Raw genomic sequence first — 89,194 nt, 5'->3', positions numbered from 1 at the left:
ATCGCTTCTCGGTACACTCAGAGTTAATCAAGTTAACTGGTGGCTGATTTGGCAATGGCGCTTAGTTGCAAACCTGGGGGATAGCTACCTTCTTGTTTAATACGCTTAATTTCTTCGTTGGTGATGGGTAATTTTAACTTTTGTGCCAATTCTCGCACAATATCCCCTCTGTCAATTATGCCTGCTACTGTGTCTGCTGGTGAAAGCACGGTAATTTGAGACAGGTGTTCATTTTCTAACTTGTTGATCACTTCAGCTAAACAAGTTGATTCAGGTAGGGTGGGAATTTCTGTTAAGGGATGGGCGATACTGTCCAGGGTTCGGTTTTCCCACTCACTTCGTTCTACTAAGCGTAAGTCATCAATGGCCACCATACCCCGGTAACGTCCATCAGCTACAGCAAAGTAAGTATTTGGGGCGTTGGTGTCTAATAGGTAGGAGTCAGCAAAGGCGCGCAAGGTTTGGTTAGCATCGACTACGCGAAAATCACGAGTCATGGCTTCCCTAGCTAGTATGTTGAGTAAGGTTTCTTGTAATGTGGTAACTCTGTCATAGGTGTTAGCATTACGGACAGCAAACCAACCTAGTAAGATAATCCACAAACCCGTAACTAATTCTCCTGTGAAAAAGTCTAGAACAAACCCCATGGCAATGGCGGTGTAACCGAGAATTTGCCCGGATGTGGCGGCCCAGTGTACAGCTTGAAAGCGGTTACCTGTAATTTTCCACAGTGCCGATTTTAAAACTTGTCCCCCATCTAGAGGTAAGCCGGGAATGAGGTTAAATAGGGCGACAATTAAGTTAATTCCGGCTAAATCTGTCAGCATTGCTGTGAGGGGACTAGTTTCTGGTGTAATCTTGGTGGCTAGACTGAATAACAAAAACAGGGCTATACTGACTAACGGTCCGGCAATGGCTACTTGAAATGCTTTTCCGGGAGTTTTGGATTCTTCTTCTATGGCTGCAATACCGCCAAACATAAATAGGGTAATTGAGTTAACTTTAATGCCCTGCGATCGCGCTGCCAAACTATGCCCTAATTCGTGCAATAATACGGAGGCAAACAGGAGCAGTGCCATGACTATTCCAGCACTCCAACCTATAGCAGCACCCCATTCTTGGTAAGCTATACCAAAGTTAAGGGTAGCTAGTGCTAACACTACAAACCACAATGGGTCTAAAAAAAGAGGGATGCCAAGTAAAGACCCGATGCGCCACCTGTTATTCATCACATTTACCTCCTTTTATGGCCATTATACCACTGTGGCTAAAGCCAGGGGATTGCATCTCGTTTTATGGTCAATATGCTAAAATCAATCATTCCTTGACTGGGCAGTGGGGATAATGGCGCATCAAGAGTAGCTGTTATCACCCACTTCCAGGTTTTCAAACTTAGAGACGACCGATGTTAGTTAGACCTAAAACAATACCAATGCCAATAACATGACCAAAAGCCATTGCACCGACAAACGCAGGAATACTGATGGGCAGCACAGGCATCTTAGGGCCAACTTGGGGATACTGAATCTTGAGAGTGAGTAAAAGAACTACAAAGCTGCTGGCACTAATGATAATAGCCACTGTGGGACTCCATTCAGGTGTGACGGGAACGGAGGCGGCAGCTAGTAATGATGAAATCAAACTGGTATCTCCTAAATGACAAAATTAATGTAGACTTCCAAAATTATAAAGTTCCACAGAACAACTCAAAATAATAATTAGTAAATCTTCTACTTTTGTAACTTACCAACATCTAAAATTTATATGCGGGTGAAAATTTGCGGCATTACTCAACCAAAACAATCTGTAGCGATCGCCAATCTTGGTGCAACCGCACTAGGATTCATATGTGTACCTTCCTCGCCTCGCTACGTTACCATAGAGCAAATTCAAGGGGCTGTGGGACAATTACCGAAAAACGTTGACAGAATTGGAGTTTTTGCTAATAGTAGCATTGCGGAAATTAGCCAGACAGTTAAGGATTCTGGATTAACTGGTGTTCAGTTACACGGTGACGAATCTCCAGATTTTTGCTCATTATTAGGTGAAAATTTAGGCAATATAGAAATTATTAAGGCTTTAAGAGTTCGTAGTTTTGAGGATCTTAATCTAGCTGCTAATTACACTAAGTATATAGATACATTACTACTAGATGCTTATCATCCCCAACAGTTGGGAGGTACTGGTCACACCCTGGACTGGGAGATGTTACAGAACTTTGAGCCTAGTTGTCCCTGGTTGTTGGCTGGGGGACTAACGCCGGATAATGTGGTGGCTGCTGTGAATCAAGTTAAACCGGATGGGATAGATTTATCTAGCGGTGTAGAAGTGAAGCCAGGAGACAAGGATTTAGATAAGGTGGCGCTGCTGTTTAAGAAATTGAGGGGCTAAAATAACAGGGCAGACAGGATGCCCACCCCACAAGAGTTTTATCATTTACAGTTATAGTTTAGTTGCCTGGAATTTTGTGCCCAGTGTTTAAAAGAATCCTGGTTGGTGACGAATTAAATTAAAAAATTCCTCACGGGTTTTTTGCTGTTCTTCAAATACACCCACCATGGCGCTGGTAACAGTCCAAGAACCGGGTTTTTGGACACCGCGCATTACCATACACATATGGGTAGCTTCCATGACCACTGCTACGCCTTGGGGTTCGAGAATAGTCTCAATGGCTTCGGCTATTTGACGGGTTAATCTTTCTTGGACTTGCAAGCGACGGGAATACATTTCCACAATGCGAGCCAGTTTACTTAAACCCACAACCTTTTGGTTAGGGATATAAGCAACGTGTGCTTTACCCATAAAGGGGAGCATATGGTGTTCGCAGAGGCTAAAAAAGTTAATATCCCGGACTAACACCATCTCGTTATGTCCTTCATCAAAGATGGCACCGTTGACCAGTTCTTCTAAGGATTGGTGGTAGCCACTAGTGAGAAAACGCATGGCTTCTGCCACTCGCTTGGGTGTTTTCAGCAGTCCTTCTCGACCGGGGTCTTCTCCTACACCAACTATGAGTGCTTTTACTCCATCCATCATTAACTGCATTTCTTCCGTGGACGGTGGGTGTAAATTCGGCTGTCCATTATGGTTGTTACCATCATGTTTGGGGGTGATAGCTTCTGTTAAGTCGGGGATGAGAGGGGACTTAGAGCCGTTGGAACCGTTGGAACTAGCAATAGTCATGATGTAATTACTCAATTATGGTTGGAATTATTGGTGTTGCTGATTTCAAAGTTAAGTAACACTCAGCAACTTAAAGAGCGCCAGCACTGGGCATAAGGATCAATTCGTCGATGACGGCTTGCTGTGGTAGTAAGGCGGTGTGGAGAACTGATTGGGCCACAAGTTCTGGGGTTAACATTTTTGTCCGGTCAAAGTCGGCATGGACGGTTTCTGTGTCCCATAGTGCGGTATTAACAGCACCAGGACAAATGGTGGTGATGCGAATACCGTGGGGGCGCTCTTCTTGTGCCAGAGTTTGGGAGAGTGCCATGACACCGGCTTTACTCACACTGTATGCGCCCCAACCGGGAAAGGGTTGCTTGGCGGCAATGGAGGCTATATTGATAATGGTTCCTGTGCCGCGATGGCGCATTCCGGGTAAAATTCCCATGATGCACTGAAATAGGCTGGTCAGGTTCAAGTTGATGACTTGCTGCCAATCTTCTAAGGGAGTTTCACTTAAATTGCCTGTGTATGCCATGCCCGCATTATTTACTAAGATATCTATCCCGCCAAAATCCTGGGCGATGGCTTGAATTTTTGCTTTTACCTGGGATACATCGGCAAGGTCTAGAGAGTAGGCTTTAGCTGCTACTCCTGTGTGCCTGGCTGCTGCTGCCACTGTTTCTAATTTATCCAAAGAACGGCTGACCAGGGCGACATCAATTCCCGCCTTGGCAAATGAATGGGCTGTTGCTTTGCCAATTCCACTGCTAGCCCCGGTAATCAGGGCGCGTCGTTTCTCAAAACTCATGCTTTTTCCTAATGTTTGGCAGTTCTGAAAGCTTTTTCTACCAGCCAATTATCCAAGACTGGGGGTTGACAAATGTTTAACTGGGAAATTATGCCATATGATCAGCTTAATTTGCACGATACAAAAAATGGCTACTCTAACTAAGTAGCCAGGGGCATTATAGCATTGTTGATGAGCCAAAGAATTATTTTCTCTCACTATCCCTGTACTGATTCAGTAAAAACACCAATTTTGCGGAATTTTTCATAGCGCAGTTGTCGGCGTTCTTGAGATGTCAGGCGGTTGAGTTGGTCTAAGTTGTCTAATAAGCTCTGCTTAAGAGTTGTGGCGGCCTGTAAGGGGTCGGCATGAGCGCCTCCTGTGGGTTCTGAGAGTATCTCGTCAATAATGCCTAGGTTTTTCAGGTCGTGGGAAACGATTTTTAAAGCCACGGCAGCTTGAGGAGATTTGCTGGCATCTTTCCAGAGAATAGCAGCACAGGCTTCGGGGGTGGCAACGGTATAAACGGCGTGTTCAAACATGAGCAGGCGATCGCCTACACCGATACCTAAAGCGCCCCCGGAACCACCTTCGCCGATGACTGTGCAGATAATTGGCACATCAAAGCAAAACATTTCCCGTAAGTTATAGGCAATGGCTTCTCCTTGACCTTCATGTTCGGCCTCAATACCAGCCCAAGCCCCTGGGGTGTCGATAAAAGTTAAAATCGGCATCCCAAACTTGTTGGCGTGTTCCATTAAGCGCAGGGCTTTGCGGTAACCTCCTGGGGAGGCCATGCCGAAGTTCCGGGCTACATTATCCTTGGTGTCGCGGCCTTTTTGATGACCTAACATGACCACTGGTTGCCCGCCCAAACGACCTACACCACCTACTAAAGCTGGATCATCGCCTCCGCAGCGATCGCCGTGCAATTCCATCCATTCATCACTAATGGACTGAATGTAATCAAGAGTACTAGGGCGGCGGGGATGGCGAGCTACTTGCAGACGCTGAGACGGGGTTAAATTACTGAAAATTTCTTCCCGTAGTTGCAGGGCGCGTGTTTCTAGTTTGCGAATTTCTCCGGAAACATCAACGCCATTTTCTTCTGCAAGTTCTCGAATTTGATCAATTCGCTTGGCCAGTTCTGCTAGTGGCTTTTCAAAATCTAACAGTAGTGGTTTACGCTCAGTAGTTGCCATGGTATGGGTTAATAGTGTTGAGTTGGGACTTATGGAAGCTGGGGACTTGGGGTATGGAGAGGCTGTGATTTAGTGTATTGTTATTAATTCATGACTCACGACTGAACTAATAGGGGTCTAAATCCGTGTTTGATTGATGCTTGACCAATCTGCTCCATTTTGTCTACGGTAATCTGATTACGTCCCCAAGAAAAGTTAGTGTATAACTTCTCAAATTCCAGCAGCATTGATTCCGCAAAACAAGCAAATAACTGGCGTGCTGGCACTTCCATATTGACTATTTTCATAATTTTCCAGTCAATATCAAGAGAATGTTCTACAATTCCACCATTTAGCACGTACACACCGGGATAGCGAATTTTAGTAGCTAAGTTTTTAGGATAGCCACCGTCAATGAGCAAACAAGGGCGCTTTAATACTTTAAAATCTATTTCCACACCTTTGGGCATACTGGCAACCCAAACTACAATATCAGCTTGAGAAAGTGCTTCATCCAAAGCCATAATTTTTCCTCGCCCCAATTCGTTTTGTAACTCTGTGAGACGTTCTTGGTTACGGGCGATGAGCAACAGTTCCTTGACATCTGTTCTGATATTTAGCCAGCGTGTAACTGCACTGCCAATATCTCCAGTTGCGCCACATATAGCAACAGTCGCTTTCGACAAATCAATTCCTATTTGTTTAGAGGCTTTTTCCACCTGCTGACAAATCACGTAAGCAGTGTGAGTGTTGCCGGTGGTGAAGCGTTCAAACTCTAGTTTGATGTTGCGGACTTGGCTAAACTGCTCTAATTTAAAGTTTTCAAAAATAATTGAGGAAAATCCCCCTAAAGCAGTGATATTGATGCCATACTTTTGGGCATGGGCCATGGCGTTGAGAATTTTGCGTGTTGCAGCTTTGATGCGGCGAGTAGCTAACATTTCCGGCAAAAAACAAGATTCTACATACCGGCCTTCAATTGTCTGTCCAGTAACGCTAGTGACTGAGATTTCATCAACAATTTGGGGCGGGGCGCTGCACCAAAAATCTAGACCTTGATCGGCATATTCTGGGTAACCCAATTCTTTGGCTACCTCTTGCGCGTGTTCTAAACTAGTCAAATGTCCAATTAGACCAAACATGTATTGATATATTAGGCGTGTGCTTTGTCGAAAGCGTTGAATAGGTGGGCAGGAAATAAATTTAATCGACAGTTGATTACAAATCATGAGTACTGAGGATTGTGTTGCCAGTAGTGTAACTTACCACTCAGCACTCAGAAGGCGGTTAATTAAGCAGCTGTGAGTCCATAGGCTGACATTCGCATGATATCTCTGGTGGTAAAGCCAATGTTACTTAAAGCTTCACCATACTGAATCATGAAATCTTCTACTAAAGCTTCTTTTTCCATTGCTAAACTCTGGGCATCCTTTTCTACTAGGTTGAGCATTTGCCAAACAATGGGTAGGTTTTGGCGATTGGCTGCTTCTAATTCTGCTTTGGATTCTGGGAAGTTTTCTTTCAACCAAACTTCTCCAAAGTTGAGGTGACTATACTCATCTTTAACCACTCCCTCAGTGATTTTGCGTGCAAAATCATCGGCAACGGGAATGTAGATGTTGTATGCTGCGATGGCAAAGCATTCAATAATCAAAGACTGAATCAGGAGGCAAGTAACTATTTTACCTTCAGCTGCTGCTGTTTGGAAATTTTGGTGTAGTTTGGCAAAAAATTCTTTAGCAAACTCCATATCCGGTGTTACTTCTAGATTACGCCCACAAGCCTCAAAGCCTTTTTTGTGGCGACTTTCCATTTTAGATAAACGGATCAGTTGATCTTTCAATTCTGGGAGCATTTCCCCTAGGGTGATGTAATTCTCATAGGCTTCTTGTTCTCCTTCGATGACAATGGCATTAATGCGACTGTAAGCATCTTTGTATTTTTCGCTCTGGAAATCAATTTCTAATTCGGTTGCAAGTTGTTGCATGGTGTGCTTAATCCTGTAAATTTGAATCATTTGATACAAAAATTAGATATTCCCTGCTTATTGAGGGTAATAATCACTATGGTTTAATTTAACTTAACAATTGACACTAACAAATTTAAATTCTGCTCGTAATTGAGTGTTGTACTGGTACAATTGTTTTTTGCCAATACCGTGATTATCCATGCAGTATCTAAGGGCTTTGTTTCGCACAAATTGAGATGTTCTGATAGCTTAATCTATGGCTTTGGCTTGAGCTTCTTTAACAATTGCTTTACACTCCATTACTAACAATCTTGCATGACCTCCTTTTTATTGCCTCTACTATAATTAGTATACATAGTATATCTAAGAATGATAACCATGAAAGGACAAAGAAAATTAAAAAATATACCAATACTTCATGATGAAGTTCAAACAAAAACCACCGTAGTTTTAACACCTAGGGCATGGTAGAACATTAGAGGTATTAGATGCAAGGCAATTAGTTGAAGAATGGGGAAGGCGATTAAAATCGCCAACGGCTAACCCCCATGTCTGAAGCCAGTAGCTCTGCTCCCCGCTGATATTTCGGTCACAGAACACAAATCCTGATTTGGCTCACCTCATGTCTAAAAACAACTGGAACCTAAAATTTAGCAATTTTTTCCGGCTAGGAGTACTGCTACTAGGGGCGTTGATTGTCCTGTTACCTTTGTTAGTGGTGTTTTTCACCTCTTTCGCACCCCCAGGAGCTACCCTGGAAGCTGGACCCACAAGTAATTGGTCTTTAGCTAATTACCGCAATGCCTGGGAACGAGGTAAATTTTTACTGGCATTTGCTAATTCTACCTTAGTAGCGATCGCCGTTACTGCTTTTCAAATGGTAACTTCTGCCTTGGCGGGTTATGCTCTGGCTAGGTTGAAGTTTCGCGGTAAACAAGCGCTATTACTAGTGGTGTTGGCTACTTTAGTAATTCCTTTTCAATTATTGGTGATTCCTATCTTCTTGGTTTTAAAGTGGGGACACTTGATCAATACCTACGGAGCGCTGATTTTACCCACTGGGGTTAATGGCTTTGGGATTTTCCTGTTACGTCAGTATTTCCAAACAATACCCGTGGAGTTGGAAGAAGCAGCAAGCATAGACGGGGCGAACCGACTACAAATTTTATGGCGAGTAATGTTACCTCTAGCCCGTCCCGCCTTGGTAACGCTGTTTTTGTTTACTTTTATTGCTGAATGGAACGATTTGTTTAAACCTTTGGTATTTACGACTAGACCGGAATTGAGAACGGTACAGTTGGCTTTGGCGGAGTTCCAAGAACAATTTACCAATAACTGGCCTCTAATGATGGCTGCGGTGACCATAGCAACTGTGCCGGTCATGGTGCTATTCCTGATTGGTCAGGGTAAATTTATTCGCGGTATAGCCACCACAGGGATTAAAAATTGAGGAATTAATTGGTTTCTTGGATTTGCAGGCGGATAGTGTGTTCAGTACTCCCGCTTAATTGTAGTTCCATGACTTCACCACCTAGAGGTTCGATGCAACTGAGGAGCGATCGCAAATTGGGTGTACTTGCACCAGTATCCACATATAACCGATCTGCTAAGTTACTGATGCGTTTCCAGGTCATGTATAACTTGGCTATGGTTTGTTCTACCTGAGATGCTTGATTCACCAGGTCTGCGGCTACACTTAAACAGCCGATTCTTTGGGCTTCTTCTAAAGCTGTTTCAATGTCAATGTCTGCTTTTGTCAATGCTTGGACTTGGGCGGCAGATTTGAGATATTTAGCTAGGTGACGTGCTTCTGAAGTTACTTGTTTGAGGGTATCAATGTCAGGATTAGCACTAATTTCTGTTTGGATAAACTTTTGGTGTGGTTCTGGCAGTTTTTCCATTTCCTTCACCAGGGGGGCGATGTAGCGGGGGGGGAGGGAGTTGTCTGCTGCTTTGACCTTTACTGCTTCTGGTAGTAATTCTGAGGACATGGCCGTCCATTCGTCGGTGAGTTGGCGCACTTCTCGCCTGGTGATTTGTTCGCCTTTTTGGGCGGCTTCACTGACCATCTGTTGCACTTCGGGGACGGCTTTGGAGGTTTCAATAAATGCTCGTTTGCTAAAGTTGTTAACTGATTTGGGGTCAAGTTTTCCTTCCTCTAGGAGAGTGTCTGCACTGTTAGCTAGTTGAATCCAGGCGTAAGCTTGACTTTTACTAATTTCCCTTTCTTTTAGCCATCTGAGGAATCCTGTCCCCCTTCCGTCACCACCTTTTTTCTCTCGGTCACGGATGGCGCGTAAAATTCGCCCCCGCCAGATTTCCGTTTGCAGGTCAAAGCGATCGCATACCTGCCAAGCTATATTCAGCTGTTGCTGAAAGTCTGACTCTAAAATCTGTTCATCTTCTGGGTCGGGTAATTCAAAGCTGAGGTCTGCGGGTTGTTGCAAAGCCTCAGCCAAGTCTTTGATGGATTCGGTATCTTGCACCATTGATAGCTAATTATTGTATGCAATCGGCTTATTATTACATACTTTAAATCTGAGAGCAATCTAGATTTGTTTTTGAGATTTAGCGGTAATTTTATTTAACAAATCAGCGACTTTTTCAGCCCTTTGGGGTTGGCGCTGTTTTTTTAATAAGTCCTGGGCTTGTTCTAGGTTAATTTTGGCTAGTTCTGGTTGATTTTCCTGGATACAAATATTTGCAATTCGCAAGTAAGCGTCAGGATTTTTTGGACTACTACCAATTACTTCTTGGTATAACTCTGTGGCTTGCTTGACTTTACCTTGCTCTTTTAAAATATCTCCCAATAATAAACGCACTACGTCATTGGTGGAATTGATGGCAATTACTCGACGAAAAGCTGCTTCTGCCCCTTGATAATCTTTTTTTTCATACAGATTTACCCCGGTTTGGAAAAGATTTGCAGTGATCAAAGTTTTCCAGGAAAAATAACCGAGAATGACTAGGGCAATAACAACGGAGGCTATGGGAAAAATATCAGTGATTGACAAATGTTCTAACATGGTTTTAAGCTAAAATACAGGCGATGGGGAAGATAATATATTCTAGATAAAAGAGTTTCCAAATAAATTGGTAGAACTGGGAAATGGCTGTTTTATCTTGTAAGTCTACTGCTAAACTTCGCATCCACATCCCAACTAATACTACTAGATGAGTCATGGCTAAAAATGCTGGGTTAAGCGCAGAAAGACGCAACACACCTACTAGAATCATTCCCAAGTAGCAAAGAGTCAACACCCATAGGGCTAAATTAAACACTGCTTGGGGTCCGAGTTGGAGGGTGAAAGTGGTAATATTATAAAGGCGATCGCCTTCCATGTCCGGTATATCTTTAAAAATGGCGATAGCAAAGGTAAATATCAAAATAAAGACCGTTAGCACCCAAATTGCTGCGGGAATTGTAGGAGTTTTTCCTAATGCCCAATTAAAATGCAAAAATAGCCCCAAATTTACAATGGTTCCGCGCACCGAAAAAATACACATTGCCGCCCAAAAAGGAAATTGCTTTAAGCGAATGGGCGGTAAAGAATAAGCAGTACCAATGGCTAAACTTAAAGCTACCATACCCAATAAAAATGGACCGGTGAGCCAAGCTAAAACCAGGGACAAAATGCCCATAGTAATAACAATTAGTTTTCCTTGGTGCTGAGAAAATTCCCCTGATGCTAGTGGTAAGTGGGGTTTATTGATTTTGTCAATCTCAACATCTTCTAGTTGATTCAAACCAACAATATAAACATTGCCACACAAACAGGCAAGCCAAGCAAAAAAGACTGAAATTAATTGCTCAATGGTAAAACTAGTGCCAGTGATAGGAATGGCAATTAAATACAACCCCCACACACTTAAACTTGTGCCAATCACTGTGTGGGGGCGAGAGAATTTCCAAAAGGCATAAAGCCAAGTCTGGGAAAAATGAGAAGAAGGAGGAGAAATTTGATTCATATAAATTTTGGATTCATCAATTTTGGATTTTGGACTGTTCCCTAGTTCTTTTTTTTACTTATTCCCGCACAATAAGCCAAAGCGAATTAAACCACGTTGATAACCGTCACGCATTAACCCCAGTGATAAGGCCCCTTGAATGGTTTTCCAACCAGAGGTGAGTAAGCCGAAAATTGCCTGGGGGGTGAGGGCAGAATCAATCACAATATTCCAAAATGGGGCTACAGCTGTTGACCAATCAGCTGTGCGGAGATGGTTTAATGGTAGTTGACGGGCGATGGCTTCGTATTCTGGTAAGGAAATTACGTAGGGTAGACAATACACCCGATAAATGTTCTGTAAATGCTTTTGTTCGTCTGCTGTCAATGGTGAGTCATGGGTGGGGCGATGACACCAAGTCACTATAATCAGCTTGCCACCAGGTTTCAAGACTCGATAGCACTCCTGCAAAAATTTAGTTTTATCTGGCATATGTTCACCACTTTCTAGAGACCACACTAAATCAAAGCAATTGTCAGCAAAGGGCATGGCTTGAGCGTTGGCTACTTGAAACTCAGTTCTACCACTCAAAAAGGCATCTTCAGCCCGTTGTGTGGCTCTGGTGGCTTGTACGGGGCTTAAAGTGATTCCTGTTGCTGTGGCATTAAACTTATTTGCTAAGTAAAGAGAACTACCACCAATGCCACAACCCACATCAAGAATGTTTTCTGCTGTTTGCACTTCTGCCCATTGCAGTAGTTCTTCAATTAAATCAATTTGAGCTTGACGACGGTCTTTTTTCTCGCTACCATCTGGACCATAGTAGCCGTGGTGCATATGTTCACCCCAAATCTGCTCCCATAGATTAGAGGAAGCATCATAAAATTGCCGTATTTGCTGGTAAAGTGATTGACTCATAAAGAAAGCACGCTTAAAACGCGGAATTTAAATCAACATACTCGTAGGCTACCATGTGTGCTTTTAATTGAATAAGAATGTTTTTGCTTCTGGGGTAGGTCATCTCATGTGTCTTCTCTGGAAGAATTTATAGGTATTTATCTGGTTATGACTGTTTCTCGTACAGTTTGCTTGGGATTTTTAGCTGTCATTGTTGTGGGGACTGTCCTGCTGATGATGCCTTTTTCTACTAGCAGTGGTACTTGGAATGACCCAATTGTGGCGTTATTTACTTCCACTTCTGCTGTTTGCGTCACGGGTTTGGCTGTAGTTGACACTGGGACGGATTTTTCTTTTTGGGGTCAGTTGTGTATTCTGCTGTTAGCTCAAATTGGCGGACTGGGGTACATGACAACCACCACTTTTTTAATTATGCTGGTTGGGCGTAAATTTAGCCTGCGCCAGAAAATTGCCATTCAACAAACTTTAGACCGACCAGGAATGCACGGTAGTAGCCAAGTTATCCAGTCAATTATTGCCACTACTATGATTTTTGAAATCACAGGGGTTTTCTTACTTATGCCGGCATTTGTTGCTGATTATGGTTGGGATCAAGGAGTTTGGCTGGCTATTTTTCATAGTGTTTCTGCTTGGAACAATGCGGGCTTTAGTTTATTCTCAGATGGTTTAATCAGATATCAGTCATCTTGGTTAGTTGTTTTCACTATTACCATGTTGATCATTTTTGGCGGCATTGGTTATCAGGTAATATTAGAAACTTATCTTTGGTTGCGCGATCGCCTGCTGAATAAAACCACCAATTTGGTACTTTCCCTTGATTTTAAAGTAGCGTGTAGCACAACTTTAATACTCTTATTCACAGGGACAATTGCATTTTTTATCATCGAAACCAAAAATATAAAAACATTTGGTTCCTTGAATCTACCCACCCAATTCCTGGCGGCTTGGTTCCAATCAGTTACTAGTAGAACTGCTGGTTTTAATGGCATTGATATTGGTCAAATGACATCTGCTGGTTTGTTCATTACCATTGCTTTGATGTTTATTGGTGCTAGTCCTGGCGGTACGGGAGGAGGTATAAAAACCACAACACTGAGAGTGCTAACTAGTTGTACAAAATCAATTCTTCAAGGGAAAGAAGAGGTTTTATTATATGAACGCAAAATAGCAATATCTTTAATTTTAAAAGCTGTTGCTGTTTTAGTTGGTTCCGTAGCCATGCTAGTTTTGTCTACAGTTTTAATTTCCATCACAGACCCGAAATTGAATTTTATTCAACTTTTGTTTGAGGTTGTATCAGCATTTGCTACAGTAGGACTTTCTACTGGGATAACTAGTAGTGTCTCTGTACCAGCCAAGCTGATTTTAATTGTGACTATGTATGTGGGACGTGTGGGTGTTTTACTGCTGATGGCTGCTGTGCTGGGAGACCCGCGCCCTAGTAGAGTTCATTATCCTGAAGAAAATTTACTGGTGGGATAGGTGAAGGGAGAAATAGTTAATGAGGGATTAATCAATCGTTGGCAGTATCATCACCTGATAAAATATGAATGAGTAGGCAGAAAACTAAAACTTTTAACAAATTTTAGTGTAATCCTCTTTACCCTGGTTCCAGGTAGCGAAAATAAGGATAACAAATGTGAATCTGTCATCTATAGGCTTTTTTCGCAGTTTGCGGAAAGATAACCAGCAATTTGCTGTGATTGGGTTGGGTCGTTTTGGTAGATCAGTATGCTCAACCTTACACAAATTAGGTTATCAAGTACTAGCAACAGATGTGGATGAAAAGCTGGTATCAGAAGCATTACGCGACGAGATAGTTGGTCACGCTTTACAGCTAGATTCTACTGAACCCGCAGCACTCAAGGAAGCGGGAATATTTGAATTTGATACCGTGATCATAGCCATTGGTAACTACATTCAAGAAAGTATTATCACTACTTTGAATGTCAAGGAGGGTGGTGTTCCTCACGTGGTGGCTAAGGCTTCTAGTGAAGTTCACCGTAAACTACTCAAGCGAGTGGGTGCTGACCATGTGGTTTTTCCCGAATATGAAGCTGGTTGCGCTTTGGCCCGGTCTCTGACTAAGCCAGCTATTTTAGACCGATTTGATCTTGACCCAGATAATAGTATTGTAGAAATGATTGTGCCTGATGAGTTCCACGGCAAAACTATTTCTGAACTGCAACTGCGTAACCGCTATGGCTTAAATTTACTAGCTGTTAGTCAAGATGGTAAATTTAAAATCAATCCAGAACCCACTAAGCGTTTAGAACGCGGTTCGGCAATGGTGGTGATTGGCCATAACAAGGATATTAATCGCTTGCCGATTTGAATCAAAGATGCTAATTGCACCCAATATGGGTGGACACTGATAAAATGTCTATGGATTTTATGGATTTAATACTTGAAGATTTGGCAGCCATTGATGATAAGCTGTCTCAACGTTACATTGAGCTTGACCCCGGTGGATATTTCATTATTTATGTGGATTCTAAAGCTGGGTTAATTTATGCCAAGCACTACACCAATGTGATTAATGATCACGGTTTAGCCGTTGATCCAAATACAGGGGAGGTAATTCCTGCTAGGGGGAAAGTAGAACGAACTGACACAACGGTTTTTAATGCTAGGACGGCGAAGGAACTTTGTGTGAAGATTTTTGAAGAAACTCAGCCCTGTCCAGTGACTCAGTTAAGCCATGCTTCTTATTTAGGGCGGGAGTTTGTTCGTGCTGAGTTGGCTTTGGTGACGGGGCAGGAGTACGTTCAGGATTAAGCTTCTGTTACGCATTTGGTTTGTATAATCGTAGCGGGCAAGATGCCCGCACTACTTATGATCATAAGTTGAGATGATTCACATTTAGCCGATTAAAAGCTGATTACCCATTAGATGATGGTTGTCTCACCTGGTAAACAAAGTAAGTGGCCATGGGGATAATGGTGGCAGCAATTAAAAGTCCTACTACCCAAGCGGTGGCGCTACCTTTATCAGTATCTTCGGCTTTGGTGAAGGTACTTTCTGCCTGTACTGTTTCTGTAACTTCTGGTGGGCCTGGATCTGGTTCACCAGACAGGACGGCAACTAAGCGATCGCTGGCATTGATAAATGCTTGATTGTATTTGTTGCCATTGCGTAGGGGTATACCCAAAGTTTCTAAAACTACACTTTCGGCGATGGAGTCAGTCAGTAGAGATTTAACTTGCTCACCAGTGACAATAGCAGTACCGTTAGTTACGGTGTCTAGTACCAGCAATATTTGATTAGCTTGTTCTGCTGGTGTGGGAAACCACTTTTCAAACAGTCCCTGAGTAAAACTTTCTGGTGTTTCACCGTAGTCTAGGCGACGAATAGTAATAAATCTTACTTGCTTGCCCGTGGCGTTCGCTAATTTCTCAAAGGAACTACTGATTTTACCTTCATTGACGCGACTAATGATTTCACCTTGGTCTACAACCCAGTCACTATTGGGGGTGAGATTTGGGATTTGATATACACCTGTGGCCAATGCAGGGGCGGTGAATAATGAGCAACCCAAAACTACTATCAGTAAAGGGGTGAATATCTGTATTAGGTGTTTTTTAATACTGAATATTGGCTTAAGCTTCTGTTTCATGAGATAATCTCTTTAAGATGGGCTTGTACCAAAAATACTACAAAATCCAGGTTCAAATCACCTGATTTATATGTTGCTGTGTAAAATACTGATGATATCTCAGCAAGACGGATTTTAAGCTGTTACGCATTGAATTTGTATAACTGTAGGGGGCAGGACTTGTACTGAGGGAATTCATAATATTTCTGCCGAGAGAAAGGGGTCGCAAGCAAAAACCCGGTGCTTATAACCGGGCTTTTGCTTAAGGCAGTGGGGATATGTTCCCCCAAGAGTTATAGAAGTTCTGTATAATTAGCGGTACTAATAGGTAATACCACCACAGCAAGGAAAATTCCGGAAGACTAGGAAAATTTTTTTGAGCAGATTAACTCACCAGGATGAAAGGAGTTTGGTTAGTGCCTACCCAACACCCATTACTCTAGAAAATGTACACTAAATCAATTACTTGAGTCATAAAGAGAGCAATCATGGCATCCATCCGCGAGTTGCACCAACAGCTAATGAAAAAACAACTGTCTGCTGTTGAAATTACCAAACAAGCTTTAGGGCGTATTGAAGCATTAGAACCGAGATTACACAGTTTCTTAGACGTAACGACAGGAAAGGCGTTAGAACAAGCTCGTGCTGTGGATGCTAAAATCGCTGCTGGGGAAGAGGTGGGAATTTTAGCGGGGATTCCCATTGGTGTTAAGGATAATTTGTGTACTAAGGGGATTCCCACAACTTGCGCTTCTCGAATTTTAGAAAATTTTGTGCCACCTTATGAATCAACAGCAACACAAAAATTAATTGATGCTGGAGCGGTGATCATCGGCAAAACCAATTTAGATGAATTTGGCATGGGTAGTTCTACAGAAAATTCTGCCTACCAAATTACGGCTAATCCTTGGGATGTCTCACGGGTTCCCGGTGGTTCTTCTGGTGGTTCGGCGGCGGCGGTGGCGGCTGAAGAATGTGTGGTGTCCCTTGGTACTGATACTGGCGGTTCAATCCGACAACCTGCGGCGTTTTGTGGTGTGGTGGGGATAAAGCCAACTTACGGGCTGGTTTCTCGTTATGGTTTGATAGCTTATGCTTCATCTTTGGATCAAGTCGGATCTTTTGGACGCACGGTGGAAGATACGGCGATATTATTGAATGCGATCGCAGGTTATGATCCCAAGGACTCTACCAGCTTGAAGGTAGAAGTCCCCAACTATGTAGACTGCTTAAAACCAGACCTCAAAGCCAGAAGAAAGCTGAAAATTGGTGTGATTAAAGAAACTTTTGGTACTGGGTTGGACTCTGGGGTTGAAAAAGTTGTCACTAAAGCTATAGAACAATTACAAAGTTTGGGGGCGGAGGTTCATATTATTTCCTGTCCCAATTTCCGTTATGGCGTACCTAGTTACTACATCATTGCGCCGTCGGAAGCATCAGCTAATCTTGCTCGTTACGATGGTGTAAAATACGGCTTCCGTGCTGATGATGCAGATAATTTGCTATCTATGTATACTCGTACTCGTTCGACTGGTTTTGGTGCGGAAGTTAAGCGCCGAATTATGATTGGTACTTACGCTCTTTCTGCTGGTTATTATGACGCATATTATCTCAAAGCGCAAAAAGTCCGTACTCTGATTAAACAAGACTTTGAAAGTGCTTTTAAGATGGTTGATGTGTTAGTTTGTCCTACCACTCCCACCACTGCATTTAAAACCGGTGAAAAAGTTAGTAATCCCCTCAGTATGTACTTGAATGACTTGATGACTATTCCTGTTAATCTTGCAGGTTTACCGGGCTTGAGTTTACCTTGTGGTTTTGATGATCAGGGATTACCAGTAGGATTACAGCTGATTGGTCAGGTGCTGCGAGAAGATCAACTATTTCAGGTAGCTTATGCTTATGAGCAATCCACCAATTGGTTTACGAATCAACCGCAACTGTGAGTGCTGAGTTTTAAGTAGTTGCTTCAGCACAAATTAGATGAAAGTCTTGTAGTGCGGGCATCTTGCCCGCTACTTAATACAATACCGCATACAATACCGCTAAAAATTTACTTCACTTGGGCAAAATTCGCTATAATTCCTAGTGATTAAATTTGAACAAACTGCAATTTTCAATGCGATTCAGTTTCAAGGTGCTACTATCAGTATAAATATTTATTTTCATTGCCTATATTGGTATTTGTCTAGTTTTGTTTTTCCAGCAGTCTCGGTTTATTTTCTTTCCTTCTAGTGTGCTGGAGAGAACATCATACCGTGGAATTATTTAGTACAAGAAAAGCAGATTTCGCCGGAGCAAATTTTTATTTATGGGCATTCTTTGGGGGGAGCGATCGCTATTGATTTGGCGATTAAACACCCAGAAACTGCGGGGTTGATTGTAGAAAGTTCCTTTACTTCCATCCGGGATATGGTGACTTATAGGAACTTATTTCGCATTTTCCCAGTCAATCTGATTTTAAGACAGCGCTTTGAATCGATTAAAAAAGTGCCACATTTAAAGGTTCCAGTGTTATTCATTCATGGTAATGCTGATACAACTGTGCCATCTTTTATGAGCCAACAACTTTATCATGCAGCCCCCGAACCGAAAAAACTGCTGTTAGTGCCTACAGCTGAACATAATAATACAGCTGTTGTTGCTGGTAATGAGTATGTGGAAGCGGTTAGGTCTTTTGTGGAACGAATAAACAGCTACGGGGTGTCAAGTAATAGCTGAAACATTGATTTTGGAGGGATATTGTTAATAGGATGTTAATCATGTATCTGAGAATAAAAGTCAGGCGATCGCCTCACAAATATTGGCTTTAACAGCTTTTTTCCTGCCAAATCAGGCTTGTACATAACTAATAAACTGAGTTTGACCACAGTATTTGTAACTTGATTTGACCAGCAAATAAATATTTTATACAAAATAGTCCGGATAGTAAAATACAAAAACCGGAAAAATGATACAGACATAACCACTTTTTGTCTAAATATCAGGAGCAACTGTAACCATGACCATAACCCCAGTGTATTTGTTGACTATTCCTGGAAATCCTAGTATCAGAATTTCCCTAGATGAATTGCGCTCATTGTTAGGTGAAATTGAAGCTGAACTTCATAGCAGTAAAGTTTATCTTCGTGCAGTGGCTACATCAGAAAAGCTCCTGGGTGCTTCAGCAGAACAAATCAAGATTTTGTTGAAAGCAGTGGGTAGAGAAGCCATTAGTTTGGCATTTCAGCAATTCGCACAAGCAGAAAAACTGACATCCTCCAATGATGTTTGTTCAACAGTTGAACCAGAAAAACCGAGTGATTTAAATATGAAAGTAGAAAAAGAAACTAGGGTCACAGATGGCAAAAGTGATTTATCACAAGAATCCACAGTTTTGTCAGGAAAAACTCCGCCAATAAACTCTACCAGTGCAAAACCCAGAAAATGGTTCCAGACCTATAAAAAACCAATTGCTGCTGAACTGGCCAAGCAAAAAGCAGCCGAACAACGTCAGGAAATTATGTACAGAATCGGTGAACAACTCAAACAAGCTCGTGAGTATCGAGGTCTTTCTTTGTATCAGTTGAATGTTTACACTCATGTACCAATTAACCATATGGAAGCAATAGAAAATGGTAATTTTAATTTATTACCAGAAGATGCTTTGGTACGTGGGTTTATTCGGGCTATGGGCAACGCTCTAGGACTAAATGGCACAAAATTGGCTGCTTCTTTACCAGCAAGCGATCCAATGCAAACAGTTTTACCTTCCTGGTATAATCCTAAAAAGTCTTCTGGGGGTTTGGTAATGGATGTTCGTCCCATACATCTGTATGTGGGTTATACAGCAGTTGTAGCTGGGGCTGTGGGGGGGTTATCTTTAATTTCTCAGCAGGCAAAGACTGACAGGGCTGTAAATCCAAATATGGTAGATTCACCATCTTCGTGTGTTTCCAAATCATCTGAAATATCAGAAGTCAGTGTTAAACCAGGGTTAGGGTCTAGTCATGTTGGTTCAGATATTGCCCCCCCAGAAACTTTTTAAGAGTTAGTTATGATTTAATAACGCTTAAATCTTTATCTAGCAGAGAATTAAGCAGTTTCCATAACTGCAAATCAGTAAAATCTGGAATTGCCATCAATGTGCCAAACTGCTGCAAAACCTGGGGTTCATGGGTGGAAGTTATGCCAATGGTGGAAATACCTGCACCAACTGCGGCGCGAATACCAGAGGGTGAGTCTTCTAAGGCGATGGCTTGCTGTGCGGTAATTCCTAAATTTTGTAAAGCAACTTGATAAGGTTCGGGATCAGGTTTACCTGCTTGACAATCATCAGCTAAAACAATTGTGTGGAAGGCTTGATTGATGCCTAACACTTTGAGCATAAATTCTGCATTCAATCTGGGAGCATTAGTTACCAAAGCCCGTTTTAGCTGATGTGTTTCTGTCCATCCTAGTAGTTGAGTCAATCCACTCATTGGTTGGAGATGGGAGGCCAGTTCCCGGAAAAGAACTTCTTTTTCTTCTGCTAATTGTTCACTTTCGGCTACTGATAAATGTGGCAGAATATCTTTGACAATTTCTGGGTTGATTCGTCCACTAATACGAGATTTGTAAAATTTATCGTCCATTTCAATGTCGTACCTCAGCAGCATTTTTTGCCAAGCTTGGTAGTGTATGGGGTCAGTGTTGACGATAGTACCGTCTAAGTCAAAGAGAATTGCTGCCAGCATGGTTTTTTGGGTAAAGTGTAAATAATTGTTAAGTTAATTTACATAGCTTACATGGTTTTTGTCCTAAATGATGTGGATATGGACAGAATTAAATTGACACTCCCCGTCCTAAAATACATTAAACTAAGCCGGTTAGTCACCTGACCGACTCGTCTCCAAAACCGTACATGAGACTTTCACCTCATACGGATCCTCAGTAGTATGGTTCTTGTCATGAATACCTGCTAAGGCTTGATCAATTCGTTTTTGGATTTTGTAAACGCGACGTTCCAACTGTTTCCAGTTAATCGTGTTCCATTCTACCGTAGTCTTTACACTCGTTTTAGACATATTTCCTACTTACAACCTTATCATCCATACCACCGCGAGTCTGAATGTTAAGAATTGTTTAAGTAAAGTTTTAGTGCGTATGCTGAACAGTTACACTATCTGATAGTGGGTAGCCTAATTCAAATTTCTCAAAGCTAAATTTGAAACGGAGGAACCAAATATTTGGGGCTAATCTTATGAGAGATACCTTCCAATCTTAGCCCGTCAGCTAACTCCGTAGGCAATGGAAGGAACCCCCAACACGTTGGCCATAACACAGTCATGATTGGGGTTTCCTAAGTCAGTTTTAGATTGGTAATGAAAGATCAATCTAAGGTTGAACTTGTAACTCCTGCTTCTCGTTTGTTATTTCTTTTCAGGGATAGAAGTTAAAACTGTGAAAATTAAGCCTAAAATTTTTTCCTTAGAAGCTGCGGCTCTTCAGAATCTGTTCAATGTGGTGAAAAACCCTCCACACCAATCTTTTGGAATGCACAAAATTAGGATCAATAAAGGTAAAACTGTTCCCTACCATAACCAAAGGAATTTTTCAGCCAGCCCTACTTAAGCAAAATTATTCGCTATAAACCAATAAAAAAATCGCTTCGGATGTAAGTAGCTTTTTACGCAGTATTTTTTGACGACAAATAACTGAACAAGTGACAACTTCGGACAAAAACTTGATCAAATAACGATTGTAAATGGCCGAGTCTCGAAAAACTCGAAATAAATGGGGAAGCTCTACCAATGTGAAAACGGACCTACGGGTTTTGGTTATTGACAATGGAATCAATAATCTCATGATTCCATGGCACAAAAATTCAACAACCCTACCGTGCGTTGGTTTGATTTAAGGGTTTGAGTTACCAGATCAAGAAAAGTAAAATCTAAAATTGTGAGTGTAATGCAATGGATAACTGGCAAGCTAATGTTAGTATTATCACTTTTTTGGCTGTAATTTTTCTGATAATGACCGAGTGGTTACATCTAACAATTGCAGCTTTATTAGGAGCCTTGTTACTTATATGTACTAATATCATGACTTTATCGGAAGCTGTTGTTTATATCAGCAACAGTCATGGAACACTAGGTTTGTTTTTTGGAGTAATGGTACTAGTTAGGTCCTTTGAACCCACTCAAGTTTTTGATTATTTAGCAACTCAAATTGTTATCTTAGCTAAAGGAGATGGTAAACGATTACTGCTAGGAATTGTGGGTATAGTTACCCCTATATGTTCAGTATTGCCCAATGCTACTACAGTTATGTTATTAGCACCTTTAATTCCACCCATGGCAAAAGAAATAGGGGTAAATTTTGTTCCTTTACTAATTGTGATGGTGTTGGTTGCTAATAGTGCTGGGTTATTAACATTAGTAGGAGATCCAGCAACTTTCATTGTTGGGGATGCAATCAATATTAGTTTTACAGATTATTTATGGCGATTGAGTTTAGGAGGAGCAATTGCTGTGATTGTCGTAGTGGTAACACTACCCATTTTATTTCGTAAAATTTGGAATAAAAGAATAGATAATCTAGCAGAATTACCACATCCACAAATAAATCACCCCAAAGTTTTAATATTAGGGACGGTGATAGCAGGTTTTGTGTTGCTTTTTTTTGTGATTGGTGAATCATTACCAATACCTATATCACCCGCAACCGTTGCATTATTAGGTGCTGCATTAGCTTTGTTATTATCTCACCACAGCAAAATTGACTCTGTTAATAACATATTGCGCGATATAGATTGGAGTACATTAATATTTTTCATGAGTACTTTTGTGTTAATTGGAGGATTAGAGAAAACAGGAGTGATTAGCGGTTTATCAGGAATATTGGGAAATATGTTAGGTACAAATATTTTCCTGGGTTCTCTATTGTTGTTATTCGTTGTGGGAATAATATCCAGCGTAGTACCTAATATTCCTTTAGTTGTAGCTATGATTCCCTTACTCAAACAGTATCTTGTGGATGTTGGATTAGCATCGACGGAAGTTTTAGGACAAAATTATCAAGGTGAATTTCCTCCAGAAGTTTTACCACTTTTTTATGCAATGATGTTTGGTGCAACATTAGGAGGTAATGGTACTCTCATAGGTGCATCTTCCAACATTGTGGCTGCTGGAATTTCAGAACAGCATGGAAAAAAGATTTCTTTCAAAACCTTTCTCAAGTATGGTATTCCTGTGATGATATTACAACTTCTTACTTCTTCCTTATATGTGTTAGTAAGATTTTTGCTGTAAGTCCGACCATCCAGCCAGTTTCCGGCGCTATATGCAAGAACGTGTCGAGAAACTGCTGGTATATTATAGCTAGACCACGCAAGCTACCGACTATACTTGGACTAGGCTGAGTAGGAATCGCTTGGTACAAGTCATACCCGCCACAATTTACCAATTAAATGCGTAACAGTAAAGCAATTACGGACTAGGTTTATGACGGAGTTTAATATTAGATAAACAAGCTTCTAAATAGGTACAATCTTCGCATTTGGTTTCTTGTCCAGGATTTCCACACCCACAAGCAGGATTGACAAAACAATCAGCAGGATTTCTGGGTGTGGAATATTTCTTGAGTATATAATAATAAGCAGCTTCTTTGAGACAAAAAATAATATCCCGCACCATAAACACTACTAAGTAAAATTTCAGGTTAATTGATTTTGTTATTGTCAAATAATTCACTTTTTCTCGATAGCCACACACCAGCGATGCCATGCTGACATTTGATCTTCCACTACAAATTCATGCTTTTGACAATTAGCAGTCTCAGCCACTATCACTTTTAAGGTTAATGTTTGTGTATTATTAATTAATTGCTGTCCGTAACCAATAACTTTTCCCAGATGTCCTGTTTGTTGATTAATCACATAATCTCCGATGGTGAAACATAACATAAGAGGATGGTTTTTGAAAATGTATACATTATGCTTTGTACGTCCTCATTATCTATGAGCTAGGAGATGAAAACCTCATACCTGGATAGTGTTTTGCTGTCAACCTAAGCAGGATTTTATTTCGCCTAAATTTATTACTTGGGATAGATGATGAAATAATATAATTAATTTAATGTTATTCAACTCTCAGCAGAGTTATTAGATATCCAATAAATTAAAATATCCTTATTCGGTGTAGCCTTTTAGGGAAGTTCCATAACTACTTGTGAAACATTTGTTAGTTGCTAATGTTATCTAAGTAATCCTTCAAGTCAGAAATAGAACTAATGTCGAGTGCGGTTGTATCTTCTTTCCGCATCATTAGTGCGTAGGTGTTGTTAAAACCAAAGGGACTCAGCCAATCCAAATCATACTGTTTTTTGGATTCTTCCTTGACGTAAGTATATACTTGATCTTTATCGTTAATAATCTGGTCGCGAATTTCTGGCTGGGGTTGGAGAATAGTTAATAGTCCCGTTCCTGTATACTCAGGATAAATATCTATATCTCCTTTGAAAAGGGCATTAAAGGCAATTTGTGTGCCACCTAGTCCCGGTTTTAAATCTACATCCAGATTTGTATAATTTTCGATGACAATTCCTAACATTTCTGCTAATATATATTGTTCTGTGAAGTTCTTGGAGGCGATAACTAAATCAGATGAACCGCTTCTTTGAGTGGATGTTTTTAATCCTAATTTTTGCAGAAAATCTCTGGCTACTTGATTAGTTGGCTGTTTTTTCTCATCAACTAAGTAGTTGAGTTCCGCCATAGTTTGGTCAGAAATTTGATTAGTTAACTTGCCTAACACTTCTGTTAGTTGGGGATATTTTCTCAAAGTTTCACCCCTGACTAAGGGTGCTGCATAGTAGGGAGGAAAGAAATTTTTATCATCTGCTAAAACTTGAATATCGTAAGCTTTAATTCTCCCGTCGGTGGCAAAACCACTAATAACATCTACCTGTTTTTCTTTCAGGGCTTGATACATCAGTGCTGGGTCTAACTGACGAGTATTGTCAAAATCTAAATCATAATGTTTGCTTAAGCCAGGATAGCCATCAGCACGCCCCATAAATTCTAAATCAAATCCAACTTGTAATACAGGTTTATTATTAATGGTCACAGCCCATAACAGGGATGCACTTAATAACACTAAGCCTGTAATCAGAATGGGTTTAATTAATTTAGTCACATTTTTTTGCAGGACACCAAGAATAAAATCTAACAGGATAGCTAAACCAGCAGAGGGGATAGCCCCAGCTAGGATCATATCTGTATTGTTGAGGGCAATTCCTTGAAAGATAAATTGTCCTAGTCCACCAGAAGCAATTAAGGCGCAAAGGGTGGCTACGCCAACGTTAGTCACTGCTGCGGTGCGGATACCTGCAAAAATTACTGGGGTGGCTAGGGGTAATTCCACTTTTAACAAAATTTGGGAACTGGGCATACCCATACCTTTGGCTGCTTCTTTAATGGAACTATCTACTTCTTCAATGCCAATAAATGTATTACGGATAATTGGTAGTAGGGCATATAAAAATAAAGCCACAATAGCCGGCGTAAGTCCAATACCCAAGATGGGAAGCATGAAACCTAAAAGAGCTACACTAGGAATTGTTTGGATAACACCAGCTATACTAATTACTTTATTGGCTATTTGTTTATAGCGGGTCAAGATAATGCCGACGACCACACCAATAACTATGGCGATGGATAAGGAAGCTAATGTTAATCCTAGGTGTTGGATGGTTTGTTTGGCAATTTCCTCTCTTGAATTGACCAAAAAGTTCCACAGGTTAGTCATATCAACTTAGGATCAAGAAATAAATGTACATTTTCTGTCTTTAGGCGGAATAATGGTTGCTTAGTGATTTCTTGAATTGGTAAAAAGCACTGAGCAAATTTTCAGAACTGACTATACAAACAGAGGAATTTTCAGAGTTGGTGATTTGGATGAAAGAATTTTTCATGTGTGTTTGGACTTGTTCCAGTACTGTTAACACACTGGTGTTTTCTTCGTATTTGTCACAGTCTCTGGCCAGTGTTTCATTTTTTGACAGCCAGGGGAGTAAATCTTTGAGAGTGGTGACTTGTAGTTCCAGTTGAAATAGATATGCTTGGAAGAAATCACGTACAAAATCATTTTGGGGGTTAAATATTACTTCTTTGGGAGTGCCAATTTGGCGGATTTTGCCTTGATCCATTAAACAAATGCGATCGCACAGGGTGACTGCTTCAAATATATCATGTGTCACCAACACCATAGTTTTATGCAGCAAACTTTCCAACTGTTTAAATTCTTGCTGGATTTGTCGTTTAGTGATTTGATCCAATGCTCCAAAAGGTTCATCAAGTAAGACAATGGGAGGATCAACAGCCAGGGCGCGGGCTAATCCTACTCGTTGTTTTTGCCCACCACTGAGTTCTTGGGGATAACGCTTGGCGAATTTTTCTGGCGGAAGTCCCACCAGTTCCAGTAACTCAGTGGTGCGGCGAACAATGCTTTTTTCCTTCCATTTCAACAAGCGCGGTACAATAGCCACATTGTCTGCCACTGTGTAATGAGGAAAAAGACCAATATTTTGAATGACGTAACCCATACTTTGGCGCAGGAGTTCCGGGCGGCGACGGCTGATTTCCTGTCCAGCAATCAAAATTTGACCTGAATCAGGTTCAATTAAGCGATTGAGCATTTTCAGTGTGGTGGTTTTCCCGCAGCCACTGGTACCGATTAACCCTAGGGTTTCCCCTTCAGCCACGTGGAATGAAATACTATCCACCACTGTCAAATTATTATATTGCTTTGTTAGATTGGTTACATCAATCATCAAATTCAAAAAGAAATAGAAGAAGCTAAAGGAAAGGCAGAAGCAATGAAATTTCAGGCTCAAGAAAAGCTTAAAGCAAAAGTAAGTCTGTTTGTGAGTAATAATCCTTTGAGTTAATTAATAGAATATCTCGAAAAAGCAACGCGATCGCCATTCACTTTACCAACTATCAACCCGCAGACTAACAAAAATGAGGACATTGTACAAGTCTTGCTCGCTACCAACTAAAAAACCCTGAATACCAAAATCTAACATCTGAAATCAGGGGGCGCACTTGATCACGCCCCCCAAAGCACTACACAGAACCAACTAACTCAGGTAAGGACCAACGATCAACCAACTTGCCAAGAATAGACATTTCTCTGGTTAAACAAGCAAACCTCTCAAAACTCAAGGACTGGGGACCATCAGATAAGGCGTGGGCTGGTTGGGGGTGAACTTCAATCATTAAAGCATCAGTCCCCGCAGCAATAGCAGCCATGGTCATGGCAGGAACGTAGTCAGATTTACCTGTACCATGACTAGGGTCTATCATGATCGGTAAATGAGTAAGCGATCGCAAGACAGGAATTACTGATAAATCCAAAGTGTTGCGAGCATACTTATTATCAAAACTTCTAATTCCTCGCTCACAAAGTATCAGATTATGATTACCGGCAGCTAAAATGTATTCTGCGGCCATCAACCATTCGTCAATAGTGGCAGACATTCCCCGCTTCAGTACAACAGGCTTATCTTGAGCGCCCACTTTTTTTAATAGGGAAAAATTCTGCATATTCCGCGCCCCTATCTGAATAATATCAGCCACCTCCGCAACAGCCGATAAATCAGCAGCATCCATCAACTCAGTGATAATCCCTAATCCCGTAGCTTGACGCGCTGCTGCTAGCAGGTCTAAGGCACTTTCTCCATAACCTTGAAAAGAATATGGAGAAGTGCGGGGCTTGTAAGCACCACCCCGGAGAAACTTAGCCCCTCCGGCTTTGACCTGTTTTGCTGTTTCAACAATCATGGCTTCACTTTCCACAGAACAAGGACCAGCCACTAGAACAATAGGATGATGTTCCCCAAACTTCACTAAACCGTTAGGAGTCGAAACCACCACTTCACTAGGTTCCCCATGGCGAAACTCCCGACTAGCTCGTTTAAAAGGCCGTTGTATTCTTAATACCTGTTCTATTGAACTACTTAACTCCTGGACTTGCAGAGTATCAATGATAGAAGTGTCACCAATAACACCTAAGATAGTTTTGTGTTGACCAAGGCTTTTTTCCACCGTCACCGGCCAATTTTCCGTAATTTGTTGACAAATATGATTGACTTCTACTTCTGGTGTACCGTTTTTCAGGACTACAATCATTTTTCTTACCTATACTGAAATTGACAAAAAGCTGAGAAAAAAGACTTGTGAAGCTCTTTTGTGGTGTATGATTGGTGTAATAAATACCATAGCTAAAAATAAACCTACTCTGGTAACTTAACTCAAACCGCCCCACCCTATTGATTTTTAATCATTATCTTCCCCTATACAAAACTGAGGCTTTTAGCTACCGTTTGTACATCCTTATCCCCCCTGCCGGAACAGTTAATTACTATGCGGGGACTTCCTTCAACTTGACGACAAAGAGTTTCCAAATAAGCAAGAGCATGGGCAGTTTCTAAAGCAGGAATAATTCCTTCCAATTGGGATAACCTTTGAAAAGCCTGTAAAGCCTCTTGGTCAGTGACACTGTGATACTCAGCCCGACTAATATCTTTTAAATAACTATGCTCAGGACCCACCCCCGGATAGTCCAAACCAGCACTAATAGAATGGGCTTCAGTAATTTGACCATCGGAACCTTGCAGGACATAACTCATGGCCCCGTGTAAAACTCCCACCTTACCCCTACTTAAAGTAGCAGCGTGTTTATCTGTATCTAGTCCTTCTCCAGCGGCTTCCACACCAATAAGGCGTACTAACGGTTCTTCCACAAACTCATGAAACAAACCAATAGCATTGGAACCACCCCCCACACAAGCCAAGAGAATATCTGGTAAACCTCCCCATTTTTCTTGACATTGGCGGCGAGTTTCTTCACCAATAATAGAATGAAATTCACGCACTATGGTGGGGTACGGGTGGGGTCCGGCTGCGGAACCCAGGATGTAATGAGTATTCTCCACATTAGTCACCCAGTCGCGGATAGCCTCAGAAGTAGCATCCTTCAGGGTTCCCGTCCCAGCTGCGACGGGACATACTTGTGCCCCCATAAGTTTCATCCGAAACACATTTAAAGCTTGGCGTTCTATATCGTGGACACCCATATAAATCATACACTCCAAGCCAAACCGAGCGCACACTGTAGCTGTAGCTACACCATGCTGACCAGCCCCGGTTTCCGCTATAATCCGCTTTTTACCCATACGTTGGGCTAATAAAACTTGTGCCAAAGCATTGTTTATTTTGTGCGCCCCGGTATGATTTAAATCCTCACGCTTTAGATATATTTGCGCCCCCGTTCCATCTCGTTTAGCGTAGTGTTGGGTGAGACGTTGGGCAAAATATAAAGGGCTAGGTCTTCCTACATAGTCTCGTAGCAGTTCCTGTAATTGGGCTTGAAAACTCAAATCATGAACATACTCTTGAAATGCTGTTTCCAATTCACTCAAAGCCGGGATCAACGTTTCGGGTACATATTGACCGCCAAACTTGCCAAATCTACCGGGTGTTTCTGGTATTAATATTGTAGTCATTAGTCATTACTCCTTAGTCATTGGTACACATTATGTAGTGAGAGCATCTTGCTCGCTACCCTTGGAAAAACCCCTACCCACTTACGGTAAGACTTGATTTCCGTACTACTGGGGAAATTGCTGCTTTTAATTGACAACATAGCTTTTCTATGCCTTGTAACCCCACCTGTGGGGTATTTTCTCCTAATTGTTTAACAAAAGCACTGCCCACAATTACTGCATCAGCCCCCCACTGCTTCACTTGTTGAGCCTGTTCGGGGGTAGAAATACCAAACCCCACTCCAATGGCTTTATCAGTTACATTACGGATATTTATTAGTATATTGTGGACACGATTTTCTATTTGCGATCGCATTCCTGTTACTCCCGTCACACTTACCAAATAAACAAACCCCTGAGACTGTGCTGCAATAGCAGCAATGCGCTCTGGCGAACTAGTAGGAGCCACCAAAAGAATCACCTCCACCCCAAAAGCAGAAGCCATTTGTATTAAAAGTTTAGCCTCCTCCAAAGGCAAATCTGGTACTACCAAACCCCGTACCCCGGCAGCAACTATATCTGCCAGAAAAGATTGCACACCGCGATGTAAAATCAGATTGTAATAAGTAAACAAAATTAACGGTGCTTTGATTTCCGGAGTTATTTCCCGCAGCATAGTTAACACTTGACGTAAATTAACTTTCTCCCCTATAGCCCTAGTTGCTGCTGCATGAATTACCGGACCATCAGCCAACGGGTCAGAATAAGGTACGCCTACCTCTATAAAATCCGCCCCATGACGGTCTAAAACACGTATAGCCGCAGCTGTAGTTGTTAAATCTGGGTCACCAGCCATAATAAAAGGAATTAAAGCACACTTTTTCTGACTGCGTAGATTTTCAAAGCAATGAGATATAGTCACCATTTTTTTTTGCATAGAAGTAAAAAACTTTGATAATTAACAAGCAAAAAGATTACCGACAGCTTGTTCTATGTTGTTTTGTTTAACCAAAGATTCACCAATTAAAACTGCGCGAGCGCCTGCTTTAGCTACCAAAGACAAATCAGCCTGTGTATATAACCCTGACTCACTAACAACAGTCACTTGTAAATCTTGTAATCGTTTTTGCCGTTGTTGTAAAAGTCCGGCAGTTGTGTGGATATCTATAGTAAAATCATCTAAATCACGGTTATTAATTCCCAGTAACTGCAACCCATGTAATTTCAATACTCTATCCAGTTCCGCCAAACTGTGAACCTCCACTAAAGCAGTCATTTTTAACTCATTTGTTATCTGCAAAAACTCCTCAAGTTGAGTATCTGTCAAAATAGCTGCGATTAATAACACAGCATCAGCACCCATAGTGCGAGCTAAAAATATTTGATAAGGGTCGATAATAAACTCCTTACACAGCAGGGGTAAATTCACAGCCCCCCGGACAAGTTTTAGATTATTAAAACTACCCTGAAAAAACTTTTCATCAGTCAAGACTGATAGACAAGCAGCCCCGCCCCGTTCATAACTTTGAGCAATAGCCACAGGGTCAAAGTTTGGTTTAATGACCCCACGACTAGGGGAAGCCTTCTTCAACTCAGCAATTAAACTAGGGTATTTAGGACTTTGTTGCACAGCAGCGATAAACCCTCGCACCGGGGGAGATATTTCTACTTGTTTTTTTAGAATAGCCAAAGGAGTTATTTCCTCCATTTTAGCCACTTCCTGCTTTTTATAGCTGATAATTTGCTTTAGTATGTTAGTCATTGGTTATTGGTCATGATAATAATCTGGTAGTGGGAGCATCTGATTAATTGATATAACTAAAGACAACATTTTTGATCATCGTCAGTCCCACCTCCCCAGATAAGGTCATAATAGATTCCGGGTGAAACTGTACAGCAGCTATAGGTAAACTGTGATGCTCGATGGCCATAATGATATTATCTTCAGAAATTGCCGTCACCTTCAAAACCTTGGGTAAATGTTCCTGTAAAGCAAACAAAGAATGATATCTACCCACAGCAAAAGAATTAGGTAAGCCTTTAAACATTACTGACTCAGAATCAGTAACAAAGATGCGAGACGACTTACCATGTTGGGGATAATTGAGAACACCTAATTTACCGCCAAAACTTTCAACAATACTTTGTAACCCCAAACAAACACCAAATATAGGAATATGATTACTCATGCAAGTAGCGATAGTTTGGGAAATACTAAAATCACTAGGTTTACCTGGACCTGGAGATAAAACCACTAAATCAGGGCGCTGTTTTTTAAGTTGGGTGTCTGAAAAATTGTGACGGATGGTAGTGACTTGTGCCCCTGTTTGGCGGATATAATTAGCTAAGGTGTGTACAAATGAATCTTCATAGTCAATTAATAAAATGTGTTTCTCGGCTTCACTATTAGAAACACATTGACTCAAGTTTTGAGAACCGCACTGTTTTAATTCCGAGTCTGTTTCTTGGGCTTGATGAATAGCAGCAAATAAAGCAGTGGCTTTAGTGATGGTTTCTTGTTCTTCTGCTTGGGGGATAGAATCATAAAGTAAAGTGGCTCCAGCGCGGACTTCAGCAATACAGTCTTTAAGGCGAATTGTCCGTAATATTAACCCTGTATTCAGGTCGCCATTAAAACTTAAATAACCAACCGCGCCTCCATACCAACGCCTGGGGCCGTGTTCCTGCTGTTCAATAAAATTAATTGCTGCTCTTTTAGGTGCGCCGGTTACCGTAACTGCCCAAGTGTGGCTTAAAAAAGCATCTAAAGCATCAAACTCTGGTCTTAGTATGCCTTCAACATGATCCACTGTATGAATCAAATGGCTATATAACTCTATTTGACGACGGCCGATAACTTGCACTGTACCTGGTTGACAAATGCGGGACTTATCATTACGGTCAACATCAGTACACATAGTAAGTTCCGCTTCGTCTTTGTATGAGTTGAGTAATTGACGAATTTGGTCCGCGTCATCTATGGCATTTTTCCCTCTGGTGATAGTACCACTAATGGGGCAAGTTTCTACTCTTTTACCTTCCACCCGCACAAACATTTCTGGGGATGCGCCAATGATATATTCCCCCCCTAAATTAAATATAAAACCATAGGGGCTGGGGTTTATTTTCTTCAAGGTAGTAAATAGTTTACTGGGTAAGGTGTCACAGAAACTAAAAAAGTTTTGACTGGGAACGACTTCAAATAAATCTCCCCGCTGGAAATATTCATGAGCTATTTTAACTTTTTCGGCATATTCCCCCACTTGATGACTGCATTTTTGCTGTGGAGTCAAGCGCCGTCCTTGATGATTTATGCTTTCGCCAGTACGGGGTAAATTGTGAGTAGTGCCGTGGGGGGTTTCAAAGTCATATTGTAAACAAAAAGCCTGTTGCAGATAATAATCTACAATTATTAGTTCATCTGGAAGGTAAAGTAATAAATCCCGTTGGTCTAATGGACGTTCTTGAACCTTGGTTACAGATTCAAACTGAAAGACCAAATCATAACCAAAAGCTCCATATAGTCCTAAATGTTCATCTTCTTGGCTAGAGAATATATGTAAAATTTCCCGAATGATAGTAAAAGCAGAAGGTTGTTTACTGCGCTGTTCCTCTACAAAAAAACCCTGAGTGATTTTAATTAAGCCAGTGATTTGATGTTTTTTTTGCTGGACTGCATTTAATTCTTTTAGTAAACACAACCGTTCTAAAAGTAAAGGTAATAGTACTTCTCCCCGTTGATTTAAAGCCGTGACTGTAAAAACGTTTTCTCTAGTAGTCAACTCCAGAGGCGGGTTAACAAAACCAATTGCCCATCTTTTATATCTACCTGGATATTCATAACTACTGGTAAGTAAGCCGCCGCGCTGGGTGTTGAGATAAAAGAGGATGTCATCTAAAGCCGTTGCCATTTTAATTTGCTCACAGCAACGAGAAATTAATACACCACTGTTAGTTATATAAGACCGTGATTCACAATTCATTGTTTATTAATGATGTCGTAAAAACCATTTATTTCTCCTCTATTCACAATAGTTCAAAATCTTAGTTGGTTGCATGAACAATTTTTAGATGTGAGTATATTTTTATTTGTGTTAGCATTAGATCAAATCTACAAAACTCCCACTCCTAGGCTCTAAGCCTAGGAGTGGGGTTTAACACCTAAATTACTTTTGCAAATGGTCAAGAATAACTTGATATACATCAGTTGCTTTAATTGATGCAGAATCAACTAAATCAGCACGGGAAGTAATTAACAACGCCCCTTCCTCCGGGGAGGGCGGAATACAACCGTGAGAACCACGCACTAACTCGGCTTTGAGAGGAATAACATTCATTAAATAACGCCAATTCATTTGTTTTTTGAGGAGTTCACCAGCAACTTTCAACCGTGGAAACTTGATTTTGGGGTCAAAAAATAATTCAACTGGGTCATAACCTGGTTTACGGTGAATATCTACCGTTCTGGCAAAATCTGGCGCGCGGTGGTCATGAAACCAGTAATAATAAGTAAACCAAGCGTGGGGCTGGGCTATGGCTATTAGTTCCCCTGACCTGGGGTGAGCAAGATGATATTGCTGCTTACTGACATCATCTAAAACATAAGCAATTCCTGGGGTTTGTTCTAAAAGCGATCGCACTTTATCCCTAACCAGAGAATTGTTAATATAAACATGAGCAATTTGATGGTCAGCCACTGCAAAAGCTTGACTAGCTCCTGGGTCTAACTTTTCTCCCCCTAGTTCTTCCCGCACTGTTAATAAATTGTGTTGGCGAAGTAAGCGATTAATATGGATAGGTTGAGTAACAGTAGTAATTCCATATTCCGATAAAACTATAACTTGTGTGTTTCGGTTTTGATAAAACGTAATCAAGTCTTGACAAGCTGCATCAATTTCTAGTAAATCTTGCTTAATTTTGTCAATATCAGTACCGTATTTTTGTAAACAATAGTCTAAGTGGGGTAAATAAATTAAAGTTAAAGTCGGGTGATAATGATTGTCTACCCATTTCGCAGCTTCCGCTATCCATTTACTTGCTTGAATAGACGTGTTGGGTCCCCAATAATTGAACAGGGGAAAATTGCCAAGGGTTTTTTGTAGGGGCGATCGCAAATCTCCTGGTTGAGTGTATATATCAGGTATTTTCCTTCCATCTGCTGTGTAGATAGGGCGGGGGGTGATGGTATAATCTGCCGTAGAGTACATATTATACCACCAAAACAAATTAGCGCAGGTAAAGTTATGATCTAATTCTTTAGCAACTTCCCATATTTTGGGAGCTTGAATTAACTTATTAGACTGTCGCCAAAACTTGATTTCGCACTCATCCTGAAAATACCAACCATTACCCACAATTCCATGTTCATGGGGTAACTTACCTGTTAAATAGGTAGCCTGTACCGTACAAGTCACAGCAGGTAACACAGGGGCGATGGGTAATATTTGTTGTTCTTGTGACCATCGACTGAGAAAAGGCGTATATTCTCCTAGAAGTTTTGATGTTAAGGCCACTAAATTAATTACTACAGTTTTTTGCATAAGCTATATTTACAGCACATTGCAGGTGAAAGAAATAGAAATGTAAATGATAAAACTCTTGTAGTGCCGGTATCTGGTTCCCCTACCGTACCTACTTTGGCAAAATTCGCTATATTTGTTGAAGAATTTCTAGAAAGTCATCAAAAATAATAAAAATTTTTTTGTACCCATTCATATTCCCTGGCTAGGGAGTCTGATAAATCTAACTTCAACCCCGGAGGAAGTACCTCCCAAGTGTAAGTTTCAATTTCTAAATGAGTACAGCTGTAGCCATCATGCAGCAACTTAAACACACTTGTAATATGTTCTTGGGTAGACTGCAACAAACCATAATCATTCACAAAAACAGGGACATGAAAATGTATTCGCCATTCTTGGGCTAGTGTTTTTTCTAGAAGAGGTAAAACCTGTCCCAAGTCCCGATAATGAAACAATTTATCATCATCTCCACGGGCGACAACTTGGTGTAAATAAATAGAATCAGCAAAAGAATACAATTGTCTGGTTAACTCACCACGTAAAAGCGAGTCATCTGGTATATTTACCCGTAAAGCTGCACTAACTTGAACCTTACCAACTTGAATTCCCACAGCCCCCAACTGCTGGAAAACCACTACCGGATTTTCATACACCACAGCAAAATGGCAAGTGTCATAACAAACCCGGACATGATTAAGTAAATAGCCCTCCGCAACTTCCAGAGAAACCCCCAGATGCTTTACCAAAAAAGCCCCTCCCACAGGTAGTAAATGCTGTTGAAAAAAATTCACCACCTCAGATCCGTTTTCAATCAACCCATCAGGTTCTGGTTCCAAATCTAAATGCAGCAACTTACCATAGTGTTGATAGATATAAACCATATCAGCCACCAACTGGGCCATGTAAACACTAGCTTTATCCATAACAGCAGCACGCCCTTGGCTGGTTTTGTGCCAAGGTTTGTAAGACACTGGTAAAGTAGAAATACTACCTTCACCCCCGCTAGGTAATAACTCTGCCAAAATCCTTGTGAGTAGTAAAGTGTACTGGTATCGCTCCTTTGTTGTCCAGTCCGGTGCATAAACTTGGTCTTTCACCACTTGTTGATGAAATTTCCCGTAGGGAAAGCCATTCACAGTAAACACATATAACTGTTGTTCTTGTAACCAGTGTTGTAATTCTGTCAAAGTTGGTTTGAGGATTAATTGTTGTGCAGCCACCGACCCCAGACGTAAACCAACTCCCAGAGGTTTTTGGCTTGCTAGTTTCTCCTTCAGGGGGGGGATATATTGCTTTAAATTAGCCAAAACTTGTTTCCATTCTTCCCCTGGGTGAACATTGGTACAGTAAGTTAAATCAAAAATTTTATTTGTTCCGATTTTCATAATTTAACTAAGAGCGAATTTTTGTAACTGCCAAACAGCTTTTTGATACAGAGATAAATTTACATAATCAACCTCACAGCTTTCACCAATACCTTCCAGCAAAGTCAAACATAACTCACCCCCTAAATGTTCCCGAAACTCTTTTAAACCACGGAATAAACACCGGGGGTGATCAACTTCGGATATATATTGAGCTAACTCTGGCACATATAAAATAAAATCCAGCGCCTTTAGTGTGGTAACTATTTTTTGTAGTTCCCAGTAAGAAAGTTTTCCCAGAAAATAAGAATAAGTACTATCTAAAGCCATTCCAATGGCCACAGCCTCCCCATGACGTAAACTATAATTAGTCAAACATTCCAATCTATGACCAGCCCAATGTCCAAAATCCAAAGGACGGGATGAACCACTTTCAAAAGCATCACCACTGTTAGCGATGTGTTGTAAGTGTAATTGGGCGCAGCGATAAATCAGCTGCTGCATTATTTCCCCTTCTCGGTGGTTGAGGGCTGTAGTATTGGTGTGAATAAAATCAAAAAAATCACCATCTTTAATCAAAGCCACCTTAACAGCTTCCGCAATACCCGATCGCCAGTCACGTTGTGTTAAAGTAGTCAAAAAAGCTGAATCATTAATCACTGCATAAGGAGGGGCAAAAGTACCTAAAAAATTCTTTTTCCCAAAGGCATTGACGCTGTTTTTTACTCCAACACCAGAATCATTTTGTCCGAGTACTGTAGTAGGAACTCGAATCAAACGAATTCCCCGATGGGCAGTAGCGGCAGCATATCCCACCAAATCCAACACAGCACCCCCCCCTATGGCTATGATGTAGGAATGACGACACAAGCCATTTTTGTCGATAGTTTGATGAATTTGGTCTAAGCAAGTGCGATGGTTTTTCGCAGCCTCTCCCCCAGGGACAATAATTGGTTTTTCTGCTAAATTTAATATTTCGCCATAGAAACTAGTGTATGTTTCTATTTGCTCAAGTAATGCGGGTTGGAAATTTAATAATCCTCCATCCACAACCACTAGTATTTTGCTCTGTCCTGCTTCTTGTCCTGGGTTGATTACTTCTACCAAAGTAGTATTTTTTAAATCAAATAAATCCTTGGTAAAGTGAACTTGATAGTTAAAATTAACAGTAATATTTTGACTAATTGCTGCTTTAGTAGAAAATGCTTGAGGAGAAAAGTTGATTACCATTGTTTTGCCAATACCTCTATAAACGCAGACCGGTTTAAAGCCCGGAGTAATACATTTACTGACTGAGAACCGTTGACCATGATTTGGTTATTAAAAATAAAGCAAGGTACACTATTAATGCCCTGCAAGTGAGCTTTTTTGGCTTCAGTAATCACCATATGAATATTATAAGTATCTGTGAGACATTGCCGCAGATAATTTTCATTCATTTGATAACTTTTACCAACATTAACTAAAACTTCAACATCACCAATATTTAAACCATATTCAAAATAAGCCTGATAAATTGCTTCAACAATATTATTTCTCAAATCAGTAGAAGCAATGGCAATTAGTTGATGAGAAAGTCGAGTATTAACAGCCGAACGAATTTTATCAAAATTGAATTGCACTCCTACCGCCTCACCCATCAAACGCACATGATTAAACATTTGTTGGAGTTGTACAGTTGTGAGTTTTTTTCGCTGCCGCATAAAGCTGTGAAAGTCACATCCCTCTGGAGGAATAGAACTATCAAGAAAAAAAGGATGCCAACGAATGTTTACAGGTTCTTTCTTCCATTGTCCTAAAGCATCAAAAAGGTTTTTTTGCCCTATTCTGCACCAAGGGCAGGCGGTATCGTGAAAAACATCTATCAGCATGATTTTAATAACCAGTTTCCGACAAACATACTAAAGATGAGTTATTTTGTAACCCCATAAATTCCTGGGCGGTTTCAAATTCTTGGAGTAATGCAGCACGGTCTTTTTTTCTCACCAGCCTTGCCAAGCGGCTGTAAGTATCAGCTAAATAGTTAATTGCTTGACATCGTTCTTCTGTGGCCAGTATGATGTCAATACATAAATTAGGGTTTTGCGCAAACAAGCGCTTAAGGATTTCTATTTCTTGACGATAGCTAGGTGTTGACATAGACAAACTACTTTCTATGTCAACTTGAACTGCACTCAAGAAAACACCAAGACTAAATCTAGAAAAGTGCTGAGTTGCTTGAACAATTACCATCATTTTATCATGTTCTTCAGGAGTGCTGGTAATTAGTTCACCCCCCTGTTTGGTAATTAAATCTAATAACCATTGAAAAGCATCATCATTTCTACCTGGACACACCACCACTTTTTGTCCTCGGAATGAATTGACATTAGGTCCAAACATAGGATGTAGTCCCATTACAGGGCCACAATGGTATGTCAGCATTGCTTGAGTAGCCTGAGTTTTGACACTAGTGACATCACACAAGGCTGTATTTGGTGATAGATACTCAGCTGCACGCTTAATAACCGCAACAGTTTTTTCAATGGGGACACTAACTAACACTAAATCTGCTTGATTTAACAGGTGGTCTGCATACACCCAATCTTTTTGTTCAAGAACACTAACATAATGACCTGCTGCTGAAAGTTGCTGTCTAAATAAATTTCCCATTCTGCCCATACCGCCGATAATAGTAATTTTTCGGTTTATGGTGACTAACCTTTGATTAATTTGTTTAAGCTGTTCTGGGTTCATACGCTTAATTTGATGATATTTCAATTTTATATAACTGATGTAATTTAGGTCATTTTTGACAGGATATCCACAGATGGTTTTTGCTTAGAGATTAAATCAGAAAATAACTGTTCATAGGCATATAAAGCTTGGTCAAAGGAATAGTTTTCTACCGCAAATTTTCTCCCTCTTTCACCAAGCCTGGCTGCAAAAGTGGGATTATGATATAAATTCGCTACTGCATCTGCTAAGGCTTGGGGTGATTCTGGTTCTACCACTATACCCCCACCACTTTGTTCAATTGCTTGAGCAGCAGTACCAGTTCTAGGAACTGAAGCCACAATAGGGCTACCACTAGCTAACAGCAATGGTATTTTTGAAGGCATATTAAATGAAGTAACATTACGTTTTTGCACAATTAACCCCACATTAGCTGCCGCTAACATTTGCGGTAATTGTTCTCGTGGCTGTAATGGCAATAGTAGTACATTATTGGCCTGACGACTTAAACAATATTGCTGCAATTTTTGTAATGCTTTTGCTTCCCCAACAATCACAAACACAATATTTTTAATTTCACCCAGGCGAACTGCTGCTTCTACTACTGTTTCTAGTCCTTGTGTTAAGGCAATATTACCTGAATAAAGTACGATAAATTTACTATTTAGTTGATGAATGGCTCGCCATTGATTGTTTTTATTAGTAGGGCGAATAAAATTGACATTGACCCAATTGGGTATGCAAACTATTTTTTGATGGGGGACTCCCTTATTAATTAAATTTTGTCTAAACTTTTCACTAATAACACTGATAGTGTGGGCTTGGTGATATGCAAATTTTTCTATGGCTGTTAAAAGTCCAATCATCAATTTATTTTTGATTAATCCAATATCTATGGCAGCTTGGGGAAGAATATCTTGCACATTTAGCACCACTGGGGCTTTATATAGCCGACTTAGCAAGCTGACTGGTAAAGAAGCTAGTAAAGGGGGAGTTGTTAATAAAATTATATCCGGTGGGTTGTGTTTGAGTGCCTGTGGTAGACTTGTACAGATAAAGCTTAACTCTAGCAATAGGCGGTCTAATAGCTTGGGTTTGTTTTTAATGTGTAGATAACTGCGCTGAATTATCACACCATTTTTTTCTTCAGTTAAGTACCATTTACCTTGATATCCCTGGTAAATTTGGCGTTGGGGATAGTTGGGCATCCCCGTAACTACGCGGACTTTATGACCTTGCTTAACTAGTCCTTCTGCTAATTCAGTGATTAAAGGGGCAATTCCAATTGGTTCTGGGTAGTAGTTGTAGGAATAAATTAAAATGTGCATAGAATGTTAATGTTTGGCGGGCACTGTAATTAAATCAGCAGTATTCAAAATTAATAAGCAGGATGCTTGTGTTACAAGAAGATCATTAAGCGAATATGATATTAGGGATAATTATTTTGACTGTATTTAGGTTACTGCAAATATTTGTGAAAGTTTAGTAGATATAAGCAACAAGCTCAAAACCAGTAACCCACATATCCAACCTGCAAACCCAGCAACTAAACAACTATCTAATATAATTACTGATATAACCCCACTTTTAACCGCTAATCTCATATATTCAGGGGTGGGTTGTTGCAGAGCATTAATTAGGGGTGACAAGATTTGAATCATGAAAAATATCAGGAAGGGTAGGGCTGTTAAAAGATGGTAGTTTGTGAATAGTCCCAGGGTTAACAAACCTAAAATCACCATCACTATCATCAACAGTGCCATTACTGCTGTAGTCAGATGCGCTTCATGCACTTCTTCTCGACTTAAAAGAGTAATAGCGGCTATGTAAACAATGGAAATCAATGCTAAAAACCAATATTCTCCCACTATTGCCGGCGTGATGCTGACACCTAACAGCAAGTTACCCCCACGGCATAAGCCCATATTAATGGGAGCAAGAATAGTATAGTGCTTGCCAAAGGCATTATAAAATAAAGCCGCTGCTGCTATAGTCAAAGCCAACCCACCACTAAAAAAAGAAACTTGAGAGGCAGCCACTATACCTACACTTAACAGCCAACCCCCCAGAAGGGCTGCTACTTGAGGGGATGCTGTACCCCCAGGGATGGGGCGCTCTGGTCGCTCTAACAAATCTATTTCCATGTCGAATAGGTCATTAAGTACAACGCCTCCGCCATATAAACCAGTGGTGGCTATCAGTAACCACACTGGAGGGATAAAGTTCCATGGTGGGGGGTCTTGGGTGATGGTGAGATAACCTGATGCTGCTATGCCGGCTAGGATGTCAGCCCAAGCGGTAATTATATTAGCCGGGCGGGTTAGTTGCAGATATGCCCACAGGCTCTGAGAATTTACTTTAACGCTTTTCATGTTTTGGTTTTGCTTTATGAAATTAATGTGTTTTCAGGGCAAAAATCTACTATTGGTTCTTGTCCCCTGAGTATTGAATTGTCATGAAACTTTTGGCGCTGGTCGATGGGGACTGTTTCTAGCCAGTGTGATCCTGTTATCTCTCCGCTCTGGCTATAGGCAGAAAGGGCATTTTGATAACACACGGCTGTTACATCTTCCTGGGGTATTCCTCGCTCTAGCATTAACCAAGCTGTTTTGGGGACTGCTAAGGGGTCGCTAATTCCCCAGTCAGCGCTACTATCTATAATTATTCGTTGGATGTTGTCACGTCCGGTGGGGGTGTTTCCTGCATATTCCCGGATAATTTCTACCATGCGGGCGTTGCCCATTTTGGTATGGGGGTAAATTGTGAAAGCTGCCCAAAAACCTCGTTCTAACACTTCTGCTACGGTTTCTTCGTTGTTATGGTCTATGATGACTAGGTTTGGATCTAAGCCATGTTCAACACAAACATCCATGCTGCGTATTGTTCCGGCTTTTTTATCCCGGTGGGGGGTGTGTATCATCACCGGTTTGTTTAGTTGTTTGGCTAGTTCTAGTTGGAGGCGAAAATATTTATCTTCTGCTGGGGTGATGTCATCATAGCCAATTTCTCCAATGGCTACTACACCTTGTTTACAAGCATACAAGGGCAGTATTTCCATGACTGCTGCTGCTAAGGCTTCGTTATTGGCTTCTTTGGAATTTAAACCTATGGTGCAGTAGTGTTTAATGCCAAATTGAGAGGCGCGGAATCTCTCCCAGCCCAATAGACTGCTGAAATAATCTTGAAAGGAACCAATGTTAGTCCGGGGTTGTCCTAACCAAAATGCTGGTTCAATGACGGCGACTATACCTGCTTGGCTCATTTTTTCATAGTCGTCGGTGGTGCGGGAGGTCATGTGTATGTGGGGGTCAATAAACATCATAAAACATCATACAGGGAATAGGTAATAGTTATTGGTCAAGGCTCTACTAGTTGCCAAATTTGGGCGGGGATGGGACGATGGGCGCTGTGGCGTTCGTGGGCGTAGTTGATTAACTTTTTGCTGAGGTCCTTATTAACCCGGAGTTGAAGCCCAGAAATTAAATGAAGCGGTCTCCCTAAATGTAAGGCTTTTAATACTATTTGATTCCATGCAGCATTGGAAAAGTACCGGGCTGGGTACGGATTGCGTAGGGCGATCGCATCAAAAACTGTGGTAATATTGCTGCGTACTCCTTCGGCAGCTCGGTTTTGTAGTTTTTCTGGGTCGGGGAGCAGTGGTAAGGCTTGATATAAGGCAATTAATTCTTCCAAGTCTGCGGTGGTGAATAACTGCTCTAATATTTGCTGATATTTATTTGGGTATTTCTCGGCTAGGGCTAAAACTAATAAAGTGCGAGCGGTTTGGTCTACTCTCCAATGACTAGGACACCAACCATCTTCCATGTCTGCTACAGCTTGTCGGTCTTTGGGGCTGAGTTGTAGTGGTTGTTTGCCTATGTGATGAGGTGTGAGACTAAATGTCTGGAAAATTGTTTGATGGGTGATTTGTTCTGTTGTTTGCTCTAGCCATGTTAAGGTTTCATGACTAATTTGCTGTGATAGCCAATGTAATAACAGGTTGTAAATATTGGTTTGTTGTCTATAAACTACATTTGGCATTATTATTATCATGGTAACACTTTGATATTTTGGTTTTTTTTCTCTGACACCAGAGAAAAAATCGGCGTTGCGTGATTGAAGATGACCAACGCCGAATTTTCTCAATTAATTACTGTTTCTTAGTCTGTTTCTTCGCAGTTTTACAACTGTAGACCCTAGCCCGAACAGTCCTAAACCTAACAAGGCGGTTGGTTCTGGTACTCTGGCTGTGCGTTCTACTTCTAAGACTTGGATGCGACCTTGAAAAAAATCACCTACGTAAATTTTGTCATCGTTGTAGTGTAGTCCCGCTGTCCAGTTAAATTTACCTGGTTCTAGGTCTATGGGGTCACCGTAAGGGGTTGTGCCTCCTAATGCAGGTGGGGTGGGGGGTGGAACTATGTCTCCGTTAGCATCGCGGGTGGGTTCACCAAAGGATGTGAGAAAGTTGCCGTTGGCATCGAAGACTTGAACCCGGCTGTTTTGAGAGTCGGCTACGTAAATATTTTCATACTCATCTACATCTATGCCGATGGGTTCTTTGAATTGTCCCGGCTCAGAACCTGTGGAGCCAAAGGCAAAGAGAAAGTTACCTTCCGGGTCCAGGACTTGAACCCGTCCGTTATATTGGTCGTTGACGTAAATTTTACCTGTGGTGTCGGAAATTATTAAACCTCCAGGACCTGAAAATTGACCTGGTTCACTGCCGGGGCTACCTATGGTTTTAATTTGTTCTCCTTGGGGATTATATACTTTGATAACATCAGCACTAAAATCACTTACGTATAAGTTGCCGGCTGCGTCAAAGTCCATTCCCCCAGGACCAAAAAATAATCTGTCTTCTACCGGACCGCTAAAGGAACCATAGGAAGTTTTGTAATTGCCTTGGGCATCGAATACATTAATTCGACTGTTGAAAACGTCTCCTACGTGCAGGTCTCCGGTGATGGGGTTAAATCTCAGGTCAGCCGGTTCGTCAAATTCTCCTGGTCCAGTTCCAGTGCTGCCTATGCCTTTGATGTAGTTGCCTTGACTATCAAATACATCCACTCGGTCTATACCTCTGCCATTGCTGACAAATATGTTTCCGGTGGAGTCTTCTACTCCTATCCCTTGGGGAACCGTTAATACTCCTGGAACTCCGGGAAAGTCATTATCGGTAAATGTAGCAGGTCTGCCTATGCTGGTTTCGTATTTTAAATTTAAGGCTGCTGCTGGACTGGTTGCTGTGAGGGTGATTAACCCAGCACTTGCTAATGCCATGGACAATTTTTTTACGAGTGCCATTAAGTTGAACTCCTATTAATGGTTTTTTTAGGGTTGGGTTGGTTTACTTCCAGGATGTAAGGCGTTTATAACGGTTAATCGGGGGATAAATTTTTGCTTTTGGTTTTGGAAAAAATGCTCAAAGCCACGGCTACTATTGCCCCAATTGCGGCGGGTTCGGGTACTTTCTCTGGTGTTAGGTCAATTCTGACTAGTTGCCCTGTTCCCGATAGGCGAGAGTAATTGGATGTATATAGGTTGCCGTCGGGTCCAAAGGCTAAACCAGATGCTAGTTCTAGTCCGTCGTCGCCACTCAAAATCGTGGTGCGTGTACCATCTGGAGCTATTTTGATCAGAGAACCACTGACATCACCGATGATGTTACCGCCTTGTTCTATGGCTTTCCATTCTGATTGGTCGAGGTGTTGCAAAGCGTATAAATTACCCTCTGGGTCGTATGCTACCCCGGTTAGTTGGGTGAAACCGTCGGCTATGGTTTCTATTGATAAGTCGTCAGGGTTAACTGTATAAATGCGGGCTTCTTCTTCTGGATAGGGAAAGTAAGTAAATTCGCTGACTGTTAAGCTGCCATCGGGGGCTATAGTTATCCCAGTGGGAACTGATTGATTTGATACTGGTAAGCCGTTGGTGGCTGTGGTAAAGCCGGGGGGTAATGGTGCGCCTCCTGTGGGGTCTACTATTCCTTCTGGAAGTGTGGGAAATTCTAGTTGTTCGGCTGGTAGTACTTTTTCTGGGAATTTGGCTACGTTTTTGATGCCACTACCATCAAGTCCCACGGAATATATTGTGTTCCCCCCTCCATCTACTACATAGGCTGTGTCGTCTTGTATTTCTAAAGCATAGGGGTTACTAATAACGTCGCTGCCGTCTGGGTTGTTGTCTAGTTCATATTGGGCGAAGTCTGCCAGGCTGGTGAAGGTGTTGGTTTCTAGGTCTACTTTATATAGTTGTCCTAGCAGGGGGGTGTTTAAGGGTTCTTGTCTGGTGTTGGGGTTCCCTGCAAAGCCGTATAAAAGATAAGCGTTTCCTTGAGAATCAAATTTAAAGTCGGCAGGTCCTGCTGCTTGTTCTCCAGAAGGGGTTAGAGCTAAGGATGGCAGGTTGGGGATGACTGTTTCTTTGTTACCGTCTGGGGTGATTTTAATCAGAGAGGCTGTTTCTCCAGAACATAGGGGTATATATTGGGCGCTGGGTGAGGGTACACATCGACCGTCTTTACCGTCACCTCCTGAGCCGCTTTCTGTTAGGTAAATGCTGCCGTCCGGGGCAAAGTCAAAGTTGCGGGGGTTGTTAAGGTTATCTGCGACTACTGATAAGGTGGCGGCGGCCGCAGCAGTGCTGCTGGCTAGGGATGCGGCACAAAAGGTTAGGAGTGTGATAGTAAATGACTTGAGTTTCATGGTTTCTGGGGTTGATAGTTAGTGTTTATTGAGTAAAAATTTATGTTTCTTGGTGAAGCAAATTAAACCCAAGGTGCTGAAAATTAATGGTGTATATGGGGTGTGGGGTTCGGGTACTGATTGGGTGTTGGTTACGCGGATGATTTGCCCTGCCCACGGGCGATCGCCTCGGTTGGCGATATAAATTACACCGTCATCACTGATGCTTAAGCCTGTGGGGGATTCTAATCCGTTACCACTGAGAACAGTGGTTTGTGTGCCGTCGGGGGCTATTTTGATTAAAGAACCTGCTGGGTTACCCTTCCAGGCTGATTCGTTGGCGTATTGCAGGGCGTATAAGTTGCCTTCTGGGTCAAAGTCTAGGTCTATGAGTTGAGTCAACCCATCTGCATAAATTGTTGGTGTTCCGTCATCGCCAACTCGGTATATTTTCGCTCCACCTTCCGGAAAAGGAAACCCTGTATACTCACTTATGTAGTAGGCATTGTCTGGTCCCTGGGTGATTGCGGTGGGCACTGATTGAGTTGTAGTTTGTGCTGTTTCGGTTGATATTTGCTCTGGTTCCGGGGAGGGAGAAGCCCCGGAAGGGAAGACTGGATTGATAATTTGTTGCTGGGGAAATACTGCCAGGGTTTGTATTGTATTTTGCGCTATGTCGTAGCTGACTAGGCTGTTAGCTGCTGAGTCTATGGTAATCATTTGATTACCATCAATAATGAATTTTAAAGGGTTACTGTTTAAGTCTTCACCATCGGGATTGTTGACAAGTTCATGGTTGGAGATATCTGCAATGCTTGTCCAGGTGTTGTTGTCAAGGTCTGGGGTTATGATGGTTCCTAGTCCGGTTTCTCCTAAGCGATCGCGAAAGGTGGGATTAGCGCCGTATCCTAGTAATATATAAGCTTGGCCTGTGGGATCAAATTGAATGTCCCGGGGTCCTGCGGCTCTAGTTCCATCAGTGCGGGCTAAAGAGGGTAGTCCTGTTAATATCGGTTTTACTTCACCGTTATCAATAACGCTAACCACACCATTATTGCCTAAACATAAGGAATCACCGCTACCACTGGGGGGAGGAACACAGGGGCCCTCTCCTCCGCTTCCGCCTTCAGTGATGTATAGTTTACCATCTTGACCAAAGCTTAACCCACCGGGATTATTTAAGCCGTCGGCTACGACTGTAAAGGATGCGGCGGTGGCTGATTTCATACCCCACATAGCTGTTAGATATAGACTAAGGAGGGTAATAGTCAAATGCTTGATGTTCATTTACAGTTAGTTACATAATGAGAGCGCATCTTCACAGGGAAAACCAAGAATTTATTTATGAGACTTTGGGATATAACTCATCCCCAAATCAAAAGATTGCATATTACCCGCTTGGGCTTCTAACATTCTTTTAATGTTCATACTTTCAGCGCCAAAGTCTTCAATTTGTAGTTTGCCGTGGGCAAGGAGTTGATCTGTGTGCCAAAAGGTGATTCGATGTAGGATAAATCCAGATGCTTCAGGGTCAGCAAAGGCATAGGCTGTGGGAATAAGTAAAGCCACAGAACGCTGGTAAAATCCGTAATCTGGATAAAAGTACTCTTGTTCTAGTAAGTGATATTTACTTAATTTGTGTGGACGCAGGGAAATTTTTACTTTTTGCTCATATTCATCTTTAAATTCTCCAGATTGGGAATTAATCTGCTTAGTTAGTCGCAATAAATGGGCCCACTCATCCATTTTTTCCAAGTCCGATAAATAGTCAATCCCCATATCAACAGGTGCATCAACATAGATGGTATCAGTGTCGATAAAGTAACGACCCTTTGCTGCTGTGCTGCGTCCGCCTTGGCGTTCTAGAATGGCTTTTAAGGAGCGAGTTTCTGATGTGTGTACGGTGTGAATACCCTGCATAATCATAGGGGTTTGTCGTTTGGGGTCAACAAAGCTCAACCAATGAAAATACACACCTGTTTCGTCTGTTTCTGGGTCGATGTAATGGGGGGGAAAGAGGAGAACGGGGTATACTTGGAAGTAGTTGTTATATTCAAATCCGCAATGCCATTCAATGCCGTAAAAAAGCTCATTTTCTAGTTTCTTCACATGGTAGTAGAGGTTTTTTTGATAACCTGATGCTGTTCCTAGCCAGGTGTCTTGGTCTATTTGCTTGATCATCCGGCTAAAGAGTGTCCATTCATCTAGGTTTTTTAAACCGCACAGATATTCAAAAACTCTTTCAGGGGAGGCGGCGATGTAGGTTGATGTAGCAAATGAATTTTTTTCCATTAGTGACTCCAGTTAGTTATTGATAATTTGGTTTTTTTTTGGTGTTAATGATGCGATATTCTGCCAGTTGCTGTGCGGCTTCGTTAGTAGTGATATTTTTGCGTTTAGCTATGTCGAAAATGGTGAGCAGGGTGTCATAAATTTGATGTACTTGCTGCATAACTTTAGTGTCTTCATAGCCAATCATTTCGTTGTAAACATTAATTAAACCCCCGGCATTAATCACATAATCTGGGCAGTAGGTAATACCTTTTTCCGTGAGCATTTGACTATGTGTTTTTTCATCTGCTAGTTGATTATTAGCAGCGCCAGCGATGATTTTTGCTTTGAGTTGGGGTATTGTTTGCTGGTTGATGATTCCGCCTAGGGCGCAGGGAGCGAAGATATCAACATCTTGTGAGTAAATTTCTTGGTTACTAACAACTGTAGCGTTAAAAAGTTGCTGCATTTCTGCCGTTTTAGCTGGATCTACATCGCTGACATAAAGTTTGATTTTATGTTCGTGTAAGTAACGGCAGACATTTTTACCAACATTTCCTAGTCCTTGAATAGCCACCTTCAGCCCTTGAAGTTCTCGACTTTGCCAATGGGCTTGTACTGCGGCTTTGATGCCTAGAAATACTCCTAGGGCTGTGATGGGGGCGGGTCCGCCGGATTTTTCTTCTCCTCCTACCACGTATTTAGTTTGTTCACGAATTACTCGTACATCTTCAGGGGTGAGGTTAATATCTTGTCCTGTGATGAATTGTCCGTTGAGGTTGTTGATAAAACCTGCATAGGCTTTGAGCAGTTCTGGGGTTTTTTGCTGGGGATGGGCTATAATTACTGCCTTTCCTCCTCCCATGGGGATGTTAGCGCAGGCTGCCTTGTAGGTCATACCTCGACTGAGGCGCAGCACATCTGTTAGTGCATCTTCCTCACTCACATAAGGGTAGAGTCTTGTGGCTCCCATAGCTGGACCCAGGCTGGTGTTATGGATGGCGATAATTGCTTTTATGGGAGGATTTTTGCCATGACAGAATAGCACCTGTTCATGACCCATGTCTTTTACAGTTTCAAACAGTGGCATTGTGCTGATTGGTTAAAGTGCAGGAAATGAGGCTGGTTTACTACCGTTAATTTGCTTTGTTGTCACCCCTTGAGCTGCTAGACTTTTGTTTCTACCACCAGAGGGGGCTGGTTGGTCTGGGTCAATGACAACATCAACGAGAAAGGGAACTTTGGCAACCATGGCTTGGTTTAATGCTGGTTCTAAATCTGATTCCCGCACTACTCCCACTGCTTCTGCTCCCATGCCGCGAGCGATCATGGTAAAGTTAGTTTCCGGCATTTCTGCATCTGCGCCTTGTAAACCTAGGGTTTTCATGCCTTGATGGCACATATTGTAACGGGCATCGTTGAGTACAATCCACACTGCGGGGATGTTATATTTAACGGCTGTGCTAATTTCGTTGTTCATTAACATAGCTCCGTCGCCAACAATGGCTACTGCTTTACCTTTTCGGGCTTGGGCCGCTCCTAACACTCCTGTTGCAGTGTGACCCATGGCCCCTACACCAGTGCTAACTCGGTAACGCTGGGGGTGGTCAAACCGCAGTAGATGAGTTGACCAGGTGAAGGAGTTACCACATTCGGCCATAATCACAGCATCACTACCTTCTACAATGATTTTTTGAATGGCTGCCATTAAAAATTCCGGGCGCACTGGACTATCATCTACTGTGGCGGCGTGGGTGATGATGGGGGGCTGTGGATGGGGCAGGGATATGTGTGTGATGGTAGGAATTTCCTCCCATTGTTGTAGTAATTGTTGGAGATAAGCTTTGATGTCGCACTGAATGGGGAATGTTTCTGCGTGTGGATAAGCTACTCCTGGAACTTCTGGGTCGATATCTACATGAATAAAACCTTGGGGGGGAACCATGGTTTTGTTCCAGAATGATGTGGGTTCTCCTAGGCGGGTTCCTAATACTAGGGTGCGTTGGGGGGTGTGTTCTTCCATATAGGTGAGGACTGAACTATGACCGGCCAACCCGGTCACACCAACAAACTGGGGATGATTTTCTGGGAAGATGCCTTTACCACGAGGGGAACACATAACTGCTGCGCCAGTTTTTTCGGCTAAGATGCGAATTTCATCTGCGGCGTGACGTGCGCCAAAACCCAGCCACATGGCGAATGTGCCTGTGGATAGTAGTTCTATGGTTTTGGTAATGGTTTCTGGACTGGGGGGGTAGGAAAATGTTGGTATGTCTAATGGGGGTAAGGAATCAATTAAGTTGGTTTGGATGGCGGTAGGGATGCTTAAATGGGCAACAAAAGGTCCTGGTTGTGCCAACCCAAGGGCTATTTTCCGGAAGATTTGGGGAATTTGGTCTGGGGATTCTAAAGTGATGGCGTAGTTGAATATGGTCCCTGGAGTGAAGATACCGCTACTGGGTAGGGTGTAGGTGCTGGTTTCTTGAATTGCCCATTTTCCTCTTTGGGATGCTGAGGTGCAGGCTGATAATAAAATTACTTTTGCTCCTTCTCCACGGGCGGCGAATAAACCAGTGAGGGCGTTAGTGATTCCAGGTCCTGCGGTGGTAAAGATTACAGTGGGGCGATGGTTGGCAAAGTAGGCTTCAGTAGCGGCAAATGCAGCCCCTGCTTCGTGGCGGAAGTTGAATACTTGTATGTTGCTATTAGAAAGGGCGTTCCATAGGTTAGCTATTGCGCCGCCGGCTACTCCAAAGGCATATTCTATACCTAGTGTTTCTAATATTTGGGCGATCGCTTCGGCAACTGACAGTTGAGGAGGTTGGTTGAGCAAGAAAGGTTGAATGTCCTTGTTTTGCTCTACTTTTTCCAACTGTTGAGAACCGTTAGGGGAAGATTCTGAGTAGTTGTTTACTGAGAATTCCTTGTATAATTCAGTAGTGATTTGAGAAGTATTGGCATCAGTATAGTTGGGACTCATTTATTTAACTTAATTCCAGAAATTTGCAAAAAGGCTATTTGATAGACAATCACTGTACAAAGAATCTCTAATACCAATCTGTTTGTTATGACCAGATGGTGGAATACTCATTAATTCTTCTGAGATGCTTGTGAGGGCAGTGACTAGATTTCTTGTCACGGTTACACAGTCTTGACTGTGCTGATGGGAATCATCTTAGAATTAATAAAAATATATTTGCAATCAATATTTTTTTGATAGGGTTGTCATATTTTTCGCTGTGATAGGTATGGTTGCATTACATGATCATCTTGTGATTCTTAAAATAATAATCAGATATTTGCAATCAATTTATTTTGGATTAGCTTGTCAGTTTTTTTGTGATTATATTAGCTAAATGCAATGGTTATTATTTGATGAATCTGAAGAGAATCAGATCAGTTTCTCATTTGAAATCAGGAAAATACTCATGTAGATAAAAACTGGTTTTTCTATTTCTATAGATATATAAATACGGGATAAATCAATATTTCATGATAAAATTGTGGTTATTGAAACAAATAATCTCATCCTCATTTATTTTTATTTCATTTTATTTCAGCAGATGTATTTCTTAAGGAAGATGACTGATAAAACTAATATGTATTTAAATTTTTACCAGTGCATAAAAATTAAACAACTTTACATATTATTGTTAATATTTTTTCGTCTTTATCCCCTGTACAAATCAGATAATTTATGAATTAATAGAATAAAGATGGCACATAAAGCTGGCTAAGTTGCGCCCTTGCCAAAGTTGATGAAATGCTCAATTTTCCAGGTAAACCAATGGAACTGATTACGGATATTGATATTACAGATTACAAAAATGTAGAATCGGACATTAATCAAGCTTTAGAACAAGCAAAACAACTGAGTGAACTAAGAGGGTGTTTTCTTTCTATGGTTTGTCATCAATTGCGTACTCCACTGAATATTATTTCATTCTCCAATAGTTTACTTAAGGAACAGGTGAACAAACACACAGATAAAAAAATACAACCATTGCTTGGGCATATTGAAAAAGCTATCCAACAAATCAACCAGATTTTAGATGATACTTTGTATTTTGCTAAGGCAGAAACAGCCAAGATACACTTTCAGCCTCAACGGCTTGATTTAGTGGAGTTCTGTCATAATTTAGTATCACAAATACATATGAGTAGGAGGGAAAAGCCAATTAGTTTTGTGAGTCGATTTGACTTTTTCACTGCTTGGGTTGATGCAAAGTTGCTAGAACCTATTTTGCAAAATTTGCTGGATAATGCCATTAAATATTCTGTTTCTCACCGGAGTGTTGATTTCACACTTGGTTGTGATCATGGCCAGGTAATTTTCCAGGTTAAAGATCAGGGTATTGGTATTCCATTAGAAGATCAACAAAGATTATTTGAGCCTTTTTTTCGCGGGAGCAATGTTGATAATATACCTGGTACTGGACTGGGATTATCGATTATCAAAACTCTTGTAGATTTGCATGGGGGTAAAGTTACTGTGGAAAGTGAAGCAGGTGTCGGTAGTACTTTTACTGTTATGTTGCCATTAATTCAGGAATAATCTGTTTTTTCCTGGTTATGATTTGAGACAATAAACCATTAATTTTGTCAGTTTCCAGCTAAATTTTAGGGTGCTAGAAAATGAATGACGAATCAGTGAAAAAAATTCTGGTAATTGAAGATGATACTGTCAGCCGCAATCTTTATGTAAAAGGTCTTCGGGGTAAAGGTTTTGATGTTATGAGTGTTGAAAATGGTTTTACGGGTATTCAAAAGGCACAAGAGAATGTACCAGATTTGGTTGTTTGTGATGTTACTATGCCTGATATAGATGGCTATGGTGTTCTAACTATGCTACGCCAAGATCCTGTTACGGCAATTATTCCTTTTATTTTTATCACTGGTAGCTCCACTAGAAAAGCTGTTCGTAAGGGGATGGAGTTAGGTGCGGATGACTATATTACTAAACCCTTTACATTAGATGAATTGTTGCGGACAATTACTACCCAGTTGCAAAGACAAGCTTTTTTACAAAGTTGGTGCGCAGCTAAATTTCAGGAAGCTCAAAAATCATCATTAGCAGATGACACTTCAGCTTTGAATCAACCTCAGTCAATATTTCCTTGTATTCCCCAGTTAAAAAAAGTGTTTGACTTTATTGAGGCTCATTATCACGAAGGAATTACACTATGTGATGTAGCGGAAGCAGTTGGTTATTCACCTGCATACTTAACTAATCAAGTAGGAAAACAGACAGGAGAGACTATAAATAGTTGGATTGTTAAACGCCGGATGGAGGGAGCGCGGTTTTTATTACAAAATGATCAACAAACAGTAGAGCAAATTGCTAGAGCATTGGGTTATCAAGATGTTTCGCATTTTTCCCGTCAGTTTCGCCAACATCATGGTTTACCTCCCCATGCTTGGCGCAAGGAACATCAGGCGGGCTATTCCAAAGTTAAGGTGAGTCAATAAGGATAGGGAATAGGGAACAGGGTTTTACTGAAGTCCCGACTACCAGCTACACCGCCCAAAAAGTTGGGGTAGTTCTGGGGTTCTCAGAACTACCCTAATTTTAGTTAAATTGCCAAGGAGGTTAATTAGGCAAAAGCAGCAGTTTTGACATCGTTATTGGTCAAAATTTCTTGCAATTCCTCAGCATCTACCGTTTCTTTCTCAACCAGCATATTGGCGAGGTGATCGAGGATGTGGCGATTGTTAACTAATACTTCTTTAGCACGTGTATAAGCTACATCCACAAGTTTACGAACTTCTTCATCAATGGCTGCGGCTGTTTCTTCGGAGAAATCACGCTCGGACATGATATCTCTGCCTAAGAACATATTACCTTGCTGACGACCCAAGGCCACGGGTCCGAGGCGATCGCTCATACCAAAGCGGGTAACCATTTGACGGGCTACACGGGCTACTTGTTGCAGGTCGTTGGAAGCACCTGTGGTAACTTCTTCTTCACCAAAGATTAATTCTTCAGCTAGACGACCACCTAAAGCTACAGCCATTTGATTTTCCAGATAAGCGCGGCTGTATAACCCTGTATCCATACGGTCTTCACTGGGGGTAAACCAAGTTAAACCACCAGCACGACCACGAGGGATAATGCTGATTTTTTGTACTGGGTCATAGTCCGGCATTAAAGCACCAACTAAGGCGTGACCGGCTTCGTGATATGCTACTAGGGTTTTGCGCTTCTCGCTCATTACCCGGTCTTTCTTTTCTGGACCTGCTAACACGCGGTCAATGGCATCATTAACTTCGTCCATAGAGATTTCTGTTAAATTGCGCCGTGCTGCTAAAATTGCTGCTTCGTTGAGCAAGTTAGATAAATCAGCACCTGTAAAACCGGGAGTACGACGGGCGATTTTATCTAGGTCTACATCCTTAGCTAAGGTTTTACCACGGGCGTGAACTTTGAGAATTTCGCTGCGTCCCGCATAGTCAGGACGATCAACAACTACTTGACGGTCAAAACGACCAGGACGCAATAGGGCTGCATCTAAAACATCCGGACGGTTAGTGGCAGCAATAATGATAATGCCTGTATTGCCTTCAAAACCATCCATTTCTGTGAGTAATTGGTTCAGGGTTTGTTCCCGTTCGTCGTTACCTCCGCCTAAACCGGCACCCCGTTGACGACCTACAGCGTCAATTTCATCAATAAAGACGATACAAGGAGCGTTGCTTTTAGCTTGCTCAAATAAGTCGCGGACGCGGGAAGCACCCACACCTACAAACATTTCTACAAACTCAGACCCAGAGATGGAGAAGAAGGGTACACCAGCTTCTCCGGCTACAGCACGAGCTAGAAGGGTTTTACCAGTACCAGGAGGGCCAACCAATAATACACCTTTAGGTATTTTTGCTCCTACTGCGGTGAAGCGATCGGCATTTTTAAGAAAGTCCACTACTTCGTTTAATTCCAGTTTGGCTTGGTCAATACCTGCGACATCACCAAAGGTTACTTGAGTTTGTGGTTCCATTTGTACTCTTGCTTTGGACTTACCAAAGTTCATGGCTTGGTTACCAGGCCCGGTTTGAGCGCGGCGGAGCAAGAAGAATAAACCCACTAGAAGCAATACAGGGAAAAATAAACTGCTCAGTGCTTTAAACCAAAATCCTTCGTCTGTTTGGGGCAGAACAGTGATATCAACGCCTTTTGCCGTCAAGTTATTGATTAAATCGGGGTCGTTGACTAAATTAACTATCTTTTTGTCACCATCTCTGGAGGTAACAAGTGCTGTAGAGCGGTCTGCACTCAGACTCACTCTATCTACTCTGCCATTGTCAACTTCTTGAATAAATTGACTGTATCGCCATGTTTCTCTAGTTTGGGGTTGTTTGTCAAAGAATGCTGTACCTAGAGCAATCACAACTATAAAAAGCAGCGCATACAGCCCCGCGTTTCTCCATCTTTTATTCACTGAGGTCTATCCTCCTGTATTTTTTGTGACTTAGCGTAGCTTCTCGGATATGAGAGGGCATTATTAAGAATTATGTTAACTTATCTTAAGGTATAACATAATTGTGGTGCTGTCATGTTAGAAAAACCCCCTGATTTGTGCAAAACAAGGATGGTAGGGATTGTATTCTAGCGAGCCTGTGGGCTGGTGGACGGTGTGAATGGGGATAATCTCTACCACACTATTAGTGTAGGCGATGGCTTCAAATCCCCGCACCAAGTCTTGATGCCAAGGTGATTCCCTGACCATGGGCAGCTTTTTGATTAATTGCGATCGCACTATTCCCGGCAAAATTCCCCCTGTTAATGGTGGTGTCCACCAATTACCATTTTGCCATCCCCACAGGTTACCGGTGGTAGTTTCTAGCCAATGACCAGCTTCATTAATTAGTATTGCTTCTTGAGAATTTAACTGTTGGGCGTGGGTTTTGGCTAACCAAGCACTCAGGTAGTTGCCGGTTTTATGAGCAGGAAGACTGCGATAAAAGTTGGACATTGCCAAAGTTGTGGTAATACCGTGTGCTTGCTTTATTGCTAAATCCGGTGGTAATAATCTCCCTGTTATCCATTCCCGCCCATCAGGAAAAAGGGTAATTCTGAGAATGGGGAAAATTTCCCCCAGGGTTGCTGCACCTTGACGGACTAGATTCCAGTTTGGTTCTGACCAGTTAAAATGTTTTAATGAGTCAAGTAGGCGATGGCAATGTGCCCCCCAGTTAGTTAAACTACTATCCAGGCATTGCTCATAAACCCGCATTGTTGTAAACACTGTAGCCCCATAAACTAACCCCGGATCATAAATATCTAATTCTAGGGTCTGGGACTTAATCAGTTTGCCGTTGTACCAATAAATAAGACTAACCTCGCTAGTTGAAAAATTCCCAACTTGCCGGCTTCTCAGCCAAGCCGGCGTAAGTTTTCATTCATCCGATGTGGGGAACAAAATTCTGTTACCCTGTGGGGTAACTATCACCTTCCCCCCCAATGCTTCTATTTCACTAATTGCTCTAGCACGAGTTTTATCATCAACTTGATTATTTAACACCATTACCCAGGCTGCTATTTGCGCGTTTTTGCTGTCAGGATTTTGACTTAAGAAGTTAGCCGTTTGCTGAGAACTGGCAACGATTGATTGACTTTCTTCATCTGAAAAATTACTAGCCCATTGTGCTGCGGTTGCAAAAGATTCTTGGGCTGATTTTTGATCTCCTAAAAATAATAACTGATCTATTCCCTTATAACGCCAAACATAATATGACCTTTGAGGAACCCAGGGAGACAAGGACTGTAAACCCTGATCTATTAGTTCTATAGACCGTTCTGGCATACCAGCGTAAATAGAGACACTAGTAGAAAGACTTAAATAAGCTGGTAAAAATCGCGGGTCGTGTTTTAAAACAATTTCAAAATATTCTGGACTCAAAGCATAACCAGTTTGCTCACGGGCTGCTTCATCGCCAAAGTATTGTAAATAACCAAGATAAGCCCAGTTGGCTAGTAAGTTATCATAGCCAAAACTGGGAGTTTTTTTCAAAAAATTAAGCCGAAGAGTTTCAGCGCTAATGTCTCTTTCTAGAGCCTCTAGGGAGGTGCTTCGTTTAGTTTTTAACAAGTTTTCCAGTTGAGGCAATTGAATTAAGCTAACTGCCAGGAGAGACAAACAGCCTACTACTGGTGTAATGACAGCTTGACGAGATAAAAACAACATATACTGCTTGTTTTTCTAGATGCCAAACCTCATACTTTGATGGGTTGTGGAGTAAAAACAGCGCCTAGGGCGCTGCTAACTCTAAAATATCTTACCACTTAACAGTGAGGATGTGGCACCGCTCAGGCGCTACCTGTAAAGGCAACTTCGGGGAACTTCAATTGAGCTTCTGCCATCGGTCGTTTTCTGCCTTCCTCTTGCCAGTAGTTAATCACTTCTGTGGCTTTATTGAGCAATTCGACCCGATCTAGGTCACTAATCCAGTGTTTAGCCTCTAATTCCTTTTTTAATTCTTCCCAGGCATCATTGCGAGGCCAGAAAAAATACTTGGTCAAAGGACTTGTACCTTTGCCTACAACTTGATCCACTGCTAAAGCGACGTTTTCTTCCAACCAAAGAATTTTCAGAATGAATTGGGTCAATCACACCTCCCTTGGGAATCTCTTGATTATTGTGCTGTGCGATCGCCTATTCTAACCCAATACTCCACCTAATGACCAATAGTCGCTGCCAATTGCTCCACCATCACCGATTAAAATTTAAAAGCTGCTTTAATTCACCAAATTTTATGACTGCAAAATCTTCAGTGACAGCAATTGTCGTTTTTGATATTGACGGTGTGGTGAGGGATGTAGGCAATTCTTACCGCCGGGCTTTGGCGGACACTGTAGAGCATTTCACTAATACAGCCTATCGTCCCACACCAAAAGACATTGACCAGCTAAAATCTGAGGGGATTTGGAATAATGACTGGGAAGCCTCCCAGGAATTGATTTACCGTTACTTTGAATCCCAAGGACAAACCCGCCGGGAGTTACAACTGAACTACAACGCCATAGTTACTTTTTTTCAATCTCGTTATCGAGGTACAGACCCAGAAAATTGGGATGGGTATATCTGTAATGAACCATTATTATTACAACCCAGTTATTTACAAGAACTGACAGGATCAGGGATTTCCTGGGGATTTTTCAGTGGTGCTACTCGTGCTTCTGCGACTTATGTTTTACATAAACGTCTAGGTTTACAGTCGCCGGTGTTAATTGCCATGGAAGATGCTCCAGGTAAACCAGACCCCACAGGACTTTTTACCACCATTGAACAGTTAGAAAATCAAGTAAATAACACTTCACCGATTATCTATGTAGGAGATACGGTAGCTGATATGTACACTGTGAGAAAAGCGCGAGAAATCCATCCCCAACGCACTTGGCTGGGTGTGGGAGTTTTACCACCTCACGTCCAAGCAACAGCAGCTGATAGTCATGCCTATAGTCAAACATTATTAGCAGCAGGGGCAGCAATAGTTTTAACTAATGTGCAAGAACTAAATCCCGTCACAATAGCAGAATTATTGCTGGAAATGGGAAAACTTGGTTAATTGTGATATTTCGCTCACAATTTACTGTCTGCAATTACAGAAAAGGAAAAGCCTGGCATTGCTCAGATACTTTGGCTATCCTTAGTATAAGTCCTGGGGTAATTTTCCGGTGCGTTGGCGGTAGCTCACCGGAATTATTGCTTTTGGTGTTAGTTGATTATTCTGTTGTTTTAGCATTTCATGAACCCATGCCATACAGTGATTTTACAGTCAGAAAAGTTAAGCAAACCTTTGGAATTAACACCATCGAAAATCAAAAGTTTTTACCAGATATACCAATAATTAATCCTACTCCCACTCTAGCTTCTTTTTTAGAAGAAAGTTTACCCTTAGCCATAGCCACAGGAAGTGAAAAAGCACGTTCTGAATTAATCATTAGTCCGGTATTATTAGAAGTACGCAAGATTTTACACCGAACAATTAGTTTATTCTCCGGTGCAGATTTTTCTGTAGATCCTAGTTTAGGATTAACTGGAGTTTGTGATTTTATTCTCAGTCTTTCACCGGAACAGTTAGAAGTTGAAGCTCCAGTAGTTGTCATTGTAGAGGCTAAAAAAGCGGACTTAAATTCTGGTATTGGTCAGTGCATTGCGGAAATGATTGCAGCTCAAAAATTTAATGAAATCAATCAACCAGCCATTTCTACAATTTATGGTAGTGTCACCAATGGTACTGCTTGGCGGTTTCTGCAACTCAAAGAACAAACTGTCACAATTGATCTTACAGATTATCCACTGCCTCCGGTTGATGTCATACTAGGAATTTTAGTCTGGATGGTAACTTGTGCTAAATAGATAGTTGCTCCACAAAATTTCTATGGTCATCACTGGACAAGCCCTGCTGCAAAACTTTTAATACTTTAGCTAAATCTCCCGTTAACAATGCAGTTTTATCTAACCATAAACCGGGAAAAACTAGGGAAAAAATTATATTATCTGCATTGGGTTGCAGTTGAATATATTGCCCTTGTTGCAACTTAAACCAATCAAATTGCTGGTCATAAACTCGCCAAATTAAATATTCCTGTACTTGATTACGACGGTAAACTTTAAGTTTTTCATGCAAATCATAGGAAGCACTAGAAGCAGCAATCTCTACAATTAGTTCTGGCGCACCTTCTAAATAATCATCTTCACTAATCTTAGATTGTCCCCCTGTTACAATTCTTAATAAACCATCTGGCTGTGGTTGGTTATCAGCATCAAGGCGAACAGTGGCATTGTCAGCCAAACCTACCCCTGGGGTGGCTGCTTCATAAGTACCTAACCAAGTCATCATGTAAGCATGGGGTTGGCCATGACTTTTAATTCTTACTGGGGATGGTAGGTAAACTACTCCTTCTATTAATTCCGCCTTTTTGACATGGGGCATGGCCTGGTAACGGCGCTCAAATTCATAACAGGTTAATTTATCACCGTTTTCTAAAGGCGGAATTGTGGAGAGAGGAGAAGTTACAGTGGTGGATATCATAATATATTTAGTACCGTCTCCAATTACAGAAAAGCAAAAGTCTGGCATTCCTCAGATACTTTGGCTATCCTTAGTATAAGTCTTGGGGTGATTTTCCGGCGCGTTAATAGAAACGTTGACATACTCACCGACCGGTGAGTATGTCAATTTACTGAAGATGCAAAAATTTATCTAAAGCAGCCACCATAGTGGGCGGCCAACGGCGAATATTTTTGACCCAGTTGATGTCTTTGTAACGGTTATCCAGTCCATAGGCTGCTACCCAGTTACTTTCTGCTTCGCCTTGGTTGCCATTGACCCAATAAGCAGCGGTAAGGGCGGCGCGCATATCGGCAAATTGGGGATATTTGCGCACTATGTTCTTCATTTCCCGAATTGCTGCTTGAATTTCACCAGTTTGATAAAGGGCAAGGGCATAATTAGCCCTGGCAAAGGCAAAGTTAGGGGCAATTTCTACGGATTTTTGGAAGTCTCGGATGGCCTCTTGCCATTGTCCTAAACCTGATTTGGCATTACCCCGATTGTTGTATGCCATGGCATCATTAGGATCAAGTTCTAATACATGATTATAATCCGCGATCGCCTCTTGCCATTTACCTAACCCTTCCCAAGCAGCACCACGGTTTAAATAAGGGTCGGTGGCGTTGGGGGCTAGTTGTATAGCCTGATTGTAATCTTTTAATGCTGCCAGCAATTTGTTCTGACTGACCCGGGAATTACCCCGGTTACTCCATGCACCTGCATTGGTGGGAAACTGCTCAATAATTTGTGTCCAGTAAATTTCTGCTGTGGCAAAATCACCTTTATTTGTGGCTACTAAGGCTTTATTTGCTAGTTCATTTCCTTTGTCCAACTGTTCTTGAGTAATCATGGGGGTTTCTGATCCTGCCATGGCTGGTATACTCCAGCCCAGAACTACCAATAGACTCAAAACCAGACCAATTAATTTCATCATCTATAATTTTCCTTGACCTAAATATCAACGGCGAGCAGAGCTAATGGCTTCAGACATGGGGGTTAGCCGTTGGCGATTTTAATCACCTTCCCTATTATTGAACTAATTCCCTCCTCTAATATACGATGCCCTAGGTATTAAAACTACGGTGGTTTTTGTTTTAACTTCATCATGAAGTATTGGTATATTTTTTAATCTTTTTTATCCTTTCGCTGAAAAATATATTAAGCGGGTTCAACGCAATATTTATAAAAAGAAAAAGGGGTCATCTGGTAGAAGAAAAGCCGTGAGAATGCTGCTAAGAATATAAAAATGGCCGGCATGGGGTATCGGCACCACCTAAAATGGACAGGGAGTGACTGTAAGACTGTTTCGGCAGCGAGTTACTGTGAACTCTCAAGAATCACCGACCTTCAAGGCCGGTGAGTATGTCAATAGACGATTTAAAGCCTAAATGTCGGTATGCTGCGGTGGTTGCTATTCTCCCCCTGGGAGTGCGGCTTAAATAGCCAATTTGCATGAGGTAAGGTTCATAAACTTCTTCAATTGTTTGGGTATCTTCACCTGTAGCAGCCGCAATTGTTTCTAATCCCACTGGTCCACCGTTGAACTGTTCAATTATCACACTCAGCATCCGGCGATCTGTCCAATCTAAACCGCATGGATCTACTTGAAATAGTTGTAGTGCCTCGGAAGCAACGCTTTCAGTAATTACACCCGCCTGTTTTACTTCTACATAATCACGTACACGTTTAAGTAATCTATTGGCTATCCTTGGTGTGCCCCTAGAACGTCGGGCAATTTCTGTAGCGCCATCTTCTGCTATGGGGGTTTTCAACAGGTGAGCGCTTCTAGAGACAATTTGGCTGAGTTCTTCAACTTCGTAAAAGCGCAGTTTTTGGATTAACCCAAAGCGATCGCGTAATGGTGAAGTCAAAGCCCCCACACGAGTGGTAGCTCCCACTAAGGTAAATTTATTCAGTGGTATGCTGCGGATCCGGGCGCTGGAACCTTTGCCAATGGTGATATCTAAACGATAATCTTCCATGGCTGGATAAAGAATTTCCTCTGTCATGCGCGACAAACGGTGAATTTCATCAATAAATAAAACATCTCCAGGTTGGAGATTCACTAGTAGCCCAACAATATCTCTAGGACGTTCTAGGGCTGGGGCACTGGTGATTTTGTAGTTGACTCCCATTTCTGATGCTAAAATTATTGCCATTGTTGTTTTACCCAATCCTGGGGGTCCGTACAGCAGCAAATGATCTAGCACTTCAGCCCTTGACTTAGCTGCTTTGATGGCAATATCTAACACATCTTTTAAGTCTTTCTGTCCGATGTAATCGGCAAATCGCTGTGGTCTAATGCTTTCTTCTTGCTCTTCTGGTTCGTCATTGGTGGCTTGAGGTTGCAAAATGTTCTCATGGGCGGGTTTGTCAGTTGACCCCCGCTTGGGCTGTGGTTGTCCGTTGGGTTCTTGAGGCTGTTTTTTTGAGGAGATTATGGCCATAATTCAGCTATCAACTTGGACTAAAAGACTGTGGTAAGGCCATTTAGGCCTCAAGGCTAGTGTGAGTAAACAAAAGGAAAATTTTTCTGTGATAACTACACGCATCAATTTAAAATTTAAATTCCAGACGATTACCCAAAACTGAAAAAATTATTATGTTGTCTAAAAGAATTTTACCTTGCTTAGATGTGAAGGCGGGACGTGTTGTTAAAGGAGTTAACTTTGTAGAACTCAAAGATGCAGGGGATCCTGTAGAACTGGCAAAGGTTTACAACCAAGCCGGGGCTGATGAGTTAGTGTTTCTGGATATTACCGCTACTCATGAAGACCGGGACACAATTATTGAGGTGGTTTACCGCACTGCTGAACAGGTTTTTATTCCCTTGACGGTGGGTGGTGGTATTCAATCCTTAGAAAATGTTAAAGCTTTATTACGAGCTGGGGCTGACAAGGTTAGTATTAATTCTGCGGCAGTACGCGACCCAGACTTGATTAATCGGTCCAGCGATCGCTTTGGTAATCAATGTATAGTTGTTGCCATTGATGCTAGACGCAGGACAGATCCCAACAATCCAGGCTGGGATGTTTATGTGCGCGGTGGTAGGGAAAACACTGGTTTAGATGCCCAACGTTGGGCACTGGAGGTTGAAAAACGTGGAGCTGGAGAATTACTGGTGACTAGTATGGATGCTGACGGTACTCAAGCTGGCTACGACTTAGAGCTAACTAGAGCCATCGCCGAATCTGTACAAATTCCAGTCATTGCTTCTGGGGGGGCGGGTAACTGTGAGCATATTTACACAGCACTAACTGAGGGCAAAGCGGAAGCGGCACTACTGGCATCATTACTTCATTATGGGCAATTAAGCGTGGCGGAAATTAAAAACTATTTGCGCGATCGTTCAGTACCAGTACGCTTATGACCTTGATGGCAACAATATCATCAAAGTTTAACTACATCTATCAGCGGTTAGATACAGTTCTCTAAAAGGGTGTTAAGATTGGTTTAAAACTATGAATAAATATTAAGAAATATTATGCTGGTCTTTATCTTACTGTTTGACGTGGCTTTAGTGGCTTGGTCTCTGCACCTGATGGAAAAAGCTGTGGAGCATAAAGAATTTTCTTTAATGTTGGCTGGAACTCTGGTTGCTGTGGCTGCGGCTGCCATGTTGGTAGTTTATTTCCTCATGGGACATTGTATGAGTTATTTGTTACAATTGTCTTAGAAAGTCCTCAGTAGTAGAAAATCCGCACAAAATTTAATTAGCAAAAATTAATTAGCAAAATTTAACTAGTAGGGCTTGACAAACCTGAAATATTGAGGCATTATGAAAAAGCATCGCATGGGGCTATAGCGCAGTTGGTAGCGCATCTCAATGGCATTGAGGGGGTCAGCGGTTCGAATCCGCTTAGCTCCATATATTTTATTTATATTAATGAGCGAATGAGCGGTATTCTCTAACATTTTGTTGGGAAAAAATGTAGGGACTTTCTCCAGAAAGTCTCTACAACTCTTGCAGTGTGCTTTCAATCTGTTTTATCTACATCCCAAGGACTCGCGAGTATCAACACCAGTACGAGAGTTGACCCCAGCCGCTTTAGCGCAAAGTTTTTTAATCTCTACCCCATCTAAAATTGCGTCAGTAAAATCAGCGCCAGTGATGTCAACATGATTAAAAACAGAACGTAACATCATAGCATTAGTAAAGATTGCATCGGTTAGATCTGCATCTTGAAACTGGGTCAAATAGGCTATACCATCACTAAAATCTACACCGTGCATATTTACACCCTCCAACTGAGAACCATTAAACACACCGCCCCGGAAATCAGCATTACTAAAGTTAGTCTTCTCTAAAACTACATTGGTAAACTCATATCCTACTAAATTTTGACCAGAGTAATCTTTAGCCATCAGTTCCTCACCAGCAGAACGGGTGATACTGGAGGAACTAGCAGCTTGCGCCGACGGGGGAAATAAAAACAGAATTGTGGCTAACACCAAACTAGCTAGTAGCTTTATATACTTCATTGTCTGTTATTAACAAATCTCAACAATTATATTATTCACTATTAAACCTTATTGATAATCCAAACTTTATGTGATTAACGGGGAAAAATTTGATCAATTGGGCAGGGCAAACCTAAAATATTGAGAGCATTGATTATCAACTAACAGTGGGGATCATGATGTCTGTGCAATTGCTAAGACGAAAATTCACAGTTGGGGAATATCACAAAATGGCTGAGTCAGGAATTTTCACAGAGGATGACCGAGTGGAACTGATCCGGGGAGAAATTATTGAAATGTCACCCATAGGGACAAAACACGCAGCTTGTGTAAATCGACTGGTGAATGGGTTGGTGCAGGTGTTGGGTCAACAAGTCATAGTTGCTGCTCAAAACCCTATTGTGTTGAACAATAACTCAGAACCTCAACCAGATGTGGCATTACTCAAACGCCGTGATGATTTTTATCAAACAGCACACCCCCAAGCTGAAGATATTTTTTTAGTAATCGAAGTAGCTGATTCTACTGTCATGTATGACCGGGAAGAGAAAATTCCTTTATATGCCGCAGCAAACATCATAGAAGTGTGGTTAGTAGATATTAACCAGAAAATTGTGGAAGTTTATCAACAACCTACTACCGCAGGATATCAGGTGATGGAAAAGTTTTCTCAAGGTGAAAGCTTATCAATTCTAGCTTTCCCTGATGTCAATATTGCGGTTAATAAAATTTTAGGAAATTAATCTGTCCCATTGTTTCGGTCAAAATATCAAGCATCCCCTAGGATATATATTGACGTGCGATGGCAAAATTACCCGTGGCTAATCAAGAACACATCACCCCATCCCTAAGACGAACTCCTTTATATCAAGTAGGTGTAGAACTCAAAGCCCGCTTTACCGGCTTTGGCGGTTGGGAAATGCCAGTACAATTTGCTGGTATTAACCGCGAACATGAAGCGGTGAGAAATGCTGTGGGGATGTTTGATATTTCCCACATGGGCAAGTTTACCCTCCGGGGTGAAAACTTGATCAACCAACTCCAGGGTTTAGTACCTTCCGACTTAAAGCGGTTACAACCAGGACAAGCGCAATACACCGTATTGTTAAATTCCCAAGGGGGAATTATTGACGATGTGATTATTTATTATCAAGGTGAAGATGCCACCGGTTCACAAACAGCTGTGATGGTTGTCAATGCCTCAACCACTAGTAAAGATAAAGCATGGCTAGAGCAACAGCTGGACTTAAATCAGGTGCAACTCATAGACCAGTCGGCGACACAAGTTTTAATTGCTGTGCAAGGGCCAAAAGCCGTTGAGTATCTCCAGCCCCTGGTAAAAGAAGACTTACAACCAATTACAGCTTTTGGTCATCTCCAAGCCACCATACTAGATCAACCCGCTTTTATTGCCCGCACGGGCTACACCGGGGAAGATGGCTTTGAAGTGATGGTAGATCCAGATGTGGGAGTGCAATTGTGGCGACAACTCTATCAAGCTGGCGTTACCCCCTGCGGACTGGGTGCTAGGGATACCCTGCGACTAGAAGCAGCAATGGCACTTTATGGCCAAGATATCGACGATACCACCACCCCTCTGGAAGCTGGTTTGAGTTGGTTGGTTCATCTGGATAGCAAAGGTGATTTTATTGGTGGAGAAGTAATAGCAGAGCAAAAAGCAAAGGGAGTGCAAAAGCGATTAATGGGGTTACAAATGTTAGGGCGTAATATTGCCCGTCATGGCTACCCTGTTTTATCCGCAGGTGAAGTTGTGGGAGAAATTACTAGTGGAACCTTATCGCCCACACTGGGTCATCCCATCGCCTTGGCTTACATTCCCACCCAACTGGCAAAGGTTGGTGAACAGCTACAAGTAGAAATACGTGGCAAGGCTTACCCAGCTATTTTAGTTAAACGTCCTTTTTATCGCTCCACAAATCGCCTCACTAGCTGATAATGTGTTTTGAGTTACTCAATCTCAGGTTATGGTGGATTATTCAACATAACTTGGATAACTTGGGGGCTTTAACTATTTTGACCAAAAAGGAAAAAAAGATATGTCTTTTCTGCCGAACGATTGTAGATACCTCGATAGTCATGAATACGTGCGACTAGATGGTGAAATTGCCACCATTGGCATTACTAAATTTGCCGTTGACCAACTCGGGGATATAGTATTTTTGGAACTGCCAGAGATGGGAGACGTTGTTACTAAGCGAGAATCTTTTGGCACTATTGAATCTGTGAAATCCGTTGCAGAATTAAACTCACCAGTAACCGGTACAGTGATAGAACGTAATGAGACTTTGCTTGAATTTCCGGAACAAGTGGCAGATGATCCCTATGGGGAAGCTTGGTTTATAAAGGTACGTGTCAACGACCCTGACGAGGTACTGGATGCTTTGACAGCCGATGAGTATGGCGCTCTGGTGGAAGGGGAGTAGGGGAATGAGGGGGAAGAATGGTTAATTTACTCCCCCCTGCTTAATTTAATTAACAGATGGGTAAGTCTCACCTATTACAAATATTTGTTGCAAAATATGAAATAGTTACGTTTGGAGTTTAACTTGTGGTGTATTTCGCCTCTAGTCCTATATCAAAGGACCAACAAACAGGGAGTCAAAGGAGTTCCAAGTCAAGCAACTTCTCACAACGACACATTGGCCCCAACTCCCAAGATATCCAAGAAATGCTTGGTGTTTTGGGTTTTGCTGATCTGGACTCCTTGATAGATAAAACAGTACCCCAAGCTATCCGGCTGAAAAAAAAACTCAACTTGCCAGCAGCCCAAAGTGAGTATGCAGCACTGGCACAATTAAAACAAATTGCTGCTAAAAATCAAGTGTGCCGTTCCTTCATCGGTACAGGATATTACGACTGCATTACTCCCCCGGTAATTCAGCGCAATATCCTAGAAAATCCTGGTTGGTACACAGCCTATACACCTTATCAGCCAGAAATTGCCCAGGGACGACTGGAAGCGCTGCTGAATTTTCAGACCATGATTATTGACCTCACGGGTTTGGAAATTGCCAATGCTTCATTACTGGATGAGGCTACAGCAGCAGCAGAAGCCATGAGTCTCAGCTATGGTGTATGCAAAAGTAAAGCCATCGCTTATTTTGTCTCTCATGATTGCCATCCCCAAACTATCAATGTCTTACAAACTAGAGCAAACCCCTTGGGGATTAAGATTATTGTGGGCGATCATCAGTCATTTGAGTTTGACCAACGGATTTTTGGGGCAATTCTGCCATATCCTGCCAGTGATGGCACGATTTATGACTACCGCGCTTTTATTGAAAAAGCCCATGCTCAGGGTGCATTGGTAACGGTAGCAGCAGACCCTTTAAGCTTAAGTCTACTGACACCACCAGGAGAATTTGGTGCTGATATTGCTGTAGGCAGTACTCAGCGCTTCGGTATTCCTTTGGGGTTTGGGGGACCCCATGCAGCCTATTTTGCTACCAAGGAACAATATAAGCGCCAAGTTCCAGGGCGCATTGTTGGAGTTTCTAAAGATACTCATGGTAAAACCGCCTTACGTCTGGCCTTACAAACCCGTGAGCAGCACATCCGCAGGGAACAAGCCACTAGTAATATCTGTACAGCACAAGTATTATTGGCAGTAATGGCGAGTATGTATGCTGTATATCATGGTGCTGATGGTATAAAGAATATTGCTGAGAATATCCACAAATTAACGGCAACTTTGGCAGCAGGGCTAAAACGACTAGGTTACAGCATTAGTTCTGAACATTTTTTTGATACTCTGCGAGTAGAATTAGGGACAAAATCCCTGTCAGAAATTCTGGAGGCTTGCCAAAGGCGAAATATTAACCTACGGGTTTTTGATACCACATCTGTGGGTATTTCCTTAGACGAAACCACCACACCAGAAGATTTAATTGACCTCTGGCAAATTTTGGCTTTTACAGATGACCTACCTTTTACCACAGAAGAATTAACTTCTTCCTCATCTTCTCACCTGCCCTTCCCTCGCAGTAGCAGTTACCTCACTCATCCTGTCTTCAACCGCTATCATTCAGAAACTGAGTTGTTGCGTTACCTGCATCAATTAGAAACCAAGGATTTATCCTTAACTACATCCATGATTCCCTTGGGGTCATGTACAATGAAACTGAATGCAACGGCTGAGATGATTCCTGTGACTTGGGAGCAATTTGGTAAAATTCATCCATTCGCCCCTCTTACCCAAACACAGGGTTATCAAGTTCTCTTCCAGCAACTAGAAACATGGTTGGCTGAAATTACTGGATTTGCAGGAATTTCTCTACAACCTAATGCTGGTTCTCAAGGGGAATACACAGGACTTTTAGTGATTCGTCAATATCACGAAACTCGCGGAGAGGGACATCGGCATATTTGCTTGATTCCCTCCTCAGCCCATGGAACTAACCCAGCTAGTGCGGTAATGTGTGGGATGAAAGTGGTTGCAGTTGCTTGTGATTCCCAAGGTAATATTGATTTAAATGACTTGAAGGCCAAGGTAGAAAAGCATAAGTCGGAACTAGCGGCCTTGATGGTGACATATCCTTCTACTCATGGTGTGTTTGAGGAAGCAATTCAAGAAATCTGTGCTGTTGTCCATAGCCACGGTGGACAAGTATACATGGATGGGGCGAATATGAATGCCCAGGTGGGTATTTGCCGTCCTGGAGATATTGGCGCAGATGTTTGTCATTTGAATCTACACAAAACTTTTTGTATTCCTCATGGGGGTGGTGGTCCTGGTATGGGGCCTATTGGTGTGGCTGAACATCTTGTACCTTTTCTCCCCGGACACCCAATTATACCCACAAATCGGCAGTCTGCTATTGGCGCGGTTGCTGCTGCGCCTTGGGGTAGTGCTAGTATCCTAGTTATTTCTTGGATGTACATCGCCATGATGGGTGCTGATGCTTTGACTCATGCAACTAAAGTGGCAATTCTCAATGCTAATTACATCGCCCACAGGCTCAGTCCTTATTACCCAGTTTTGTATAAGGGGAAAAATGATTTAGTTGCTCATGAATGTATTTTGGATTTGCGATCGCTGAAAAAATCTGCAAACATTGAGATTGATGACATTGCCAAGCGGTTAATAGATTACGGTTTCCACGCGCCCACGGTTTCTTGGCCTGTGGCGGGTACTATTATGGTGGAACCGACAGAAAGCGAATCTAAACAAGAGTTAGACCGTTTCTGTGATGCTTTGATTGCCATTCGTGGGGAAATCTCCGCTATTGAAGCAGGTAAAATGGATATTGAGGATAACTTGTTAAAGAATGCACCTCACACGGCTGAAAGCCTGATTAGAGGAGAGTGGAATCATCCTTATGATCGTGAACAGGCTGCTTACCCTGCACCCTGGACACGAGAACATAAGTTCTGGCCGAGTGTGGGTAGAGTAGATGCAGCTTTTGGCGATCGCAATTTTGTTTGTTCTTGTTTGCCAATGGAAGCTTATAACTAACTCTTTTGAGTAGGTCAGGTGCGTTATGGATTAGGTCCTAACGCACCGACAACTAAGCATAATGCTTTGTTAAGGCTTCATTGGTTCAATGTTATTAATTCGCTCTAATTCTGACTTGATAGATAAAGGTTGATACCCCCATGAAAAGGCTTGGGAACTATCCAAAGAAACATCTGCCGGTCTAGGTGCTGCCATTTTTACATCTTGCTGTCGGCAACTTTTTAGTCCAATTGCTGGGAGTTGAAATACTTCCACTAACAGCCTGCCGAAATCATAACGGGAAATTCGCTCTTTCCCCCCTAGGTGAATCAGCCCATTAACTTTTTCTAAAGCTAATAAAATTCCTTGGGCGGCTGTGATTCCACTGATGGGGGTACGAAATTCGTCTATGAATAATTTTAATTCTTTGCCCTCTTTTAAGGTTTCTATACATGGTTGAATAAAGCTTTTAGCCGTGGGTGTGGACACACCAAACATTAACGGCATTCTACATACTGCTGTCATGGGATATCGTTCTAACATACCTGTTTCCGCCATGACTTTTTGTTCGCCGTAAATATTAACAGGACACACAGAATCTGTTTCTTGATAAGGTGGGTTTAAACCATCAAAAACCAGGTCAGTTGAAGTAAAAGCGCAGGGTATGGAATAATCAGCGCACAGTCCAGCAATGTTCCAAGATGCTGTGACATTAATGGTATAAGATTCTTGGGGATAAGTCTGACAATGGTTAGGTTTAGATTGTGCTGCGGTATGAATTACTGCTGTGGGATTGATATCCTGAAAGAGTCGCTTTAAGTCGGAAAAATCTGTTAAGTTTACTGGCAGTATTTTTGTCCCTGGTAAATCTAGAGCATGGGTGTTATAAGTACCATAAACTTCCCATTCTTGTTTGGCTAGTTGGCAAAGATGCCATCCTAAAAAGCCACTTGCTCCGGTAATTAATATTCTTTTCATTTTTCATTGGCGGAGTATGGCGTAATGTGTATTCATTTTATTGAATAATTTGTTTAAACTGTTGATGCTGACGCACTTTATAAAAATCTGGGTCAGTTTTGGCTAACTTTTCATACTTGCCAGGAATAAGTTTTATGGCTTTTTCCAGGTTTTCAACAGCTAGTTCAACATTAGCTTGTAAGGCATAGGTACAAGCTTTATTATAATAGGCTTGATGCTTTTTGGGCTGAATGGCGATCGCCTGATCATAAGATTCTAATGCTGCTGAATATTTTTGCATTTTGGTCAGGACAATTCCTCGGTTAATCCATGCTTCATGTTTATTGGGTTGCAGTGCAATGGCTTTATTATATGCTTCTAGGGCTGCTTGATATTGCTGTAGTCCTATCAAAGCATTACCCCGATTATACCAAGCTTCATCTTTCTTTGGTTCCAGTGCAATGGCTTTATTATATGCTACCAGTGCTGCTTGATATTTTTTTAATCCTATCAAAGCATTGCCACGATTGATCCAAATATCAGGGTTTTTTGGTTGCAGTGCAATGGCTTGGTCATATAGTTGAATAGCATCTTGATACCTTTGGCTATCCAGTAAACCATTAGCGTGGTCAAATAAGTTTTGGGCTTTTTCGCTATCCTGAGCTTCTGTCAGTAGTTGGGAGACATTAAATTCTTGTACTACTTGGGTAGCATATTTGGTTGATGATCTTGTCCCATCACCGCAGCCAAATGTGAAGAATATAATCACACTAGGGGCAATTAAGCAACGCCAGAAAACCATGCTATACCTACACAATTAACACAACAATATACAAATATTCACGATTCATATAATATTACCAAAAAAGACACTCAGTTTTTGCATTGATTTTTTCTGATTTTAGACATTAACTCTGCTAATTTATGAATGTTTCATCCATAACTGCCAGATGTGCAGTGAGTTTTTAACTATATGGCTAACTGGTGATGGATAATCTGGTACTGACTGTAAGTAAGAAATTTATGTATAACAAATATGAACCTTTTGGATCAAAATATTAAACATGATGAATGATTCTAACACATCCAATTTACCAAACTCAGAACCTTTACCCCCAGATGATTTTGACAGTGGTACGGGTGACAATCACTTAAGCTCAGATGCACTAGCAGCACAACAAAAGTTAGCAGAACTTGCGTCTTTACAGTCTCCCCAAAATACCCATGCCCTACAACAAGCCCATTCCTACATCAAAAAGTACACCATTAGTCAATTCACTGTCAAGCCCAGAGCATTACTGTTTACCTTACTAGCCATCGCCATTACTTTTGTGGCGCTGGTGATCAATAATTGGTTCATGGGCATAGTGGGAACAGTGATTACCCTGGGTCTATCGGTGACTATGTTATGGCCATGGTGGGAATATGTGGTGCAAAAGTGGTTGTCATCCCAAGATAAAACCCTATTGGTGGCTTTTGTGGGGCTAATGGTGGGGATTATTGGTTTATTCAAGTTTACTGGCTTAGGCTACCGCTTGGTAATTTGGGGAAGGCAAATTAACTGGGAAGTTTCCGGGACTTTAGCAGAATGGTTTGGTGCTTTGGGGCAAATTCTCATTGCCATTATTGCCGTTTATGTAGCATGGCGACAATATGTCATTTCCAAAGACTTGACAATTCAACAAAACCTACTCACGGTTCAGCAAAATCTTATTACTCAGCAGCAAACAATAGATTCTTATTTCCAAGGTATCTCAGATTTGGTATTAGATGAGGAGGGATTATTAGAGGATTGGCCGCAAGAACGCGCCATTGCGGAGGGACGCACAGCTGCTATATTTAGCAGTGTAGATGGTAGTGGTAAGGCGAAAATTATTCGCTTTCTTTCCCGATCTAAATTACTAACTCCCCTCAAACGCGATCGCCGCTTGGGTAGAGCTATTCTCGATGGTATGGGGGGTTACGAAGAGGACCGTTTAGAAGGTTTACGGGTGATTGACTTGGGTGTAATGTTAGCCGCAGCTGATCTTTCCCATAATGATTTGCGCTGGACTGATTTGAGTGAAGCTAATCTTGTTCGTGCTAATCTCAGCAATTGTGACTTAGTAAAAACTAATTTTGCCCGCACTATCTTATACAATGCTAATATCAGTGGTGCTGATTTAAATGGGACTCGTTTTTTTTATGGTTCAGTCGCATTAGCATCACCCCGCAGTCGTAGTGCAGCCCCAAATTATGAAACTGGGGAATGCACTGGCGCTGTTGTAGAAAATGCTGATTTTACTAATGTACAGCGCCTATCGGAAATAAACCGTCAGTATTGTTGTGCTTGGGGTGGAGAAAAAACTAGAGCTACTATTCCCGGTGGTTGTGAGGGAATCCCCAATAAGTTAGGCCGCTGAATCAATTTGAGATTTTGGATTTTGGATTAATCAACTAGAGGAATAATACCTGATTTAATACCTACACTTGGGTAAGAATTTCTACCCCTGTTTCCGTGACGGCTAAGGTATGCTCAAATTGGGCTGAAAGTCGGCGATCGCGAGTTACAGCCGTCCAGCCATCACTGAGTACCTCAACTTCCCAAGTACCGGCGTTAATCATCGGCTCAATGGTGAAAACCATTCCCGGTCTAAGACGTTTGCCTTTACCACGTGTGCCATAATGGGGAATATCTGGGGCAGTGTGGAAAATATTACTAATCCCGTGTCCTACAAAGTCTCGCACCACAGAAAAACCTTGTGCTTCGGCATATTCTTGAATAGCAGCCCCAATATCGCCAATTTTGGCTCCAGGCTTAACTTCAGCAATACCCAAGCGGCGACATTCTTCGGTTACTTCCACCAGTCTGCGGGCTTCTGGGGAAGGATCACCAACAAAAAATGTTTTGGATGTATCCCCGTGGTAGCCATCAACAATCAATGTGACATCAATATTGATAATATCCCCATCTTTGAGAATCTGCTTTGCATTAGGAATACCATGACAGACTACCTCATTAACGCTGGTACAAATTGACTTAGGATAGCCTTTGTAACCTAAAGGAGCGCTTTTAGCACCGTGGGCTTGTGTCCAACGTTCAGCTTCATCATTGATTTCCAGAGTTGTAACTCCCGGCTTGACCATGGGTTCTAAGTGGTGTAGAAGTTCAGCCGCCAAGCGTCCTGCTTGACGCATTTTCTCAATTTCTCGTGTGGATAAAATGACAATTGTTTCCGTTTTCATAAATTTTCGCTACCAAAATCTTTCATAAATATAGTTAAACCAGTTTGTGCTGCTCTGTGGGCAGCATCGGCCACTTTAAGAGTATATAAACTTGACTCTGGGGTGACGTACAAAGGAGTGCCATTAAAAATATGATCTAACACCATAGTTGTATCTTTAGCAAATAAACCCCGACGAGTCCCAACTTCTATGGGAGTTGTTTCCCCCGACTGGACTAAAACTCCTGTGTCGCCATCAAAAATTAAACCACCCTTTTCTCCGTGAATCTCAAATTTCCGTTCTGGTTGCCAAAGGGTTTCCCCTTTGCCGTAAACTACTTGTGCTAAAACTCCATTATCAAAGCACAGTTGACTAATACAAAAACAGGTTTGATAGTAATCCTGTTCTGTTTCCCAGTATCGCTGATGACAGTTAACTGAAAAAACTTGACCAAATAAATCAGTGAGGCGATGTAATCGCGACAACGCCCCAATTAAAGGAAAACCAAACATTTCATGGCTATAAGTCCATTTGCGGGGAGCGGGATGTTGGGGGTTGATGGTGCTGTAACGAACATAAAAAATATCGCCAACTAGGGTTAAGTTTTGCTTCAAAGCCTGATGTAATCCGCCTAACAGTTCGATGTGTTCAACGTGCAAGAGTTTATTTTGGTTCTTGGCTAAAGTTATTAGTTCCTCAGCTTCGGTTGCATCCACAGACAAGGGATACTCGACAATTACGTGTTTTCCCTGTAATATTGCCCCACGAGCGATCGCACCATGATCGCGATTAATGGTAGAAATCACCACCAAGTCAATATCTTGCCGCTCTACTAAATTTTGCCAAGAACTTAACGCTTCTGTTTGGTATTCCTTGGCAAATTTTGCTGTGGTTTCTGGCTGATGACCAACGATAGCCACTAGGTCGGTGCGATTATCAGCCAGCAACGCGTCAGCGCGTGACTTTGCGGCATATCCAGTACCAACCAAGCCTACACGCACTTTTCCTGTTCTTAAACTCATCTCTATATTATACATGATCATCACAAGTTTTGTTTTTGACTTTCTCGCACTTGATAGAATCTGCCCAATTCTGGGTTCAGAGATGATCTATACTCTAACTTCAGTTTCTGGAGTGCGAAAAGTCTTTTTCATACAACATTAGAGCAAAACCGCGCCCCTTGTGGATTGTCTTTTGACTGCACTATATAAGATAAACTTATAATTTTTGCATAACTCAAATTCATTACTAATGAGAAATAATTTCCGGTTCCAACTGGTAATTTTTACCGTAGTATCAGAATTGAGGCAACTAAAAACTGGCGACTAAACTGGCAACTAAAAACTGGCGACTAAACTCATACACCAAGGCCTATAGTTTGCTTGACTGATAGCTTATACTGCCGTTTGAACAAGAGAGGATTACTAAATGCCTATTTACAAAGTCACCTTAATTAGCGAACCAGAGGGTTTAAACAAAACTATCGACTGTCCGGATGATGAGTATATTCTGGACGCTGCGGAAGAAGCTGGTCTTGACTTACCCTATTCTTGCCGTGCTGGTGCTTGCTCAACTTGTGCCGGTAAACTTATTTCAGGTACTGTTGACCAGTCTGACCAGTCATTTTTGGATGACGACCAGATTGAAGCTGGATATGTACTGACCTGCGTTGCTTACCCAACTTCTGACTGTACCATCGAAACTCACAAAGAGGAAGAGTTGTACTAAAAGTTCACTTGTCCCCACAAACACTCTGGTTTTGCCTTCAGGCTGGATCTTAGCATTGTAAAAGTTTGATTTGTTACACTTTTAATACTTTACTTAGGTAGTTTAGCTAAGGTGATTAATTCCTTAGCTTTTTTCATATACATCATCAACGTGTTCATGTTGTAAAATTGGTGCATGGTATATTCCATCATCAGCTGTTTGTACTGCTAAATCCAATCATCTGTTGTATCTCACGTGTTTAAGAAAGGTTATATATAAGTTAAACTTATCATTTTGGAATAAATCAATTTTATTACTAATCGGAAACAATTTCCAGTTAAAACCTGTAATTTTTCCCGTAGTATCAGAATTGAAGCAATTTAAAACTGGGGGCTAATCTCATAATTTACGCCCCATAGTTTGCTTGACTGATAGCTTACACTGCCGTTTGAACAAGAGAGGATCACTAAATGGCTACTTACAAAGTCACCTTAATTAACGAAGAACAGGGCATAAACATAACCTTCGATTGTCCCGACGATGAAATTATTCTGGATATTGCAGAAGAAAAAGACCTTGACTTACCCTATTCTTGCCGTGCTGGTGCTTGCTCAACTTGTGCTGGTAAACTTGTTTCAGGTAGTATTGACCAGTCAGACCAGTCATTCTTGGATGACGACCAGATTGAAGCTGGATATGTGCTAACCTGTGTTGCTAAACCAACTTCTGACTGTGTAATCGAAACTCACAAAGAGGAAGAACTGTACTAAGAATTTATCTGTTCCCGCAAGGATACTCACACCGAACTTACTCTGGGTTAGTGTTGATAGGAATTGCGGGAGCGCAGCAAAACACCCTCCCACATATATCGAGCATTAGCGAAATAATAGAGGAGGGTTGTTGATTTATTTGGTAATTGAGTCAGTACGCCCAAAACATCATATATAACCAGTAGCGGTCAAGATTAGCTAAAATAAATAGGTCTTTTGGGAGATATGTAAATGAATTATTCTATTTTCAGCAAGATTTTCCTAAAATTAATCAGATCATTGGGCTTTGTGCTGATTAAAATGGCTATATTCCTAAAGCTAATTAGTCAAAATCTCATCAAGGGCTTCTTGCCTATAAAAAATCCTATTTTGTGGCTGGTACTGTTAACATCGCTGCTGCTAACTGGTTGTGTTGAATATGATGCAGGACTGAACTTTAGTAACTCAAACCGTGGCGAAATAGTACAGCATATAAAGTTGGGGGAAAGACTCACTAGCTTTAGTGGTGATTCTGTATATGAGTGGTTACATAGCATTGAACGCCGCGCCGGCAAACTAGAAGGTCATACACAACGTATTTCACCAGCAGAAATTATTGTGAAAATACCTTTCAGTAATGGTCAAGAGTTGCAGGAGAAATTCAACAGTTTCTTTAACTATCGTACCAATGAAACAACTAAGTTTACAAACCAAATATCTGAAGCAAACTCTCCGAGAATTGCATCTAACATACTTATAGATCAGAAGAATTTTGTGTTTTTAGTTAAAAACCGACTAATTTATGATTTAGACTTGCGATCGCTCTCTTTAATTGCCAGTAGAGGTAACGTCTTATCTGACACTCAATCAATTCTCAATTTAAAATTTAGCTTAAACACTCCTTGGGGGGCTAAAAATATCCAACCAACGGAAACAGCCATCAAACCCCAGAAAAAAGGGAAACAATTAGTATGGCAGCTTATACCAGGAGAATTAAATCACATAGAGGTTGTTTTTTGGTTACCTAATCCCCTAGGTATTGGTGGTTTGTTAATTATCCTGTTCATCTGGGGAGGAATTTACCTCAGATATAGTTTTATGCCAGATCCTAGAGTCCAGTTTCCACCTGATACAGAAGTACCAGTTACAGATTAAGCCCTAGGGCAAAGTGCAGTAATTTTAGATTTATTTAAGATTTTGGTTAAGACTGAAATCTTAAATTAGCATATTCCACATAATCTATGGTTTCAATCCCTGATAGGGATTAAGTGTCATTGTGACGGAAGAAGTATTGTTGATTGCCCTGGTCTGGCATGAGTTTCAATCCCTGATAGGGATTAAGTGTCATTGTGACGATTCAGCTTCCCCAGCCGCGTAAGTTAAAGTCTGGTTTCAATCCCTGATAGGGATTAAGTGTCATTGTGACTTCAGCCCAAATCTAATACCCATAGGGATTAGAACGTTTCAATCCCTGATAGGGATTAAGTGTCATTGTGACAGCATCATCAAAGATGCTTCCACCGGCGATCGCGTCAAGTTTCAATCCCTGATAGGGATTAAGTGTCATTGTGACAAAAGTACTCCCAGGAATGGATACCCAAGCCTCACCGTTTCAATCCCTGATAGGGATTAAGTGTCATTGTGACTGAGATGCCTGAGCTTATTGAGTTTAGGTGTACTAGTTTCAATCCCTGATAGGGATTAAGTGTCATTGTGACGACCCGGTGTTCTAGTTTCGACGATTTACTTCCATAGCCGTTTCAATCCCTGATAGGGATTAAGTGTCATTGTGACTCAATTATTAATCAATCATCCCCCACATCCCAAGCACGTTTCAATCCCTGATAGGGATTAAGTGTCATTGTGACTCTTCGTCATCTTCGTCATCGTCAGAATCACCAACGTTTCAATCCCTGATAGGGATTAAGTGTCATTGTGACCCGCCCGCACCTGGAAGGGTTGATATATTTGGTTTTCAAGGTTCTGTTCCGTCAATCTGATCTTAATATAGCTTTTCAGGAACTGAGTTGTCAAGAGGAAAATAGAAAAAAAAGCTAAAAAGTTTGAATAACAAGGGTTTGGGGAGTTGCGTCAACCTGATTTTAGGTATGAGGGCTGAAAATGTAGATGTAGTCAGGGTTGGGGAGACTTTTTTACTATGTATCAATAAAACACCTACTGGTTGACGCTAAATTGAATCTGAAATCCAAAAGTTCTCAGGGGGATAAACGCTGAATTTCCCAGTGATTACCCCGGCGAGTATAGAGCAAGCGATCGTGCAAACGACTGGGGCGACCTTGCCAAAACTCAATGGCTGTGGGAATCACTCGATAACCTCCCCAATGAGGCGGTCTAGGAATCTCCTGATTTTCATATTTACTCTGAAACTCCTGCAATTGTTGCTCTAAAATCTCCCTCCCAACAATTACCTCACTTTGATTAGAAGCCCACGCACCTAAACGACTACTTGGCGGGCGCATTTCAAAATAGCTATCAGACTGTTGTGGGGAAATTTTCTCTACAGTACCCACAATTCTGACTTGGCGTTCTAATTCTGCCCACCAAAAAACTAAAGCTGCTTGGGGGTTTGCTGCTAGTTCTTGTCCTTTATTACTATTGTAGTTGGTGAAAAAAACAAAGCCCCTGTGGTCGAAATCTTTGAGTAGCACCATTCTAGCTGAAGGCTGACCATCTGGTCTAGCAGTGGCCAGAGTCATGGCATTAGGTTCGGGAAGTTGGGCTGAATTGGCTTGATCAAACCATTTTTTAAATTGAATCACAGGATTAGGGTTAATATCGCTTTCACTCAAACTCTGCAAGGTGTAATCTTTGCGAAGATCAGCTACATTTTTGTCCATGTCAGTTGGTATATTTAAGTTAATTTTGGTAAATAAGAGAAGTAGCCTATTTTTTTGGGCTTATATCCCACAAGTCAAATCAAGAATTGTGAGTGCTAAACGTCTTCCAGAAACTACCGCCCATGTGAGAATTATCCGTCAATCGTGGCAACTCGGCTTTCTTGAGGGTGAAGTCAGTGCAGGTAACTTCCATTGGCATTTCCAATGGCATTTTCGCCGGGGAGAACTTTCCGTTAAGCCTTCCCAAGGTCGGGCGCTGATTAAAGAACCTCTTGGTCGTTTTTTGGAACAACAGGATTATCAGCTGGAGCCGGGAGGAGATTATGCTTTTACTATTAGGGCTGAACTTTAGTCATTGGTAGTTAGGCGATTTAAATATCTTTCAATCAAGAGTAGAGCAACTATGTCATCTATGGGTCTTGGCGGCTGTCTCATCCCCTGTGGTAAAAGTTTGGTTAGCCCTCTGGGTGGATACATCTGCCAATAGCGATCGCGTGCCTCTAAAGTAGAGTAGCGCTCATCCACTAGAATAATATTCACCTGCTCTACCAATACTTCCGCCAGTTGTTTTTTCCACTGTTTAGCTGTGGTTTGGTTACCCATCACCAGTAACGAAACCGGAAACTGTTGACGCAGTGTTTCAATGGTGGGGATAGCCTTTTGTGCGGTCACCACTTGATGATAGTATAATTGTCTATCTAGTCCCATAACTGCTATACCACACTTATCTTTGCCTGGGTCAAAGCCTAAAATAACTGGTTGACTTGGAGAAAATTCATTAAAGGTCATAATAAATACTCATTTGCATTTTTATATTTTTAGGTGCTGAAAACAACTACACCATTGAAAATTGCCAACAGTTTTATTCTTAAAGGACCTGCTGTATAAGTATCTTCCATGGCGATCGCCTTGATTTCCAATGGTTGATCATACTGTCTGAGTTGTAAGAAAAAGCGTAAATGAGCACCTTCCCTTAACACACCTTCGACAATCCCCGCATTACGGGCGCGAAATTCCGAAGCGGAGATCAGCAGATCAAGTCTTTGGGATAGCTGATAAGATGTCATGGTTTGGGGATCAGCAGTGGTTGTTGCTAATATCTCCCCTTGTGAAAAAACTAGTTGATTTGGGGCTGCATCGGCAAAAAATTCGATCTGGTTTTCTCCCCTAACATAATTACCAGCAGAGAAAACTCGCACAACGTACTCTCGACCATCGTTAATTTTTCGGCTAAGTTGTTCTACTCCTTCTTCAGTGATTCGCAAAAGCTGTTTATTTGTGGGCTTTTCTCCAGGTTCAGTTAGTTGAAGGTTGGCATTTTGGTTAGCCACTTGCAAAAGTTGTATGATTGCTTGACGGGCTGCACTAACTTGATTAACGCGAACTACGTCGGCTGCTAAAACTTGATTGCGAACTAGTGCTAGTTTCCCTAAACGTAGGTCGCGGTATGACTGATAATATTTTTCCAGTCTTGCCACTTCTTGTTCTAAATAATTCTGTTGTCTTTCTAATTCCTGTACACGAGATTCCCTAGTAGTAATCACTTGTTCCCGCAAAGCAATTTCCTGATTGCGTTTTTTGATCAGTCTATCAAGTTGGGCAATTTTGCGATCGCGTTGGTCAATAGCTGTTTTAGCTTCTGTATAAAGTCGTTTCCGTTCCAGCTTCAATTCTTCAATAGCCGCCTGCAATGTTTCTATTTGATCGTAAACGCTTTGTAGTTCAGTTAAAGCTTCTTGATACTGATTGACTATTTCACTTAGCTGGCTTTGGGTTTGTTGAAGTTGGGTTTGTGTTGCTTTTTGTTTAGCGTTAGCTGCTTGTAAACTTTTATTAATTCTTTGTAAATCTCGTTCTGCCTTGGTTTGTTCAGTTCTAGCTGTGTTTAACTCAGTTTCTACCTGACTTTTCTCATTTTCTGCAATTTTTAGCTGTTCGCGCTTATTTCGCAGTTCTTTTTGAATATCTTCTAGTTCAAATACCCCTTGCCGCAATTTTTCATCCGCAGCAAATAATATCCCTAATGTTGATGCCGAAATCAATCCACCAGTAAATATAGTTACTAGTACTGCCGTTTTTTTGGGACGAAGGTTAAAGAGTGAGAGGCGCGCTTTGCCTACCCGTGTGCCAATGCGATCGCCCACGGTGGCAATTACGCCCCCCAAAATTAAAATCGCCGCTATCAGGATGTACCCGGTGGTCATCTTCAGCTACCGCAACGTTTCCAGATACAGCCTACTACTTTTAGTCATTGTCTTGTGGAAGGCGGAGAATAAGCAATAGCTGAAAATACTCACAGCTAGTTATTTACCTTCCCCAATTAATTTTAGGTGAATTTTAAGTGAACTGCTTACTTAAGGTAACAGGTTTATGTACGGTAATCTTCTTTTTGTGGATAGAAATCATTTTCTTCTCGCGCAAATCTCCTAGTAACCTAGTCACCGTTACCCTAGTAGAACCAATGGCTTCAGCGATGGCCTGATGAGATAGCTTGAGATCAATCGTAATCCCATCTGCACCAGGAACACCGAAATCACGACAAAGAATTAACAGAAAACTGATCAATCTCGAACCCATATCGCGGTGAGCCAAGGTTTCAATCATCATCTCTGTCTGTAAAATCCGGGAGGATAGGCCTTGTAGCATTAACATTGATAATTCTGGATTTTCCCTAAACGCTTGCTCCACCTGTTCAATGGGGGCTGACAATAATTCCACGGGGGTAAATGCCACTGCATGGTAGAATCTATCGGACTTATTTCCCGTCAATAATGACAACACACCAAAAACACTATTTTCCCGCAGCAGTGCTACCGTTATTTCCTCTCCTGCTTCGTATACCCTGGAAAGTTTCACAGCACCCTTCAAAAGAAAATAAACTCGTTCAGCAGGATCGCCGGGAAAAAATATTGTTTTATTGCGTTCAAATGTTTCTACGACTGGAGGAAATGCTCCGGTCGCCATCTGACGAAATACATTTGCTAGGGCTTTATCTTGTGTCACGATCATCTCCCTTCCCCTACCCAATGCCAGAAAAACAAAAACTGATTACCTAAGAATACACCTGAAAAATCAATAAAACACCGTCAACCTTTCTGTACGTTCCTATACTCCACGTCATAACTTCATACTTTATTGTTCATAATGATACATAATTTTTGATGTTTTTAGCTAGTAATTGTCATAAGTACTTGCACATTTGTGGTGATCAGGTTTTTTGCGTAAAGATTCACCATATCTTGAGAATAACTTTAGAATGATTGGGAGATGTTTTACCCAAAACCCTTTGCCTACTGATCATTTTTACAAATAATTTGCAGAACCAAGATAAATTTGTCTCAGATTCTAGTATGCTCCTAATGATTGATCATATTCACAATTTCTATGCTTGACCTAACTGGAAAAAATGCCCTGGTTACAGGCATTGCCAATAACCGCTCCATTGCCTGGGGCATTGCTCAACAACTGCATAAAGCCGGAGCTAACCTAGGTATTACTTACCTGCCAGATGATCGGGGCAAGATGGAGAAAAAAGTTGGGGAATTGGTGGAACCTCTGAACCCCAGCTTATTTGTTCCCTGCAATGTCCAAGATGACGCACAGGTAAAATCTACCTTTGAGGAGGTTGGGAATAAGTGGGGGAAATTGGACATCCTCATCCACTGTTTAGCCTTCGCTAACAAAGATGATTTAAGTGGTAGTTTCAGCGACACCTCACGTTCTGGTTTCAAAACCGCCTTGGAAATCAGTACCTACTCCCTAGTACAGTTAAGCGGTGCAGCTAAACCCCTGATGACGGAAGGAGGTAGCATCATCACTCTGACATATTTGGGCGGTGTCAGGGCAGTTCCTAACTATAATGTCATGGGAGTAGCTAAAGCTGGATTAGAAGCTAGTGTACGCTATTTGGCGGCTGAACTGGGACCGGAAAACATACGCGTAAATGCTATTTCTGCCGGTCCAATACGCACATTGGCATCCTCCGCAGTGGGGGGAATTTTAGATATGATTCACCATGTGGAAACAGTAGCTCCCCTGCGGCGCACTGTTACTCAGCAAGAAGTAGGCAATACCGCTGCTTTCTTGTCTAGCGATTTGGCTAGTGGCATCACGGGGCAAGTTTTGTATGTAGATGCAGGATATGAAATTATGGGAATGTAATAATTAATCATTGATATTACCTCGCCATTTTCCCCTCTCCATTTATGCAAACAAGCGATCGCCAAATTAATTCTAATTCTTCTCGCCCAGATCGGATTGCCTCTGTGCATCGCACCACCGGCGAAACTGATGTCAAAGTTACTATCAACTTAGATGGTACTGGTATCTGCATGGCGGCAACAGGGATTCCTTTTTTGGATCATATGTTGCATCAAATTGCTTCCCATGGGCTAATTGACTTAAACATTCAAGCCCAGGGAGACTGGGAAATTGATGACCACCACACTAATGAAGACGTGGGCATAACTTTGGGGCAAGCTTTCCATCAAGCCCTCGCTGACAGAAAGGGTATCGCTCGTTTCGGTCATTTTCTCGCTCCATTGGATGAAGCTTTAGTACAGGTGGCTTTGGACTTTTCCGGTAGACCTCATCTCAGCTATGGTTTGGAAATTCCTACTCAGAAAGTGGGAACTTATGACACTCAGCTGGTGCGGGAGTTCTTTGTCGCATTGGTTAACCATAGCCAAATCACATTACACATTCGACAACTGAGTGGTATTAACTCCCATCACATTATTGAGGCGACATTTAAGGCTTTTGCTAGAGCCACCCGAATGGCGTTGGAAATTGACTCTCGTCGTGCTGGTACAATTCCTAGTTCTAAGGGTATCCTGTAGTATGAGAAAACCACAAAAAACACTTGTATAATGAGTTGGTAGTGGTAGTTGTGACTATGAAGTCTAGTGTAGACATCCTTAATTCTCAACAGGATAATATTGACCGCCCACCAGTAGTCCTAACTGCTGATTTGCGAAAAGTTTATCGCACGGGTTTTTGGCTGAATCAAAAGGTAGTGTCTCTCAAAAGCTGTTCCCTTAAGGTGTATCAAGGGGAAACCTTTGGCTTACTCGGACCAAATGGGGCTGGTAAAACTACCCTGTTAAAACTTTTATTGGGAATTATCCGCCCTACTTCCGGAAGAGGTTTATTATTAGGTAAGCCCCTGGGCGATGGCCATACCAAGCAATTAATTGGCTACCTCCCAGAAAACCCCTATTTATATGACTATCTCACAGGTTGGGAATTTCTCGAGCTAGCCGCGGGATTATTCCAAATTCCTCACAGTGTACAACTTCAACGAATCCCTCAATTGCTGGAATTAGTGGGTTTATCCCTCGCCGATGCTCGTAACAAGCCCATGCGGCGCTATTCTAAAGGAATGTTACAGCGTGTGGGCATGGCACAGGCACTGATTAATGATCCTGAATTGATATTTCTAGACGAACCTATGTCTGGTTTGGATCCTTTGGGACGCTACCAAATGCGGGAAATTATCCTATCCTTGAAATCCGCAGGTAAGACCGTCTTTTTTAATAGCCATGTCCTGAGTGAAGTAGAAAAAATTTGCGATCGCGTAGCTATCCTATCTGAAGGTGAAGTCATTTGTTCCGGTTCTTTAGATCAACTCCTAGGGAATGAGCAAACATATCATATTAAAGGTCGGGGGGGTGACTCCGAGGTTCTCAAACAGTGGATACCTAATTTAGTTTTTCAGCCTGATGGTTCTTGGCAAGGTACAATTCGGGAAGATTACTATGATTTTCTTGCCAGTTTCCGTTTAATGAAAGGGCAAATCATTTCTATGACTTTATCTCGTCATTCCCTAGAAGATTTTTTTATGCAGCAGTTAGAACCAAATCAATAAATTAAAATTACAGGGAAATTTATGAACCTATGATGAACTCCACTTTAGTAAGAATTTAAGGACGAAAGCATAAATATCACAAATATCCGGACAATTAAACTGGATGAGGAAAATAAGAATGTTGGGGGGATTAAATCTAGGAACTTCAGGAATGAAGTATAGTCGAGATTAAAATATTTAGACAACTATGCCAATTACAGTTTCAGAGTCTCAAGTCAATATGTTTAAAACAGGTTTGATGAAATTCTTCACCCAACCATTTTTAGGTGCGGCTTTATTAACTGCTGTCAATTTTGGTAGTCCTTTAGCCACTCTCGGACAGGGAAAACCCGTAGCCCAAACACCACTACCAATTTTCCCCACACTCCAACCAGAATCACCAGGTCAACAACCGATATTACCAACAGAACAACAACTATCAGCGACTACAAAAATTAACACTAATTACGCATTAGGGGGCGGTGATCTCATTCGTGTTAATGTTTTTGAAGTACCAGAATATACTGGCGAATACCAAATACCTCCTGGTGGCTCCATCAACCTACCCTTAATTGGTAGTGTTAGCGTTTTGGGTCTGACAACGGAACAGGCGGCTGATGAAATCGCCAAGAGGTATTCTCGGTTTCTCAAACGTCCCCTAATTTCAGTTAACCTATTGTCACCCCGTCCCATCAATATTTTGGTTGCTGGAGAAGTGACCAGTCCTGGGGCTTATACTCTGAGCCTACGAGGAGGGGCAGGTAATAATCCTGGTGTACAATATCCTACTGTATTAGCTGCACTGACCATAGCTCAGGGTGTAACCTTAGCCGCAGATGTAACTCAAGTGCAATTAAGACGTAAAATAGGAAACTCCTCCCAGCAAGTTGTTAATCTTAATCTAAAGGAACTAGTCCAGACAGGTCAGATAGATCAGGATATTACCTTACGAGATGGCGACACCATTTTTGTACCTACTGCAACTAATTTTAACTTAGCAGAAGCACGTAATTTATTTTCTGCTAACTTTGCCGCTAACCCCGGTACAGCCCGCACTGTGGCGATTATTGGTGAAGTTAACCGTCCTGGTTCATATCTAGTTGGTGGTGGGGGTGAACAACCAGGTGCTGGTGGTTTACCCACTGTGATGAGAGCATTGCAATTAGCTGGAGGAATTACATCACAAGCTGACGTTCGTAACCTGAAGTTGCGCAGACCCACCAGAACTGGTTCAGAACAAACTATAGATATCGACCTGTGGGAATTATTGCAAACTGGCGATCTCAATCAAGATGTTTTTGTGCAAGACGGAGATACAATTGTCATCCCCATTGCTACTGAAGTCAACACAGCAGAAGCTACTCAATTAGCTACTACTACTTTGTCTCCTGCTACAATTCAAGTTGGTGTGGTAGGGGAGGTCAAAAGCCCCGGAACCGTACAAATTAAACCTAATAGCTCATTAAATCAGGCATTGTTGGCAGCAGGCGGGTTTAACAATGCTCGAGCGAAAACAACCACTGTGGATTTAGTCCGCCTTAACCCTAATGGTTCTGTCACTAAGCGGCAAGTCAAAGTTGATTTCTCTCAGGAAATTAACGAAGAAACTAATCCCATAGTCCGCAACAATGATGTGATCATTGTTAACCGTTCTGCTTTAGCCCGAACTGGAGACAGTGTCGGTGCGGTCCTTAATCCTCTGGGCGGTTTATTAGGGGTGTTCAGGGCTATATTTGGTTTCTTTTAGGTTGAAAAAAATCATGAGTTTGAAGTTGCCGAGACTTACTAGCAATAACCAAGGGCTAGTTTGAAATAAATTGCAACTTCAAACCTATGTTGGTGGGTAATTTGTGAAAATATTTAATATATTATGTAAATTAAATTACTAAAAATATGTTACAGGGAATTTTGCCTAAGTGACGTACATCCTTAGCGGGACTGTATTAAGCAGCGATATTAAGCAGCGATCAGGACTTGAGGAAATGCTATATGTTAATATAATAACCATATACTAGCTACTTATCAGCATAAGCTATTGACAATTAATTCCATTCTGCCAAAATATTTTGCCTATATAAAACCTATATAAAACCTATATAAAACCTAAAAATTCTATAGTGATTTTTGAGCAAACCACTTCATTAATGTACATAAAATTACAGAAGAAAAATATTAAACTGAAATATGGGTATAAACTAATAAAGTTGCTAAATTTGCCCAAAAGCTGAACAGGAGAATATATGGAGCCAATTATCGCCATAGTCTTAGCGTTGATAGGATATGCTTTAGCATCTGCAAAACTCGTCAATCAGGGTAACCAAGCCCTAGTAGAAAGGTTGGGGCGGTATCATCGCCAACTTTCCCCAGGACTTAACTTTATTGTACCTCTGGTGGATCAGATTGTCATGGAGGATACAACACGCGAGCAGTTTTTAGACATCAAACCTCAAAATGTAATCACCAAAGATAACATTTACTTAGAAGTTGATGCGATTCTGTTTTGGCGCATCACAGATATGGTCAAAAGTTTTTACGAAATCGACGATCTCCAAGGGTCTCTGACCCAACTAGCCACAACTACACTCCGGGAAGTCATCGCCCAAAACACCCTAGAACAAACTAATACGTCCCGTATGGAAATGGACGCAGCCATTTTAAATAAATTGAATCAAATAACAGAAGATTGGGGAGTGCAGATTATCCGCTTAGATATTCAAAGCATTACACCCCCTGAGAGTGTGCGAAAGTCAATGGAAGAAGAGCGAGCTGCGGAAATCAAAAAACGGGCGCTGGTGTCGGAAGCAGAAGGAGAACGTGAGGCCGCTATTAAGAGAGCGCAAGGAACCCAAACCTCAATGCAGATAATTTCCGAAGCCTTACGCTCTCATCCTGAAAGCAAAGAAATCCTAAGATATCTTGTGGCGCAGGATTATGTCGTGGCTAGCCAAAGACTGGGTGAGAGTAATAATGCTAAAATTGTCTTCATAGACCCCAGTAAAACCAATGAAGTTTATGATCAGTTAATTGCTGACTCTATAAGCAAAGACACTGGGAGCAAAAACTCTGAAAATGGTAATGTTTAAATATTACAGCAGATTGTAGGTAAACTGACTACAAGTATAAATCATAAAAATCTTCGTAGTGCGGGCATATGTCCTGCTACGGGTGTACCTCAATTTTGTGCAATACGTGGTGCGGGCATCTAGCCCGCTACGGTACTTGTTGATATGAAATGTGCTGTAAAGCACTTCATTATGTTTCTATTCTCCATATTCCCGTAGAAAAGCCATAAAGTCCCTCAAGGCTGCTCTGGTTTGTCCTGTGGGTTGCAGTTGATGTTGTATTTGAAGAATAATCCATCTATTTTGGATTCTAGCTCGGCTAACCGCGCGTTCTCTCTCTCTATCTGCTCTGTTTCTTTCTTCACTTGCTCGGTTTCTTTCTTCAGCTGCAATATAATCTCGTCGAGCCTCTCGTTGTCTTGCCTGAGTTCGCTCATTCTCAACTCGTGCTGCTTCTGCGATTCTTGTTCTCTCTGATTCATCCAGGCGTGCTGTTTCTCTATTTCTACGGTTCCACTCAACGCCGAAAGCAACCATTGCCACCAGGATGGCTGCCACGGTGAGTCTGTTACTCCATGTCCGGGGGTGGGCGATTTTTCCGAGGATGCTGAAGTCTTGTTGGTCATAGAAGCGTAAAAAGGCTATGGCTATGGTTGTAACTGTTAATGTTGTTCCTGGCAATAATGACAGGAAGTTTACCCATATTTGTTTAATCTTTAGTCCCATTCTAAATTATTATTACTGACCATGGCTAGTCACCTGTTAAGGGGTTAAATCGATTTCGAGTTATTTTACAGCAGGTTGCTGGTAAATCAACCATATACAACTATATAAATAAAAAGATTTGGTGGTGCGAGCATCCTGCTCGCTACCATACGCCGGGAAAAATTTGGTGGTGCGAACATACTATGGCTACGCCACATAAGCTATCGACTACGCTCAGTAAACATCTTGCCCGCTACCGTATTTTAAAACTGGACTTCAGACTAGATGAGGGTTATTTACTCATACCGGTTAAATTCAGTCCCATTAATCCGGCAGTAACTAATGCCATAAACAAGTATTGAATTAAAGAGAGCAGGACTTACGCAACTGGCACAGGCGATCGCTAGAATATAGTATTATTGTACTACAATAAATAACATAACTGGCACAATCAGTCTCGGTGCGGCGGAAGCGTCGCGCCGAGACTAAACTCCAGTAAAAAGCCAATTTTGC

84 protein-coding genes, 1 tRNA gene, 1 CRISPR repeat array and 1 riboswitch are annotated in these 89,194 nt (G+C 41.7%); of the genes, 30 read left to right on the top strand and 55 right to left on the bottom strand.

All coding sequences use genetic code 11. From position 1 onward, the window contains the following. Window positions 1–32: 32 nt before the first annotated feature. Entirely contained in the window at window positions 33–1,229 is a 1,197-nt protein-coding gene (locus tag NWP17_RS15920; RefSeq protein WP_280655855.1) for a site-2 protease family protein, read from the bottom strand. A gap of 163 nt (window positions 1,230–1,392) precedes the next feature. Continuing rightward, complete coding sequence (gene psaK / locus NWP17_RS15915) at window positions 1,393–1,641, bottom strand: photosystem I reaction center subunit PsaK (protein ID WP_280655846.1); 249 nt, start codon at window positions 1,639–1,641, stop codon at window positions 1,393–1,395. A 123-nt stretch (window positions 1,642–1,764) separates the two neighbouring features. Between psaK and NWP17_RS15910 the strand changes: the two genes are divergently transcribed. Then, entirely contained in the window at window positions 1,765–2,391 is a 627-nt protein-coding gene (locus NWP17_RS15910) for a phosphoribosylanthranilate isomerase (protein ID WP_280655845.1), read from the top strand. Window positions 2,392–2,478: 87 nt separating this feature from the next. Here NWP17_RS15910 and folE read toward each other — a convergent pair whose 3' ends face one another. From folE to NWP17_RS15885, 5 genes are all read right to left on the bottom strand, one after another. Further along, window positions 2,479–3,183 (bottom strand): GTP cyclohydrolase I FolE, encoded by a 705-nt coding sequence (gene folE / locus NWP17_RS15905; RefSeq protein ID WP_280655844.1) that lies wholly within the window; start codon window positions 3,181–3,183, stop codon window positions 2,479–2,481. Between the two features lie 70 nt (window positions 3,184–3,253). After that, window positions 3,254–3,976, bottom strand: coding sequence for an SDR family oxidoreductase (locus tag NWP17_RS15900; RefSeq protein ID WP_280655843.1), 723 nt, complete (start codon window positions 3,974–3,976; stop codon window positions 3,254–3,256). A 197-nt stretch (window positions 3,977–4,173) separates the two neighbouring features. Continuing rightward, entirely contained in the window at window positions 4,174–5,157 is a 984-nt protein-coding gene (locus NWP17_RS15895) for an acetyl-CoA carboxylase carboxyltransferase subunit alpha (protein ID WP_280655842.1), read from the bottom strand. Between the two features lie 95 nt (window positions 5,158–5,252). Continuing rightward, complete coding sequence (locus NWP17_RS15890; protein ID WP_280655841.1) at window positions 5,253–6,278, bottom strand: long-chain acyl-[acyl-carrier-protein] reductase; 1,026 nt, start codon at window positions 6,276–6,278, stop codon at window positions 5,253–5,255. 149 nt (window positions 6,279–6,427) lie between these two features. After that, complete coding sequence (locus NWP17_RS15885) at window positions 6,428–7,123, bottom strand: aldehyde oxygenase (deformylating) (RefSeq protein ID WP_280655840.1); 696 nt, start codon at window positions 7,121–7,123, stop codon at window positions 6,428–6,430. Window positions 7,124–7,727: 604 nt separating this feature from the next. Here NWP17_RS15885 and NWP17_RS15880 point away from each other — a divergent pair. After that, window positions 7,728–8,555, top strand: a complete 828-nt coding sequence (locus NWP17_RS15880; protein WP_280655839.1) for a carbohydrate ABC transporter permease — start codon at window positions 7,728–7,730, stop codon at window positions 8,553–8,555. Between the two features lie 4 nt (window positions 8,556–8,559). Here the strand turns inward: NWP17_RS15880 and NWP17_RS15875 are convergent, their stop codons facing one another. The 4 genes from NWP17_RS15875 to NWP17_RS15860 form a co-directional block, all read right to left on the bottom strand. Beyond that, entirely contained in the window at window positions 8,560–9,591 is a 1,032-nt protein-coding gene (locus tag NWP17_RS15875) for a hypothetical protein (RefSeq protein WP_280655854.1), read from the bottom strand. A 63-nt stretch (window positions 9,592–9,654) separates the two neighbouring features. Further along, the gene (locus NWP17_RS15870; protein ID WP_280655838.1) at window positions 9,655–10,131 is read right to left on the bottom strand and encodes a tetratricopeptide repeat protein; all 477 of its coding nucleotides are present in this window, start codon (window positions 10,129–10,131) and stop codon (window positions 9,655–9,657) included. 4 nt (window positions 10,132–10,135) lie between these two features. Further along, a complete protein-coding gene (locus NWP17_RS15865) occupies window positions 10,136–11,074 on the bottom strand; it encodes a homogentisate phytyltransferase (RefSeq protein WP_280655837.1) in 939 nt (312 codons plus the stop codon). 54 nt (window positions 11,075–11,128) lie between these two features. Beyond that, window positions 11,129–11,971: a methyltransferase domain-containing protein gene (locus NWP17_RS15860; protein ID WP_280655836.1), complete on the bottom strand. Its 843-nt coding sequence runs from the start codon at window positions 11,969–11,971 to the stop codon at window positions 11,129–11,131. A 147-nt stretch (window positions 11,972–12,118) separates the two neighbouring features. Between NWP17_RS15860 and NWP17_RS15855 the strand changes: the two genes are divergently transcribed. The 3 genes from NWP17_RS15855 to NWP17_RS15845 all read left to right on the top strand — a co-directional run bounded on the left by NWP17_RS15855 (window position 12,119) and on the right by NWP17_RS15845 (window position 14,749). Next, the gene (locus NWP17_RS15855) at window positions 12,119–13,453 is read left to right on the top strand and encodes a TrkH family potassium uptake protein (protein WP_280655835.1); all 1,335 of its coding nucleotides are present in this window, start codon (window positions 12,119–12,121) and stop codon (window positions 13,451–13,453) included. A 157-nt stretch (window positions 13,454–13,610) separates the two neighbouring features. Further along, the gene (locus tag NWP17_RS15850; RefSeq protein WP_280655834.1) at window positions 13,611–14,306 is read left to right on the top strand and encodes a potassium channel family protein; all 696 of its coding nucleotides are present in this window, start codon (window positions 13,611–13,613) and stop codon (window positions 14,304–14,306) included. A gap of 59 nt (window positions 14,307–14,365) precedes the next feature. Next, entirely contained in the window at window positions 14,366–14,749 is a 384-nt protein-coding gene (locus NWP17_RS15845) for a DUF4346 domain-containing protein (RefSeq protein ID WP_280655833.1), read from the top strand. A gap of 103 nt (window positions 14,750–14,852) precedes the next feature. Here NWP17_RS15845 and psb32 read toward each other — a convergent pair whose 3' ends face one another. Continuing rightward, window positions 14,853–15,587, bottom strand: coding sequence for a photosystem II repair protein Psb32 (gene psb32 / locus NWP17_RS15840; RefSeq protein ID WP_280655832.1), 735 nt, complete (start codon window positions 15,585–15,587; stop codon window positions 14,853–14,855). A 467-nt stretch (window positions 15,588–16,054) separates the two neighbouring features. On the opposite strand from psb32, the gene gatA reads away from it, so the two are divergent. Beyond that, on the top strand, window positions 16,055–17,512 hold the full coding sequence (gatA, locus tag NWP17_RS15835; RefSeq protein ID WP_280655831.1) for an Asp-tRNA(Asn)/Glu-tRNA(Gln) amidotransferase subunit GatA: 1,458 nt from the start codon (window positions 16,055–16,057) through the stop codon (window positions 17,510–17,512). 304 nt (window positions 17,513–17,816) lie between these two features. Further along, window positions 17,817–18,287 (top strand): alpha/beta hydrolase, encoded by a 471-nt coding sequence (locus NWP17_RS15830; RefSeq protein ID WP_342394016.1) that lies wholly within the window; start codon window positions 17,817–17,819, stop codon window positions 18,285–18,287. Between the two features lie 35 nt (window positions 18,288–18,322). Here the strand turns inward: NWP17_RS15830 and NWP17_RS15825 are convergent, their stop codons facing one another. Continuing rightward, window positions 18,323–18,529 (bottom strand): hypothetical protein, encoded by a 207-nt coding sequence (locus NWP17_RS15825; RefSeq protein WP_280655830.1) that lies wholly within the window; start codon window positions 18,527–18,529, stop codon window positions 18,323–18,325. Window positions 18,530–18,567: 38 nt separating this feature from the next. On the opposite strand from NWP17_RS15825, the gene NWP17_RS15820 reads away from it, so the two are divergent. Beyond that, window positions 18,568–19,593: a helix-turn-helix domain-containing protein gene (locus tag NWP17_RS15820; protein ID WP_280655829.1), complete on the top strand. Its 1,026-nt coding sequence runs from the start codon at window positions 18,568–18,570 to the stop codon at window positions 19,591–19,593. Between the two features lie 7 nt (window positions 19,594–19,600). Here the strand turns inward: NWP17_RS15820 and NWP17_RS15815 are convergent, their stop codons facing one another. After that, window positions 19,601–20,281 (bottom strand): HAD family hydrolase, encoded by a 681-nt coding sequence (locus NWP17_RS15815; RefSeq protein WP_280655828.1) that lies wholly within the window; start codon window positions 20,279–20,281, stop codon window positions 19,601–19,603. Window positions 20,282–20,733: 452 nt separating this feature from the next. Beyond that, window positions 20,734–20,849, top strand: a riboswitch (cyclic di-AMP (ydaO/yuaA leader). Between the two features lie 650 nt (window positions 20,850–21,499). Here NWP17_RS15815 and NWP17_RS15810 point away from each other — a divergent pair. After that, the gene (locus NWP17_RS15810; protein WP_280655827.1) at window positions 21,500–22,837 is read left to right on the top strand and encodes an SLC13 family permease; all 1,338 of its coding nucleotides are present in this window, start codon (window positions 21,500–21,502) and stop codon (window positions 22,835–22,837) included. A gap of 177 nt (window positions 22,838–23,014) precedes the next feature. Here NWP17_RS15810 and NWP17_RS15805 read toward each other — a convergent pair whose 3' ends face one another. The 24 genes from NWP17_RS15805 to scyA form a co-directional block, all read right to left on the bottom strand. Next, on the bottom strand, window positions 23,015–23,269 hold the full coding sequence (locus NWP17_RS15805; RefSeq protein ID WP_425332674.1) for a hypothetical protein: 255 nt from the start codon (window positions 23,267–23,269) through the stop codon (window positions 23,015–23,017). A gap of 5 nt (window positions 23,270–23,274) precedes the next feature. Beyond that, complete coding sequence (locus NWP17_RS15800) at window positions 23,275–23,490, bottom strand: hypothetical protein (protein WP_280655826.1); 216 nt, start codon at window positions 23,488–23,490, stop codon at window positions 23,275–23,277. A 277-nt stretch (window positions 23,491–23,767) separates the two neighbouring features. Further along, window positions 23,768–25,333, bottom strand: coding sequence for an ABC transporter permease/substrate-binding protein (locus NWP17_RS15795; protein ID WP_280655825.1), 1,566 nt, complete (start codon window positions 25,331–25,333; stop codon window positions 23,768–23,770). Between the two features lie 40 nt (window positions 25,334–25,373). After that, window positions 25,374–26,309, bottom strand: a complete 936-nt coding sequence (locus NWP17_RS15790) for an ABC transporter ATP-binding protein (protein ID WP_280655824.1) — start codon at window positions 26,307–26,309, stop codon at window positions 25,374–25,376. A gap of 343 nt (window positions 26,310–26,652) precedes the next feature. Then, window positions 26,653–27,717: a 3-deoxy-7-phosphoheptulonate synthase gene (aroF, locus tag NWP17_RS15785; protein WP_280655823.1), complete on the bottom strand. Its 1,065-nt coding sequence runs from the start codon at window positions 27,715–27,717 to the stop codon at window positions 26,653–26,655. Window positions 27,718–27,881: 164 nt separating this feature from the next. After that, the gene (trpB, locus tag NWP17_RS15780) at window positions 27,882–29,093 is read right to left on the bottom strand and encodes a tryptophan synthase subunit beta (RefSeq protein WP_280655822.1); all 1,212 of its coding nucleotides are present in this window, start codon (window positions 29,091–29,093) and stop codon (window positions 27,882–27,884) included. A 73-nt stretch (window positions 29,094–29,166) separates the two neighbouring features. Continuing rightward, a complete protein-coding gene (gene trpA, locus NWP17_RS15775; protein ID WP_280655821.1) occupies window positions 29,167–29,997 on the bottom strand; it encodes a tryptophan synthase subunit alpha in 831 nt (276 codons plus the stop codon). 33 nt (window positions 29,998–30,030) lie between these two features. After that, window positions 30,031–30,834, bottom strand: a complete 804-nt coding sequence (gene trpC / locus NWP17_RS15770; protein ID WP_280655820.1) for an indole-3-glycerol phosphate synthase TrpC — start codon at window positions 30,832–30,834, stop codon at window positions 30,031–30,033. Between the two features lie 43 nt (window positions 30,835–30,877). Continuing rightward, the gene (locus NWP17_RS15765; protein ID WP_280655819.1) at window positions 30,878–33,055 is read right to left on the bottom strand and encodes an anthranilate synthase; all 2,178 of its coding nucleotides are present in this window, start codon (window positions 33,053–33,055) and stop codon (window positions 30,878–30,880) included. Window positions 33,056–33,238: 183 nt separating this feature from the next. Beyond that, complete coding sequence (locus tag NWP17_RS15760; protein WP_280655818.1) at window positions 33,239–34,612, bottom strand: alkaline phosphatase family protein; 1,374 nt, start codon at window positions 34,610–34,612, stop codon at window positions 33,239–33,241. A 140-nt stretch (window positions 34,613–34,752) separates the two neighbouring features. Then, window positions 34,753–35,976, bottom strand: a complete 1,224-nt coding sequence (gene eboE / locus NWP17_RS15755; protein ID WP_280655817.1) for a metabolite traffic protein EboE — start codon at window positions 35,974–35,976, stop codon at window positions 34,753–34,755. Window positions 35,977–35,979: 3 nt separating this feature from the next. Then, window positions 35,980–37,185 (bottom strand): 3-dehydroquinate synthase, encoded by a 1,206-nt coding sequence (locus NWP17_RS15750; protein ID WP_280655816.1) that lies wholly within the window; start codon window positions 37,183–37,185, stop codon window positions 35,980–35,982. Beyond that, on the bottom strand, window positions 37,179–37,826 hold the full coding sequence (locus NWP17_RS15745) for a DsbA family oxidoreductase (protein ID WP_280655815.1): 648 nt from the start codon (window positions 37,824–37,826) through the stop codon (window positions 37,179–37,181). Before NWP17_RS15745 ends, NWP17_RS15750 begins: the two co-directional genes overlap by 7 nt. 4 nt (window positions 37,827–37,830) lie before the next feature. Beyond that, window positions 37,831–38,691 (bottom strand): bifunctional chorismate mutase/prephenate dehydrogenase, encoded by an 861-nt coding sequence (gene tyrA / locus NWP17_RS15740; RefSeq protein ID WP_280655814.1) that lies wholly within the window; start codon window positions 38,689–38,691, stop codon window positions 37,831–37,833. Window positions 38,692–38,735: 44 nt separating this feature from the next. Then, window positions 38,736–39,998: a glycosyltransferase family 4 protein gene (locus NWP17_RS15735; protein WP_280655813.1), complete on the bottom strand. Its 1,263-nt coding sequence runs from the start codon at window positions 39,996–39,998 to the stop codon at window positions 38,736–38,738. A 126-nt stretch (window positions 39,999–40,124) separates the two neighbouring features. Further along, window positions 40,125–41,042, bottom strand: a complete 918-nt coding sequence (eboC, locus tag NWP17_RS15730; RefSeq protein WP_280655812.1) for a UbiA-like protein EboC — start codon at window positions 41,040–41,042, stop codon at window positions 40,125–40,127. A gap of 14 nt (window positions 41,043–41,056) precedes the next feature. Continuing rightward, the gene (locus NWP17_RS15725) at window positions 41,057–41,992 is read right to left on the bottom strand and encodes a TatD family hydrolase (protein WP_280655811.1); all 936 of its coding nucleotides are present in this window, start codon (window positions 41,990–41,992) and stop codon (window positions 41,057–41,059) included. A 35-nt stretch (window positions 41,993–42,027) separates the two neighbouring features. Further along, complete coding sequence (locus tag NWP17_RS15720) at window positions 42,028–42,711, bottom strand: EboA domain-containing protein (RefSeq protein WP_280655810.1); 684 nt, start codon at window positions 42,709–42,711, stop codon at window positions 42,028–42,030. Between the two features lie 105 nt (window positions 42,712–42,816). Further along, window positions 42,817–43,977 (bottom strand): scytonemin biosynthesis PEP-CTERM protein ScyF, encoded by a 1,161-nt coding sequence (gene scyF, locus NWP17_RS15715; protein WP_280655809.1) that lies wholly within the window; start codon window positions 43,975–43,977, stop codon window positions 42,817–42,819. Between the two features lie 74 nt (window positions 43,978–44,051). Next, complete coding sequence (locus NWP17_RS15710) at window positions 44,052–45,377, bottom strand: ScyD/ScyE family protein (protein WP_280655808.1); 1,326 nt, start codon at window positions 45,375–45,377, stop codon at window positions 44,052–44,054. 18 nt (window positions 45,378–45,395) lie between these two features. Then, a complete protein-coding gene (locus NWP17_RS15705) occupies window positions 45,396–46,643 on the bottom strand; it encodes a ScyD/ScyE family protein (RefSeq protein ID WP_280655807.1) in 1,248 nt (415 codons plus the stop codon). A gap of 51 nt (window positions 46,644–46,694) precedes the next feature. Beyond that, window positions 46,695–47,648, bottom strand: coding sequence for a scytonemin biosynthesis cyclase/decarboxylase ScyC (scyC, locus tag NWP17_RS15700; RefSeq protein ID WP_280655806.1), 954 nt, complete (start codon window positions 47,646–47,648; stop codon window positions 46,695–46,697). 16 nt (window positions 47,649–47,664) lie between these two features. Next, window positions 47,665–48,717, bottom strand: a complete 1,053-nt coding sequence (scyB, locus tag NWP17_RS15695) for a tryptophan dehydrogenase ScyB (protein WP_280655805.1) — start codon at window positions 48,715–48,717, stop codon at window positions 47,665–47,667. Window positions 48,718–48,729: 12 nt separating this feature from the next. Further along, on the bottom strand, window positions 48,730–50,607 hold the full coding sequence (gene scyA / locus NWP17_RS15690; protein WP_280655804.1) for a scytonemin biosynthesis protein ScyA: 1,878 nt from the start codon (window positions 50,605–50,607) through the stop codon (window positions 48,730–48,732). Window positions 50,608–51,414: 807 nt separating this feature from the next. Here scyA and NWP17_RS15685 point away from each other — a divergent pair. Continuing rightward, window positions 51,415–52,182: a sensor histidine kinase gene (locus tag NWP17_RS15685; protein WP_280655803.1), complete on the top strand. Its 768-nt coding sequence runs from the start codon at window positions 51,415–51,417 to the stop codon at window positions 52,180–52,182. Between the two features lie 80 nt (window positions 52,183–52,262). Beyond that, window positions 52,263–53,096 (top strand): response regulator transcription factor, encoded by an 834-nt coding sequence (locus NWP17_RS15680; protein WP_280655802.1) that lies wholly within the window; start codon window positions 52,263–52,265, stop codon window positions 53,094–53,096. A 125-nt stretch (window positions 53,097–53,221) separates the two neighbouring features. Here NWP17_RS15680 and ftsH3 read toward each other — a convergent pair whose 3' ends face one another. The 4 genes from ftsH3 to NWP17_RS15660 form a co-directional block, all read right to left on the bottom strand. Continuing rightward, a complete protein-coding gene (gene ftsH3 / locus NWP17_RS15675) occupies window positions 53,222–55,060 on the bottom strand; it encodes an ATP-dependent zinc metalloprotease FtsH3 (RefSeq protein ID WP_280655801.1) in 1,839 nt (612 codons plus the stop codon). Window positions 55,061–55,177: 117 nt separating this feature from the next. Continuing rightward, window positions 55,178–55,951: an aminotransferase class IV gene (locus tag NWP17_RS15670; protein WP_280655852.1), complete on the bottom strand. Its 774-nt coding sequence runs from the start codon at window positions 55,949–55,951 to the stop codon at window positions 55,178–55,180. Window positions 55,952–56,017: 66 nt separating this feature from the next. Continuing rightward, the gene (locus tag NWP17_RS15665; protein WP_280655800.1) at window positions 56,018–56,806 is read right to left on the bottom strand and encodes a hypothetical protein; all 789 of its coding nucleotides are present in this window, start codon (window positions 56,804–56,806) and stop codon (window positions 56,018–56,020) included. 122 nt (window positions 56,807–56,928) lie between these two features. Continuing rightward, entirely contained in the window at window positions 56,929–57,228 is a 300-nt protein-coding gene (locus NWP17_RS15660) for a 30S ribosomal protein PSRP-3 (RefSeq protein ID WP_280655799.1), read from the bottom strand. Between the two features lie 146 nt (window positions 57,229–57,374). On the opposite strand from NWP17_RS15660, the gene NWP17_RS15655 reads away from it, so the two are divergent. Together NWP17_RS15655 and NWP17_RS15650 are read left to right on the top strand one after the other, a co-directional pair. Then, window positions 57,375–58,187, top strand: coding sequence for a TIGR01548 family HAD-type hydrolase (locus tag NWP17_RS15655; protein ID WP_280655798.1), 813 nt, complete (start codon window positions 57,375–57,377; stop codon window positions 58,185–58,187). A gap of 188 nt (window positions 58,188–58,375) precedes the next feature. Then, a complete protein-coding gene (locus tag NWP17_RS15650; protein ID WP_280655851.1) occupies window positions 58,376–58,981 on the top strand; it encodes a hypothetical protein in 606 nt (201 codons plus the stop codon). Here NWP17_RS15650 and NWP17_RS15645 read toward each other — a convergent pair. The 3 genes from NWP17_RS15645 to ruvB form a co-directional block, all read right to left on the bottom strand. After that, the gene (locus NWP17_RS15645) at window positions 58,974–59,657 is read right to left on the bottom strand and encodes a Uma2 family endonuclease (RefSeq protein ID WP_280655850.1); all 684 of its coding nucleotides are present in this window, start codon (window positions 59,655–59,657) and stop codon (window positions 58,974–58,976) included. The genes NWP17_RS15650 and NWP17_RS15645 overlap by 8 nt on opposite strands. A gap of 148 nt (window positions 59,658–59,805) precedes the next feature. After that, the gene (locus tag NWP17_RS15640) at window positions 59,806–60,612 is read right to left on the bottom strand and encodes a tetratricopeptide repeat protein (RefSeq protein ID WP_280655797.1); all 807 of its coding nucleotides are present in this window, start codon (window positions 60,610–60,612) and stop codon (window positions 59,806–59,808) included. A gap of 403 nt (window positions 60,613–61,015) precedes the next feature. After that, on the bottom strand, window positions 61,016–62,125 hold the full coding sequence (ruvB, locus tag NWP17_RS15635; RefSeq protein ID WP_280655796.1) for a Holliday junction branch migration DNA helicase RuvB: 1,110 nt from the start codon (window positions 62,123–62,125) through the stop codon (window positions 61,016–61,018). 155 nt (window positions 62,126–62,280) lie between these two features. On the opposite strand from ruvB, the gene hisF reads away from it, so the two are divergent. From hisF to NWP17_RS15620, 3 genes are all read left to right on the top strand, one after another. Then, a complete protein-coding gene (hisF, locus tag NWP17_RS15630) occupies window positions 62,281–63,048 on the top strand; it encodes an imidazole glycerol phosphate synthase subunit HisF (RefSeq protein WP_280655795.1) in 768 nt (255 codons plus the stop codon). Window positions 63,049–63,162: 114 nt separating this feature from the next. Next, entirely contained in the window at window positions 63,163–63,354 is a 192-nt protein-coding gene (locus NWP17_RS15625) for a hypothetical protein (protein WP_280655794.1), read from the top strand. A 119-nt stretch (window positions 63,355–63,473) separates the two neighbouring features. Next, window positions 63,474–63,546, top strand: a tRNA-Ala gene (locus tag NWP17_RS15620). Between the two features lie 119 nt (window positions 63,547–63,665). On the opposite strand, the gene NWP17_RS15615 is transcribed toward NWP17_RS15620, so the two are convergent. Then, on the bottom strand, window positions 63,666–64,160 hold the full coding sequence (locus tag NWP17_RS15615; RefSeq protein WP_280655793.1) for a pentapeptide repeat-containing protein: 495 nt from the start codon (window positions 64,158–64,160) through the stop codon (window positions 63,666–63,668). A 158-nt stretch (window positions 64,161–64,318) separates the two neighbouring features. Between NWP17_RS15615 and NWP17_RS15610 the strand changes: the two genes are divergently transcribed. The 4 genes from NWP17_RS15610 (at window position 64,319) to gcvP (ending at window position 69,615) form a co-directional block, all read left to right on the top strand. Beyond that, window positions 64,319–64,882, top strand: coding sequence for a Uma2 family endonuclease (locus NWP17_RS15610; RefSeq protein ID WP_280655849.1), 564 nt, complete (start codon window positions 64,319–64,321; stop codon window positions 64,880–64,882). Window positions 64,883–64,956: 74 nt separating this feature from the next. Then, the gene (gene gcvT, locus NWP17_RS15605; RefSeq protein WP_280655848.1) at window positions 64,957–66,093 is read left to right on the top strand and encodes a glycine cleavage system aminomethyltransferase GcvT; all 1,137 of its coding nucleotides are present in this window, start codon (window positions 64,957–64,959) and stop codon (window positions 66,091–66,093) included. Window positions 66,094–66,196: 103 nt separating this feature from the next. Beyond that, on the top strand, window positions 66,197–66,583 hold the full coding sequence (gene gcvH, locus NWP17_RS15600) for a glycine cleavage system protein GcvH (RefSeq protein ID WP_280655792.1): 387 nt from the start codon (window positions 66,197–66,199) through the stop codon (window positions 66,581–66,583). Window positions 66,584–66,732: 149 nt separating this feature from the next. Continuing rightward, entirely contained in the window at window positions 66,733–69,615 is a 2,883-nt protein-coding gene (gene gcvP / locus NWP17_RS15595) for an aminomethyl-transferring glycine dehydrogenase (RefSeq protein ID WP_425332675.1), read from the top strand. 69 nt (window positions 69,616–69,684) lie between these two features. Here gcvP and NWP17_RS15590 read toward each other — a convergent pair whose 3' ends face one another. Next, window positions 69,685–70,572: an SDR family oxidoreductase gene (locus NWP17_RS15590; protein ID WP_280655790.1), complete on the bottom strand. Its 888-nt coding sequence runs from the start codon at window positions 70,570–70,572 to the stop codon at window positions 69,685–69,687. 37 nt (window positions 70,573–70,609) lie between these two features. After that, the gene (locus tag NWP17_RS15585; RefSeq protein ID WP_280655789.1) at window positions 70,610–71,353 is read right to left on the bottom strand and encodes a tetratricopeptide repeat protein; all 744 of its coding nucleotides are present in this window, start codon (window positions 71,351–71,353) and stop codon (window positions 70,610–70,612) included. A 262-nt stretch (window positions 71,354–71,615) separates the two neighbouring features. Here NWP17_RS15585 and NWP17_RS15580 point away from each other — a divergent pair, with 262 nt between their 5' ends. Further along, the gene (locus NWP17_RS15580) at window positions 71,616–72,953 is read left to right on the top strand and encodes a pentapeptide repeat-containing protein (RefSeq protein ID WP_280655788.1); all 1,338 of its coding nucleotides are present in this window, start codon (window positions 71,616–71,618) and stop codon (window positions 72,951–72,953) included. A 61-nt stretch (window positions 72,954–73,014) separates the two neighbouring features. On the opposite strand, the gene map is transcribed toward NWP17_RS15580, so the two are convergent. Together map and NWP17_RS15570 are read right to left on the bottom strand one after the other, a co-directional pair. Next, the gene (gene map, locus NWP17_RS15575; protein ID WP_280655787.1) at window positions 73,015–73,776 is read right to left on the bottom strand and encodes a type I methionyl aminopeptidase; all 762 of its coding nucleotides are present in this window, start codon (window positions 73,774–73,776) and stop codon (window positions 73,015–73,017) included. Continuing rightward, window positions 73,773–74,792 (bottom strand): Gfo/Idh/MocA family protein, encoded by a 1,020-nt coding sequence (locus tag NWP17_RS15570; RefSeq protein WP_280655786.1) that lies wholly within the window; start codon window positions 74,790–74,792, stop codon window positions 73,773–73,775. The genes map and NWP17_RS15570 overlap by 4 nt, the downstream gene beginning before the upstream one ends. Before the next feature lie 391 nt (window positions 74,793–75,183). Between NWP17_RS15570 and NWP17_RS15565 the strand changes: the two genes are divergently transcribed. From NWP17_RS15565 to NWP17_RS15555, 3 genes are all read left to right on the top strand, one after another. Further along, window positions 75,184–75,483 carry a ferredoxin gene (locus NWP17_RS15565; RefSeq protein ID WP_280655785.1) on the top strand — a complete coding sequence of 100 codons (300 nt, stop codon included), beginning with the start codon at window positions 75,184–75,186 and terminating at the stop codon, window positions 75,481–75,483. A gap of 449 nt (window positions 75,484–75,932) precedes the next feature. Then, entirely contained in the window at window positions 75,933–76,232 is a 300-nt protein-coding gene (locus tag NWP17_RS15560) for a ferredoxin (protein WP_280655784.1), read from the top strand. 231 nt (window positions 76,233–76,463) lie between these two features. Further along, window positions 76,464–77,366: a DUF3153 domain-containing protein gene (locus tag NWP17_RS15555; RefSeq protein WP_280655783.1), complete on the top strand. Its 903-nt coding sequence runs from the start codon at window positions 76,464–76,466 to the stop codon at window positions 77,364–77,366. An 89-nt stretch (window positions 77,367–77,455) separates the two neighbouring features. After that, window positions 77,456–78,151: a CRISPR direct-repeat array (repeat unit 37 nt; unit sequence GTTTCAATCCCTGATAGGGATTAAGTGTCATTGTGAC). A 276-nt stretch (window positions 78,152–78,427) separates the two neighbouring features. Here NWP17_RS15555 and pdxH read toward each other — a convergent pair. Further along, a complete protein-coding gene (pdxH, locus tag NWP17_RS15550) occupies window positions 78,428–79,069 on the bottom strand; it encodes a pyridoxamine 5'-phosphate oxidase (RefSeq protein ID WP_280655782.1) in 642 nt (213 codons plus the stop codon). Window positions 79,070–79,157: 88 nt separating this feature from the next. Between pdxH and NWP17_RS15545 the strand changes: the two genes are divergently transcribed. Beyond that, window positions 79,158–79,421, top strand: a complete 264-nt coding sequence (locus tag NWP17_RS15545) for a DUF3146 family protein (protein ID WP_280655781.1) — start codon at window positions 79,158–79,160, stop codon at window positions 79,419–79,421. Here NWP17_RS15545 and NWP17_RS15540 read toward each other — a convergent pair. From NWP17_RS15540 to ntcA, 3 genes are all read right to left on the bottom strand, one after another. Beyond that, on the bottom strand, window positions 79,418–79,858 hold the full coding sequence (locus NWP17_RS15540; RefSeq protein WP_280655780.1) for a pre-16S rRNA-processing nuclease YqgF: 441 nt from the start codon (window positions 79,856–79,858) through the stop codon (window positions 79,418–79,420). The genes NWP17_RS15545 and NWP17_RS15540 overlap by 4 nt on opposite strands. A gap of 29 nt (window positions 79,859–79,887) precedes the next feature. Continuing rightward, window positions 79,888–81,273: a DUF3084 domain-containing protein gene (locus NWP17_RS15535; protein ID WP_280655779.1), complete on the bottom strand. Its 1,386-nt coding sequence runs from the start codon at window positions 81,271–81,273 to the stop codon at window positions 79,888–79,890. Between the two features lie 133 nt (window positions 81,274–81,406). Continuing rightward, entirely contained in the window at window positions 81,407–82,078 is a 672-nt protein-coding gene (gene ntcA / locus NWP17_RS15530) for a global nitrogen regulator NtcA (protein WP_280655778.1), read from the bottom strand. Window positions 82,079–82,453: 375 nt separating this feature from the next. Here ntcA and fabI point away from each other — a divergent pair, with 375 nt between their 5' ends. The 5 genes from fabI (at window position 82,454) to NWP17_RS15505 (ending at window position 87,997) form a co-directional block, all read left to right on the top strand. After that, window positions 82,454–83,230: an enoyl-ACP reductase FabI gene (fabI, locus tag NWP17_RS15525; protein ID WP_280655777.1), complete on the top strand. Its 777-nt coding sequence runs from the start codon at window positions 82,454–82,456 to the stop codon at window positions 83,228–83,230. 44 nt (window positions 83,231–83,274) lie between these two features. Next, window positions 83,275–83,907: an imidazoleglycerol-phosphate dehydratase HisB gene (hisB, locus tag NWP17_RS15520; RefSeq protein ID WP_280655776.1), complete on the top strand. Its 633-nt coding sequence runs from the start codon at window positions 83,275–83,277 to the stop codon at window positions 83,905–83,907. Between the two features lie 56 nt (window positions 83,908–83,963). Continuing rightward, entirely contained in the window at window positions 83,964–84,935 is a 972-nt protein-coding gene (locus tag NWP17_RS15515; protein ID WP_280655775.1) for an ABC transporter ATP-binding protein, read from the top strand. A gap of 220 nt (window positions 84,936–85,155) precedes the next feature. Beyond that, entirely contained in the window at window positions 85,156–86,661 is a 1,506-nt protein-coding gene (locus NWP17_RS15510) for a polysaccharide biosynthesis/export family protein (RefSeq protein WP_280655847.1), read from the top strand. A gap of 493 nt (window positions 86,662–87,154) precedes the next feature. After that, window positions 87,155–87,997, top strand: a complete 843-nt coding sequence (locus tag NWP17_RS15505; protein ID WP_280655774.1) for an SPFH domain-containing protein — start codon at window positions 87,155–87,157, stop codon at window positions 87,995–87,997. 177 nt (window positions 87,998–88,174) lie between these two features. On the opposite strand, the gene NWP17_RS15500 is transcribed toward NWP17_RS15505, so the two are convergent. Next, window positions 88,175–88,702, bottom strand: a complete 528-nt coding sequence (locus NWP17_RS15500) for a hypothetical protein (RefSeq protein WP_280655773.1) — start codon at window positions 88,700–88,702, stop codon at window positions 88,175–88,177. Window positions 88,703–89,194 lie beyond the last annotated feature (492 nt).

It is taken from the genome of Chrysosporum bergii ANA360D, from assembly GCF_029891735.1.
GTDB classification, from domain to species: domain Bacteria; phylum Cyanobacteriota; class Cyanobacteriia; order Cyanobacteriales; family Nostocaceae; genus Umezakia; species Umezakia bergii.
The sequence above is the reverse complement of the archived record's forward strand: the minus strand, read 5'-3'. Positions and strand labels throughout refer to the sequence as shown.

Excerpts from the sequence above, each read along its gene's own strand:
- NWP17_RS15720 (WP_280655810.1), bottom strand. The coding sequence starts at position 42,711 with ATGCCAAATGTAGTTTATAGACAACAAACCAATATTTACAACCTGTTA.
- NWP17_RS15920 (WP_280655855.1), bottom strand. The coding sequence starts at position 1,229 with ATGAATAACAGGTGGCGCATCGGGTCTTTACTTGGCATCCCTCTTTTT.
- NWP17_RS15890 (WP_280655841.1), bottom strand. The coding sequence starts at position 6,278 with ATGTTTGGTCTAATTGGACATTTGACTAGTTTAGAACACGCGCAAGAG.
- NWP17_RS15765 (WP_280655819.1), bottom strand. The coding sequence starts at position 33,055 with ATGAATTGTGAATCACGGTCTTATATAACTAACAGTGGTGTATTAATT.
- NWP17_RS15745 (WP_280655815.1), bottom strand. The coding sequence starts at position 37,826 with ATGCTGATAGATGTTTTTCACGATACCGCCTGCCCTTGGTGCAGAATA.
- NWP17_RS15865 (WP_280655837.1), bottom strand. The coding sequence starts at position 11,074 with ATGAATCAAATTTCTCCTCCTTCTTCTCATTTTTCCCAGACTTGGCTT.
- NWP17_RS15895 (WP_280655842.1), bottom strand. The coding sequence starts at position 5,157 with ATGGCAACTACTGAGCGTAAACCACTACTGTTAGATTTTGAAAAGCCA.
- tyrA (WP_280655814.1), bottom strand. The coding sequence starts at position 38,691 with ATGAACCCAGAACAGCTTAAACAAATTAATCAAAGGTTAGTCACCATA.
- NWP17_RS15535 (WP_280655779.1), bottom strand. The coding sequence starts at position 81,273 with ATGACCACCGGGTACATCCTGATAGCGGCGATTTTAATTTTGGGGGGC.
- NWP17_RS15820 (WP_280655829.1), top strand. The coding sequence starts at position 18,568 with ATGACCATAACCCCAGTGTATTTGTTGACTATTCCTGGAAATCCTAGT.
- NWP17_RS15810 (WP_280655827.1), top strand. The coding sequence starts at position 21,500 with ATGGATAACTGGCAAGCTAATGTTAGTATTATCACTTTTTTGGCTGTA.
- NWP17_RS15750 (WP_280655816.1), bottom strand. The coding sequence starts at position 37,185 with ATGGTAATCAACTTTTCTCCTCAAGCATTTTCTACTAAAGCAGCAATT.
- scyC (WP_280655806.1), bottom strand. The coding sequence starts at position 47,648 with ATGGAAAAAAATTCATTTGCTACATCAACCTACATCGCCGCCTCCCCT.
- gatA (WP_280655831.1), top strand. The coding sequence starts at position 16,055 with ATGGCATCCATCCGCGAGTTGCACCAACAGCTAATGAAAAAACAACTG.
- NWP17_RS15610 (WP_280655849.1), top strand. The coding sequence starts at position 64,319 with ATGTCTGTGCAATTGCTAAGACGAAAATTCACAGTTGGGGAATATCAC.
- NWP17_RS15845 (WP_280655833.1), top strand. The coding sequence starts at position 14,366 with ATGGATTTAATACTTGAAGATTTGGCAGCCATTGATGATAAGCTGTCT.
- pdxH (WP_280655782.1), bottom strand. The coding sequence starts at position 79,069 with ATGGACAAAAATGTAGCTGATCTTCGCAAAGATTACACCTTGCAGAGT.
- trpA (WP_280655821.1), bottom strand. The coding sequence starts at position 29,997 with ATGGTGACTATATCTCATTGCTTTGAAAATCTACGCAGTCAGAAAAAG.
- NWP17_RS15800 (WP_280655826.1), bottom strand. The coding sequence starts at position 23,490 with ATGTTATGTTTCACCATCGGAGATTATGTGATTAATCAACAAACAGGA.
- map (WP_280655787.1), bottom strand. The coding sequence starts at position 73,776 with ATGAAAACGGAAACAATTGTCATTTTATCCACACGAGAAATTGAGAAA.
- NWP17_RS15565 (WP_280655785.1), top strand. The coding sequence starts at position 75,184 with ATGCCTATTTACAAAGTCACCTTAATTAGCGAACCAGAGGGTTTAAAC.
- NWP17_RS15825 (WP_280655830.1), bottom strand. The coding sequence starts at position 18,529 with ATGTCTGTATCATTTTTCCGGTTTTTGTATTTTACTATCCGGACTATT.
- ntcA (WP_280655778.1), bottom strand. The coding sequence starts at position 82,078 with ATGATCGTGACACAAGATAAAGCCCTAGCAAATGTATTTCGTCAGATG.
- NWP17_RS15735 (WP_280655813.1), bottom strand. The coding sequence starts at position 39,998 with ATGCACATTTTAATTTATTCCTACAACTACTACCCAGAACCAATTGGA.
- NWP17_RS15585 (WP_280655789.1), bottom strand. The coding sequence starts at position 71,353 with ATGGTTTTCTGGCGTTGCTTAATTGCCCCTAGTGTGATTATATTCTTC.
- trpB (WP_280655822.1), bottom strand. The coding sequence starts at position 29,093 with ATGACTACAATATTAATACCAGAAACACCCGGTAGATTTGGCAAGTTT.
- NWP17_RS15795 (WP_280655825.1), bottom strand. The coding sequence starts at position 25,333 with ATGACTAACCTGTGGAACTTTTTGGTCAATTCAAGAGAGGAAATTGCC.
- NWP17_RS15510 (WP_280655847.1), top strand. The coding sequence starts at position 85,156 with ATGTTTAAAACAGGTTTGATGAAATTCTTCACCCAACCATTTTTAGGT.
- NWP17_RS15515 (WP_280655775.1), top strand. The coding sequence starts at position 83,964 with ATGAAGTCTAGTGTAGACATCCTTAATTCTCAACAGGATAATATTGAC.
- NWP17_RS15655 (WP_280655798.1), top strand. The coding sequence starts at position 57,375 with ATGACTGCAAAATCTTCAGTGACAGCAATTGTCGTTTTTGATATTGAC.
- eboC (WP_280655812.1), bottom strand. The coding sequence starts at position 41,042 with ATGAAAAGCGTTAAAGTAAATTCTCAGAGCCTGTGGGCATATCTGCAA.
- NWP17_RS15725 (WP_280655811.1), bottom strand. The coding sequence starts at position 41,992 with ATGATGTTTATTGACCCCCACATACACATGACCTCCCGCACCACCGAC.
- trpC (WP_280655820.1), bottom strand. The coding sequence starts at position 30,834 with ATGACTAACATACTAAAGCAAATTATCAGCTATAAAAAGCAGGAAGTG.
- NWP17_RS15555 (WP_280655783.1), top strand. The coding sequence starts at position 76,464 with ATGAATTATTCTATTTTCAGCAAGATTTTCCTAAAATTAATCAGATCA.
- hisB (WP_280655776.1), top strand. The coding sequence starts at position 83,275 with ATGCAAACAAGCGATCGCCAAATTAATTCTAATTCTTCTCGCCCAGAT.
- NWP17_RS15570 (WP_280655786.1), bottom strand. The coding sequence starts at position 74,792 with ATGTATAATATAGAGATGAGTTTAAGAACAGGAAAAGTGCGTGTAGGC.
- NWP17_RS15885 (WP_280655840.1), bottom strand. The coding sequence starts at position 7,123 with ATGCAACAACTTGCAACCGAATTAGAAATTGATTTCCAGAGCGAAAAA.
- scyA (WP_280655804.1), bottom strand. The coding sequence starts at position 50,607 with ATGAGTCCCAACTATACTGATGCCAATACTTCTCAAATCACTACTGAA.
- NWP17_RS15500 (WP_280655773.1), bottom strand. The coding sequence starts at position 88,702 with ATGGGACTAAAGATTAAACAAATATGGGTAAACTTCCTGTCATTATTG.
- scyF (WP_280655809.1), bottom strand. The coding sequence starts at position 43,977 with ATGGCACTCGTAAAAAAATTGTCCATGGCATTAGCAAGTGCTGGGTTA.
- NWP17_RS15760 (WP_280655818.1), bottom strand. The coding sequence starts at position 34,612 with ATGCAAAAAACTGTAGTAATTAATTTAGTGGCCTTAACATCAAAACTT.
- aroF (WP_280655823.1), bottom strand. The coding sequence starts at position 27,717 with ATGATTGTAGTCCTGAAAAACGGTACACCAGAAGTAGAAGTCAATCAT.
- NWP17_RS15590 (WP_280655790.1), bottom strand. The coding sequence starts at position 70,572 with ATGAAAAGAATATTAATTACCGGAGCAAGTGGCTTTTTAGGATGGCAT.
- ruvB (WP_280655796.1), bottom strand. The coding sequence starts at position 62,125 with ATGGCCATAATCTCCTCAAAAAAACAGCCTCAAGAACCCAACGGACAA.
- NWP17_RS15860 (WP_280655836.1), bottom strand. The coding sequence starts at position 11,971 with ATGAGTCAATCACTTTACCAGCAAATACGGCAATTTTATGATGCTTCC.
- NWP17_RS15685 (WP_280655803.1), top strand. The coding sequence starts at position 51,415 with ATGGAACTGATTACGGATATTGATATTACAGATTACAAAAATGTAGAA.
- scyB (WP_280655805.1), bottom strand. The coding sequence starts at position 48,717 with ATGCCACTGTTTGAAACTGTAAAAGACATGGGTCATGAACAGGTGCTA.
- NWP17_RS15505 (WP_280655774.1), top strand. The coding sequence starts at position 87,155 with ATGGAGCCAATTATCGCCATAGTCTTAGCGTTGATAGGATATGCTTTA.
- NWP17_RS15665 (WP_280655800.1), bottom strand. The coding sequence starts at position 56,806 with ATGTTGTTTTTATCTCGTCAAGCTGTCATTACACCAGTAGTAGGCTGT.
- NWP17_RS15880 (WP_280655839.1), top strand. The coding sequence starts at position 7,728 with ATGTCTAAAAACAACTGGAACCTAAAATTTAGCAATTTTTTCCGGCTA.
- NWP17_RS15640 (WP_280655797.1), bottom strand. The coding sequence starts at position 60,612 with ATGATGAAATTAATTGGTCTGGTTTTGAGTCTATTGGTAGTTCTGGGC.
- folE (WP_280655844.1), bottom strand. The coding sequence starts at position 3,183 with ATGACTATTGCTAGTTCCAACGGTTCCAACGGCTCTAAGTCCCCTCTC.
- hisF (WP_280655795.1), top strand. The coding sequence starts at position 62,281 with ATGTTGTCTAAAAGAATTTTACCTTGCTTAGATGTGAAGGCGGGACGT.
- NWP17_RS15680 (WP_280655802.1), top strand. The coding sequence starts at position 52,263 with ATGAATGACGAATCAGTGAAAAAAATTCTGGTAATTGAAGATGATACT.
- NWP17_RS15540 (WP_280655780.1), bottom strand. The coding sequence starts at position 79,858 with ATGACCTTTAATGAATTTTCTCCAAGTCAACCAGTTATTTTAGGCTTT.
- NWP17_RS15870 (WP_280655838.1), bottom strand. The coding sequence starts at position 10,131 with ATGTTAGAACATTTGTCAATCACTGATATTTTTCCCATAGCCTCCGTT.
- NWP17_RS15815 (WP_280655828.1), bottom strand. The coding sequence starts at position 20,281 with ATGCTGGCAGCAATTCTCTTTGACTTAGACGGTACTATCGTCAACACT.
- fabI (WP_280655777.1), top strand. The coding sequence starts at position 82,454 with ATGCTTGACCTAACTGGAAAAAATGCCCTGGTTACAGGCATTGCCAAT.
- psb32 (WP_280655832.1), bottom strand. The coding sequence starts at position 15,587 with ATGAAACAGAAGCTTAAGCCAATATTCAGTATTAAAAAACACCTAATA.
- NWP17_RS15615 (WP_280655793.1), bottom strand. The coding sequence starts at position 64,160 with ATGAAGTATATAAAGCTACTAGCTAGTTTGGTGTTAGCCACAATTCTG.
- NWP17_RS15580 (WP_280655788.1), top strand. The coding sequence starts at position 71,616 with ATGATGAATGATTCTAACACATCCAATTTACCAAACTCAGAACCTTTA.
- NWP17_RS15650 (WP_280655851.1), top strand. The coding sequence starts at position 58,376 with ATGCCATACAGTGATTTTACAGTCAGAAAAGTTAAGCAAACCTTTGGA.
- NWP17_RS15645 (WP_280655850.1), bottom strand. The coding sequence starts at position 59,657 with ATGATATCCACCACTGTAACTTCTCCTCTCTCCACAATTCCGCCTTTA.
- NWP17_RS15855 (WP_280655835.1), top strand. The coding sequence starts at position 12,119 with ATGACTGTTTCTCGTACAGTTTGCTTGGGATTTTTAGCTGTCATTGTT.
- NWP17_RS15560 (WP_280655784.1), top strand. The coding sequence starts at position 75,933 with ATGGCTACTTACAAAGTCACCTTAATTAACGAAGAACAGGGCATAAAC.
- NWP17_RS15705 (WP_280655807.1), bottom strand. The coding sequence starts at position 46,643 with ATGAACATCAAGCATTTGACTATTACCCTCCTTAGTCTATATCTAACA.
- eboE (WP_280655817.1), bottom strand. The coding sequence starts at position 35,976 with ATGAAAATCGGAACAAATAAAATTTTTGATTTAACTTACTGTACCAAT.
- NWP17_RS15710 (WP_280655808.1), bottom strand. The coding sequence starts at position 45,377 with ATGAAACTCAAGTCATTTACTATCACACTCCTAACCTTTTGTGCCGCA.
- NWP17_RS15910 (WP_280655845.1), top strand. The coding sequence starts at position 1,765 with ATGCGGGTGAAAATTTGCGGCATTACTCAACCAAAACAATCTGTAGCG.
- NWP17_RS15900 (WP_280655843.1), bottom strand. The coding sequence starts at position 3,976 with ATGAGTTTTGAGAAACGACGCGCCCTGATTACCGGGGCTAGCAGTGGA.
- NWP17_RS15625 (WP_280655794.1), top strand. The coding sequence starts at position 63,163 with ATGCTGGTCTTTATCTTACTGTTTGACGTGGCTTTAGTGGCTTGGTCT.
- gcvH (WP_280655792.1), top strand. The coding sequence starts at position 66,197 with ATGTCTTTTCTGCCGAACGATTGTAGATACCTCGATAGTCATGAATAC.